At 29.3% G+C, this 98081-nt stretch carries 79 protein-coding genes, 4 tRNA genes and 1 pseudogene (1 of these 84 only partly in view); 36 read left to right on the forward strand and 48 right to left on the reverse strand.

From position 1 onward, the window contains the following. The 3 genes in view from ACKTTQ_RS12055 to ACKTTQ_RS12065 are tightly spaced (at most 13 nt apart) and all read right to left on the reverse strand, a layout consistent with a single transcriptional unit that may run on beyond the window. Positions 1–772: the 5' portion of a metallophosphoesterase gene (locus tag ACKTTQ_RS12055; protein WP_408049331.1), read on the reverse strand. It extends 71 nt beyond the left edge of the window; only the first 772 of its 843 coding nucleotides appear in the window; it begins with the start codon at positions 770–772; its stop codon lies off the left edge, out of view. 13 nt (positions 773–785) lie between these two features. Then, on the reverse strand, positions 786–1604 hold the full coding sequence (folP, locus tag ACKTTQ_RS12060) for a dihydropteroate synthase (RefSeq protein WP_408049332.1): 819 nt from the start codon (positions 1602–1604) through the stop codon (positions 786–788). Further along, positions 1605–2192 (reverse strand): LOG family protein, encoded by a 588-nt coding sequence (locus tag ACKTTQ_RS12065; RefSeq protein ID WP_408049333.1) that lies wholly within the window; start codon positions 2190–2192, stop codon positions 1605–1607. 84 nt (positions 2193–2276) lie between these two features. On the opposite strand from ACKTTQ_RS12065, the gene ACKTTQ_RS12070 reads away from it, so the two are divergent. The 4 genes from ACKTTQ_RS12070 (at position 2277) to ACKTTQ_RS12085 (ending at position 5001) form a co-directional block, all read left to right on the forward strand. Beyond that, positions 2277–2822, forward strand: a complete 546-nt coding sequence (locus ACKTTQ_RS12070; protein WP_113787774.1) for a DUF1599 domain-containing protein — start codon at positions 2277–2279, stop codon at positions 2820–2822. 24 nt (positions 2823–2846) lie between these two features. Further along, entirely contained in the window at positions 2847–3848 is a 1002-nt protein-coding gene (locus ACKTTQ_RS12075) for a DoxX family protein (protein ID WP_299136249.1), read from the forward strand. Positions 3849–3922: 74 nt separating this feature from the next. Next, on the forward strand, positions 3923–4294 hold the full coding sequence (gene crcB / locus ACKTTQ_RS12080; RefSeq protein ID WP_299136251.1) for a fluoride efflux transporter CrcB: 372 nt from the start codon (positions 3923–3925) through the stop codon (positions 4292–4294). Between the two features lie 2 nt (positions 4295–4296). Further along, the gene (locus ACKTTQ_RS12085; RefSeq protein WP_408049334.1) at positions 4297–5001 is read left to right on the forward strand and encodes a crotonase/enoyl-CoA hydratase family protein; all 705 of its coding nucleotides are present in this window, start codon (positions 4297–4299) and stop codon (positions 4999–5001) included. A 46-nt stretch (positions 5002–5047) separates the two neighbouring features. Here the strand turns inward: ACKTTQ_RS12085 and ACKTTQ_RS12090 are convergent, their stop codons facing one another. Next, the gene (locus tag ACKTTQ_RS12090) at positions 5048–5653 is read right to left on the reverse strand and encodes a DUF1684 domain-containing protein (RefSeq protein ID WP_408049335.1); all 606 of its coding nucleotides are present in this window, start codon (positions 5651–5653) and stop codon (positions 5048–5050) included. 705 nt (positions 5654–6358) lie between these two features. Here ACKTTQ_RS12090 and ACKTTQ_RS12095 point away from each other — a divergent pair. Together ACKTTQ_RS12095 and ACKTTQ_RS12100 are read left to right on the forward strand one after the other, a co-directional pair. Beyond that, positions 6359–6589 (forward strand): hypothetical protein, encoded by a 231-nt coding sequence (locus ACKTTQ_RS12095; protein WP_093869135.1) that lies wholly within the window; start codon positions 6359–6361, stop codon positions 6587–6589. 146 nt (positions 6590–6735) lie between these two features. After that, a tRNA-Pro gene (locus ACKTTQ_RS12100) sits at positions 6736–6810 on the forward strand. A 37-nt stretch (positions 6811–6847) separates the two neighbouring features. Here the strand turns inward: ACKTTQ_RS12100 and ACKTTQ_RS12105 are convergent. The 8 genes from ACKTTQ_RS12105 to ACKTTQ_RS12140 all read right to left on the reverse strand — a co-directional run bounded on the left by ACKTTQ_RS12105 (position 6848) and on the right by ACKTTQ_RS12140 (position 18884). Further along, a complete protein-coding gene (locus ACKTTQ_RS12105) occupies positions 6848–7618 on the reverse strand; it encodes a glycoside hydrolase family 25 domain-containing protein (protein ID WP_113787723.1) in 771 nt (256 codons plus the stop codon). Positions 7619–8068: 450 nt separating this feature from the next. Beyond that, positions 8069–8947 (reverse strand): N-acetylglucosamine kinase, encoded by an 879-nt coding sequence (locus tag ACKTTQ_RS12110; RefSeq protein WP_408049336.1) that lies wholly within the window; start codon positions 8945–8947, stop codon positions 8069–8071. A gap of 5 nt (positions 8948–8952) precedes the next feature. Further along, entirely contained in the window at positions 8953–9549 is a 597-nt protein-coding gene (locus tag ACKTTQ_RS12115) for a LacI family DNA-binding transcriptional regulator (RefSeq protein ID WP_093869139.1), read from the reverse strand. 107 nt (positions 9550–9656) lie between these two features. Beyond that, positions 9657–11687, reverse strand: a complete 2031-nt coding sequence (locus tag ACKTTQ_RS12120) for a beta-N-acetylhexosaminidase (RefSeq protein WP_408049337.1) — start codon at positions 11685–11687, stop codon at positions 9657–9659. Between the two features lie 9 nt (positions 11688–11696). Further along, complete coding sequence (locus ACKTTQ_RS12125) at positions 11697–12125, reverse strand: hypothetical protein (RefSeq protein ID WP_093869141.1); 429 nt, start codon at positions 12123–12125, stop codon at positions 11697–11699. A gap of 1 nt (position 12126) precedes the next feature. Continuing rightward, a complete protein-coding gene (gene nagB / locus ACKTTQ_RS12130; protein WP_408049338.1) occupies positions 12127–14043 on the reverse strand; it encodes a glucosamine-6-phosphate deaminase in 1917 nt (638 codons plus the stop codon). Between the two features lie 158 nt (positions 14044–14201). Further along, positions 14202–15794, reverse strand: coding sequence for a RagB/SusD family nutrient uptake outer membrane protein (locus ACKTTQ_RS12135; RefSeq protein ID WP_113787720.1), 1593 nt, complete (start codon positions 15792–15794; stop codon positions 14202–14204). Positions 15795–15797: 3 nt separating this feature from the next. Further along, positions 15798–18884, reverse strand: a complete 3087-nt coding sequence (locus tag ACKTTQ_RS12140; protein WP_408049339.1) for a SusC/RagA family TonB-linked outer membrane protein — start codon at positions 18882–18884, stop codon at positions 15798–15800. A 197-nt stretch (positions 18885–19081) separates the two neighbouring features. Here ACKTTQ_RS12140 and ACKTTQ_RS12145 point away from each other — a divergent pair, with 197 nt between their 5' ends. The 17 genes from ACKTTQ_RS12145 (at position 19082) to ACKTTQ_RS12225 (ending at position 39993) form a co-directional block, all read left to right on the forward strand. Beyond that, the gene (locus ACKTTQ_RS12145) at positions 19082–20140 is read left to right on the forward strand and encodes a sensor histidine kinase (RefSeq protein WP_408049340.1); all 1059 of its coding nucleotides are present in this window, start codon (positions 19082–19084) and stop codon (positions 20138–20140) included. Between the two features lies 1 nt (position 20141). Continuing rightward, positions 20142–20849: a LytR/AlgR family response regulator transcription factor gene (locus ACKTTQ_RS12150; RefSeq protein WP_093869144.1), complete on the forward strand. Its 708-nt coding sequence runs from the start codon at positions 20142–20144 to the stop codon at positions 20847–20849. Positions 20850–20975: 126 nt separating this feature from the next. After that, positions 20976–22790 carry a sodium:solute symporter family protein gene (locus ACKTTQ_RS12155; RefSeq protein ID WP_113787718.1) on the forward strand — a complete coding sequence of 605 codons (1815 nt, stop codon included), beginning with the start codon at positions 20976–20978 and terminating at the stop codon, positions 22788–22790. Positions 22791–22803: 13 nt separating this feature from the next. Next, a complete protein-coding gene (locus tag ACKTTQ_RS12160; RefSeq protein ID WP_408049341.1) occupies positions 22804–23895 on the forward strand; it encodes an acyltransferase family protein in 1092 nt (363 codons plus the stop codon). 5 nt (positions 23896–23900) lie between these two features. Next, entirely contained in the window at positions 23901–24233 is a 333-nt protein-coding gene (locus tag ACKTTQ_RS12165; RefSeq protein ID WP_299136268.1) for a hypothetical protein, read from the forward strand. Positions 24234–24336: 103 nt separating this feature from the next. Continuing rightward, positions 24337–24410 (forward strand) — tRNA-Thr (locus tag ACKTTQ_RS12170). 103 nt (positions 24411–24513) lie between these two features. Further along, entirely contained in the window at positions 24514–25119 is a 606-nt protein-coding gene (gene udk / locus ACKTTQ_RS12175) for a uridine kinase (protein ID WP_093869229.1), read from the forward strand. 2 nt (positions 25120–25121) lie between these two features. Next, the gene (locus ACKTTQ_RS12180) at positions 25122–25439 is read left to right on the forward strand and encodes an FtsB family cell division protein (RefSeq protein ID WP_093869148.1); all 318 of its coding nucleotides are present in this window, start codon (positions 25122–25124) and stop codon (positions 25437–25439) included. Further along, positions 25439–26788 (forward strand): methylmalonyl-CoA mutase subunit beta, encoded by a 1350-nt coding sequence (locus ACKTTQ_RS12185; protein ID WP_408049342.1) that lies wholly within the window; start codon positions 25439–25441, stop codon positions 26786–26788. The genes ACKTTQ_RS12180 and ACKTTQ_RS12185 overlap by 1 nt, the downstream gene beginning before the upstream one ends. Continuing rightward, entirely contained in the window at positions 26781–28844 is a 2064-nt protein-coding gene (scpA, locus tag ACKTTQ_RS12190) for a methylmalonyl-CoA mutase (protein WP_093869149.1), read from the forward strand. The genes ACKTTQ_RS12185 and scpA overlap by 8 nt, the downstream gene beginning before the upstream one ends. Before the next feature lie 207 nt (positions 28845–29051). Continuing rightward, positions 29052–29951 (forward strand): sterol desaturase family protein, encoded by a 900-nt coding sequence (locus tag ACKTTQ_RS12195; RefSeq protein WP_408049343.1) that lies wholly within the window; start codon positions 29052–29054, stop codon positions 29949–29951. Positions 29952–30121: 170 nt separating this feature from the next. Then, on the forward strand, positions 30122–31000 hold the full coding sequence (locus tag ACKTTQ_RS12200; RefSeq protein WP_093869151.1) for a phosphatidylserine decarboxylase: 879 nt from the start codon (positions 30122–30124) through the stop codon (positions 30998–31000). A gap of 109 nt (positions 31001–31109) precedes the next feature. After that, positions 31110–34259 carry a cytochrome c biogenesis protein CcsA gene (gene ccsA, locus ACKTTQ_RS12205; RefSeq protein WP_408049344.1) on the forward strand — a complete coding sequence of 1050 codons (3150 nt, stop codon included), beginning with the start codon at positions 31110–31112 and terminating at the stop codon, positions 34257–34259. A gap of 58 nt (positions 34260–34317) precedes the next feature. Continuing rightward, on the forward strand, positions 34318–34833 hold the full coding sequence (locus ACKTTQ_RS12210; RefSeq protein WP_408049380.1) for a DUF2892 domain-containing protein: 516 nt from the start codon (positions 34318–34320) through the stop codon (positions 34831–34833). Between the two features lie 84 nt (positions 34834–34917). Then, positions 34918–36825, forward strand: a complete 1908-nt coding sequence (locus ACKTTQ_RS12215; protein ID WP_408049345.1) for a polysaccharide biosynthesis protein — start codon at positions 34918–34920, stop codon at positions 36823–36825. A gap of 30 nt (positions 36826–36855) precedes the next feature. After that, on the forward strand, positions 36856–37623 hold the full coding sequence (locus ACKTTQ_RS12220; RefSeq protein ID WP_408049346.1) for a polysaccharide biosynthesis/export family protein: 768 nt from the start codon (positions 36856–36858) through the stop codon (positions 37621–37623). 6 nt (positions 37624–37629) lie between these two features. After that, on the forward strand, positions 37630–39993 hold the full coding sequence (locus ACKTTQ_RS12225) for a GumC family protein (protein ID WP_408049347.1): 2364 nt from the start codon (positions 37630–37632) through the stop codon (positions 39991–39993). Positions 39994–40027: 34 nt separating this feature from the next. On the opposite strand, the gene ACKTTQ_RS12230 is transcribed toward ACKTTQ_RS12225, so the two are convergent. Continuing rightward, positions 40028–40765 carry a tyrosine-protein phosphatase gene (locus ACKTTQ_RS12230; RefSeq protein ID WP_408049348.1) on the reverse strand — a complete coding sequence of 246 codons (738 nt, stop codon included), beginning with the start codon at positions 40763–40765 and terminating at the stop codon, positions 40028–40030. Positions 40766–40886: 121 nt separating this feature from the next. Here ACKTTQ_RS12230 and ACKTTQ_RS12235 point away from each other — a divergent pair, with 121 nt between their 5' ends. Further along, positions 40887–41735, forward strand: a complete 849-nt coding sequence (locus tag ACKTTQ_RS12235; RefSeq protein WP_408049349.1) for an N-acetylglucosamine kinase — start codon at positions 40887–40889, stop codon at positions 41733–41735. On the opposite strand, the gene ACKTTQ_RS12240 is transcribed toward ACKTTQ_RS12235, so the two are convergent. Further along, entirely contained in the window at positions 41732–42991 is a 1260-nt protein-coding gene (locus ACKTTQ_RS12240) for a UDP-N-acetylmuramoyl-tripeptide--D-alanyl-D-alanine ligase (RefSeq protein ID WP_093869158.1), read from the reverse strand. The two genes, ACKTTQ_RS12235 and ACKTTQ_RS12240, sit on opposite strands and share 4 nt — an antisense overlap. 65 nt (positions 42992–43056) lie before the next feature. Continuing rightward, positions 43057–44769, reverse strand: coding sequence for a gliding motility lipoprotein GldJ (gldJ, locus tag ACKTTQ_RS12245; RefSeq protein ID WP_093869159.1), 1713 nt, complete (start codon positions 44767–44769; stop codon positions 43057–43059). A gap of 203 nt (positions 44770–44972) precedes the next feature. On the opposite strand from gldJ, the gene porU reads away from it, so the two are divergent. From porU to ACKTTQ_RS12275, 6 genes are all read left to right on the forward strand, one after another. Next, positions 44973–48359, forward strand: coding sequence for a type IX secretion system sortase PorU (porU, locus tag ACKTTQ_RS12250; protein WP_408049350.1), 3387 nt, complete (start codon positions 44973–44975; stop codon positions 48357–48359). 46 nt (positions 48360–48405) lie between these two features. Continuing rightward, entirely contained in the window at positions 48406–49479 is a 1074-nt protein-coding gene (porV, locus tag ACKTTQ_RS12255; protein WP_408049351.1) for a type IX secretion system outer membrane channel protein PorV, read from the forward strand. Between the two features lie 79 nt (positions 49480–49558). Next, entirely contained in the window at positions 49559–50041 is a 483-nt protein-coding gene (gene cdd, locus ACKTTQ_RS12260) for a cytidine deaminase (RefSeq protein WP_113787703.1), read from the forward strand. 117 nt (positions 50042–50158) lie between these two features. Beyond that, positions 50159–51223, forward strand: a complete 1065-nt coding sequence (locus ACKTTQ_RS12265; RefSeq protein ID WP_408049352.1) for a 3-oxoacyl-ACP synthase III family protein — start codon at positions 50159–50161, stop codon at positions 51221–51223. A 74-nt stretch (positions 51224–51297) separates the two neighbouring features. Continuing rightward, a complete protein-coding gene (guaA, locus tag ACKTTQ_RS12270; protein WP_113787701.1) occupies positions 51298–52833 on the forward strand; it encodes a glutamine-hydrolyzing GMP synthase in 1536 nt (511 codons plus the stop codon). Between the two features lie 50 nt (positions 52834–52883). Further along, the gene (locus tag ACKTTQ_RS12275; RefSeq protein ID WP_408049353.1) at positions 52884–54740 is read left to right on the forward strand and encodes a PBP1 and LysM peptidoglycan-binding domain-containing protein; all 1857 of its coding nucleotides are present in this window, start codon (positions 52884–52886) and stop codon (positions 54738–54740) included. A gap of 343 nt (positions 54741–55083) precedes the next feature. On the opposite strand, the pseudogene ACKTTQ_RS19160 reads toward ACKTTQ_RS12275, so the two are convergent. From ACKTTQ_RS19160 to ACKTTQ_RS12425, 30 genes and pseudogenes are all read right to left on the reverse strand, one after another. Further along, positions 55084–55295, reverse strand: a pseudogene (locus tag ACKTTQ_RS19160) (sugar phosphate nucleotidyltransferase); the annotation flags it as partial. Between the two features lie 127 nt (positions 55296–55422). Beyond that, entirely contained in the window at positions 55423–56559 is a 1137-nt protein-coding gene (locus ACKTTQ_RS12285; RefSeq protein WP_408049354.1) for a DegT/DnrJ/EryC1/StrS family aminotransferase, read from the reverse strand. A 1-nt stretch (position 56560) separates the two neighbouring features. Further along, on the reverse strand, positions 56561–57313 hold the full coding sequence (locus tag ACKTTQ_RS12290) for a formyltransferase family protein (protein WP_408049355.1): 753 nt from the start codon (positions 57311–57313) through the stop codon (positions 56561–56563). Between the two features lies 1 nt (position 57314). Continuing rightward, positions 57315–57641, reverse strand: coding sequence for a hypothetical protein (locus ACKTTQ_RS12295; protein WP_408049356.1), 327 nt, complete (start codon positions 57639–57641; stop codon positions 57315–57317). Further along, positions 57628–58233 (reverse strand): sugar transferase, encoded by a 606-nt coding sequence (locus ACKTTQ_RS12300; RefSeq protein WP_408049357.1) that lies wholly within the window; start codon positions 58231–58233, stop codon positions 57628–57630. Before ACKTTQ_RS12300 ends, ACKTTQ_RS12295 begins: the two co-directional genes overlap by 14 nt. Then, positions 58226–59377, reverse strand: coding sequence for a glycosyltransferase family 4 protein (locus ACKTTQ_RS12305; protein ID WP_408049358.1), 1152 nt, complete (start codon positions 59375–59377; stop codon positions 58226–58228). The genes ACKTTQ_RS12300 and ACKTTQ_RS12305 overlap by 8 nt, the downstream gene beginning before the upstream one ends. After that, the gene (locus ACKTTQ_RS12310) at positions 59361–60476 is read right to left on the reverse strand and encodes a glycosyltransferase (RefSeq protein WP_408049359.1); all 1116 of its coding nucleotides are present in this window, start codon (positions 60474–60476) and stop codon (positions 59361–59363) included. Before ACKTTQ_RS12310 ends, ACKTTQ_RS12305 begins: the two co-directional genes overlap by 17 nt. Before the next feature lie 4 nt (positions 60477–60480). Continuing rightward, positions 60481–61542: a glycosyltransferase gene (locus ACKTTQ_RS12315; protein ID WP_408049360.1), complete on the reverse strand. Its 1062-nt coding sequence runs from the start codon at positions 61540–61542 to the stop codon at positions 60481–60483. Beyond that, complete coding sequence (gene asnB / locus ACKTTQ_RS12320; protein ID WP_408049361.1) at positions 61543–63360, reverse strand: asparagine synthase (glutamine-hydrolyzing); 1818 nt, start codon at positions 63358–63360, stop codon at positions 61543–61545. A gap of 1 nt (position 63361) precedes the next feature. Further along, complete coding sequence (locus ACKTTQ_RS12325; RefSeq protein WP_408049362.1) at positions 63362–63895, reverse strand: acyltransferase; 534 nt, start codon at positions 63893–63895, stop codon at positions 63362–63364. Beyond that, on the reverse strand, positions 63879–64760 hold the full coding sequence (locus ACKTTQ_RS12330; RefSeq protein ID WP_408049363.1) for a hypothetical protein: 882 nt from the start codon (positions 64758–64760) through the stop codon (positions 63879–63881). The genes ACKTTQ_RS12325 and ACKTTQ_RS12330 overlap by 17 nt, the downstream gene beginning before the upstream one ends. 310 nt (positions 64761–65070) lie before the next feature. Further along, positions 65071–65943, reverse strand: a complete 873-nt coding sequence (locus ACKTTQ_RS12335; protein ID WP_408049364.1) for a glycosyltransferase family 2 protein — start codon at positions 65941–65943, stop codon at positions 65071–65073. Further along, positions 65940–66686, reverse strand: coding sequence for a dTDP-4-amino-4,6-dideoxyglucose formyltransferase (locus ACKTTQ_RS12340; RefSeq protein WP_408049365.1), 747 nt, complete (start codon positions 66684–66686; stop codon positions 65940–65942). The genes ACKTTQ_RS12335 and ACKTTQ_RS12340 overlap by 4 nt, the downstream gene beginning before the upstream one ends. Before the next feature lie 2 nt (positions 66687–66688). Continuing rightward, positions 66689–67771 carry a DegT/DnrJ/EryC1/StrS family aminotransferase gene (locus ACKTTQ_RS12345; protein WP_408049366.1) on the reverse strand — a complete coding sequence of 361 codons (1083 nt, stop codon included), beginning with the start codon at positions 67769–67771 and terminating at the stop codon, positions 66689–66691. Then, positions 67768–69207: a lipopolysaccharide biosynthesis protein gene (locus ACKTTQ_RS12350; protein ID WP_408049367.1), complete on the reverse strand. Its 1440-nt coding sequence runs from the start codon at positions 69205–69207 to the stop codon at positions 67768–67770. The genes ACKTTQ_RS12345 and ACKTTQ_RS12350 overlap by 4 nt, the downstream gene beginning before the upstream one ends. 13 nt (positions 69208–69220) lie before the next feature. Continuing rightward, positions 69221–70093 carry a glucose-1-phosphate thymidylyltransferase RfbA gene (gene rfbA / locus ACKTTQ_RS12355; RefSeq protein WP_408049368.1) on the reverse strand — a complete coding sequence of 291 codons (873 nt, stop codon included), beginning with the start codon at positions 70091–70093 and terminating at the stop codon, positions 69221–69223. Between the two features lie 32 nt (positions 70094–70125). Then, positions 70126–71172, reverse strand: coding sequence for a dTDP-glucose 4,6-dehydratase (rfbB, locus tag ACKTTQ_RS12360; RefSeq protein WP_408049369.1), 1047 nt, complete (start codon positions 71170–71172; stop codon positions 70126–70128). Positions 71173–71293: 121 nt separating this feature from the next. Continuing rightward, on the reverse strand, positions 71294–72613 hold the full coding sequence (locus ACKTTQ_RS12365) for a UDP-glucose dehydrogenase family protein (protein WP_408049370.1): 1320 nt from the start codon (positions 72611–72613) through the stop codon (positions 71294–71296). After that, a complete protein-coding gene (locus ACKTTQ_RS12370) occupies positions 72614–73558 on the reverse strand; it encodes a Gfo/Idh/MocA family oxidoreductase (protein WP_408049371.1) in 945 nt (314 codons plus the stop codon). Further along, the gene (locus ACKTTQ_RS12375; RefSeq protein ID WP_408049372.1) at positions 73558–74841 is read right to left on the reverse strand and encodes a nucleotide sugar dehydrogenase; all 1284 of its coding nucleotides are present in this window, start codon (positions 74839–74841) and stop codon (positions 73558–73560) included. The genes ACKTTQ_RS12370 and ACKTTQ_RS12375 overlap by 1 nt, the downstream gene beginning before the upstream one ends. Positions 74842–74849: 8 nt before the next feature. Then, a complete protein-coding gene (locus ACKTTQ_RS12380) occupies positions 74850–75833 on the reverse strand; it encodes an SDR family oxidoreductase (protein WP_408049373.1) in 984 nt (327 codons plus the stop codon). Between the two features lie 124 nt (positions 75834–75957). Next, positions 75958–76032 (reverse strand) — tRNA-Val (locus ACKTTQ_RS12385). Between the two features lie 26 nt (positions 76033–76058). Then, positions 76059–76133, reverse strand: a tRNA-Val gene (locus ACKTTQ_RS12390). Between the two features lie 70 nt (positions 76134–76203). Continuing rightward, the gene (locus ACKTTQ_RS12395) at positions 76204–77412 is read right to left on the reverse strand and encodes a bifunctional folylpolyglutamate synthase/dihydrofolate synthase (protein ID WP_408049374.1); all 1209 of its coding nucleotides are present in this window, start codon (positions 77410–77412) and stop codon (positions 76204–76206) included. Between the two features lie 72 nt (positions 77413–77484). Beyond that, positions 77485–78306, reverse strand: coding sequence for an energy transducer TonB family protein (locus tag ACKTTQ_RS12400; RefSeq protein WP_093869193.1), 822 nt, complete (start codon positions 78304–78306; stop codon positions 77485–77487). 2 nt (positions 78307–78308) lie between these two features. Continuing rightward, positions 78309–78701, reverse strand: a complete 393-nt coding sequence (locus ACKTTQ_RS12405) for an ExbD/TolR family protein (protein WP_093869194.1) — start codon at positions 78699–78701, stop codon at positions 78309–78311. Continuing rightward, positions 78701–79387 carry a MotA/TolQ/ExbB proton channel family protein gene (locus tag ACKTTQ_RS12410; protein ID WP_093869195.1) on the reverse strand — a complete coding sequence of 229 codons (687 nt, stop codon included), beginning with the start codon at positions 79385–79387 and terminating at the stop codon, positions 78701–78703. The genes ACKTTQ_RS12405 and ACKTTQ_RS12410 overlap by 1 nt, the downstream gene beginning before the upstream one ends. Positions 79388–79502: 115 nt before the next feature. Then, the gene (gene nhaB / locus ACKTTQ_RS12415) at positions 79503–80975 is read right to left on the reverse strand and encodes a sodium/proton antiporter NhaB (RefSeq protein ID WP_093869196.1); all 1473 of its coding nucleotides are present in this window, start codon (positions 80973–80975) and stop codon (positions 79503–79505) included. Between the two features lie 23 nt (positions 80976–80998). After that, positions 80999–82225, reverse strand: coding sequence for a Glu/Leu/Phe/Val dehydrogenase dimerization domain-containing protein (locus tag ACKTTQ_RS12420; RefSeq protein WP_093869197.1), 1227 nt, complete (start codon positions 82223–82225; stop codon positions 80999–81001). Between the two features lie 171 nt (positions 82226–82396). Then, on the reverse strand, positions 82397–83461 hold the full coding sequence (locus tag ACKTTQ_RS12425; protein WP_093869198.1) for an anhydro-N-acetylmuramic acid kinase: 1065 nt from the start codon (positions 83459–83461) through the stop codon (positions 82397–82399). A gap of 93 nt (positions 83462–83554) precedes the next feature. On the opposite strand from ACKTTQ_RS12425, the gene ACKTTQ_RS12430 reads away from it, so the two are divergent. Continuing rightward, positions 83555–84697 (forward strand): acyl-CoA dehydrogenase, encoded by a 1143-nt coding sequence (locus ACKTTQ_RS12430; protein ID WP_093869199.1) that lies wholly within the window; start codon positions 83555–83557, stop codon positions 84695–84697. 64 nt (positions 84698–84761) lie between these two features. Beyond that, complete coding sequence (locus ACKTTQ_RS12435; protein WP_408049375.1) at positions 84762–85445, forward strand: GNAT family N-acetyltransferase; 684 nt, start codon at positions 84762–84764, stop codon at positions 85443–85445. Here ACKTTQ_RS12435 and ACKTTQ_RS12440 read toward each other — a convergent pair. Further along, positions 85435–86220 carry a tRNA pseudouridine synthase A gene (locus tag ACKTTQ_RS12440; RefSeq protein WP_113787672.1) on the reverse strand — a complete coding sequence of 262 codons (786 nt, stop codon included), beginning with the start codon at positions 86218–86220 and terminating at the stop codon, positions 85435–85437. The genes ACKTTQ_RS12435 and ACKTTQ_RS12440 overlap by 11 nt on opposite strands. Positions 86221–86937: 717 nt before the next feature. Here ACKTTQ_RS12440 and ACKTTQ_RS12445 point away from each other — a divergent pair. Genes ACKTTQ_RS12445 through ACKTTQ_RS12460 form a run of 4 tightly spaced genes read left to right on the forward strand, consistent with a single transcriptional unit; the run spans position 86938 to position 94509 of the window. Continuing rightward, a complete protein-coding gene (locus ACKTTQ_RS12445; protein ID WP_093869202.1) occupies positions 86938–87276 on the forward strand; it encodes a P-II family nitrogen regulator in 339 nt (112 codons plus the stop codon). A 10-nt stretch (positions 87277–87286) separates the two neighbouring features. Continuing rightward, positions 87287–88522, forward strand: a complete 1236-nt coding sequence (locus ACKTTQ_RS12450) for an ammonium transporter (protein WP_299136973.1) — start codon at positions 87287–87289, stop codon at positions 88520–88522. Between the two features lie 23 nt (positions 88523–88545). Continuing rightward, entirely contained in the window at positions 88546–93045 is a 4500-nt protein-coding gene (gene gltB / locus ACKTTQ_RS12455) for a glutamate synthase large subunit (protein WP_408049376.1), read from the forward strand. Between the two features lie 3 nt (positions 93046–93048). Continuing rightward, complete coding sequence (locus ACKTTQ_RS12460; protein ID WP_093869205.1) at positions 93049–94509, forward strand: glutamate synthase subunit beta; 1461 nt, start codon at positions 93049–93051, stop codon at positions 94507–94509. Between the two features lie 32 nt (positions 94510–94541). On the opposite strand, the gene ACKTTQ_RS12465 is transcribed toward ACKTTQ_RS12460, so the two are convergent. Further along, on the reverse strand, positions 94542–95723 hold the full coding sequence (locus tag ACKTTQ_RS12465; RefSeq protein ID WP_408049377.1) for an acetate/propionate family kinase: 1182 nt from the start codon (positions 95721–95723) through the stop codon (positions 94542–94544). Positions 95724–95747: 24 nt separating this feature from the next. Beyond that, positions 95748–97844: a phosphate acetyltransferase gene (gene pta / locus ACKTTQ_RS12470; protein ID WP_408049378.1), complete on the reverse strand. Its 2097-nt coding sequence runs from the start codon at positions 97842–97844 to the stop codon at positions 95748–95750. Positions 97845–98081 lie beyond the last annotated feature (237 nt).

A 98081-nucleotide genomic window follows, 5' to 3' on the forward strand; every position in this document is an offset into this window, starting at 1 on the left:
CTGCTCTATTTATGTACAAAGTTCTACCATCTTCTAAATCAATTTCACCTGAAGAATACTTTTTATTTTTAACAGGAAGCATAGGTGGTGGTAAAAAAGGTGCTTTACATTGCCCACCATGAGTATGTCCAGAAAGTATCCAGCTATTGAACCCCCTCCATATATCTATATCGCAAACATCTGGGTTATGGCATAATGCTACATTCGCTTTGTTTATATCAAAAGTAGTCATCGCCTTTTCAGGATTAAAATTAAGCCCCCAATAATCATCAAATCCTATAAAATTTAAACCAGCTACTTCTTTATGAGTATTACTTAAAATGGTAACTCCAGATTGTTCAAGTAAACTTGTTATTTTATCTGCTACATTTTGTTCTAGCCAATTATGTCCATAATCATGATTTCCTAAAACCCCTACTGTTCCTAAATTTCCTTTTACTACATGTTTTAAAACTGTTTCTAACTGAGTAAATTGTTCTTCATTCTCATAACTAACATAATCTCCAGTATATACTACAAAATCAGGATTATACTTTTGCGCTTTTTTAAAACTATCTATGATGTACTGATAGTCAAATCTGTTACCAATATGCACATCGCTTATTTGCATTAATGTTTTGCCTTCTAATGCGGAAGGTAAATTTTTAATTGGCATTTTTTTCTTAACAAACTCTAACCAAAAAGGTTCTATTTGCAATGTATACAAACCAGTTAACAAACCTAAGCCTATAGTAGCAAAAATAGATTTTTTTAAAAATTTTCTTCTTTTCATTACATTTAATTTTCTACAATTGATTAAAAATAGTAACAGCTTCTACAGCTTCTTTCACATCATGTACACGCAATATATGTGTACCATTCATTAAAGCAATTGTATTCGCCACTGTAGTAGCGTTTAATGCCTCTTTGGCTGAACAACCTAAAGTTTTATATAGCATAGATTTTCTAGAGACACCTGTTAATATAGGTGCATCTAAGTTTTTAAATAACTCTAAATTTTTTAATAATTCAAAATTATGAGCTATTGTTTTTCCAAAACCAAAACCAACATCAATAATAACATCATTCACTTTTTTTTCTTTAAGTTTAAATAACTGCGCCGCAAAAAAGGAAATCACTTCTTTTACTATATTATCATACTGCGGATTGGCTTGCATGTTTTGTGGAGTACCCTGCATGTGCATTATTATGTAAGGTACTTGTAATTTTACAATTGTTGTAAACATATTAGCATCCATTGCACCTCCTGAGATATCATTGACAATTGCACCTCCAGTTGTAATTGTTTCTTCAGCTACTTTACTCCTAAAAGTATCAATTGAAATAAGAATTTCAGGGAATTCTTTCGTTAACAACTCTATTACTGGTACAATTCGTTGTAATTCTTCTTGTTCAGAAATATGCTTTGCACTAGGCCTAGACGAATAAGCGCCGACATCAATAAAAGTAGCACCTTCGTTCAACATTTTTTCTACTTGGTGTATTATATCTTTCTCTGAATTATATTTTCCACCATCAAAAAACGAATCTGGAGTGATATTTAAAATCCCCATAACTTTTGGAGATGTTAGATCTATTAAATTTCCTTTACAATTAATCGTCATTTAGCTTACAACTTTATTAATTACATGTGTTTTTTCAGGAGCTGTATAATTTTTCATCTTCTCCATTAATCCGTCTATAGTATCATCAATTAACAATAAAGCTCTATTTTCTGGTTTCAAAAACCCCTCTTTAACCATAAAATCTAACTGTTTAATTGTAGCATCAAAAAAACCATTCACATTTAATACTCCAACAGGTTTTTGTTCAATATGTAACTGCTGTAACGTTAAAGCTTCAAAAAGCTCATCTAAAGTACCAAATCCTCCTGGCAATGTTATATAACCATCAATCATTTTGCTCATTATTACTTTACGTTCACTCATTGTTTTAGTAATAATAATTTTTGAAATATTAGAATGTACTACTTCTTCCTTCTTTAATAAATCAGGAATTACCCCAACAACCTTACCTCTTTTTTCAATAATTTCACTGGCTATAGCACCCATCATTCCTATTTTACCACCACCATAAACTAGGGTAATATTATTTTTTGCAAAATAACTACCTAAATTAACTGCAATATTTTTATAGACTTCATTGAAGCCCAGACTAGAACCACAAAAAACAACAATGTTATTTAATTTCATACTCTAAAAATAAATTATTAGGTAAAAATAAAGGAAAACCTAATGGTTTTATTATTTTTACCTTATTATTTCAGAAAACAAAAAATGCAAAATACCTCAAAACAGTACGACTTAGTTATTGATGAATGTAGAAGTTTATTTGTTAAAAAAATGTCTGACTATGGCAGTGCTTGGAGAATTTTAAGGTTACCTTCTCTTACAGATCAAATTTTTATTAAAGCTCAACGTATACGTCAATTACAGGAAAATACTGTTCGTAAAGTTGATGAAGGAGAGAAATCTGAATTTATAGGAATTATCAATTACTCTATCATGGCTTTGATACAGTTAGAACTGGGTATTGTAGATCAACCAGATCTATCAACTGAAAAAGCTGGTGAATTATACGATAAACATTTAAGCATTACTAAAGAGTTAATGGAAAACAAAAATCATGATTATGGTGAAGCTTGGAGAGACATGCGTATTTCATCATTAACAGATTTAATTTTGCAAAAATTACTTCGAGTAAAGCAGATTGAAGATAATAAAGGAAAAACATTAGTTTCTGAAGGAATTGACGCAAATTATCAAGATATGATAAATTATGCTATTTTTGCTTTAATTCATCACTCAGAATTAGACAGTTAACAATATTAAAAAACACCCTTAATTATGATATTAAAATTACTAACTCATATTTCAAGAATACTAGTAGGTCTTTTATTTATTTATTCTGGATTTGTAAAATTAGTTGACCCAATAGGGTCTCAATATAAATTTGAAGAATATTTTAGTGAAGGAGTTTTAAATTTAGAATTTTTAATTCCAGTTGCACTGCCTTTTGCCATTCTTTTAATAGTTTCTGAATTAGTTTTAGGTGTTATGCTGTTAGTTGGTTTTAAACCTAAGTTTACTGTTTGGAGCTTATTTGGTTTAAATTTAATCTTCTTATTTTTAACTTGGTATTCATATACATACAACAAAGTAACTGACTGTGGTTGTTTTGGTGACGCTATAAAGCTAACTCCTAAAGAAACCTTTTACAAGAATGTTATTTTTATGGTGTTTATTGTAATTTTAATTTTAGGTATAAAATTCATTAAACCCTTAATATCAAATAAAATAGCTTCATTATCTACTTATATTTCTGTTTTCATTTCTTTAATTATTGCTTATTATGTTTTAAACCATTTACCAATTGTTGATTTTAGAGCATATGCTATAGGAACAAATATTGAACAAGGTATGCAATATCAAGAAGGAAGTGATGATGCTCCTCCTATTCATGATTTTGAAATTAGTACAGTAGATGGTGATAAATTAGAAGAAATGCTATCTAAAGACAAAGCAATGCTAATTCTTATGACCACTATAGAAAAAGTTAACAAAGAAGGTATGCTTGAAATTTCAAAAGTTGCTGCCAAAGCTAAGAGCAGTGGTTATGAAATTTATATTCTAACATCAGATATGATGATGGCAGACGTTATTTATGAAGAAAACTATGAAGCTTTAAATGCTTTCAAAAAAGAGTACAATTTACCATACACTTTTGGTAGCTGTGACGAGAAAGCTATAAAAACTGTAATTAGAGCTAACCCAGGAATAGTAACTGTTAAAAAAGGTATTATTGATGGTAAATGGAATTGGACAGATGCTGATGATGTAGAATTATAACATTAAAATAAAACAACTTTTATAGATACTTAAAACCTCACAAATTTTGTGAGGTTTTATTATATTCGCATATAATGAAACAACTGCTATTAATTTTTATAGGTGGAGGAACTGGAAGCGTATTAAGATACTTAGTAGGTAAGCTTTTAAACAATTCTCAAACTGGTATTCCTTATGGTACTTTTGTTGCTAATATTTTAGGTAGTTTATTAATTGGTATCATTTTAGGGTTTGCTGCAAAAAACGAAACCTTAACTCAAAACCATACGCTTTTACTAGCTACAGGTTTTTGTGGTGGGTTTACTACATTTTCAACCTTTGCATACGAAAATCATGTATTTTTAAAAGCTGGAGATTTTACAACCTTTGCCATATACACAATAGCTAGTTTTATTGTTGGATTCTTGGCCGTTTTTGGCGGAATCTTTTTAACTAAATTTTTATAATAATGACCAATTTAACAGAGTATAAAGAAGAAGAGAACTATGCAATTATTACCTTAAATAATGGTAAAGTAAATGCTATTTCTCATGAAGTTATTGATAATTTAAACCTATGTTTAGACAAAGCTGAAAGCAATAAAAAAGTTGTTATATTAACAGGAAAATCTGGAGTTTTCTCAGGAGGGTACGATTTAAAATCCATGACATCGTCTCCAGAATCAGCATTAAACCTTGTTACTAAAGGATCAAAATTATCACTTAGAATGCTTTCTTTCCCTTTGCCAATTATAATAGCTTGTAACGGTCATGCTATAGCAAAAGGAGCTTTTTTATTATTATCCGCTGATTATCGTTTAGGTACCGATGGTGATTTTAAAATAGGTTTAAATGAAGTAATGATTGGAATGACTATGCATAATGCAGGAATCGAAATTGCAAAAGCTCGCTTAACTCCAGTATCTCTTAATCGTAGTGTAAATAACTCAGAAATCTACACTCCTAAAGATGCTATTTCCGCTGGTTTTTTAGACAAAATTGTTCCACAAGAACATTTACTACCAACTGCAATTAAAATTGCTGAAATGTTCACACAATTAAATCCTAAAGCACATGCCGCTACGAAACTAAAAGTAAGACAAACTTCTTTAGAAAAGATAGAAAAAGCTATACAGCAAGACATAAAAGAAGGTTTAACTCCTCCTTCTAAATAATTATATTAAAAATTCAAAACTAAAAGTAAAGAAGTTTTAAACTTCTTTACTTTTGGTAAGCTTTTACTCCCGCTTTTATTTCAATATCTAAATAATTATCTCTTGGAGTTATTGGGCAAGAATATCTATCACTATAAGCGCAGTATGGATTATAAGCTTTATTAAAATCTATTTCAATAGTACCGTCTTTTTGCTCATCGGTAGTTAATACATCAATAAACCTTCCTCCTCCATACGAAGTTGTTCCATTTGTTTTATCTAAGAAAGGTAAGAATAAATGGTTTTTATATTTTTCTGTTGAAAATTTATTTTTATAAATAGCTAATTTTAATTCTTTATTTTCTATTGTAAAAGTAATTACTCCATACTTTTCATATACAGCCACCCTATCTGTTGTTGTTGGAAAATTAAAAGTAGGCGAATCTGGAGTCTTTTCTATCTTTGCTTTTACCTTATAAGTTTCATTTACTGGGTAAAAATCTAACCCTTTAAAACTTTTCAATCCTTTTTTTGTTAACGGAGAAGTTGTAGCATCTTTAAATTTAGAATTTAATGACTTTTGAAAATCAGTTTTACCAAGTTGTTTTCTTTTTCCTTGAGAATTACATGATACCATTGTTATCATAGTAATAAATACAAAAAAATGTTTCATCAATTTATGTTTAATAAGTTCAATTATTGGTGAAGATACTAGAGTTAAATTATGTTACAATAACTTTTTTTAAAATTAACAAATTCCACTTTATCAATATATAAACATCTATTTTAAATAGAGTAATTGTTTAAAAATCACCAAGGACAATCTCTTTGCTTTTCAACAAGAAACATACATTATAAACATTTAAATACCAAATACATAACACAAACTAAGATTTCTTTTTTTTAAAAAAAACTTGTTTATACTTAAAAATAAATTCTACATACTATTTTTTTCTTTGTGCTATTTACTTATATAGCCTAACTTCATTACATTTTTCACATAAAAAAACAATATTAAACATCAAATCTTATTAATCTTATAAAAAAAACATTTAATTCTTTTTTGAAAAATTAACAAGTTTTATTATATTTGGTTAAATACCTACTAATTTATAGCATTATAAGTGGTAAAAAAACGAGTTTATCTTCCTAAATAAGAAAAACTTATAAAAAAATAATATATTTTGATTGTTTTTTAACATATAAAACCGTAAATAACGCTATATTTGACCCCCAGTTTTTTATTACAATATTGTTATAAAAAAATTAATGAGATGTCTTAAATAGACTATAAGAGTTATATCTTTTTCAATTTTAAATCAACACCAAACCTAAATTGTAAAGATTATTTTAATTTAAAACGAAAGAAGCACTTAATATGAATTCAGAGTTAATTAGTAAAGGAGAAGAGTTTGAAACCAGAAAATTCAAATTTGTTACTACTAGTGATAGAATATTAGCTTCAAGAGAAGCTAAAGCGTTAATTTTAGAAATTAATGAAGTTTATAAAGAAACTAAAGATAGTAACTTAATGGACTTAATGAAACGTTTAACAGTTGTTAAACAACGTATAGACAAACGTTTAAAAGGAAAACCATTAACGGCCTAATACTTTTTCCTAAAAAAGCACGTTATAAAATTAAGGGTGCTATAATTAATTATCTAAACCCTTAAATATGATATTTATTCTTGATAAAAATTCTAGGTCTTTTCCTAGAATTTTTTTTTAGTTTTGTATACTAACCAAATTAAACTCGGGATGTAGCTTAGTCCGGTTAAAGTGCTGGTCTGGGGGACCAGAGATCGGAGGTTCGAATCCTCTCATCCCGACTTTTAACTCCTCTCTTAAATTCTAAAAATCAATAATTTAAGATATATTACTTGAAGGAGGAAGAATAAGTTTGTTTAAAAACCTTTCTTTAAATCCAATAATATTGGGGTTCGTTTGATCAAGGTCAAATTCTTCATTCACTTGCTCTCCACTTGCATATTGCCTCAAAAAAACTGGTATTGATGAGTTTTGTATTAATTTAGGCACTGCAAAATTCTCATTCCATGAAGGCCATTTTTCAGGAGAACTGTGATACCTAGCAATCCATAAACCATAGCATGTTATTTCACCTTTAATTAATATTGAAAATGTAGTATTATCATGATAATTTGCATAAACACATGGAAGAATAGTTACAGAATTTTCACTTTTTTCCTTACTATAGGAAATTAAAGTCTCTGACCAACCTCTATAGTACTCTTCAGATATGGAGCCATTACTTCCACTTACATTTCCTTCAACATCTAAAAAAAAGAAAAACTCACTCCCTTGTGACTTCCAATAATTGACAGTAAAGGTAGAAAAAAGATCATTTACTCCTTGCTTAGCATCTGTAACCCCCTGCGAATAAGAACCTCCTACATGGTTTGTATGCCTTGCAATAGGTAGTAGTTTTATATTATTTTCATGTAAGGTATTATTTTCTAAATTATGCGAATACTCCACAGGGTAACCAGTAGTAAAATACCTTCCCCATGCAATTGGCATTTCATTATAATAAGAATATACTTTATCTATTAAATCATTTGCGGGTTGAGAACTGTCTACAATTTTAAATGGCTCTTTATTAGAGTTTGATTTTATCATTTTTTTATTCATTTCTCTTTTTAATAAAGAGTGATTTTTAAATTAATTAGTTGGTAAATAAAATAAAAACGATGCATAACCACACACAACTCTTTAAATTCACAATAAATCAACTATTATTATATAAAAAATACATGAACGTTTTTCAATCAAGTATGAGCGTAGAGAAATCAGCATACACCTATAAAGATTTCTTTTTTAATACTTAAATTTACTACTTTGTATACTTAAGCTATATAAAATAAATTGCTAACGCAAACCTACTTACGAAAATCCTTACGGACTTTCTATCTGTAATTTATTTATTAAATTTAGTGCTTGAAGCTCGGCTAACAATTCTCGAATTGCCTACTTCCTCACTAATGTTATACAAAACTATTGGCAAAACTATAGACTACACGACAACATCATTAAAATTATTTCATTGGTTGTGTATCCTTCATATTTACTTTACACTACCTCTTTTAAGAAGAGCCTATCTTCTTTAATAGATTCAATAAAAGCTTTCAAAGGTCTCCTTATGAAGTTTTCGGGAGATTTCATTTTTCTTTTTCTAAGTTCTTCATTAATAATATCTCTTGCATGATATCCTACAGAGCCAATAAAATAAAGGGGGACTTCATTTAATTCATTCTTATAATTAACTAATTGTTTATCTATAAAGTTCCCTATACAAGAACTTATCATTTCTTTTGCGTAAGGATGCTCAATATTCTCAAATAAAAAACGTGCAAATTGCGCTAAATATTTATTAGGCATTTTTGATCCATAGAGTTTTGATAAAACCATATCATCATCTAGCTTAAACTCTTTTTCCAAAGAAAACTTAAGGTCTTCTGGTAAACTTCTATAATAATAACTTTTTAAGAGTTCTTTTCCTAAATGATTACCACTTCCTTCATCCATTAAGATGTAGCCCATTGCTTTTACTTTTTGTTCAATTACTTTTCCATTAAAAAAACAACAATTAGACCCTGTACCCAATATGCAAACCACCGAAGGTTTACTTGAAGCAGCAAAAACAGCTAACATTAAATCTTCTTTAATAGCAATTTTTGATAGGTTGGTAAATTTTTTCTCAAAAATGTTCTTTATTTTATCACTCCCTTTTTTATTATTACACCCTGCTCCAAAAAAGTAAATAGTTGTTACTAACTTTTTATAAAACGATAATTCGCTACAGTTTTCAAGAATATTTTCTATATCTTTTTTCTTTAAAACAGAAGGATTCACCCCTTTTGTTCTAATTCTTCTTACTATATTATAATCTAGGCTTTCTAACAAAATCCAATCGCATTTTGTTGACCCACTATCTGCAATTAATATCATTTTATCTAAGAAACTTCTAACTGTAAATTATAATTTTTGATTTTACTAATCATATTACTTACTAAATCTTTACCTAATTTAAGTCCGTTATTAGACTGCTTTAACTGCGTATTTGTATACACAACATTATCAACCATTTTATTAATAACTATTATTGGTAAATGTCTTTCAGAAAGTTTGATCAGATATTTATTATCTTCAGCATGGCGTTCAGGAAATAATGAAGGTGATATAATTAAACCATCAATAATATTTTCAGATAATAATTTTGTGTACGTAATTTCTTTTTCTGGGCTATTACACGTTTGATAAACCATAATTCTATGTTTTTTTTCACATGTTTCTTCAGTAATACCTACTAATAAGTTAGAAAAAAAATCATTTTTTAAATCAGGTAGTATAACTCCAATAATAAAGTTCGTTTTTCTTTTTAAATTCTTAGCAAAAAAATTAGGCCTGTAGTTTAATGACTTTGCTATTTTAGAAATCCTTTCTTTAGTTATACTACTAATTTCATGGCTATCATTTAATGCCTTAGAAACTGTTGACACTGATACTCCCGATTTTAATGCTATTTCTTTTAATGTTACGTTATAATTCATATAATTAAGCTATTAATTTGGGGTTATATTAATTTTATAGATACCTTACCTATAAACCTATTGAAAATATTTATTTGGCATAACTTTACGTCATAGATCCTTACTATCTATTCATTCAAGAACTTTTCTATTACAGGTAAAACAACTAATTCAGTATCTACTAGTGGTTCTTTTAGAACTTTTACACATTCATTTACCTCCTTTTTTACCTTTTTTGTAATCTTCTTACCATTAAGAACCTCAACGCAAACAAGTGATAACTCCTTAAGTTTCTTATAATGATTTTTTATTAAACCTGTGTTAGGGTTTGACTGTAATTTCAAAAAGTCGTTATACCCTTTAATCCATTTATTAAAATAATTTATCAACTCTTTCTTTTTACTTACGCTAGGTCTTTTTAAATAAGAGTTCATTGTTTTTTTAAAGTTATACCCATCAATTGCATCTGCAAAACAAGCATCAGCAAAAAGCGTAAATGGTGAAAATGATTTATACTCTGTTCCTCCTTTATTTCTTGTATAGATCTCTACAGGTTCATAAACACCTGTTAAAACTTTTAAAGAACTTATATCATTACTCTTAGTTATGTTTCTTAAAATGACATCTCTGTTTTTAAAATGACTAATTCCTAACTCTTCTAACTGAAGACTAATTGGACGCAGTCTTTTTCTCATGTTTTCAAGATTTTTCACTTCTTTAACCGACCAAAATCTTTCTGCAATTGCTGCCGTTCTTGGCCATATTCTAGAATCTATAGTTAACGAAGTAACAAGTTCACTCCACATAGTTACTTCACCTCCTAAAACTCTTTTTTCTTCTTCTTTAGTAAGCTTTCCATTTCCTGCAGGATCAAATAAATAATGATGCTCAACCGATTGCATTCTATCAATATAGTAATCATTAGATAGCACTGCTTGGTATCCATTTTTTACAGCCTCAGTTAATGTTCCATTTTTAAAGCCTTCATTTACACCTCTCCACGAATGAATAATAGCAGTTTTAGGCATGTCTTTAGTCATTATTTCATCCCACCCCATTAATTTCTTGTTGTATTTTTTTAATATCTCTTGTAATTTGATATTAAAAAATGTTTGTAAATCATGATTACTATTTAAACCTTCTTTCTTCTTAAATTTTTGTACCTCATGATTTTCATCCCAATGCTTACCTTCATTTTCATCACCTCCTATATGGAAGTAATTATCAGGAAACAATGGCGTTATTTCAGCAAACAATTTGTCTAAAAAAACATATACTTCTGGATTAATGGGGTTTAATGTGGGATGAAAAACTCCAGAAAATCTTTCAATTTTATAATCATATCCTTTTTTACTTCCTAGTTCAGGATATGCTGTTAATATTGCTGTAGCATGTCCAGGAACATCAATTTCAGGAACCACTCTTATACCTAATTTATTAGCATAAGAAACAATATCTTTAATATTTTCATGCGTATAATACTGACCATCAGAACCTAGCTCGTGTAATTTAGGAAACACTTTTGACTCTACCCTAAACCCTTGATCATCTGATAAATGCCAATGAAAAACATTCATTTTCATAGACGCCATAGCATCTAAATTTCTTTTTAAAACACTTAATGGTTGATAATGCCTTGCAACGTCAATCATTAACCCTCTCCATATAAAACGTGGAGAATCTTTAATGGTAACTCCTCCTACATAAAAAGAGTTTTCATTATATCTTATTAATTGTAATACTGTTTCTAATCCTCTTATAGCTCCTACATCAGTTTTAGCTAAAATCTCAACCTGTTTCCCTGTTACTAAAACCTCATATGATTCATCAACATTTAACTGAATATCAGCAACTTTATTAAAGGTAATTTTAATAGTTGCATTTTTTTTATTCAAAAAAGGAAAGCCTTCTTTTACAAAAACACCAGTTCTATTAGTCAGCCTTCTTATAAATTTTATAGCCGCCCCGTGAACTCTTCCTTCTTTATTATTAATAGAAACAGTAAAGTCTTCATTAATATATACCTTATTATTATTTTCTTTTATTTCCTTTGGCCAAGGCATTAAATTATACGTTTCTGATAATTTATTTTGACCATTAACCATTATAACACTAAATAATAAAATTGTTAATAGGTTATTTATTATTCTTTTTATCATATAATATTTTTAAAGTTTTTTATAAACTTCTATAATTTTGTTATCCACTCCTAGCTCTTCAATCTTCTCTACCCCTGTTATTATAAGAGTATCATTATTTATTTTAGCATTGAATTCAAAAACTTTCCCTTCCCATTCTCTATAATTCAAATAATCAAGATATTCTTTATAGACACCTTTTTTATAGACATATCTTCCTCCTCCTGCTACATATACAGCTGAAGAATCTTTACCTTTATTTAAATCGTGTCTTAAAAAAGAAAAGTGAGTTTTATTAATAATTTTAATCATCTCCTGATTGGGCGATACTGTAGAAAAGGTAGAATCTTTTGTTATAGTTTTTGCTGAAACTAGTTGCCAAGTTCCTTCTATTTTAGACTCTTCTTCAATGCCACACCCCAGTAATAGTAATAAAAAGATTAATACACTATATTTCATATTAAAAGAAATAGCGTTTAAACGCCTCAATAGCTGCATAATCTGCCATACCCAAGTTACGATACTTTTCAGCAGTTAACTTGTTTCTATCTTCTGCCCTAACCCAAAACTCTCTCGCATCGTTTCCTTGAAACATTACTTTATCTTTTTGAGACTGGTGATAGAATATTGCATGTCTTTTTTTCACTACCTGATCAGGACTCATTGGAATAGCCATTTCTATTTCATGAGGTTGCCATTCAAACCAAGCTCCTCTATACAACCAAACCCAACAGTCATTCATGTATTTTTGATTTTTAAGAACCTCTAATGCTTCAAAAAGTGAATTTAAACATACTTTATGAGTTCCATGAGGATCTGCCAAATCTCCAGCTGCATAAATTTGATGTGGCTTAATCTCTTCAATCAAAGCGCACATGATATCAATATCTTCTTTTGATAAATTGTTTTTCTTAACCTTTCCTGTTTCATAAAACGGAAGATTCAAAAAATGAATATTATCATCAGGAACACCTAAATATCTAGTTGCAGCCAATGATTCTGCTCTTCTAATCCCTCCTTTTAACTTCCTAACCTCAAGTGTATCTATTTCGTTTGCCTCTTTATTTAAAATAGAAGAAATAATATTTTCGGTATTATTAGAATTTGGATCAAACAATTTAAACACCTCAGCAAATTTTAACGCATCATCATCTGAAACTGCAATATTCCCTGATGTTTGATACGCTATATGAACTTCATGTCCTTGTTCAACTAACCTATCAAAAGTTCCTCCCATTGATATTACATCATCATCAGGGTGAGGACTAAATATAATTACTCGCTTTTTCTCTGGTGTACTTCTTTCTGGACGTCTTGAATCATCTGCACCTGGCTTTCCTCCTGGCCATCCAGTGATTGTTCTTTGCAATGCATTAAATATTTTTATATTCAATTCATAAGAACTCCCTTCTTCTACCAACAAACTAGACATTCCATACTCGTTATAATCTTTATCTGTTAACTTAAGAATTGGTTTACCTACTTTATCACTTAGCCAGAAAATTGCTTTCTTTTTCAGCTCTTCTGTCCAAACACATGATGAAACTAACCAAGGTGATTTTATTCTTGTTAATTCAGAAGAAGCCTCTTTATCTAATACAAAAGTTGCATTAGTATGCTCTTGAAGATATGTTGCTGGAACTTGTGAAGTTATTTTCCCTTCAATCGTTTGTTGAATTACTTCAGCTTTATTAACACCCCAAGCAAGTAATATAACCCTTTTTGCTTTTTTTATGGTGTTAATTCCCATTGTTATGGCTCTTTTAGGAACATTCTCTATTCCTAAAAAATCTGACGCAGCATCTTCTCTTGTTATATGATCTAAAGTTATACTTCTTGTACTAGAATTATAATGAGACCCTGGTTCATTAAAACCAATATGACCAGTCCTCCCAATTCCAAGTAATTGAAAATCTAATCCTCCAGCTTCTTTTATTTTTAATTCATAATCTACGCAATATTGATACACCTCTTCTGGTTGAATTGTTCCATCAGGTATATGAACACTTTCTGGAACTATATCAATATGATTAAATAAATGCTCATGCATAAAATGATGATAACTTTGAATATCATCTGGTTGCATTGGCCAATATTCATCTAAATTAAAAGTAATTACATTAGAAAAACTTAACCCTTCTTCTTTATGCATTCTTACTAACTCTTCATACACTTTAATCGGTGATGAACCCGTAGCTAAACCTAAAACACACTTTTGGTTTACACTAGCTTTTTGCTTTATAAGCTGAGCTATTTCTGAAGCAACTAATTTTGATGCTTCTAATGAGTTTTCAAATATTACGTTATGACTCTTTTCAAAACGTGTTTCTTCAAACTGTCCTGCTAGATGATATTTCATTTCTTTATTATTTGACATAACCATGCTTACCTTAATCTTAAAATAAATTACTTTGTAAATGTAGAATACCAGTTCTCTCTTTGCGATTTTTTTCGACAAATAGCCATAAAACTGCTACTAAAAACAATCGAGAATGCATACTTACATCCCCGATTATTTATAACAAAGTTTACTGGTTAAAAATTACTGCTTCCGGTATCCCACCAAAGTCTGGTTCCTCCATTATCTAAACCTTTTAAGAAGCTAACTGCCTTTTGAACATTTGCTGAATTGGTGTTCTTCTCACTATCCACAAAATTGATACGGCGTATTTGAATATTGGTATCTATTTCTCCTCCACTGTTATTAACTACAACAGGAAAAACTTTAGGATATCCTGTTCTTCTAAATTCACTCCATGCTTCTTGACCATCAGGAAACATTGCAATCCATTTTTGAGTAATTATTTGCTCTAATTGCTCTTCATTTGTTCCTGCCTGATTGTAAGCTATTTTTACATCTGTTGAATATGCTACATTATTAGTTGCATTAATTGCATCAACAAAATCGTTTGGAGTACTCGTTGCATCTGCTAAATAAGTACTAGCCCCTGCAACACCATGCTGTGTAAAAGAAGCCTTTACACCTTCTTCATAATTTACTTTAGCATTTCCTGCTCCAGCCCAGCCTCTTAACGCTGCTTCAGCTTTCAAAAAATGAATTTCAGCAGTTGTCATCCATACTTTTTGAGTAGCTGTCATCACAACTTCTCCTAATAAAGAATGGCTACCATATTGAGATTTCGCATTAATATCAATTCCTTGACGAATTCCTTTATAATTTCCTAATGCTGCATTTGCTGGTGCATTAAAATATTTAGAAATTCTTCCATCATTGAATCCTTTTAAAATCACTTCCATTTCTGCACTCATACAAATATCTCCCCAAGTTCCACTAATAGTTGCTAATGGATGTGAAAAACCACCCATGTTTACTGTCATTGTGTTTGCTATAAATCCTGCATCACTAGCTAATGCTTTTTCTCCTTCAGTTTTAGCCATAGCCTGATTTACTTTAGATACTCTAATAGCTAATCGTAATCGTATAGAATTAGCAAATGCTCTCCATGAAGCAACATCTCCTGCTAAGTTTGACTCGTCAAACGGAACAAATTGCATGTCACCTTCATATTTTTTTAATCCTGTAATAGCATCATCTAAATCTTTAAAAAACGCTTTATAGGCATCTTCTTGAGAATCGTATTCACCTGTAGTACCGTAATCATTAAATTTTGAATAACGAATAGGTCCAAAAACATCTGATACTCTATGCATTGCCATTACTTTTATAACATTGGCTAAGAAAACAAATTTCTCTCCTCCTTGTGAATTTGATAATTCTACTTGCTCTTTTATCTCTCTTGCATATGGCATTACTCCATTTCCGTTATTTGCATCATATGCATCGTTCCATATAAAACCATTCCACCCATTAACTAAAGCGTATGTTTGATTATTTATATTTCCTGCAAATGGTGTTGGAGCTGTCATATATCCTGAAAAAACATCAGCATTTAAGTTCTGTTGTAACTGGTAGTTCCATGCAGGCTCTACACGAATTATATTAGAAAACATTGGTGAAAACCTAGATCCAATATGGTTATTTTGCTGTGTTAAGCTTTCTTGTGAGATACCATGTGGATCGGTATTTATCTTAGCAAAATCTTCTGTACACGCATTAACAATTACTAAAATTATTAATAGTTGTATATATTTAAAAGTTCGTTTCATTTCTTAAAAGTTTATATTAACATTAAACCCTATACTTCTTGTTGATGGTTGATTGAATATATCAACACCTTGTAAACCTAAACCTGTACTTGCAGATATGTTTGGATCAAATGGAGCTTCTTTATAGAAAAAGAATAAATTATTTGCTATTAAAGACAATCTTACGCTTTTAAAGAAGTCTCCTTTTACAGGTAACTTATACCCTATAGATAATTCTCTTAAACTAACATTAGTTGCATCGTATACATATTCACCTAACATTCCATCTCTACCTCCAATAGCATTATAGTAATCTTGAGCCGTTATTTGAGATGCAACACCTGCTTCATTTACTACATTAATCATTCCGCCATTAGTATTTCTAGCATCTGCTGTTGCTTGAGAAACACCATATTTATCGTTTACAGCCTCTGTAACACTTACTACATCTCCTCCGAATTTACCATCAATTAAAAAACTAAAAGTAAAATTCTTGTAATCAAAACTATTACTCCATCCTAAAGTAAAATCAGGTTGAGCATGTGCTACTGTTTTAAATTCCGTTGATTTTAAAGCTCCAGAAGTATTAATTACTGGCACACCATTTTGATTTCTCACTAATGATCTTGCTTTTATACTACCAAAATCTTCTCCTTCTATTAATGAAAACTCATAACCATTTACACCTCTAGCAGTAACAATAGCCTCTCCATCTTGTAATGAAGGATGAACTGAAACGACTTTGTTTTTATTTTGTGCAAAATTTAATACTGTATTCCAAGTAAAGTTTTCATTTCTTATTGGCTTTCCATTTAAAACTAACTCTATACCTTTATTAGAAATCTCTCCAGCATTTACAATGTTTTGAGAGTATCCATTTGGATTAGGCTCAGCTTGAATAAAAAATATTTGATTCAATGTTTTTGTACTATAGTACGTTAACTCAAAACCTAAACGGTTGTTTAAAAATCTCCACTCAGTTCCAATTTCAAATGCCTTTTGTCTTTCTGGCTCTAATGTTTCTCCTTCAATTGGAGCAAAAGGCGCCGTACTAATACCTGTATTCGTTTGATTTATTTTATTTAATGGTAATGTAGCATATACAGGTATATCTTTACCCACCTCAGCATAAGAAACTCTAAGCTTTCCAAAATTAATTGACTCAGGCATTTCAAACATTTCTGAAAGAACCCCCGTTAAACCAATAGATGGATAGAAAAATGAAGTTGAATTTGTATTTACTAAGGTAGATGACCAATCTGTTCTTCCTGTTACATCTAAGAATAACATTTTTTTATACCCAAAATTTGCTGATCCAAATACAGATTGCACTTCTCTATTTCCAACTGATTGTCTTATATTATTAGTTGTTTCAAAATTAGCAATAGTAAAAACATTTGGAAAGTTTAATCCTTTACCATCTCTACCAGAATCTAATAAAATTTGATCTCCAATAGAATATTTTGTTAAACTAGTTCCTAATAAACCTGTAAAAGTTAAATCTTCTGAAAAGTCTTTAGAATAATTAGCTATTAAATCAATGTATTGTTGTGTGTTTTCAGTTTTCTCTAAAACATACCTTCCATTATCTCCAGAATTTACAGGATCTGTTCCTGCATATTGCTTTTTATCAAATGTAAAAAATGACTTATCATAACTTACTCTCGACTGTAATGAGAAGTTATCTGTTACTTGATATTTAGCAGATACATTTGCTAATACTCTTTGTACAATATCTTGACTCGGGTTTCTGTTTATTAACCAATATGGATTTTGCTGAATGTTTTCATCAAAAGAAGAAGCATACTGATCCATCATATTAGTTGTTTGATTAAAATATTCAAATTTATTTTTATAAATATCTCTATCAATTCCTACTGGATGTAAGTACACACCTGTTAACGCATTCGAGTACAAACCATTTGTAGGTCTATTCCATATTCTTTGATCAGATAAATTAACACTTGCAGAAATATTTATTTTATCTTTTAAAAATTTAGCCGTTTCTCGTAATGTTACATTATTTCTAACTAGTCTATTTCCTGGAACAACACCTTCAGCTAATGTATTAGCATATGAAAAATAGGTTTGTACTTTAGCATTTCCTGATGTTAAAGCTACAGAGTTTATTGCTGTATAACCTGTATTAAAAAAACTTTTAGCATCGTTACTTAATCCTTGAGCTTTTGCACCCCATGATTTAGGGTCAGTTACTCTACCATTTTCAGCTATTGGACTTCCCACTGAAGCTGATTGATATTCAGATTGCAATTTTGGTAAAGACATTACATTGTCAACTGTAAAACTAGATGAAACATTTACAGACAATCTACCTTCTTTTCCTTTTTTTGTTGTTACAAGAATTACACCATTTGCACCTTGACTTCCATATAAAGCAGAAGCTGACGCTCCTTTTAATACTGTTATAGATTCAACATCATCAGGATTAATTAAAGACATAGCGTCTCCTCCATCTCTGTTCCCTGTTTGACTACCAAAAATATCAGTTCCTGGTTCTGAACCATTAGATCCATTTCCACTATTTAACATTGGTACTCCATCAATAACATATAAAGGATCATTATTAGTAGTAGAAGAGTTACCTCTTAATACAACTTTTGCAGTTCCTCCTACACCAGACGAACTTCTTGTGATAGTTACCCCTGCTGATTTACCTGATAAACTGTTAATAGGATTTGTTTGTTTTACCTTTGTTAATTCATCTCCATTTACTTCCTGAGCTGAATAAGTAAGTGCCTTTTTTTCTTTTTTAATTCCTAAGGCAGTTACAACTACTTCATTTAAAACATTATCATCTTCTAATGCTATATTAATAGTTACTGACTGATTGGTTACAGCTTTTGATTGTGCTTTCATACCTAAATAAGTAAAAAGCAAAACATCTCCTACTGAGGCTTTAATTTGATATTTCCCATCAAAGTCGGTTTCAACCCCTTTAGTAGTTCCTTTAATAATTACTCCTACCCCCGGAAGAGGTCCCCCCTCTGACTTCGAAGTCACTACCCCTTTTATTGTTTTTTCTTGACCTAAAGCCAGTTGTGTTACTAAAAAAGAAAAACAAAATAGTAGTAAAATTTTATTTTTTTTCATGAATAAGTTAATTAATTGTTTGCTTAAAGTTATGCACTTCTGAAAATGTTAAAAAAATATTATATACAAACAACATCAAATAGGCAATGAATGACTCTATTTTATAGATTATCATAAATCAGTCTATTTTAGATGTTAAGTCTTGTTTGGTACACCCAAAAAAATGGTATAAATTACACACTCAATTTACTTTAATTTTGAATTTTAGAAAAAATAAATACTCAAATAGAACCATAAAAAGAAAGTACCATATCCTTTTTTGGGCTGGCTATTTTCTTTTTAACGTTATTAGATGGGGAAGCTATTTTGATGATTATTGGTACTCATTAAAATCTAACTTAATAGAATTCCCTCTACATATATTTATTGTTTATGCTAATTTGTATTTTTTTATTCCAAAATACCTAATACAAAAAAAGTATAAAAGATATATTACATCATTATTTATATCACTAAGTTTTTTATACACTGCTAGAACAGCTCTTAATTATTTCCTAGTCACTAAAAACATATGGCCAGAATCTGAAGGATACCAAGAGGCCTTTACCTTTAATCATATTATAGCTGTTACACTGGGAGAACTATATGTTTTAGCTTTAGCTACAGCTATAAAACTAACAGTAGACTGGGTAAACCAACGCAATAGAATAGAAAATTTAAAAAAAGAGCATTTAAAAAGTGAATTAAACTTTTTAAAAACCCAAATACAGCCACATTTTTTCTTTAACACATTAAACAACCTATATGCTTTAACTTTGGAAAAATCAGATTTAGCATCAACAGTCGTATTAAAACTATCTGATATAATGCAATACGTTATTTATGATGTAAAAGAACCCAAGGTAAAGCTTTTAAAAGAAATTGAATACATCCAAAACTATTTAGATTTAGAATTACTTCGTTGCAATAAAAATTCAACAGTAGATTTAAACATAAAAGGAAATATAGCCAACGCAAAAGTGCCTCCTTTAATTTTTTTATCATACATAGAAAACTGTTTTAAACATGGAAATAAAAATAATAATGATTTTTATATCTATATTAGTTTCGAAATCACTCAAGAAAACAATTTAATTTTTAGTCTTAAAAATAGTTTCGAGCCTTCTTTAAATCAAAAGAAAAAAAGAGGGATTGGAAATACAAATACGAAAAGAAGGCTTGATTTAATATTCAAAAAAAATTATAAACTTGATATTTCACAAGAAAATAATTTACATTCTGTTAATTTAGAAATTCCTCTAACCAAAAAACAATAAAGTGAAAATTAATTGTGTTATTATAGATGACGAACCTTTAGCTATTAATGTTATAAAAAACCACCTACAAGAATTTCAAAACATAAATATTGTAGATACATTTAATAACCCTTTAGAAGCAATAAACACTCTTGAGAAAGACCCTATAGATGTTTTGTTTTTAGATATTAATATGCCAAAAATGAACGGGTTAGAATTCTTAAAAAATATCCCTGTAAAACCACATGTAATCATTACAACTGCTTATCGAGAATTTGCTGCAGAAAGTTACGATCTAGATGTTCTTGATTACTTAGTAAAACCTATACCTTTTCCACGATTTTTAAAATCGATTAATAAACTTACTCAACAACTACATTTAAATCAAAATGTGAAAAATATTCATACAAATGAAGATTCTTATATTTTTTTAAAGGTAGACAAAAAACTAGTTAAGGTAAAATATGACAACCTCTTGTATATAGAAAGTTTAAAAGACTACATAAAAGTTTGTACTACTGATGGAAACTACATCGTACATAAATCATTAACAAGTATAACAGAAGAACTACCAAGCAATAACTTTTTACGTATTCATAGATCATATACAATTGCTATTGACAAAGTAAATTCTGTTGAAGGAAATTCAGTAGATATAAACAATAAAAGAATACCTATAGGTAGAAAATACATAAACAATACAAAACAAATTATTTTAAACAATAATTAATTAATGAAAATAAAGGCTTTTTGTCTTTGTTTTTATTTTGTTTATCAAAAAAACATAGTTGTTGGTAGAATTAATTTACCATAAACCTTTCAATTTCATTAGATTTCAACTTTTAAAAACTAATTAATGATTAACTTAAGCTCTCTTGATTACACTATAATCATATTATTTTTCACTATTGTATTAGCAATAGGTATATATGTATCTAAAAAATCTGGTAAAAATTCAGAAGAGTTTTTTTTATCTGGAAGAAACATGCCATGGTGGTTATTAGGATTATCAATGGTAGCAACAACATTTTCAACTGATACACCTAACTTAGTTACAGATATAGTTAGAAAAAACGGAGTCTCTGGAAATTGGGTTTGGTGGGCTTTTCTAATAACAGGTTTACTAACAGTATTTGTTTACGCTAAACTTTGGCGAAAATCAAATGTAAATACAGACATTGAGTTTTATGAACTGCGTTATGGAGGAAAACCTGCAAAATTTCTTAGAAAGCTACGTGCCGTATATCTTGGTGTTATATTCAATATAATGGCTATGGCTGCAGTAACACTTGCCGCTATAAAAATTGGTCAAATAATGCTTGGCTTAGAACCTTGGCAAACCATTGTATACGCAGGAGTAATTACAGTTATTTTCAGTGCTATAGGAGGATTCAAAGGTGTCGTTTATACAGATTTCTTATTGTTCTTTGTTGCAATGATTGGTGCAATTGGTGCTGCTTGGTATTTAGTTAGCTTACCAGAAATTGGAGGTTTAAAAAACTTAGTTACACATGAAAACGTTATAAACAAACTATCAATACTACCTGACTTTAGTAATACTGAAGCTGTTATTACCTTATTAGTAATACCTTTTGCTGTTCAATGGTGGAGTGCCTGGTACCCAGGTGCTGAACCTGGTGGTGGTGGTTATATTGCTCAACGAATGCTTGCCGCAAAAAACGAAAATCATGCTATAGGTGCTACATTCTTTTTTAATATTATGCATTACGCTTTACGCCCATGGCCATGGATCTTAGTTGCTTTAGCTTCTTTAGTTTTATACCCTGATTTAGCTAGTATAAAAGAGGCTTTTCCAAATGTAGCCGACAATAAGCTAGGGCATGATTTAGCATACTCTGCCATGTTAACAAAACTACCTAGTGGTTTATTAGGTATTGTTTTAGCTTCTCTGGTAGCAGCATATATGAGTACTATTTCAACTCATTTAAACTGGGGAGCGTCTTATATAGTAAATGATTTTTACAAACAACAAATTAATCCAAATGCTTCGGAAAAAAAGCTAGTTCTAGTAGGTCGAGTTTCAACAGTTGTTTTAATGTTATTTAGTGCTTTATTCGCATTATTATTAACAAATGCCCTACAGTTGTTCGAAGTTATTTTAATGTTTGGAGCTGGTACAGGGCTTATATTTATTTTACGTTGGTTTTGGTGGCGTATTAATGCCTGGAGTGAAATTGCTGCAATGTTTTCTTCTGGTATAATTTCAATACTATTAAATTTCACTTCATTTGGCGAGGTTCTTTTTAATTCAGAAACAGGGGTGTTTCCTAGCTGGTTTAAATTCCCGTTTATTGTACTTATAACAACTTTAGTATGGGTAATAACAACCTTTTTAACCTCTCCTGAAAAAGATAAAGTTTTATATAATTTTTATAAAAAAATACAACCTGGGGGAAAAGGTTGGAAACATATTACAAACAAAGCTCAAAACGAAAACATCAACCTTATTAATTCAAATGAAAAATGGAGCGTTCCTAACGGAATATTAGCCATGCTTTTAGGTACTGTATTTATTTACAGCTGTATGTTCGCTACTGGTTACTGGATTTATGGTAAATATACCTTAGCACTTATTATTACAACAATCGCTATTGTATTTGCCTATTTACTTATAAGAGTATGGAAAAAAATAAGCACAACTATTTTATAACAATATATTCTCTGTGAAACGATTACAATCAGTTGATACACTTAGAGGGCTAACTATAATTGCAATGATTCTAGTTAACAACCCAGGTACTTGGAGCTTTGTTTACCCTCCATTACTTCATGCTAAATGGCATGGATTAACTCCAACTGATTTAATCTTTCCCTTTTTTTTATTTATCGTAGGAATATCAATAGCACTAGCCTATAAAAATAAGAACGCTAACAAAGCTACTTATAAAAAAATAATTGTTAGAAGTTTAAAATTAGTTGGATTAGGTTTATTTATAAATATTTTTACTCCAAATTTTCCTTTTTTTGAGGAACTACAAACCATAAGAATACCTGGTGTACTGCAAAGAATAGGAATTGTTTTTTTTGTTTCTTCAATATTATTTCTAAACCTAACTATAAAAAGTATTATCTCAGTAATCATCTTTGTATTAATAGGGTATTTTTTATTTACAGGTTTTATACATTTACCCAATGGAGAACTCCCTTCTTTTGATAACAATTTAAACAATTGGTCAAATTATACTGATTATAAAATTCTAGGAAAACATATGTGGAGAAGTACTTTTGATCCAGAAGGCCTACTTAGCACCATTCCGTCAATTATAACTTGCTTGCTAGGTATCGTTGCTGGTAAAATACTTACTTACAAAAACAACTATAAAAAAGAACACCTATTACTTTTTTATGCTATAATTCTTTTTACTCTAGGCTACACTTGGAGTATTTGGTACCCTATAAATAAAACTATTTGGACAGGTAGCTTTGTTTTAGTTACGGCAGGCTGGGCTTCATTTGCCCTTTCTATTACTTATTATATTAATGATATAAAAAACATTACACTAAGTAAAAAGCTTATATATGTTAGTAAAAATGCCATAACTATTTATTTTTTATCAATGGTAATAGCCAAAACATTTTATTTAATTAAAGTAAATGATAATGAAAGTATACATTCTTGGTTATTTAACATTTTATTCAACCATCATATTCAAATTACTGAGTTAGCCTCTTTGCTATATGCTCTTAGCGTTGTTTCTTTTTATCTTTTACTAAGTTACATTCTTTTTAAAAAGAATATTTTTTTTAAAGTATAACAATCATGCTACCAACTAATCAATCAATTCAAGAGAATAAATATTTTTCGAAATTAATTTATTCGAAATCTTATTATAGTACGTCATTTTCAGATAATATTTCTTTTTCTTTATATGAGAAATTTAAAAACTGGATAGTTGGTGAGTTTGATTTGTTCTTTAAAGAAGAAAATCATAACAGTTTAAATATATATTTTCCTAACGGAATAATAACAATAGAAATAAAGAACAACACAAAAATAAGTATCATTGTTAAAAACAAGAATAGTAAAAAATGTAAAAACATGATGCAAAAAGTTCTTAAACTGTATCTTTTCTCCTTACCAAAAACCACTTAAAAAAAAGACTCTCAAACGATTAAAAAAACACATTTAAAAAAAGTAAAAAAAAGTTTTTGTAGTTTCGAAAATCATTATATATTTGCCACGCTTTAAAGCAAAAGCCGATGTAGCTCAGCTGGCTAGAGCAGCTGATTTGTAATCAGCAGGTCGTGGGTTCGAGTCCCTCCATCGGCTCAAAAAATAAAAAGTGCTAACAAATTTGTTAGCACTTTTTTTATGCACTATTTTTTCTAAATTTGCTAACTATAAAACTACTTAAGAATTTCTAATGAAAAACATTTTTGTTATTGGTATTGCTGGTGGAACTGGAAGTGGAAAAACAACCGTAGTAAATCAAATAATTAATGAACTTCCTGCAGATGAGGTTTGTGTAATTTCTCAAGACTCATATTACTGTAAAACTGATAATCTTACTTACGAAGAAAGAACAAAAATAAACTTTGACCATCCTAGAGCTATTGACTTTGACTTATTAGTTGAACACCTAAAACAACTAAAAAATAAGCAAATTATTGAACAACCAATATATTCATTTGTTGCACACAATAGAACGAAAGACTCTATCAAAACACACCCTAGGAAGGTTATAATAGTAGAAGGTATATTAATTTTCAACAGTAAAGAATTACGTGATTTATGCGATATAAAAGTTTTTGTACATGCAGATGCAGACGAGAGACTTATAAGAAGAGTTCGCAGAGATATTAAAGAACGTGGTAGAGACATTGATGAAGTTTTAAGTAGATACCAACACACACTAAAACCAATGCATCAGCAATTTATTGAACCAACTAAAAATTTTGCTGACATTATTATACCTGGTGGTGGCCACAATAAAGTAGCTATAGATATTGTTAGAACTGTAATAAACGATCGCCTATAACTATGAATTTAAAATCACTAAAAAATAAATCTCCATTTAAAATTATAACGAATATTTATATTCTTATTTTGACTGTCTTTATAATATGGATGCTTTTTTTAGATGAAAATTCGTACCTTACCCATAGAGAGTTTAATGAAGAGATTAAAGAGCTCGAAACATGGATTGACTATCACAAACAAAAAATTGCAATAGACAAAGAGACAATAGAAAAACTGAAAGATTCTTTAGAACTTGAGCGCTATGCACGTGAAAAATATCTTATGAAAAAAGAAAACGAAGATTTATATATTATTGAATTTGATACTATAAAAAAATAATGGATAATTATTTATTTAACGAATTTCAAGAGGTAACGTCTCAAGCTTGGAAAACTAAGATACAGGTAGACTTAAAAGGCGCTGACTATAACGATACTTTATTATGGAAAACTAATGAAGGAATCACCGTAAAACCCTTTTACACTAAAGAAGATAGAACTCAACAAAACATACATCTTCCCAAAAAAGAGTTCAATATTTGCCAATCAATCACTGTAGAAGACGAAAAAAAAGCAAACTCTTTAGCTAATGATTACTTAAAAAGAGGAGCCAACAGTATTGAATTCATAGTAAATAATCATTTAGATTACAAAACTCTTCTAATTAATATAGACCTTCAAAACACTGTTTTATATTTCAGATTTAAACACTTAAATTCAAAGCTAATTTTAGACATATCAGAATTCATCAATTCTGACAATTGCTATTTCAATATTGATATTATTGGTAATTTAGCAAGCACTGGAAACTGGCACAAAAGTCAAAATGAAGACCATACAGAAATTGAGTCTATTATAAAAAACGCTACAAATTCAATTTGCGTAAATACTTCTATCTATCAAAATTCAGGAGCAACAATCACTCAACAGCTTGCTTACACTTTAGCACATGCTAACGAATACCTTAATCACTTTGGTAAAGAAGCTGCTCATAAAATTCATTTTAATTTTTCTATTGGAAGTAATTATTTTTTTGAAATCGCAAAAACAAGAGCTTTCAGAATACTATGGAACTCTCTTCTAAAAGAATACGATGTAAAAGAAACAACAGCACATATTTTTTCACAACCTAGCTTGCGAAATAAAACTTTATACGATTATAACGTAAACATGCTTCGAACTACTTCAGAATGCATGAGCGCTATACTAGGAGGAGCTGACACTATTACTAATTTATCTTATGATAAACTATTCCACAAACCAAATGAATTTGGTGAACGAATATCAAGAAATCAATTATTAGTACTAAAAGAAGAATGTGAATTAGAAAGCGCACAACATATTGCTAATGGAACTTATTACATAGAATCATTAACAAACCAATTAGCACAACAAGCATTAGACATCTTTAAACAAATAGAAAATGGTGGCGGATTTCTAAAACAATTACAAGAAGGAACTATTCAGCGCAAAATAGCTGAATCTGCAATAAAAGAGCAAGAACAATTTGATAATGGTTTATTAGTTTTATTAGGTACTAATAAAATTCAAAATGAAAAAGATAAAATGAAGAGCGATATTGAAATTGATCCTTTCTTAAAAAAGCGAAATAAAAAAACACTAATACAGCCTATAATCCAAAAAAGACTAGCTGAAAAACTAGAACAAGAACGTTTAGAAAATGAGTAGAAAAGATATATCAAATATTAAAATAGCTCAAGATAAAACTTCAGAAGTTAACAGTTACAAACATGAAAGTTTTGTTGCAGGAATAGCACCCAATCTTAGAGGACCGTATTCAACCATGTATGTTCGAAGACCCTGGACTATTCGTCAATATGCAGGTTTCTCAACAGCAGAAGAAAGTAATGCTTTTTATAGAAGAAATTTAGCAGCAGGCCAAAAAGGATTATCTGTTGCTTTTGACCTAGCAACACATCGTGGATATGATTCTGATCATGAACGTGTACAAGGTGATGTAGGAAAAGCTGGAGTGGCAATTGACTCAGTTGAAGACATGAAGGTGCTATTTAACCAAATACCTTTGGATAAAATGTCTGTTTCAATGACCATGAACGGAGCTGTTTTACCTATACTCGCATTCTATATTGTTGCTGCTGAAGAACAAGGTGTTGCTCCTGAATTATTATCTGGAACTATTCAAAATGACATATTAAAAGAGTTCATGGTGCGAAATACTTATATCTACCCACCTACTCCTTCTATGAAAATAATTGCTGATATATTTAAATATACCAGTGACAACATGCCTAAATTTAATTCAATTTCAATCTCAGGATACCACATGCAAGAAGCTGGTGCTACTCCTGATATTGAATTAGCTTATACATTAGCTGACGGATTAGAATACATAAAAAAAGGATTAGAGGCAGGTATGGACATTGACACTTTTGCCCCACGCCTTTCTTTTTTCTGGGCAATTGGAATGAATCATTTCATGGAAATAGCCAAAATGAGAGCTGGTAGAATGCTATGGGCTAAAATTGTAAAACAATTCAACCCTAAAAACCCAAAATCATTAGCTTTAAGAACTCACTGCCAAACAAGTGGTTGGAGCTTAACAGAACAAGACCCATTTAACAATGTTGCCAGAACAACTATTGAAGCAATGGCCGCAGCTTTTGGAGGTACACAAAGCTTACACACTAATGCACTAGATGAAGCTATTGCTTTACCAACTGATTTTTCTGCTAGGATTGCCAGAAACACTCAAATATACCTACAACAAGAAACCAATATTACAAAAACCGTTGATCCTTGGGCAGGAAGCTATCATGTAGAAAAACTTACCGAAGACATTGCTGATAAAGCATGGAAACTCATGCAAGAAGTTGAAGAACTTGGTGGCATGACCAAAGCAATTGAGAAAGGAATCCCTAAAATGCGTATTGAAGAAGCTGCTGCTAAAAAACAAGCAAAAATTGACAGCAATCAAGATGTAATCGTAGGAGTAAACAAATACCAACTAGAAGAGGAAGACCCTTTACACATATTAGAGGTCGACAACGAAGCAGTTAGACAATCACAAATAGAACGCTTAAATAGCTTAAAAGCTAACAGAAACGAAGAAGCTGTAAAAAAATCACTAGAAAACATAACTCAATGCTCTAAAGATGGACTTGGGAATCTATTAGATCTAGCCGTTAAAGCAGCAAGAAATAGAGCTACTTTGGGTGAAATATCTGATGCTATGGAAAGCGTTTTCGGACGTCATAAAGCAGTACATAAAACCATATCTGGCGTGTATAGTAAAGAAATAAAGGATGACAAATTATTTAAAAAAGCTATTGAATTAGCCGATAATTTTTCTGAATTAGAAGGTCGTAGACCAAGAATTATGATAGCAAAATTAGGTCAAGATGGTCATGATCGTGGCGCAAAAGTTGTTGCTACAGGATACGCTGACTTAGGTTTTGATGTAGATATAGGCCCACTATTTCAAACACCAATAGAAGCCACTAAACAAGCTATTGAAAATGATGTACATATTTTAGGAATTTCTTCATTAGCCGCTGGTCACAAAACACTAGTTCCACAAGTAATTGCAGAATTAAAAAAATACGGTCGTGAAGATATTATGGTTATTGTAGGCGGTGTAATTCCCGCACAAGATTATGAGTTTTTATTTGAAGCTGGAGCCGTAGGTGTTTTTGGTCCTGGAACCAAAATTGCTCAAGCCGCTATAGATATGCTTACCATACTTATTGACAGTATAGAAGAATAAAAAATACACTAATAGCCCTATTTATTTAGCACTACATAATAAATAGGGCTGTTAGGTTTTATATCAGCATGCTACTTATTAAAATATTATTACTTATTTTTAAATGAGTATCTCTTCAATTTTAAAACGTCTTTTTTTTATCTCTAAACGTCTTTTTCTCTAGGTTACTTTCACTAAAATTACATTAAAAATAAAATTGATTTTGTAATGTATTCGAATTTCGTAACCTTGCTAGAAAAAATATCTTCAATCACAACACCTTTATTATTTATTGTAATAATAATTGAACTAACATTTCTTTTTATTGGAAAAAGAATAAAACTAAAAAAAGAAAGTCTTGTTAGCTTTTTATCTCTAGTGATTGGAACAATACCCTACTTACTCTTTTATGCTTCTTTAGAACTAAACATAATGATATGGTTTTATGAAAACATAAGCCTTTGGACACTTAGCAACCAATGGTATATATGGTTATTATGTTTTTTATCCTATGATTTCCTGTGGTGGGCAGTCCATTATGCTGGACATAAAGTCAGAATTCTTTGGTGTATACACGGAGTTCATCATACCCCAAAAGAAATGAATATGAGTGTTGCTATTAGAGGTTCTCTTTTTGATTTTTTTCAATACTTTCACATATTAGTATGGCTACCAATCATAGGTTTAAATCCATATATGATATTAACTGTAGATGTTATATCTCGATTATACGGTGTTTTCACCCATATAAACGAAACGAAATTTAGAAAAACCCCACTACTAAATAAACTACTTATTACTCCAATGTTACATAGGGTTCATCATTCAAGTAACTCCATTTACCTTGACACTAACTTTTCAAATATTTTTTCAATATGGGATAGGCTATTCAACACCTATCAAGAAGAATTAGATACTATTAAACCAATTTACGGTATTACTGAAAGTGAGAGTAAATCAATCAATACAGAAAACGTTTTTAGCAGCCAATTTGGGCTTTTAAAAGATTTATTTCATGACATAAGATCCACTCCAAGTATAAAAAACAAAATAAAAATTTTATTTATGCCTCCCGACTGGAAACCATCATCTAGCACTAGAAAAAACACATATCAACATCAAATATGATTTACTTTTAAATCAAGCTAACAATTAAAAATAAGCTATCTTTTTATATTTAATAAAAGTAAAAACAAAATATATAGTATTTTATTACTCTTGTTTTCTAACTTTGTGTTTTAACAATTTCGGCAAATGTCTTTTTCAAAGTCAAATACCGTTTTAATAATTTTCTTCAAATGAAAATTCAATTTATTGATAGAAAAACAGGTGAGACGCATACTGAAACTCCACCTGGCGAAGGTTTTTTAAAACTATTATACAATAATCCTTTTGGTAAAATTGCTCTACTACCTTTAGCAAAACGAAAGTTTTTATCTTCTTGGTACGGGAAACTCATGAGTAAACCAAACTCTATCAACAAAATAAAAGGCTTTGTAAAAGAGTTAAACATAAACATGGACGAAGCAGAAAAATCTATAGAAGACTACACCTCTTTTAATGATTTTTTCTACAGAAAACTTAAAAAAAGCGCCAGACCTATCGAAAGTGATTTTATATCTCCTGGAGATGGTAAAATGTTAGCATTTGAAAATATTTCTGACGTACATAACTTTTTTATTAAAGGTAGAAAATTTACTTTAGAAGAATTTCTAGGAGATAAGACACTCGCTAAAGAATATAAAAACTCTTCCTTAATTATTTTACGACTAGCTCCAAATGATTATCACAGGTATCATTTCCCTTATGAAGGAACTCCTTCTAAAATGACAAAAATAAAAGGTGACTACTTTTCTGTTTCTCCTTATGCTTTAGCTTCAAATTTCACGAAAGTTTTTTGTGAAAATAAACGAGAGTACTGTATTCTTAAAACTAAAGAAAAAGGAAATATAGTAGTAGCTCCAGTTGGTGCAACTATGGTTGGAAGTATTATAGATACTTACAAACCTAACACGCAAATACAAAAAGGAGAAGAAATGGGATACTTTGCTTTTGGAGGTTCTACCATCGTTTTATTAGTTGATAAAAACAAACTAAAAATAGATAATGATATTATAAATAACACTAAAAATCATATAGAAACATTTGTTAAAATGGGAGAAAAAATAGGCAAATAACTCATCAAAAACTTTAACAAAACTTCTCTCTTAAAAATGATTCAAATCATAATGTTGTTCAATCATTAATACGTAAATTTGCTAAGTTTTACACTTATCAGATTTACAGATGAAGAAAATCTTAAATATCCTCTATTCTACACGTTTAACAGCTGTGTTATTTCTCGTATTTGCCGTAGCAATGGCAGTTGCTACTTTTATTGAAAATGATTTTGGAACGCAAACATCGAAAGCACTTATATATAACACTTGGTGGTTCGAAGTTATCATGATCTTTTTTGCTATTAACTTTTTTGGAAACATCTTTAGATATCGTCTATATAAAAAGGAAAAATGGTCTGTTTTATTATTTCATGTTGCCTTTTTATTTATTATAATCGGTGCTGGTATTACTCGTTATATTAGTTATGAGGGAATTATGATTATTGATGAAGGTGAGTCTACCGATACATTCTACTCTGAAACAAATTATTTAAATGTAGTTGTTGATAATAATGAGTTTCAAAAAACAACAGCAAATAAATTATTACTTTCTGCTTGGGGTAAAAACTCAGCAAGTTTTACAGAAACTTTTCAACCTAAAAAAGCTGGAAAAGAACATAAAATAGAACTTAATTTGGTTAATTACATACCTTGGTCTGAAAGTAAATTAGTTTTAGATAAAAATGGAACCGAACACTTATTTTTTGTAGAAAGCTCAAGTGGTAGCAGACATGAGCATTATATAAAGAGAGGTACTATACAAAACATACATAATATTTTAGTAGGTTTTGAAGCTCCAAACAACAACGCTTCTATTAACTTTTTTTATGAAGATAACAATTTAAAACTAACATCAAAAAACGATGGTGACTGGTTAAGAATGGCTGATCAGAAACGTGGTAAAATAGTAAAAGATAGTACTCAAAATTTTCAACTACTAACATTGCATACAATTAATGGAATGCAGTTCGTAGTTCCAAAATCTCCAGAAAAAGGAGAAATGAAAACTGTTAGTGGGAAAAAAGATCCGAAAAAATATGACACAGTTATTTTTGATGTATCGGTTAATGGAGAAACAAAAAGAGTGAATTTTTATGGTGGTCAATACAATGTTGACAATCAAGAAAACTTTAGTATCGGTGGTTTAAATTTTAGAGCATGGTATGGTGCAAAACAATTACAAACCCCTTTTAAAGTTAAATTAAACGACTTTCAACTAGAAAAATATCCAGGATCAGAAAGTGCAGCTGCCTATGGTAGTGAGATAACTGTTATTACGCCAAAAGAAACTTTTGATTTTAGAATTTTCATGAATCATATTTTAGATTATAAAGGGTATAAACTTTTTCAATCAAGTTATAAAATAGAAGGAGATAAAGAACAAACCCATTTATCTGTAAATCATGATTTTTGGGGAACCTGGGTTTCTTATATCGGATACTTTTTATTGTTTTTTGGTTTAATTGCTTCCTTATTTTCAAAGAATACTCGTTTTGATTATTTAAAGAACTCTTTAAAAAAGGTTCAAAAGAAAAAACTTACAATGTTTATTGTATTTATTTTCCTTTTAACAAATACAATAAACGCTCAGCAACACAGTCAACATAAAAAACTTTCTAATCAACAAATAGATAGTATTTTATCTGCAAACAAAGTTGATAAAAAACATGCTAAATCTTTCAGTAAATTAGTTATACAAGATGCTGGAGGAAGAATGAAGCCTGCACATACTTTTGCTTCTGAATTGATTAGAAAAGTAGCACAAACTGAAAGCTTTAAAGGCATGACTCCAAGTCAAGTTTTATTATCTATTGCTGAAAGCCCAAGGTTTTGGTTTGAAGTACCTGTAATTTACTTAGCTAAATCTGCTAATAAAGATATTCGTGAAGTTTTAGATTTACCAGAAGATGCTAAATATGCAAGATTATCAGATTTTGTTACAGCAACTGGAGAATATAAAATTAAAGCAGCTGTAGAAGAATCTCAAAAAACAAAAATTAAAAATAAATTCCAAACTGATTTAATCAAAATTGATAGAAGGGTTGGATTACTGTATAGTGCAATTGGTGGTGGAATTTTAAAAATCTATCCAATTCCTGGTGATGAAAACAATAAATGGGTTTCTCAACCAGAAACATTACATGCCGGTTTTAAAGGAACAGATTCAGTTTTTGTACGTCAATCTTTGCCTGTTTATTTAAAACTTCTACAAGCTTCAAAAAAATCTGGAAACTACACAGAAACCAATAAAATTTTAGACGGAATTAAAAAGTTTCAAAAAAAATATGGAGCAGAAGTTATTCCTTCAGAAGACAAAGTAGATTTAGAGATTATTTATAATAATATTAATATTTTTCAAAAGCTATCAAGATACTATGCTCTTATTGGTCTTTTACTAGTTTTATTTGTGATTTTACAAATCTTCTATAATAAATCAAAAGTTTTAAATTATACAATAAAAGGATTGATTGGTTTAGCAATTTTACTATTTATTTTTCATGTTGTTGGTTTAGGTATGCGTTGGTACATAAGCGGGAATGCACCTTGGAGTAACGCATATGAAAGCTTAATATTTGTTGCTTTTGCTACCATGTTATTTGGCTTATTGTTGGGTAGAAAATCTGCATTAACTATTGGAGCTAGTACATTTTTAGTTTCTGTAATTTTAATGTTTGCTGGTCAAAACTGGATAGATCCAGAAATTGCTAATTTACAACCAGTATTAAATTCTTGGTGGTTATTGGTTCATACTTCTATAATTGTTTCAGCTTATGGCCCATTTGGACTAGGAATGATTTTAGGTATTGTTACTTTATTCTTAATGGTATTTACTAACAAAAAGAATAAAAAGAAAATGGATTTACACATAAAAGAGTTAACCATTATTAATGAAATGGCAATAAATGTTGGTCTTATATTATTTACTGTTGGAAATTTCCTAGGCGGTATGTGGGCAAATGAAAGTTGGGGACGTTATTGGGGCTGGGACCCAAAAGAAACTTGGGCTTTAATATCTATTATGGTATATGCTTTTGTATTACATATGCGTTTAATACCTGGTTTACGTGGAAGATTTACCTTTAATTTATGGTCTGTTATTGCATTTTATTCAGTTATGATGACCTATATGGGTGTGAATTTCTATCTTTCTGGACTACACTCATATGCTAGTGGAGATAAGGTAATTACACCAACATCAGTATATTTATCTATAGCTTTTGTTTCTTTATTAGGAGTTATTGCATGGTTTAAAAATCAAAAATTTTACAAGAAGTAAAAACATTTTCATAAAAAATGTACTTTTGCTCATCATTAAAAAAGAATTATATTCAATTATGTTTAATAAAAATATCAAATTAGTTTTAGCTGCTTTAATAACAATATGGTCTGTATATGAGTTTACTCAAGGACATATTATGAATGGAATTTCTATACTACTATTAGCGGGTATTTTTATTTTATTCTATTTTAAAAACGAATTTATTTTATTAGCTTTTTTACAATTACGTAAACAAAATTTTGAAGGCGCTAAAAAGTGGTTAACTTATATTAAAAACCCTTCATCTGCATTAATTCAAAAGCAGGAAGGGTATTATAACTATCTTCACGGTATTATGCTTTCTCAAACTAATATTACACAAGCTGAGAAATTCTTAAAAAAAGCCGTTAAATTAGGTTTAGCAATGGATCATGACTTAGCTATGGCTAAATTGCAATTAGCAGGAATAGCAATGACTAAAAGACGCAAACGTGAAGCTACGAATTTGATGGCTGAAGCTAAAAAATTAGATAAACACGGAATGTTAAAAGAACAAATGCAAATGATGAAAAAGCAAATGAAAAAAATCTAATCATCATCCCTTACAAGTCTAAAACTCCCCTGAAAAAGTATTAATATTAATTTGTAATTTCGTAGATATCTCTACAATATATAAATGATTAAAAATTTATTTCTTAAAATTATAGATAAATACGCTTCTAAGTGGATTGTTTTAACTATTGACATTATATTAATATGTATCTCATTCATATTAGCTTACAGTGTTCGCTTTAACGCAAGTTTAAATTTCAATTTAGAAAGTTTATACATTCAAATTCCTTTTATTGCTATAGTAGCTCTTATAAGTTTTCTAACAGTAGGATCATATAGAGGTATCATTAGACATACAGGAACAAGAGATGCTTTCAATGTTTTTGTAGGTGTTACATTACTTTCAATGATTTCAATAAGTATTGTTTTATTAAATAATACTTTTAAAGTTATTCCAAACTTTACAATTCCAAAATCTATTATTATTATTCATTATTTAATTTCTATTTTAATTTTAATAGTTAGTAGATATGTTTTTAAAGCTTTTTTTGAAATTATCTCTTCAGAATTGGACGATATTACTAACGTTTTAATATACGGTGCTGGTGACTCTGGATTAATAACTTACGGAGCATTAAATAGAGATACTAAAAACAAATACCAAGTTGTTGGGTTTATTGATGATGATCGAAAAAAACTAGGAAAAAAAATAAATAGAATAAAAATTTATGAAAAGAAAAAAATCGATAGTCAATTCATCAAGAAACAAGAAATTGATGAAATTATTATTTCTATTCAAAATATAAAATCAGAAAAGCTACTTTATTTAACTGATAAATTACTTCAATTAGATGTTAAAGTAAAAATAGTGCCTCCTTTATCAAAATGGATCGATGGGGATTTAGAGGCTAATCAAATTAAACAAGTAAAAATTGAAGATCTTCTAGACAGAAAACCTATTTCAATAGACAACCCTATTGTTAAGAGAGATATAAACAATAAAGTAATATTAGTAACTGGTGCTGCTGGTTCAATTGGATCAGAAATATCAAGACAACTTAGCACATACAATAACTACAAACATCTAATTTTAATTGATCAAGCTGAATCTGCTCTTTATGATCTTCAGCAAGAACTAATACAAAAAAACAAAGGGAACTTTACCGCAATTGTTGCAGATGTAAAAGATAAAACACGAATGTCTGGTATATTTGAAACTTACAAACCCAATAAAGTATTCCATGCTGCTGCCTATAAACATGTCCCTTTGATGGAAATGAGTCCATATGAAGCTGTAAAAATTAATATTGGAGGAACAAAAAATATAGCCGATTTATCTGTAAAGCATAATATAGAACGTTTTGTAATGGTATCTACCGATAAAGCTGTTAATCCTACAAATGTAATGGGAGCAACAAAACGTGTTGCTGAAATGTATATTAGCTGCTTAAGTAATTTAACTAATCATACAACAAAATTTACAACCACCCGTTTTGGTAATGTTTTGGGTTCTAATGGTTCAGTTATTCCTTTATTTAAAAAACAAATAGAAAACGGGGGCCCTTTAACTGTTACGCATAAAGATATTACTCGTTATTTTATGACAATCCCTGAAGCTTGCTGTTTAGTACTTGAGGCTGGAACTATGGGAAATGGAGGTGAAATTTATATTTTCGACATGGGTAAATCTGTAAAAATATATGACATTGCAAAACGAATGATTCATTTATCTGGATTGCGTTTCCCTGATGATATAGATATAAAAATAGCTGGTTTACGTCCAGGAGAAAAACTTTATGAAGAATTACTTGCAAATGGGGAAAACACATCTCCTACTTATCATGAAAAAATCATGATTGCAAAAAATCAAGAAATTGATTACACTTTTATAAGACAAAAAATTATAGAATTATGCATCTCAAATGGTGATCACAATAATCAAAAGACTGTACAATTTATAAAAGATATTGTTCCTGAATACATCTCAAAAAATTCGATTTATGAGAAATTAGATTCTACAATCAAAAATTAAATTAGTACTTTCGCAAAAAATTTTCAACAAATGCAAAAAGTAAAAAAAATTGTTTTAATTTTATTTATTACAATTCTTTCGTCGTGTGTCTCTAAAAAAGACATTATATATTTCCAAAATGATCAAGTAGAGCAAGCTAAAGTTTCTAATAGTTATAAAACAGTATTCAAACCAGACGATTTACTCCAAATAACTGTTTCGGCATTAGACATTGAAGCTGTAAAACCCTTTAATCTTCCTGCTGTAACTTATGCAACTACTACAAATAGTGTTATTGGAACCCCACAACAGCAGGCTTATTTAATTGACAACAAAGGATATATTGATTTTCCTTTGTTAGGACGTTTAAAAATTGCAGGGTTAACAAGGTCTGAAACTATAAAACTATTGAAAAATAAATTAGATCCTGATTACATAAAAAAACCTACTATTAATATTATAATTTCTAACTTTAAAATAACTGTTTTAGGAGATGTAAAAACACCTGGTTCTTACAAGATACCTAATGAAAGAATAACTGTTTTAGATGCTATTGGGTTAGCAGGTGATCTAAATATTTCTGGAATAAGAAATATTGAAGTTAAAAGAGAAGAAGGTAATAAGATAACTACTTATAAATTAGATTTAAGGTCAAATAAACTTTTCACATCTCCTGTTTATTATTTACAACAAAATGATATTGTGTACGTACAACCAAATAAAGCTAGATCTCAATCGGCTTCTTACAACCAAAACACTGGTTTATTTATTTCAATAGGATCAGTACTTATTTCTTTAATTTCAATATTAACTAGATAACATAGTATGGAAAAAGAGCATTATACACATAAAATACAAGATAATGATACTATTAATATTAGAGCAGAGCTTGAAAAGTATCTTATACACTGGAAATGGTTTGTCTTAGGTCTATTTTTTTCGTTGATTGGAGCTTTTCTTTACTTAAGATATTCAACCCCTAAATATAGTGCCTCAGCAATAATTTTAATTAAAAATGATAAAAAGGGTGGCTTATCTGATGAATTAGCAGCTTTTGGAGATTTAGGTATTATTGGTGGTTCAAATAACAATATTGATAATGAAATAGAAATTATAAGATCAAGGAAATTAATTTCTGATGTTATTGAAAATTTAAAACTAGATTTTATTTATTTTTCTGAAGGAAGAATAAAAGAATCAGAGATTTATAATAACAAACCAATTTCAGTATTATTGAATAATACTAATGAATCGTTGGATTCTATCTTTTTTGTTAGGATTTTGTCAAAAGATAAATTTGTTTTACTTGACAAGGATCAATCTAAAATATCGGAAGAAGTTTTTGGTGTTAAACCAGAAAAAACTAGTTTACCTAATATCATTATTAATAAAACATTTTTTTTTAATAATGATCACATAGGTAATACAATTAAAGTCCTTATAAGACCAAGAAACAAAACAATTGATGTTTATAAAAAAGCTATTAGTGTTGGTGCACTTAGTAAGAAGTCGAGTGTATTAAAACTTTCTTTACAATCAACCATCAAAGAAAAAGCTGAAGACATTTTAAATGAATTAGTAAAGCAATATAATATAGATGCCATATACGATAAACAATTAGTATCTGAAAGAACCAATACATTTATTACTGAAAGGCTTAAAAATGTTGCCACGGAGTTAGCTAATCTTGATGATAATGTTAAAAACTTCAAGAATAACAACAACATAACTGATATACAATCTGAAGCACAATTAATACTACAAACAAACACCTTAAATAGACAAAAATTAATTGAAGCGAGCACTCAACTAAGTTTAGTAAAAGCCTTGAATGATGAAATTTCTAAAGATGATTTGTTGCCTGCTAATTTAGGTTTAGAAGACCCTAACATGGCTTTTTCTGTTAATGAATATAATAAATTACTAACCCAGAAAAAGAGATTATTAAAAAGTGCTGGCGCAAAAAACACAGTGGTAATTGAGCTAGAAGATAATATACAAAACTTAAAGAAGTCACTAAAGAGAAGTATTTTTAATAGAGAGAAATTATTAGAAATTAATCTTAGTAATTTAAAAAAAGAAGCTGGTAGATATAATTCAAAAATTTCTTCTATACCGACTAAAGAAAGAGAGTTTTTAGATATCGCTCGTCAACAAGAAATTATAGCAGGTTTATATTCTTATTTATTGAAGAAAAAAGAAGAAACCGCTATATCATTAACAGCAACAGCAGTACCTAATGCTAAGATAATAGATAAAGCTTATGGTTCAAATATACCTGTAAGCCCTAAAAGAAAAATTATTTATCTAGCTGCTTTACTACTAGGTTTAATTATTCCTTTTATCTTTATTTATTTAAGAGATTTATTAGACACAAAAGTGCATACTAAAAAGGACATTGAGGAGCTTACTTCTATTCCTTTTTTAGGCGATGTACCTCATTCAAATACTAAAGAGAAAATTGTAATTAATTCTAGTGCAAGATCTAGTACAGCTGAAGCCTTTAGATTAATAAGAACAAATCTTGATTTTATGCTACCTGAGTCAAAAGACAATGTAGGTAAAACAATTTTTGTAACGTCTACTACAAGTGGTGAAGGAAAATCATTTACATCGATAAACTTAGCTGCTTCTCTTTCTCTTTCAGGTAAGAGGGTTGTTTTAGTTGGGATGGATTTAAGAGCTCCAAAGATTACAGAGTATTTAGAAATACCTGATCGTAAAGGGATTACTAATTTCATTACTAATGAAAGTGTAACATTAGATTCTTTAAAGTTTTCTATTCCTGAAATTCCAAAACTTGATATAATAGCATCAGGAGCTATACCTCCTAATCCAGCTGAATTATTGATGACAGACAGAATCAATAAATTATTTGAAGAATTAAGAAAACAATATGATTATCTTATTATAGATACAGCTCCAGTTAATCTAGTAACTGATACTTTACTTATTTCTAAAAATGCTGATATGGTACTATATGTAACTAGAGCCAATTACCTAGATAAAAGAATGTTAGTAGTTCCACAGACACTATATACAGATAAAAAACTACCTAATTTAGCTATTGTATTAAATGATACAGATTTAAAAAGAGGATATGGTTATGGTTATGGTTATGGATACGGATACGGTTATGGTATTGCTGACGATGATGATTTACCTTGGTATAAGAAAATTTTTAATTAAAAATAAAAAAGGAAGTCTTTTAAGACTTCCTTTTTTATTTGAAAAACGAATTGTTTTTAATTAAATTTTCAACTTGTTTTATTATTTTTTTATCTCCTATTTTTGTCAAAAGCTTTAAATGATTGAAATGATGTGTATCTGTACCTACATAATCATATAAGTTTTCTTTTAATAATTTTTGAGTTATTTTTTGAACACCTTTTCCATATTGCTCCGTTAAAGAAAGTAAATTTAATTGAAATACACATCCAGATTTTTTAAGCTGATAATACTTTTGAAAATCATTGTGATAAAAATTATAACGTTCAGGATGTGCTAAAACAGGTTTGTAACCTTGTAATTGAATCTCAAATAATATATCAAACAAATTATAAGGAGCATTAAAATATGACATTTCAACCAATATAAAATTATCCTTAAGAGTTAGAATATCTTTCTTCTTTAATCGTTCTACAAATTGCTCATCCATCATATATTCAGCAGCAGATCTAAAACTAATATCATTGAAACCTCTAGCTAATAATTCTTTTTTTACAATTTCTGTTTTTTCTAAAATTAACGCTGAAGAATTTGGATAAACATCACCTAAAACATGAGGTGTTGTAACAAAGTTTTTTATTCCATACGAATACATTGTATTTATTAGCTCTAAAGAATTATCTAAATTTTTAGCACCATCATCAATTCCTGGAAGTAAATGAGAATGTATATCAACAAAATTATCATTAAAAACTTCATTCAAAGGAATTTCTTTTTTTTTCAGAAAAAACATAAAACAACAAAATTTGAAGTGCTAATTTACTACATTATTTTATCTAATTATTAAAATCAAACAGTATAACAAATTTTTGTTCAAAATATATCGTTCATTTATATTTGAAAAAACATTAAATATGATTCTAATTGCTGATGGAGGTTCAACAAAAGTTGATTGGGCATGTATAGATAAAAATAAAAATGAAATTTTTAGAACTCAAACTCAAGGATTAAACCCAAATGTTGTTTCAGCAAACGAATTACATTCCAGAATAATCAATTCTGAAAAGATAAATATTCATGCAAACTATATTGAGTATATCTATTTTTATGGAGCTGGTTGTGGAACTGAAACTCCAAAAAAACATTTAAATGAAGTTTTAAACTCAATTTTTTGCAAAGCGAATATAACAGTAGATGAAGATATACTAGGAGCTGTATATGCTTCTGCTGGAAAACAAGAAGCTATTGTTGCTATTTTAGGAACTGGTTCTAACAGTTGTTATTTTAATGGATTAAAAACTGAATACTCCTCTCCTTCTCTTGGATATTCTATTATGGATGAAGCTAGTGGTAATTATTTTGGAAAAAAATTACTTAAAGATTTCTTTTATAAAAAAATGCCTGAAAAAATAACTTTTCAATTTAATAGCGATTTTAATTTAAATCCTGACGACATAAAACTTAACTTATACAAGAAAGAAAACCCAAACATGTATTTAGCAACTTTTGCTAAGTTTTTAATAGAAAATAAAAATGAAAAATATGTGAGAAAACTTGTTAGGAAGGGATTTAAGAAGTTCTTTCATTTACATATAAAACCATATAACAAACCTGTTTCAGTTCCTTTGTTTTTTATTGGGTCAATTGCTTATTTTTTCCAAGATATATTACACGAAATAGCTTTAAAAAACAGCATGCTAATTAAAAACGTTATTCAAAGACCAATAGATGGGTTAATTGACTATCATAAAGAAAATTATTAGAGAAAATCAACTATTCTTTCTAATGCCATCCCTCTAGATCCTTTTATAAAAATAATGGTACCCTCGCTTATTGTTTCACTTTTAATGAACTCTTTTAACTCTAAAAAAGTTTTAAACCTATCTAAATTTGTAGTTACATCAAAGAAGTTTTCTCCTACTAAAATTGTTTTTGCAAAACTAAACCCCTCAGCTTTATTGGCAATTAACTGATGCTCCTTTAAGGCACCGTCTCCAAGTTCAAACATATCTCCTAGAATAACTAATTTTTCACTTCCTACTAATTCATTAAAACTGTCCAAAGCATATTCCATACTAGTAGGGTTTGCATTATATGCATCTAATATAATTTTAAACCCTTTTTTATTAATGATTTGAGATCTGTTATTTGAAGGTATATAATTTTCTAGCGCCTTTTTTATATTTAAACTAGAAACCCCTAAAAGTTCACCAATAGTAATTGCTGCTGAAATATTTGAGAAATTATACTTTCCAATTAAATTACTTTTAATAAATATATCATTAAACTCTAACTCAACAAAAGGGGATGCTTTCAAAAAATTAATTGAACTATTAAATAAGACTCTTTTTATATTAGTTGTTTTATCTAGTTGTTTTTCATCATTTGGGTTAACGATAGCTATCTTATTATTTACTTTTAAAAAGTCATACAACTCTGATTTAGCTTTAACAACACCATCAATAGAACCAAAACCTTCTAAATGAGCTTTTCCAAAATTTGTAATATAACCATAATCTGGTCTTGAAATTTCAGATAAAGAAGCAATCTCATTATGATTGTTTGCTCCCATTTCAACAACACCTATCTCAGTATTTAAATTCATTGAGAGTAATGTTAAGGGAACACCAATATGATTGTTTAAATTACCTTTAGTTGCTGTAACATTGTATTTCTGATTAAGTACAGCAGTAATTAATTCTTTAGTTGTTGTTTTACCGTTACTTCCTGTTAACCCTACTATTGGTATCTTTAACTGTTCTCTATGATATCTTCCTAATTCTTGTAAAGTTTCTAAAACATTAGTAACTAAAATTATAGAATCATCAGTTAGGTATTCCTTTTCATCTACTATTGCATAATCAGCCCCTTTACTTAAAGCTTCTTCAGCAAATTTATTCCCATTGAAATTATCTCCTTTTAAAGCAAAAAAAATGGTTCCCTTTCTAATTGATCTTGTATCTGTATCTACTAAAAAATTTTTAGTATACAATTTATATAAGTCCTTAACTGTATTCATAGATTAAAAATAATAAACCTCATTGAAATCAATGAGGTTTACTTACTTTATATTTTAAAACTTGCTTATTTATTTTTATACCTTGGTGTTGCTGTTTTCTTTCTGTTCATCATCATTGGTCCCATTTTATCAGTAGCACACCTAAACCCTATATAATTTGTAGCCATGTACTCTGGGAAATATCTTCTTTGAGCAGGATCTAACCAATACTCTCTATCAGCCCATGAACCACCTTTAAACACTCTTGATTTATCACTAATTAAAGTTGTTCTTCTTTTAGCATCATACTTAAAGTTATTTACAACTCTACCTAAAGAATCCTTTTCTTCTTCTGGTTTAGTAGGCGAATTATACATTCTAGGAGTACCTGTTAATTGATCTTTGTCTAAGTTGAAAAATTTTGAAGAAGCTTGATCTCCATCTCCTAAATTAGAATTATCAGCTAAGTTATAATTTCTTCTCATGTAAGTATCTTCTTTAGTAATTGGAATATACTTAACACTACCAGGTAAATCTTTTGGTATTATTCTTCCACTCTCTAAAGTATCATATTCAACCTCACCTAATTCATCTCCAACAATAACTACTTTACCATCTTCATTTATTAATTTCTTAGTAAAAATATTACCTCTAAAATAATTAAAATCATTTGCTTCTGCATCAATTATTGGTCTATAAACATCAGAAACCCATTCAGCAACGTTACCAGACATATCGTATAATCCAAAAGCATTTGGAGGGTAACTTCTTACAGCATTAGGAATATCAGATCCATCACTACTCCATCCAGCAATACCACTATAGTTTCCTTTACCTTGTTTAAAGTTGGCTAATTGGTCACCTCTTTGTCTTTTATTTCTATCTCTAGTATACTTACCGTTCCAAGCATACTTTTTTCTACCTCTTACATTGTTGTATTCTCTATTTTCAAAAATAGCTTTTGCTGCATATTCCCATTCAACTTCAGTTGGCAATCTAAATTTTTGAGCTAAAATACCGTCAGTTGAAGTTACTTGTCTACCAGAAAAAGCACCTTTTGCAGGTTTTGGGTCACCTTTTTTTCTTGGAACAGGTAAACCTTTTTTATAAATTGTTGAATCTCCTTCGAACAATGCATAAGGGTTTGTTAAATAAGTATCTGTATCAAAATTATTTTTTCCTTTAAAAGATAAAGAATCTTCTTTAAAAATATTTTTAATAATTCCTTTATCCATTAAGATCTTTAAGTTAACAGCGTTTGTACGCCATTTACAATATTTATTTGCTTGAATCCAGCTAACACCAACAACTGGGTATTCAGCATAAGATGGGTGTCTTAAATAACTTTCAGATAATAAATTTGTATTCCCTAATCCTTTTCTCCATACTAGAGTATCAGGTAAAATAGAAGTATAAATATGTTTATATTGATTTTCTTCTGGAGGAAATATATCTTTTGTATACTGCATAAACAATCCATATTCTGAATTTGTTACTTCAGTTTCATCCATATAAAATGAACGCACATGCATTTGTCTTGGTGTAGTATTCCAATCAAACATTACATCATCTTGCACCAATCCCATAGTAAAGGTACCACCTTCTATATGAACCATTCCTGGAGGAGCATTGTTTCCTTCTTTATACTTTCCTTTAAGGTAACCACCGTAATTAGGATCGTTAAAGTTCCATCCAGTTAGGGAAGACTGACCTGAACCACCACCTCTTCTACTACTACAAGAGGTAATAAACAATCCAATGATTAGTAATAAACTAAATAATTTTAACGTACTTTTCATGTATTTTTAACTATTTTTAAGGGTGTGGCAATTTACAATATTTATAACTTCTAACAAGAAAATTTACTTATCTTTTAAAAATAAATTGGTTAGAAACATTGTCATTGCTAGTCTTCAAACGACACTTTTTAAACTTTATTATTACGAAACTAAGAAAAAGATTAAAATAAGTAACATTAAAATTCGTTATTTTGTAACGAATTATGAAAAAAAATATATTTCTTTTTTGTTTACTTTTCTCTGTTTGGGGATTTAGCCAGTCAAAATCAGTATTATCTGAAGGAACTTGGTATAAATTTTCAATAGATACCACAGGGGTTTTTAAAATTGACGCTAACTTTTTAAATCAACTCGGAATTAATCCTAATTCTGTTAATCCTAAATATATAAAAATTTTTGGAAACGGTGGCAATATGCTTCCTCAAAAAAATAATGCTACACGTTATAATGATTTACAAGAAAACAGTATTTATGTTCATGGTGAAAATGACGGTATCTTTAACAATGATGATTATATCTTATTTTATGGTAAAGGTCCTGATGGATGGCTAACTGACCCTATAACTTCTTCAGCTTCTCATCAAAAAAACATATATACCGATAAGTCTTATTATTTTCTAACCATAGGAAATGCAAATGGTAAAAGAATAAATAATAAAGCGCAACCAACATCTGCCAGTATTAAAACAATTACGGCTTTTGATGATTATACTTTTTACGAAAAAGAAGAGAAAAACCTTTTTGCAGTAGGTAGAAAATGGTTTGGTGAAGATTTTAGTTTTGAAAACACACAGAACTTTAAAATTCCTTTCCAAAATCAACTTCCAAATAGCGATATAACAATAAATGTTAGTGCAGTAACTATTTCTTCGTTAAACTCTTCAATGACAATAACTGCTAATAGCAGTAACTTAACAACATTAAACTTCCCTCCTGTTTCTAGTTCAAGTATTAGCTCACTTGCCATGCAAAGAACAAGTCAAGGCATTATAAAAAGTAACTCTAACAATATAATAGACATCTCTATAAACTACAATAACAATGGTTTACCATCAGCTAAAGCATATTTAGATTATATTGAAATCATTGGAAAAAAAGAATTAAAAGCTGACAATAAACAATTTTCTTTCAGAAGTTTTGAGGCTAGTAATACAACTGGTATTATAGAATATCAAATTCAAAACTCAAGTAATATAAACTTTCTTTGGAACGTTACAAATCATACTTCTCCTGAGAATATTGAAAATATAGCCACTGGGAATTCGTTTATTTTTAAGGCTAACGGAGGCACTTTAGAAGAATTTGTTTTAGTAAATACTTCTAATGCATATGAACCAAAAATAGAAGAAAACTTCAATATTGAAAATCAAAATTTGCATGCTTTAAAAGACATTCAATATCTAATTATAACAAATAATAATTTATTGAATGAAGCACAAAGACTTGCTGATTATCACACTAATAATTCAAATTTATCAAGTAAAGTTGTTCCCCTTAACAAAATATATAATGAATTTTCTTCAGGCTCACCAGATATAACAGGAATTAGAGATTTTATTAAATACCTATACGACAATTCATCAATAAATAAGAAATTAACATATGTATGTTTTTTTGGAGATTCTTCATATGATTATAAAAATAGAATTAACAACAATAATAATATAGTTCCTACTTTTCATGCTACTCAAAGTTTCGACTTAGTATCTTCTTTTGTTACTGACGATTATTATGTAATGCTAGAGCCTAACGATGGTGAAATGTTAATTTCCGATACTGTTGAAATAGCAACTGGAAGAATACCAGTAACAACTATTCAAGAAGCAAAAAATGTTATTGATAAAATTTTAAGTTATTACAATACTGACTCTTTTGGTGATTGGCGAAATACAATTACATTACTTGCAGATGACATTGATCAAGATGCAGATAAAACCTTACAATCAGGCTTGGAAGAGGTCGCTGACTCCATAAAGAAGTATAAACCTTTTTTCAATATTAATAAATTATATGCCGATGCTTTTAAACAAGAAAACTCATCAGGTGGTGAACGTTATCCTCAAGTAAAAAATGCAGTTAGTAACACTATTGAAAATGGAACACTTGTATTTGATTATTTTGGACATGGAGGTGAAGATGGTTTAGCTGATGAACGTCTTTTAGAAATCCCACAAATTGAAGCTTTAAATAATCTAAAAAAATTACCTCTATTTATTACTGTTACTTGTGAATTTTCAAGATTTGACAATCCTTTAAGAGATACTGCTGGAGAAAAACTATTTTTAAATAAAAATGGTGGTGCTGTAAGTATGATTACTACTACTCGAGATGTTTTTATTTCTTTAGGGGAACAATTTAACAAAGAACTTACTAAACATGTACTAAGTTTTGATAATTCTAACAGCTCTATTGCTCAAAACTTAATAAAAGCTAAAAATACTACATCCAGTAACCAAAAGTTTTTCATATACTTTTTTGGTGATCCTGCTATGAAATTAGCTATCCCAAAACCTAATGTGAGAATAACAAAAATGAACGATAAAGACATTACTAGTTCTATAGACACTTTAAAAGCCTTATCTAAAGTTTCGTTTGAAGGTGTTGTTACTAATAATTCAAATACTATTTTATCTAATTTCAATGGAGTATTATCAACTGTTATATTTGATAAATCGATAAATAAACAAACTTTAGATAATGATGGATTTGGTGTCATTAACACTTTTGACTCACAAGAAAGTAAACTATTTAGAGGGAAATCATCAGTAAAAAACGGTCGTTTTAAATTTGAATTTATCGTTCCTAAGGATATTAAAATAGCCTATGGAAAAGGAAAAATAAGCATGTATGCTAATGATAATAGTACCGATAAAGGAGGTGCTAACTTTGATGTAACTGTTGGTGGAATAAATCAAAATGCCCCTGAAGACACTATTGGACCTGAACTACAATCATTTATGAATGATGAATCTTTTATTGATGGAGGAAACACAAATGCTTCTCCTAATTTAATTATAAAACTTTCAGATATAAGTGGGATAAATACATCTATTACTGCTGTAGATCATGATATTGTTGCCATTTTAGACGGAAATGAGTCTGAACCATTTGTTTTAAACGACTACTACCAAACCGAATTAGATGACTTTACAAAAGGTAAAGTTTCTTACAAACTTAGAAATCTATCTACAGGACCACATACTTTAAAAATAAAAGCGTGGGACACTTACAATAATTCATCTGAGACTACGTTAAACTTTGTGGTTGTAAATGATGCTGGACTTACCTTAACTAATGTTTTAAACTATCCTAATCCATTTGTTAATTATACGGAGTTTTGGTTTAACCACAACAAACCCAATGAGCCACTAGAGGTTCAAGTTCAAATATTTACAGTTTCAGGAAAACTAGTTAAATCAATTAACAAGCTTTCTCAAACAACAGGTAATTTATCAAGAAATATAACCTGGAATGGGTTAGATGATTTTGGTAACAAATTAGGTAAAGGTGTTTATGTTTATAAACTAAAAGTTAAATCAACCGTAACAAATATAGTATCAGAAAAATACGAAAAATTAGTAATACTTTAATAAATACTAAAATTATATATTTGCAATATCAACAATTAAACTATAAATGAAAAAATTAACTATCCTTCTATTATTTTTAGCCGTTGCTTTCAAAGCACAAGCTCAAGGTATAACTACAGCAACTCCATTTTTATTAATAACCTCAGATGCACGTGCAGGTGGTATGGGAGATATTGGTGTAGCTACATCATCCGATGCATTTTCTATTTTTCATAATGCAGCAAAAACAGCATTTAATGAAAATCAAATAAGTATTGGTTTAAACTATACTCCTTGGCTTAGAAATTTAACTGATGATATTTTTGCTGGTAATCTTTCTTATGTTAACAGATTTAAAGAAAATGCCGCTTGGGGTGTAGATGTAAAATACTTTTCTTTAGGTAAAATTGAATTAACTGATTTATCAGGTGGTTCATTAGGTTCAATAAACCCTAGTGAATTTGCAATTACAGGTATCTATTCTCTTAAACTTAGTGAAACATTTTCTATGGGAGTTGGTTTAAAGTACATAAACTCAAACCTAGATGTTTCTAGCAATTTAAAAGTTGTAAACTCTTTTGCTGTAGATGTATCTGCATACTATCGTTCAGAAGAAGAAAATTATGGTAGTTTTAACGGGCGTTATCGTTTAGGAGTTAATGTTGCTAATATTGGTCCAAAAGTAGAGTATACAGATGGTGTTCAAAGTTTTATCCCTACCAATTTCAAGTTAGGTGGTGGTTTTGACTTCATCTTTGATGACTACAATTTATTAGGATTAAATTTTGAAGTAACAAAGTTATTAGTTCCAACAAGTCCTAACTCAACTAGAGGTTGGTTTGAAGGAATGTTCACCTCATTAGGTGATAGAAGTTTTAGTGAAGAATTAAAAGAGGTTACTTGGGCTTTAGGTGCTGAGTACTTATATAATAAAGCCTTTGCTGTAAGAGCAGGTTATTTTCACGAAAGCGAAGAAAAAGGACAACGCCAATACTTTACAATGGGAGCAGGTTTTAAAGCCAAAGCTTTTTCATTAGACCTTTCATACTTAATGAATGCTTCTGATGTTAATAACCCTTTAGAAAACACATTACGTTTCTCTTTATCATTTGATTTAGGTGAAATATATGACGACTATTAAAACTCAGTTTTTTTTAGTAATTTCGTATAAAATATATAAGCTGTCTTTATAAGGCAGCTTTTTTTGACTCAAATAAAATATGAAAAAAATAGATATTTCTACTACTGCTACTATTTTTGATACTATTTCTCAATTATCAGAAGAAGATGCTTCGTTACTACAAAAAGCAATAGAAGCACGTAAAAAAGCTTATGCTCCTTATTCAAAATTTAATGTTGGAGCTGCTATATTACTCGATAACGATAAAATAATAACAGGTAACAATCAAGAAAGTGCCGCTTATCCGTCAGGGATGTGTGCTGAAAGAGTTGCTATATGGAAAGCTGGTTCTGAATATCCAAATATGATAGTTAAAAAAATAGCTATTACTGCAGCCTCAAGTATTACCAAAGTTAATAAACCAGTTGGCCCTTGTGGAGCATGTAGACAGACGTTATCAGAATATGAAATTAATCAAAAACAACCTATAGAAATTTTATTTACTGGAGAAACAGGCGCTATTGTAAAAACAGAATCGTTATTATCTCTATTACCATTTTCTTTTGATAGCTCATATCTATAATTTTCAATATCTATTTTTATTAAAATCGTAAAAAACTTAAAATATCTTTCAATAACAACCGTAAAGTAAGATAAAATGTTTTCTTTGTAGTAATTTCTATAAAACATATCTTTCAATATGACCAATGTAATAATTACTGGTACAGGAGCATACATACCTAGCATTACCAAAAAAAATGTTCAATTTACTGATACTAATTTTTTAAATGTTGATGGTACTCCTATTAAAGATACCAATGAAGTAATTATTGAAAAATTTAAGGCTATTACTGGAATAGAAGAAAGACGTTATGCAAAAAACGAATTAAACACATCTGACTTAGGTTTTTTAGCTGCTCAAAAAGCAATTGAGGATGCTAAAATTAACCCTGAAGAAATAGACTATATTATTTTCGCTCATAATTTTGGAAATGTTAAACCAAATAGTAGTCAAAGTGACCTTTTACCTAGTTTAGCAACTCGTGTAAAACATTTATTAAAAATAGAAAATCCAAACTGTGTAGCTTATGATATATTATTTGGATGTCCTGGCTGGATACAAGGGGTAATTCAAGCTCAATCTTTTATACAGTCTAAAATAGCAAAAAAAGCTCTAGTTATTGGTGCTGAAACTTTATCAAGAGTAATAGATGAACATGATAGAGATAGTATGATTTATAGTGACGGAGCTGGAGCATGCATTATTGAAGGATCAGAAAATAATAACTCTGGTATTTTAAGTCATGCTTCTCAAACTTTCACTAAAGATGAAGCCTATTACTTATTTTTTGATCGTTCTTATAATAAAGATACTAATAGCGATATAAATTATATGAAAATGCATGGGCGTAAAATTTATGAATTTGCGCTTAACAATGTACCTAATGCAATGAAAGCTGCTTTAGACAAAAGTGGTATTGAAATAAATCAGCTTAAAAAAGTTTTTATCCACCAAGCTAATGAAAAAATGGATGAAGCAATTATAAAACGTTTTTATAGACTCTATAACAAACCCGTACCTGAAGGAATTATGCCTATGAGTATTCATAAATTAGGTAATAGCTCGGTTGCAACCGTTCCAACCTTATTAAATTTAGTTTTAAAAGGTGAAATAGAAAATCAACATATTGAAAAAGGAGACGTTATTATGCTAGCATCTGTAGGTTCTGGAATGAATATAAATGCTATCGTTTATAAGTACTAAACAAAATTAAAAATAGAGGTAAAAAATACATCACTAAATATCGCAAATCTAAAATCTAAATATTATTTTTGCGGATGCAACAACACAATGTACTTATTTTAGATTTCGGTTCGCAATATACTCAGTTAATTGCCCGCCGTGTAAGAGAATTAAACATTTACTGTGAAATTCATCCCTATAACAAAATACCTCAAAATTTAAACGACTTTAAGGCTGTAATCCTTTCTGGAAGCCCTTCTTCTGTTCGTTCAGATGAAGCACCACATCCAGATTTATCAGAAATTAGAGGTAAAAAACCTTTATTATCGGTTTGTTATGGAGCTCAATACTTAGCTCATTTCTCTGGAGGTTTAGTAGCTCCTTCTAATACTCGAGAATACGGTAGAGCCAACCTTTCGTTTATTAAAGAAGGAGAGGAATTCTTTTCTAATATTTCTGAAGGAAGTCAAGTTTGGATGAGTCATTCAGACACTATTAAAGAATTACCAACAAACGGAATATTGTTAGCTAGTACTCATGATGTAGAAAATGCAGCTTATAAAATAGAAGGTGAAACTACATATGCTATTCAATTTCATCCTGAAGTTTACCATTCAACCGATGGAAAACAATTATTACAAAACTTTTTAGTTTCAATTGCTGGCGTAGCACAAACATGGACACCAGCTTCTTTTGTTGATGAAACTGTATCTGGTCTAAAAGAAAAAATTGGTAATGATAAAGTTGTATTAGGTTTATCTGGTGGTGTAGATTCTACAGTAGCTGCTGTATTATTACATAAAGCAATTGGAAGTAACTTACATTGTATATTCGTAAACAATGGATTACTACGTAAAAATGAATTTACCGATGTATTGAAACAATACGAAGGAATGGGGTTAAATGTAAAAGGAGTTGATGCTTCGGCACGTTTTTTGGGTGCTTTAGCTGGATTATCTGACCCTGAAGCAAAAAGAAAAGCTATCGGTAAAGTTTTTATTGATGTTTTTGATGATGAAGCAAATCAAATTGAAAATGCTAAATGGTTAGCACAAGGAACTATTTATCCAGATGTAATAGAATCTGTATCAGTAAATGGTGGTCCTTCTGCAACTATTAAAAGTCATCATAATGTTGGAGGTTTACCTGACTTTATGAAACTTAAAGTAGTAGAGCCTTTACGTATGATTTTTAAAGATGAAGTTCGTCGTGTTGGTGCTTCTATGGGAATAGATAAAGATTTATTAGGTAGACACCCTTTTCCTGGACCTGGTTTAGCTATTCGTATTTTAGGTGATATTACTGCTGAAAAAGTACGTATATTACAAGAAGTTGACGCTGTGTTTATTAACGGTTTAAAAGAACATGGATTGTATGATAAGGTTTGGCAAGCTGGAGCTATATTATTACCTGTTAATTCAGTAGGTGTTATGGGAGATGAGCGTACTTACGAAAAGGTTGTAGCGCTTAGAGCAGTAGAAAGCACAGACGGTATGACTGCTGACTGGGTTAATTTACCTTATGAATTTTTGCAAAAAATATCAAATAAAATAATAAATAATGTAAAAGGTGTTAATAGAGTTGTTTACGACATTAGCTCTAAACCACCTGCAACAATTGAGTGGGAATAACGTTTATTTATAAAAACACTCGAAAAACACACATTAGAATATAGAAGCAGATGAAGAAATTACAATTTTTAATTTTAATCGGTATATTGTCATTTACCATTTCATGCGGGCAACAAAAACGTTATGTATCTTATAAAATCCAAGAGGGAGAAACTATGAGAGATGTAGCCAATCGTTTAGACATGAAAACTAAAGATTTACTTAGATTAAATCCTGATGTTGGTAGGAAACCTAATGCTAATACCGTTATTGTTATACCTAACCCTAAAATTAAAACTAATAATTCTTCATCTGATTCAAAAAAAGACTATGCTGTAGTTGAAGACGTTAAACCTGATGAAACTGAAACTACTACAAATAATGAACAAGAAAATCAGAACAGTGAGAACAACGATACAGATGTATTCCAAACTACAGTTGTTAAAAGCTACAAAACACACGAAGTAAAACCCGGAGAAACGGTATATAGGTTGACTAAACTTTATAACATTTCTAAAGATGAATTGTGTAAACTTAATCCTGAGTTTCCTGAAATAATAAATAACACTCTTAGCATTGGTCAAATACTTAAAGTAAAAGCTATAGAGGAAACCGTAACAATTAATAAAGAAGAAGTTTTAAAACAATATTTAACTCATACAGTAAAAAGTAAAGAAACTGTTTTTAGCTTAACTCGTTTTTACAACATAACAAAAAAACAGTTAATTGAACTAAATCCTGAATATCCGGATATAATAGATAACAATTTATCTATAGGTCAATTATTAAAAATTAAACCTATCAACGAAGTAAAAGAGAACGAAGAGTTTCTTTTTTATCAAGATAGTATACAAGAAAATGCCACTATAAACCTTTCGTTTTTACTTCCTTTTAAAACTAAAGAATATGATTCTTTAAATAATAAAAAGATTTTTAAAGACAATAGATTAGCAAATATGGTAACAGATTTTTATATGGGAGCTGAAATTGCTATTGACTCTTTAAAACAACAAGGTATTATAATTAACAGTTCAGTCTTTGACACAGGAAATAGAGGTGAAAATATTTCACAAATATTAGAAAATGATGAATTAGATACAGTTGATGTAGTTATAGGTCCTTTTTATTATGATAAAGCAGATAAAGTAGCTCAAAAATTAAGCGTTCCTGTTATTTTCCCTCATTACTCAAGCAATCAAAAAAACATAACATCTTCTAAAATAGTTAAAGTAGCCCCAGATAAATTATCTTATGCTAATTATTTGACTTCTTATTTAAAAGACAATTATAATGGAGAAAATATTTTCATTGTTGGTGATGGTAAAAGTAATTCTAATGTAACTATAAGTAGTATTCTTTCTTCGCTAAAAAAGCATGATTCAATAAATGCCATTCACATTTTAAAACCTAAAGATGGTTATATTAAAAGAGAGCGTTTTACAAATAAAATGAACGACCAAAAACATAATTGGGTAATTATTACTTCAGAAGATAAAGTAGCTGTAGCTGATGCTTTAAATAGCATGATTGGGTTACCTGATGAAGTTTCTGTTCAAGTTTTCACTACAAATAAAAATAGCTCTTATAATAACATAGATAATAATAAATTAGCGAACATTAATTTCACTTATGTATCTAACTCATTTTCTGATGAAAACTCAGATGATATAAAACTATTCTATAAAAAATTTAGAAGAAAAAATAATGCTTTACCTTCTGAATACGCTATTAAAGGATTTGATATAACATATGATATATTAATTCGATTAGCTTCTGGTAATGACTTAACAAAAACTTTTAAACAGGGAACCTCTTTACGAATTGAAAATAAATTTGATTACAACAAAAAGCTATTTGGTTCAACAAGTAATAAAGGCCTCTTTATTATAAAATACAATAAAGACCTGAGTTTAAGTAGACTTAAATAATAAAAAAGGATGATTTTAAAATCATCCTTTTTTATTTATACATTTCTTTATAATACTTCTGATATTCTCCGCTAGTTACATTATTTATCCAATCTTGATTCTCCAAATACCATTTACCGGTATGCTTTATAATCATAACCTGATCAACTGAATCAAAACAATCAACTCTATAAAATTAAGGTTCTTAAGATAATAACAAAAATTGTAGTCTTATTTTCTACATTATTAAGAGTACTCATTAACATCTAAGACAATCCATAGCACAAAAAAACATTATCATTTCCTATTAAATATTTATCTAAAATAAAGACTTAGTCCAAACTATCAAGTGATGACTAATCTATTTAATTCCAAATTCGCTACCAGAGTCTAATAGTTTAAAAAAAATCAGGTTTAGAAATTATTAAAATTTCTTTTATTCCTACAAGAATTAATACTCATAATGGATAATATATAATTGGTTTAAGATAAACAGAGAGTAACTGTTTTGATACTCATTTTTGTTATTGGATATAATCTTGTTTCTGATCCTCCTGCTAGTATTATGCCTTTAATATCTACAATAATTTTTATAAAAAAGTAAAAAAATGATACTTTTCAATTTTGCTAAGTTATAAATTAAATACTATTGAATATCTACTTAAAAGTAAAGAACCCAGAAAATTTTCTGGGTTCTTTACTTTTATTTTTTTATTAATTTATTAATTGCTTTTTCTATTCTTTCCTTATCCATTTCTGTTAAGTTAGATCCTGATGGCAAACATAATCCATCATTAAACAACTTTTCAGCTACATGGCTACCATAATAATCATATTTATTAAAAATTGGTTGTAGATGCATTGGTTTCCATAGTGGACGAGATTCAATACTTTCTTCTAGTAAACTAAGTCTTAGATCTTCTCTAGAAAAACCAACTGTATTTTCATCTATAATAATAGAACTCAACCAATGATTCGAAAAATAATTTTTAGATGGTTCTTTAAGTACAGTGATTCCTTCAATGCTTTCAAAAATATTTTGATAAAATTGGTTATTACTTCTTCTAAAACCAACATGTTTATCTAATACTTCCATTTGCCCTCTTCCAATCCCAGCAACAATATTACTCATTCGGTAATTATAACCTACATGCGAATGCTGATAATGTGGTGCATTATCACGTGCTTGAGTAGACAGAAAAATAGCTTTCTTCTTATCATCTAAAGTATTACAAACTAATGCTCCTCCTCCAGAAGTAGTTATTATTTTGTTTCCATTAAAAGATAAAATTCCAAAATCCCCAAAAGTCCCGCATTTTTGACCTTTATATGTAGATCCTAATGCTTCAGCCGCATCTTCAATTAGAGATATCTCATATTTTTTTGAAACATTAACTATTTGATCCATCTTCGCTGGCATTCCATATAAATGTACTACAATAATTGCTTTAGGTTTATTCCCTTTTGCTATTTTATCTTTAATAGCTTCTTCTAATGCTATGGGACACATATTCCAAGTATCTTTTTCACTATCTATAAAAATAGGGTTTGCTCCTTGATACCTTATAGGATTAGCAGAAGCAGAAAATGTCATACTCTGACAAATAACCTCATCGTTCAACCCTACATTAGATAAAATTAGTGCTAAGTGTATTGCTGATGTTCCAGATGCTAAACAAGCTACATTTGACTGTTCACCTATGTAGTTTTCTAAATCTTCTTCAAAACCATTTACATTTGGTCCTAAAGGAGCTACCCAATTAGTCTCAAAAGCTTCTTTTACATATTTTTCTTCTCCTCCTCCCATATGAGGTGATGAAAGCCATATTTTTTCATTCATTTTATTCTGATATTATATTAATTTGGATGAAATTTTTCTTGCCATTTTCTACAAAAAAAGCTGACTCCTTAATATTATTTGTAGTTAATCCTCTTAAAAGATTTAACAACTCCTTACCTTTATATTTTTTTTCTAAATCTATTTCTTGAATCCCTTCTAGATCTTTCTTTACATGTGAGGTTCCTTCAATTGTCTGCCGAACCCTAATAGGTTTTAAACTTACTAAATCATCAAAAGATTTGACAAAAACTTCAAATTCTTTTTTTAATACTTTTTTATATAGCAAATTTGCTGTGTCTTGACTTGAAACTTTAATTTCTTCTTGATAGATTATATCTCCTGCATCTAATTTCTTAGCCATAAAATGTAATGTAGCTCCATAAGGGGTTTCATCAATTATTGCCCAACTTGGTGTATGCCATCCTTTATTATAAGGCAAGTAAGCTGGATGTAAATTTAAAAAACCTACTTTTGGTGCTATAAGTAGTTCTTCAGAAATTATATATGGGAAATGAATACCTATTATATAATCTATATCTAGATTTTTAACTAAAGAAACCACTTCATTACTATTTACTTCTTTACCTTTAAAAACATTATTTAATTCTAAACCTGATATTTTTATTAACTCATCTGCATGAGACTGTTTTGAGTTATTAGAAACAAATAAAGCCATAGGTTTATACCCTCTAGACATAATATAAGTTAATATATCTACACTTATTTGTCTATCTCCTGCGAAAATATATTTCATTTTATTTTTTTATTTTTTTATAAAAATCAAGAGGGAAATTAAAAGAATTTTCTAATCTATCAAAAATAAAACTGCTTTCTATATTAGTTATTTTTTTTTCCTCTTCATGAAACTGTAAAAACCAGTCTTCTAAATGAAAAATATATTGAAAAACATCTTCTATCAATTCAGAATCACAAGAAAACTGAAGTTCTTTTAATAAAGATATAATTTCTTTATTTGAACTATATATTCTTTTAGCTTGGTAATATTTTTTTTGGTTTAAATATTCTTCATAAGCATATTGACTACGCTTATTTAAAATTAAAATTCTCTTAATTGTTTCCATTAAAATATTCTGTTGTTGCACTTCCTTCTTTATTAATACCTTCTGACTTAAAAACTTTTAAAATTGTTTTAAAAAAAATTTTAAAGTCTAATTTAAAACTGACATTGTTTACATAAAAAACATCAAATTCAAATTTTTTATTCCAATTTATATCATTGCGTCCATTAATCTGTGCCCAGCCTGTAATTCCTGGACGTATATTATGACGTTTTTTTTGTTCCTTTTTATATAAGGGTAAATACTCAATTAATAAAGGTCTTGGCCCAATTAAACTCATGTCTCCTTTTATTACATTTAATAACTGAGGTAGTTCATCTAAAGATGTTTTTCTTACAAAACCACCTATTCTTGTTAATCTTTTTACATCAGGTAATAAATTTCCTTTTGAATCTTTCTTATCATTCATTGTTTTAAATTTTATAATGTAAAAAACCTTTTCTCTTTTTCCTGGTCTTGACTGAAAAAAAAATGGTTTACCATTATTTGCGAATGCTAACAATATAAAAACAATAATGAATATTGGACTAAGTAATATTAATCCTATTAATGATAATAAAAAATCTAATACTCTTTTAAAAAAAAACTTATACATTTTCTAAATTCTGATATTCTTTTAATAATTGATTCCAAAAAACTTTTCTTTCATAATTATCTTTGATAATTTTTCTAGAATTTTTTAATGAGTTTTTATAAAATTTTTCTTCATTAAGAAAAATTTTCATAATATTAAATAGTGCAATAGAATTTTTTAATGGTATGATTTTCCCATTTACATTTTCAAAAATTATTTCATTACATCCATTTATATTTGTAACAATTGAAGGCAACCCCATAGCACCTGCTTGCATTACGACATTCGGAAAACCTTCTCTATAACTAGGAAAAGTTAACACATTTGAAATTGAAAAATAAAGCCTTACGTCATTTTGAAATCCTGTTGTTAAAATTTTGTTGTTTTTATTAATAATAGTTTTAGTATTACGTTGTATAGGATCTAGATCGTCTTCATAAGGCCCTACAATTAATAACTTAATATTTTCTTCTGTATTACTTAATTTATCAAATGCAGCAACAAGTTCATTAATTCCTTTATCTCCAACAACTCTTCCTACAAATATAAAGACAAAATCTTTTTTATTAATACCTAAATTTTCTCTTAAATTTTGTTTATCCTTTTCAGAGAATAAATTAGGATCAAAGTAAGATGTGTCAATTCCATTTGAACTACCTTTACCTATAACCTTTAATTTCTCTTCTTTTATAAATTTATGTTTAAGAATAATATTCTTCAATCCATAAGAATTAGGGTAGACTCTTGTAGCGCAAGCATAGGTTAATTTTTCTACAAAATTTAAAATTTTTCTTTTTATTCCAGTTGCTTCTAATAATGGTAACCCAGCTACTGTATGTAATCTATTTGGAACCTTTGCAAAATATGATGCCAACATAGCTACAATACCAGCTTTCGGAGTGTGTGAATGAACAATTAGTGGTTTTTCTTTTTTTAAAAAACTATATAATTTATATGTAGCTTTTAAATCTTGTAAAGGTGTAATCTTTCTAGTCAATTCTAAATGAAAAACATCTACTCCTTGATTTTCACCAAATCTAAGTAATCTTTCTTTATCAGAAGATATCGCTTTAACTTGATAAAAATCTTTCATAAACTGTAATTGGTTTTCTAAAAGCTTTTCTAAAGATAATGGTACAGTAGTTACTCTAACTAATTTTTTCATTTAATAAAAATTCTATTTTTTCTAAAAAAAATTCAATTGACCTATTTTTTAATTCATTATCAAATAACTCTCTATTTTTGTCTGTATTATCTCTTAAAGATTTTTTTATTACATTAGCTAACATTACATGATTATTAGTATCAGCCATATATATCCCTTTTAAATCTTTAATTCCGCCAGCACATAAAGTTGAAACTACTCTGTTATTTTGTGAAATCATTTGTAATAAAACATTAGGAAAACCTTCTACTCTTGAAGATACAACGCATGTTGAAGCTTTATTAAAATAAGGATACACATTTTGAACAAAACCTTTTAACTTAATAGAATCTTCTAACTTATTTTGTTTTATTAGATTTTCTAAATTTACTCTTTCTTTTCCTTCTCCTAAAATAATTAAGTTTAAATTAATAAACTCTTCTTTAATTATTTTAAATGCTTTTATTAAAATATCAAATCCCTTTTCATTGATTAATCTTCCTGCAGAAACCATGTAAAAATCTTTATTAATCTCAATAGTCTCTTTTTCTTTCTGTTTTATTATAGCTAAATCAACAGGATTAGCTATTGTTTTCACTCTAATTTTACTAAAAACAGATGGTAGGTTCTTCTCAAATTCATTCAACATATTGTCAGTTTGACAAATTAAAAGATCGAGCTCTCTATAACCTAAATAATACATTAATTTATAAACATTTAGTTTCATCCCTGAAAACCTATTAAAAACAGTAGTAGACTCTCTTCCTATAAAATGTTTTATTTTAACTAGTCTTGTTTTTTTTAACAAACCTAATAAACCAGTTATTAAAACGTGAGATGTATAAGCATAATCAAAATTTTTAAACATCAATCTTAAGGGCAAGAATAACAATGATATAAATTCTAAATTAAACTTACTGTAACTAATTTTTACTTTATCTTTATTTTTTTCTTTTAAAAACTCCCAAGATTTAGTGGTTTGCTTTTTTAAAAAATAAATATAAATTTCGTTTTCCTTTACCTTATAATCGGCAATCATTTTTAAAACCTGCTCAGCTCCACCTAAAGAATCATTTGGCAAAACCATTAGAATTTTACCCATTTTATTATTAGTATTCATAAAATTAAACTGACAAAAAAAGTTCTTTATATTGTTCTAGAATAATTTTTGAAGAAAATTTAGAATTAACAGACTCTATTACTTTTTGCCTATTAAAACCCTCTTTATGTACCTGTATAAGTTTTTCTTCAAAATCTTTTTCTGAATCAAAAAAATATCCATTGATTCCATTTTCTATTATTTCTTTAGTTCCTCCTGGGCAATTATAGGCTAAAACAGGGGTTCCTACAGAACAACTTTCTAATAGTGCATTTGGAAAACCTTCTACATATGATCCTTGTATAAAAAAATCACTTTCATATAAGTATTTTAGCACATTTTTAGTAAAAGGTATATAAATTATGTTATTATCTATGTCAAGATTTCTTGCGAGTTCTTTTATTTGCTCCTCTTCTTTTCCACTCCCTATAATTCTGTAATTATAATTATAATCTTTGATCTTTGACAAAGCTTTTAATACCCTCTCATGTCCTTTTTCTTTACTCAGCCTCCCTATAGTAATAAAATTTATTATTTCAGGTTTTTCTCTGTTGTAATTTAAACTACTATTTTTTGTTATTGGATTATTGATGACCTTAAGTTTATTCGGACTTAATTTAAAATTATTTATAAAATCATTTTTCATATCTAATGACTGACACACAATTTTACTAAATCTAGAATAAATTAATCTATTAATTTTTTTTGGCAATATTTTTTTATGAGATACATAATTATTCATTGCAGATATAACACTCGCTTCACGAGCTATAAATACTACATTCCGAAATAAAAAAGAGAGTAACCCCATCAATAAATTAACATGTTGTATTGAACTAAAAACTACATTAGGTTTATCTTTTAATATAACTTTAATTATAGAAGGTATCGCTTTCAATAACCTATTTTTATTTAAATAAGTCACATCAATTTTTTCTGTACTATATACAGCATCTTTTTCAAAACCCAGAACAATTAATTTACAATTAAACAAATCTTTATCTAGCCTCTCAACTAAAAAAGAAATTACCCTCTCCGCTCCTCCAGCTTTTAAACTAGGTAAGAAAAATATTATCTTTTTTTTCATTTAAACTTGTTTGTAGTAACCAAATTCAATGTACCATTTAGCTAATACATATACCCTCCATATATAAGATGAGTAATCTCTTTTATTTAGCATATGATCAGTATACATTTTTTTAAACTTCTCTACATTTAAATTAGGTACTTGTTTTAAAAAATTATCTGTTAAAATAGAATCAAATTCTTCTTTTAATTCAACTCTTATCCATTCGGCTATAGGAACTGAAAATCCTTTTTTGGGTTGATTAAAAACTTCCTCTGGTATATACTCTTTAAGAATGTCTCTTAGTATTTTTTTCTTTTTTCCTTTTTCATATCTAAATTCTATTGGTAATGCTCTTGCTAATTCTATTATTCTATAATCAAGAAATGGACTTCGAATTTCTACAGAAAAAGCCATACTTGCTCTATCTACCTTAACATTACTATCGTTTTCTAACCAAAGCTTTATATTTAAGTCAGCTGTTTTTTGGTAATCATTATCAGATAAATTCATAAAATCATTATAATGTGACATCCAACCTAAATCTCTATTAAGCAATAATGAATTATATCCAAGAAAAATTCCTTCTATAAAATTTTTTGTTGATTTTGTCCTTAAAATCCTTTTTATTGGTTCTGCCCTATGTTTAAATATTAAGGGGAAAATAAAAAATGAAAAAATGTATCTTAAAAAATAAGGAATTTTAACTAATTTTTTAAACTTTGTAACCCAATCAAAATTATTATACCCTAAAAAACTCTCATCTCCTCCATCTCCAGAAAGAGCCATTGTTACGTTAGTCTTTGTTACTTTATTTAATAATAAAGAAGGTAATGCTGAGCTATCTGCAAATGGCTCATCATAAGTTTCAACCAACTTTGGTAACATTTTTAAAATATCTTTTGGTTTACATGTAATTTCAGTATGATCTGTTCCTAAAATATTTGAATACTGTTTAGCTACTTTACTTTCATCATACTTAGGGTCTTCAAAACCAACAGAGAATGTTTTAATTTTATTTACAAAAGATTCTTTTGAAGCTAAACTTGTTACAAGTGCTGAATCAATTCCTCCTGATAAAAAGCTACCAAATGGAACATCTGACTGAAGTCTAATTTTTACTGCATCTTTTAAAAGATCATGAACTCTTTCTTTTGCTTGCTTATATGTTATATCTTTAACTTTTACTTTTTTTAAACTCCAATATTTTTCTTCTTTTTTTGTTCTATTCTTTAAGTCTATTATTAAATTATGTCCAGGTTTTAACTTATAAACATCTTCAAATATAGTCAAAGGGCTTGGGATGTAGCAACAATCTAAATAAGCCGAAACAGCTTTTTTATTAATTATTTTCCCTTTTGATATTGGCCTTAGTTGACTACATATTTCAAAAAAACCATCTTTCCAATAATAATAGAACGGTTTTACTCCTAACCTGTCTCTTGAACAAAAAACCTCATTTTTTTCAACATCGTAAATAGCGAAAGCAAACATTCCGTTTAGTTTACTTATCATTTTTTTCCCCCATCGATCATATGCCTTTAACAAAACCTCAGTATCCCCTTCAGTATCAAAAGAATAACCTTCAGCACACAATTCTTCTTTTACATCTAAATAATTATAAATTTCGCCATTAAAGACTATACTCAAATTTTTGTAATGCATTGGCTGATGAGATCTTTCATCTAAATCTATAATTGCAAGTCTTAAATGCCCTAAAGTTAAATTATTCTTTTTCTCAATTCCTGTATAATCTGGTCCGCGAAACTTGATTGAATTTAATTGTCTTTCTACTTCTCTTTTTTCTTTAGCTATGTTACTAATATAAATCCCACACATTTTATTTCAAATAATCTTTAATTTCACTGTTAACAACTTCATTAATTCTATCCCTGTAACTTTTGGATAAATCTAAATCTAAATCACTTATATTATTCTTTAAAACTCTATTTTTATACTGTTCATAAGAACCTATTATTTTAGCTGGGTTCCCTCCTACAATAACTCCACTTGGTATAGATTTTGTGACTACACTACCTGCAGCAACAATTACATTTGATTCTATTATAACTCCTGGCATAATAATTGAATTTACCCCAATAAAAACATTATCTTTAATTATAACCTTTTTATAAAGATATCTTCTTCCTTTTTCATCTCTTATTAACCAATTACCTCCATCATGAGTCAATAAGGTTACATTTGACGTAACAGTTACATTGTTTCCTATTTCAATAAGCCATGGTTCTGAACCAAATCTATGAGAATATATTCTACAGTTACTTCCAACTTTAACTCCTTTATAATTTGCATAAGCTGCTCCACCTTTTAAAAAAAGGATTAACAATTCTTTTACTTTAATAAATAACCTCATTCCGTTTGTTTTTTTTGAATAAAAATAAAATTGTCATTATGAAAAAACCTTCTACATATTTAAAAAGTAGAGGTTCTTTAAATTCAAGCCCTAAAATAATAACACATAACAAGGTCGTTTTTATTAAACCTAATGAATAACTAAATTTTCTTACAATATAATATATAAAGGAAAAATAAAAAATAAATGTAAATATTAATCCTATAGAATAATATGTTTGAATAAAACCAGAATCATGTCCTGATGTATTAATTCCATTTATAGCAATAGTTCCTGTCCCTAAAAAAAATAATTTTAAAGTCAATTCTGGGATATTTTGTTTATATAAAAGAGCATTAACTGTCTTATTATCCTTAACAACAAATGCATCTGACAACCAATTAACAAAATATTCTGATGAAAAGCCTTCTATAGAATTTAATTGGCTTGTGAATACTTTACTCAATGTTAAACTAGAAAAAACAAACAAAAATGTGAAGAGTAAATATATCATTATTTTTTTTAAACTTACAGTGTAATACATATAAGTTCCTAAAAACAATAATGATAAAAGCAAACCTGTTCTACCAATAAATATAGTACTTATTATACATATAATTATTAAAATCACTACTATTGATTTGTTTTTTGTTTTTTTATCACCCAGATAAATAAGCCCCACCCCTACACCTAAAGACTGAACTAAAGATAATGCCGCACCAGATGAAGAGCTTAACCCTAAGGCTCTATATAAATTTTCTGAAGAAAAATTTGCTCCAAAAAAAATTATACTATCAAAAAAAATTTTAAGAGAAGGATTAAAAAAACCATATATTAAAATCAATGACTGAATACTCGTTGCTAATAATATACTTTTTAAAAGCATTTGTTTATCTTTAATTTTATGAAGAATAAGACCTGAACCTAACAAGCTATATAATATAAAAAAAAGAAACCTTGAAAACTGAGTGAAATCCTCAGAGAATAGTGATTCTATAAAAGCTATAAACAATAATAATAGACATACTTTAAATAAAAAACCAAATTGTTTAAAAATTCTCGGGAGCTCTTTTAAGTTTGTTAAAATTAAATATAATATTACAATTCTTCCTGTTGTAACACTGGGTATAAATTTAAAATTAATGTCATATATTAAGAAAAATATGAGACTTGTATTTACAAGTAAATTTAATTTTTTAAACATTTTTTTTAAACATTAAGTTTATTAAAAAAAGTAATTTAAAGAAACGGTAAGTTATTTTAAATCTGTTTTGTTTTGTTTTATTATACTTATATATGTATAATTCTATTTTATTTTTTAGATAAAAATATTTTGAATACTTATAGTCAGAATATCTGTTAATATTTTCACAAATAACTTTTATTGATTTTATTTTTTTTAAATCATTTTTATTTTGAACTGAATTGGTTATTCCGCCTTCATGCCTCCTATAAACAGATGTAAACTCATTTAAATGATACAAATCACCCTTTAATAAAATAAGGAGAAATAATGGAATATCTGCCTGAATTAATTCTTTATTATATAGAAAATCTGGCAAACTTACTTTCTTAAACATAACTGTTGAAGTATGAAAAAAAAGTTGATATAAGTAGTCTTCAAATTTAAAAACATTTCTTTTTTTATCCCATCTCCAATCATATTTTTTAAAATCAGAATTATTACTTAATTCTACAACATTTGATGTTACTATTGAATATTTTGGATTATTCTTTAAGATTTCAAAACTTTTTTGTAATTTATATTTATCTATCCAATAATCATCTCCTTCACATAAAGCGAGATACTCGGTTTTGGCTTCTTTAATTGTATCAAACCAATTTGCTAGCATACCTACATTACTTTCCCTTTCAATTACTCTAATCATCTCAGGATATTTTTCTTGATACTCCTTACATATCAAAAGTGTATTATCAGTAGATTTATCCTCACCGATAATTACTTCAAAATCAAAATCTGCTTTTTGTGAAACAATACTTTCAATACACTCAGCTATAAAACCTTCATGATTATAAGCAATAATACAAACAGAAACTTTTTTCATCATTCTTCTTCTAATTGGATTTTTAAGAATATTTTTTTGTTTGTATTAGGGTCAATAAAAAAAGCATTACTATATTCTCCATGAGTTAATGCTCGTAATAAATTGATTAAATTCCCTGCCTTATAATTTCGATTTAAATCAATTTCACACAATTCATTGAAATCTTTTTTAAGAAATATATTATTATTATTATTCTCAGGAATTACAGTTTCAAAATTGTTCTCAAGAATATTTACTAAATTTTCTTTTAACAATTCTATTTCAGCTGTGATAACTTTATTGTATAACGTTAATGATGTATCAGCATTAGTTTTATCAACAAATTTTCTATCTATAATATTTCCGTGGTCTAGTTCTTCATCTATTTCATGAATAGTAGCACCAATGGGCAAATTATTTATTATAGCAAAGACTTGTGGATACCATCCTCTATTAATTGGATTATATCCTGGATGTACATTAATGCACTTTATTGTATTTACCAATTTCGGAGGGAATATTTGCTTACAATGAATTGAAAAAACTAAATCATATCTCTCACAAACCTGATCAACAACATTAGTATCTTTTAGGTTCTTGATTGTGACATTACTGTCCAATTTAGACTTAAACATTTCTATATCAGAAAATGGACTTATTGAAAAGGTCCAACTAACTTCTTTTAAACATAAATCTAAAGCTAATCTTTCAAATTCTTTACATAAAAAAGCATTATCTGAAATTATAAGTATATCTTTAAAATACATCCTTAATTATTTTGCACTCTTAATATTAATCTACTAATCATATCTACCGTTTCAATATCTAATTGACTATAAAAAGGAAGGCATAAAATTTTTTTAGATAACTCATCTGTTACTGGTAATATTTTACGTTCAACATATGGTAAACTATCAGCTAATGAAGGGAAAAAATATCTTCTAGTAAATATATCATATTTCTCAAGGTACTTCATCGTATTAAGCATTTGAATTTCAGACTCAAAGACAAGAGGATAATATGCATAATTATTTTTACTTTCATTATGCCACTTAGGTTTAACGGCTTTTAATGATCTTAAATTATTACTGTATCTTTCAAAAATCTCTTTTCTTTTTTGATGAATTTCATTTATATGAGTAAGGTTTACTAACCCCATTGCAGCATGAAACTCAGAGTTTTTACCATTAATTCCTAACTCACTAAAACTTTCAGAAGTTTCAAATCCAAAATTTCGCATATACGAAATTTTTTTTATCAAATCAGAATTTCTAGAAAAGATTAACCCTCCTTCAATACTATGGTATAATTTTGTAGCGTGTAAACTACAAATAGAGATATCTCCATAATCAAATATAGACTTATCTCCTATTCTTACACCAAATGAATGAGCTCCATCATAAATAACTTTTAGCTTATATTTTGACGCTAACTTACTTATTTTTTCTACATCACATGGATTACCATAAACATGAGTTGCTAATATAGCCGTTGTTTTATCAGTTATAGCTTCTTCTATTTTAGAAGTATCTATATTTAATGTTTCTTTACATATATCTACAAAAACAGGTGAACAACCTTCCCAAACTATTGAACTAGTTGTTGCTACAAAAGAAAAAGGTGTAGTAATGATTTCACCCTTTAGATTTAAAGACTTAATTGCCATTTGTAAAGCAATTGTACCATTTGTAACATATAATAAGTGGCTTACATTTAAATGCTTCTTCAATTTTAACTCTAATTCATTGGACAAAGGCCCCATATTTGTTAACCAATTACGCTTCCATATATCAGAAACATATTTATTATACTCTTTTTTAGGTGGCAAAAATGGTTTAACTACAGGTATCATCTATTAATTTTTATTAGATATTTTTTTACAAGAAGGTATGAGGGGAGCTTAATCAACTCACTAAACAAAACTAGTGAAATTATATACACGAAAGACTTAAATAAAATAGAAAGTAAGATATTACTCTCAAATTCAATATTCATAAAAAAAACTTTAAGAATAGCAGATATTAGAATAATTAAAAAATTTTTCATTATTAAAAAAAACTGTTCTTTATTTCCTATCATTATAATTCTTGAAGTCGTTGAAATATTAACATATAGAGAAAAAATGCTAATAATAACATTTCCATATACTAAACCTAATATTCCATATTGTATCGCAAAAAACACAATAATTATTGCAAAAATTTTCTTTATTATTTCTATTTTTAAAAACAAGTCACTTCTACCATATAAATTCAACATATTAATATTTAAAGTATGCACGGGATAAAATGCAAATGAAAAAATGAGTATGTTAAATATAGGTATAGAAGTTAACCACTCATCTCCTAAGACTCCCTTTATTAAATCATTAGAGATCAAAAATAACAATCCTGAAACTATGAACGAAAAAAACGAAATAACCTCTAGTGATTTTTTAAAAATCGTTAAAACTTCTTCCTTTTTATCTTTTATTTTAGCATAAAAAGGCAAAGTAACTTTAGATATAATACTCGAGAAAATCGAAATTGGGTAACTATTAAGCGTAAACGCTCTTTCATAATAACCAAGCATTTTAGCATTAAAAAACTTACCGATTAATATATTATTTAAATTATCAAAAATAACATTTAATTGACTCGATAACATTAACTTATACCCAAATTTAAAATGTCTTAAAAAGAGTTTTTTATCAAATAATAAATCTGGGCTCCATTTAACCCCAATCCAATAAACAATAGTCGAAATTATTTGGTTTAACAAAAACAAAACAACCAAACTCCATATTCCCCAACCGTTATATGCCAAATAAATTGCAACAACTGAACTTATTATATTTCCTGGCATATTAAACAAAGTGATTTCTTTAAACTTCATATTGACTGTTAATCTAACAATATGAATCGATTTAAAAGAAATTATAATAAAACCTAATGAATAAATTTTAATGACGTTTTCTAATATTGGTTCTTTATAAAATTGTGCTATATATGATGAGCAAATAAAAACAATCACATAAACTAAAATACTAACGAAAACGTTAGCCCAAAAAACAGTAGAAAAATCTTCCCTTAACGGAGATTTCATTTTAAGAATTGAGGTCGACATTCCTCCTTCAATAAGTGAGTTACCAATAGCTATAAAAACTGTAATCATACCTATTAATCCAAACTCTGTCGGACCTAAAACTCTTGCAAGTAAAATTGTTGTTATAAAATAGAGAGCTTTATTTATTAAAAGGTCTAAAAAAGTCCAATAAACTCCCTTAATAGCTGATTTAAAAAAATTCAATGTCTTAAAACTTTTATTCTTTAATTATCCTTCTTAAATAATCATAATAATCTCCTTTTTTGCCAAGAATATTCTTTTTTATTTCTCCTGAAGATATCCAATTTAAAGTGTGTGATATTTCTTCCAGGCAAGCAATTTTTAATCCAGTTCTTTTTTCTACAGCTTTCACAAATTCGGTAGCTTCAGTTAATGATTCATGTGTTCCTGTATCCAACCAAGCATATCCTCTACTAAGGATTTTCATTTTTATTTTTTTTTGCCTTAAGTATTCTTGATTTACAGTTGTAATTTCTAATTCTCCTCTATCAGAAGGTTTTACTTTTTTTGCTATTTCAATTACAGAATTAGGGTAAAAATATAGCCCAACCACTGCAAAATTTGATTTTGGTTCTTTTGGTTTTTCTTCTATACTAATTACATTATTATCATTATCAAAATCTGCCACACCATACCTTTCAGGATCTATAACATAATTACCAAAAACTACTGCTTTATTTTCTTTTATTACAGTTTCTTTTGCTCTCTTCAACAATTTTTGAAAACCAGACCCATAAAAAATATTATCTCCTAATATTAAACTGACATCATCATTCCCTATAAATTTTTCTCCTATAATAAAAGCTTGTGCCAAACCATCAGGTGAAGGTTGTTCTGCATATTCTAAACTAATACCTAATTGACTTCCATCTCCTAGTAATTTTTTGAAGTGTGGTAAATCTTGAGGTGTGGATATAATTAAAATTTCTTTTATTTCTGCTAACATTAAGACAGAGAGAGGATAATATATCATTGGTTTATCATAAATAGGTAATAATTGTTTACTAACACTAATAGTTAATGGGTGTAGCCTTGTTCCCGAACCTCCAGCTAAAATTATTCCTTTCATATTTTTTGTGAATTTTATTACTTATTAAAATCTTAAGAATACTGTTTTTTATAATAATTCTTATACTCTCCAGACGTTACATTTTCCAACCACTCTCTATTATTAAGAAACCAGTCTATCGTTTTTGATAATCCTTCTTCAAAAACAAGGCTAGGAGCCCAACCTAATTCTTTATTAATTTTTGTTGCGTCAATTGCATATCTCAAATCATGACCAGGCCTGTCTTTTACATAAGTTATCAATTTCTCTGAAGTTCCTTGGGCTCTATTTAATTTAGTGTCCATTAATTTACATAACAGAAGAACTAAATCTATATTTTTCCATTCGTTAAAACCACCAATATTATATGTCTCTCTATTAATTCCTTTATGAAATACTGTATCAATAGCATTTGCATGATCTATTACATATAACCAATCTCTAGTGTATTTTCCATCTCCATAAACTGGAAGTGGTTTTTCTTCTATGACATTATTTATAAATAATGGGATTAATTTTTCAGGAAAATGATTAGGTCCATAATTATTTGAACAATTACTAATAACATAAGGCATATTATATGTTTCTCCATAAGCTCTAACAAAGTGATCTGAACTGGCTTTAGAAGCTGAATAAGGTGAATTTGGATCATATGAAGTTTCTTCTGTAAACAAGCCTGTTTCCCCTAAAGCTCCATAAACTTCATCTGTACTAACATGATAAAATCGTTTATTCTCCCAATTCTTTTCCCATAGATTTTTAAATTCGTTTAATAAAATCATTGTTCCTAGAATATTGGTTTTCGCAAAAGCCAAAGGGTCTTTTATTGAACGATCTACATGAGATTCAGCAGCCAAGTGTATTACATTATTAAATTGATATTCACTAAAAATATTTTTTATATATGTTTCATCAGTAATATCACCATGCAAAAAAGTATAATTAGAACTTCCTTCTATATCTTTCAAATTCCCTAAATTACCGGCATAAGTTAATTTATCTAAATTATAAATATTATAATCTGGATATTTATTCACAAATGTTCTAATAACATGTGACCCTATAAATCCTGCCCCACCTGTAATAAGTATATTCTTCATATTTTACTTTTTTAATACTCTATAAGTTATCCTTTTACATTAAATATACATTTAACACTATAATAACTTTATTCAAATTACTTTAATTTAAAACTCTTTTAGTCCTTAATTAATAAGTTTTTTATTTCTTCCCTATCTGAAAATACTCAAAACCTATTTGGTCAAGGTTAAATCCATTATATTGATTTCGCCCATCAAAGATAATAGTATTTTTCATTAAAAGTTGTAATCTATTGAAATCTGGAGAACGAAATTCTTTCCATTCAGTCAATAAAATCATGGCATCTACCTCTTTTATCGCTTCATATTTATCCTTAGCATAAAACACCAAAGACTCATCAAAATAATATTTTTTAGAATAACTCATAGCTTTTGGATCATATACCCTAATTTTAGCTCCTCTTAACAACAATTCCTTAATAATAAAAATTGATGGAGCTTCACGCATATCATCAGTTTCTGGCTTAAAAGACAAGCCCCAAATAGCAAAAGTCAAGTCAAATAAATTTTCCCCAAATTTCTTTATTATTTTATCTAAAAAAAACTTCTTTTGATTTTTGTTTACTTCATCAACCGAAACTATTAACTGGGGATTATAACCAGTCTCTTTTCCTAGTTGAATTAGTGCCGAAATATCTTTTGGAAAACAAGTTCCTCCATACCCTACACCAGGATACATAAAATTATAACCAATTCTAGAATCGGAACCTATACCTATTCTAACTTTATTTATATCAGCTCCAGTATTCTCACATATATTAGCCATTTCATTCATAAATGAAATTTTTGTCGCTAACATTGCATTAGCTGCATATTTGGTCATTTCAGCAGAAGCGATATCCATTGTTATAAGTCGATCATATGTTCTAAAAAAAGGACTATATAATTCCTTCATTTTTTTGAAAACATTGTCTTTTTCTGCCCCTATAACAACTCTATCTGGTTTCATAAAATCATTAATTGCAGCTCCTTCTTTTAAAAACTCTGGATTCGAAACCATATCGAATCTAACTCTTATTTTTCTTTCTTTAATACCCTTTTTTATAATCTTTTCTATTTTATTAGTTGTACCTACCGGGACTGTAGATTTAGACACTATAATTTTATAAGCATTAATACTTTCTCCAATAATATTTGCTACATTAAAGACAGCCGATAAATCCACTTCTCCGTTCTTATCCATAGGAGTTCCTACAGCCACAAAAACTATATCAGATTCTTCTATTGCTCTCTTAGTATCAATAGAAAAAGACAATGTCTTATGTATATTATTCTGAATTAACTCCTTTAAACCAGGTTCGTAAATAGGTATTATCCCATTATTAAGCTTCTCTATTTTTTGTTTATTTTTATCTACACATATAACTTCGTTTCCCATTTCTGAAAAACAAGTTCCTACAACTAATCCAACATAACCTGTACCTATAACTACTAACTTCATCTATTTAATAAAAGGATGCTTCTCTCCCTCTCTTTTCAAATCAATATTTCTAATATCATATACAATTTCAATTGATGGTCTTGCATCCAGTAACCCAAACCCATTTCCTTCCAAAACACCTCTATAACTCTCTGTATGTAAACCTGTAAAACCTCCACTAAATTCAACTTCATCTCCATCAATAGTTATTGATCGATAAACCCTCTGCCCTTTTTCTTTAATTTCTTTTGGCAATGAATCTTCATTAATTGATAAAAACCATCGTACTCTAGCTTTTTTAAATTCTAAATACCCAGCTGATTTATCTTTTTCTCTCAAGTGCACAATACTTTCTTGTACATCACCAAAAACCCAAGATAACATATCATAAAAATGAATTCCTATGTTTGTAGCAACACCACCTGACTTACTTTTATCTCCTTTCCAAGAAACATCATACCAATTTCCTCGAGAAGTTATATATGTTAAATCTACATCATACTTCCCTTTTTTATCCTTGCCCTCCTTCTTTACCTTGTCTTTCAAAGCCAAAATACTTGGATGTAGACGTAACTGAAGAATTGTATTTATTTTATTCCCTGATTCTTTTTCAATCGCTTCAAGCGCGTCTACATTCCATGGGTTTAATACTAAAGGCTTTTCACAAATAGCATCTGCTCCTCTTCGTAACGCCATTCGTATGTGTGAATCATGTAAATAATTTGGTGTACAAATACTTACATAATCTAATGAAATATTTTGCTGACGTTTTATTTTTTCTATATGACGATCAAATCGTTCAAATTCCACAAAAAAATCTGCATTAGGAAAATAACTATCCATCACACCTACACTATCAAATTTGTCTAAGGCAGCAATTAAATTATTGTCCGTATCTTTAATCGCTTTTAAATGACGTGGAGCTATATAACCTGCTGCTCCTATAAGTGCAAAATTCTTCTTCACTATAAATTTTTGTCTCTTATTGTATCAGAAAGTATATTCTTAACATCGTATACAACAGATTTTTCTTTCTTTATCAACGAAAAATCTAGCTCTTTAAATTCATTATGAGCAACCGTTAATACTATTGTATCAAATCTATCTGATGGTAACTCTTTCAAAGAAACCAATCCATATTCATGAGCTACTTCTTCTTCATTTGCCCATGGATCATATATTATGACATTAGTACCGTATGATTTTAAAGCTGACACTACATCTACAACTTTCGTATTTCGTACATCAGGGCAATTCTCTTTAAAAGTTATCCCTAACACTAATACTTTAGCATCTTTTATTCTTACATCTTTATTTATCATTAGTTTAACAACCTCAGATGCCACATAATCCCCCATGCTATCATTCAAGCGTCTTCCTGCTAAAATTATTTCTGGGTGATATCCATATTCTTGGGCTTTCTGAGCTAAATAATAAGGGTCTACACCAATACAATGCCCCCCTACTAAACCAGGTTTAAATGGTAAAAAATTCCATTTCGTTCCTGCTGCTGCCAAAACATCATGCGTATTAATATCCATTAAACCAAAAATCTTAGCTAGTTCGTTCACAAAGGCAATATTAATATCTCTTTGTGAATTCTCTATTACCTTTGCTGCTTCTGCTACTTTTATTGTAGGAGCTAAATGAGTTCCAGCTGTTATAACTGATTTATATAATTCATCTACTTTTTTTCCTATTTCTGAAGTTGATCCAGAAGTAACTTTTAATATCTTCTCAACAGTATGTTCTTTATCTCCTGGATTAATTCTTTCGGGCGAATATCCTCCATAAAAATCTTTATTAAATACTAATCCAGAAACCCTTTCTAATACAGGAATACATTCTTCCTCTGTAGCTCCAGGATACACAGTTGATTCATAAACCACAACGTCTCCTTTCTTCAATACTTCCCCAACAGTTTCACTTGCTTTTATTAAAGGGATTAAAACAGGCCTATTGTTTTTATCTACTGGTGTTGGCACTGTAATTATATAATAATTGCAATCCTTTATATCCTCTAACAATGTTGAGCAAAACAACCCATTCCTATTAGACGATTTATTCACTAATACAGATTGCAACACTTCATCTGAGACTTCTAGAGTAGAATCAGTTCCTGACATTAATTCAGATACTCTTTCTTTGTTTATATCAAAACCTATTACTGAATATTTTGTTGCAAATAACCTTGCTAATGGTAGACCTACATACCCTAATCCTATTATTGCTATTTTTGGTTGTTTCATTTTTCTTTTTATAAGTTTTCCCAATACCACTTTACAGCTTCTCTAAGCCCTTTTTGTAAAGAGAACTGAGGGTTATAATTTAATAAATCTTTTGCTTTCTCTATGCTTGCATGTGAATGAGGTATATCTCCTGCCCTATTTGGACCGTGTTTTATTTCTATTTTTGCTATTGATTCATTAAATTCAGAAAGATACTCTTTTAAATACCCAACTAAATCATTTAATGTATTACGGTCACCAAAAGCAACATTATAAACTGTCTTCACAGCTTCCTTTTTGCTAGCTACTAAACTTAATAAATTTGCTTGAATTACATTATCTATATATGTAAAGTCTCTAGAATATGTTCCATCTCCATTTATCACTGGAGATTCACCAGCCATTAATTGACTAACAAACTTAGGTATTACTGCAGCATAAGCTCCATTAGGATCTTGCTTTCTTCCAAAAACATTAAAGTAACGCAACCCTATTGTTTCTAACCCATAAGTTGATGAAAAAATATCTGCATATAATTCATTTACATATTTTGTAATTGCGTAAGGTGACAAAGGTTTACCAATAACATCTTCTACTTTTGGCATTGACTCAGAATCTCCATATGTAGACGAACTTGCTGCATACACAAAACGCTTTACACCTGCATCTCTTGACGCCACCAACATATTCAAAAACCCTCCAATATTCACATCATTCGAAGTAACTGGATCTTTTATAGAACGAGGAACCGAGCCTAATGCTGCTTGATGTAAAACATAATCGACTCCCTCTACTGCTTTTTCACAATCTTCAAGATTACGAATATCCCCTTTTATTAACTTAAAATTAGAATCCTTTTTTAAAAGCTCTACATTTTCTAATTTACCTGTTGCAAAATTATCCAAACAAACTACTTGGTTATTTTTCCTCAACAATTCTTCACAAAGATTAGAACCAATAAATCCCGCTCCTCCTGTAACTAATATCTTCTTTCCAGAAAGGTTTATATCCATAATTTTTAAATAAAAAATTTAAATTCTTTTTCAGCCAACGAATATACTAAAATCTACATTAACTAAATATTATTAAAAAAAATAAAATCCTCTTCAAAAAAAAATGAAGAGGATTATTTTATTGTGGGCGCGAAGGGATTCGAACCCCTGACCCCTTGGGTGTAAACCAAGTGCTCTGAACCAACTGAGCTACGCGCCCTTATTGCAATTAACTATTCAAGGTTGTGGGCGCGAAGGGATTCGAACCCCTGACCCCTTGGGTGTAAACCAAGTGCTCTGAACCAACTGAGCTACGCGCCCTTGCTTATTAATTGCGGGTGCAAATATATAACTGTTTTTTAAAACTACCAACAGTTTTTTTAGTTTTTTTTCATAAAACTTCTGCAACAACAAATGTACTCCCTCCTATATACCCTACGTCACTTTTCCCCATCCTTAGCATCATCTCCTTAACCGCCTCTTTTACAGATAAAAAAGAATCACCTTTCAAATTAAAACCTTTAGCTTTCTCTTTTAATTCAATTTCCGACAATCCTCTTGGAATATTTGGTTTACAAAAATAATATTTTGCGTTTTTTGGAAACATCGGTAATATCTCTTCTAAATTTTTATCAGATACAACTCCTAAAACAATATGTATTTTTTCAAATTTTTCTTTTTTAAGTTGATTTAATACATAAAATAATCCTTCTTTATTATGAGCAGTATCACAAATTACCCTAGGAGACTCCTGTAATATTTGCCATCTCCCTTTTAAATTTGTGTTTTTTACTACACTCAACAGACCATTTATTATATTTTCTTCTGTCACAGAAAAATTCTTCAACTGTTTTATCACCTCAACAGCTGTTTTTGTATTCTTTGCTTGATAATCTCCTAATAGATCTGTTTTATACTTACTTTTTATATCGGATGCAAATATTATTTCTGAGTTACATTCTTTAGCTTTGTCAATAAAAGTAGTAGTTGTTTCTTTTTGACGTTCTCCAATTACAACTGGAACATTTCTTTTTATTATCCCTGCTTTTTCAAAAGCTATTTCTGACATAGTTTCTCCCAAAAACTGCGTATGATCCAAACCTATATTGGTAATCACTGACACTTCAGGGGTTATTACATTTGTTGAATCTAATCTTCCTCCTAAACCTACTTCTATTACTGCAACATCAACTTTTTCTTTTTTAAAAATATCAAAAGCCAACCCAACTGTCATTTCAAAAAACGATAACCTTTGGCTTTCCAAAAATGTTTTATTTTCTGAAATAAAATTTACAACTGTATCTTTAGAAATTTCTTCACCATTAACTCTAATTCGTTCTGTGAAATTTTTTAAATGAGGAGAAGTATATAATCCTACCTTATATCCGGCTTCCTGTAATATTGATGCCAACATATGACTTGTTGACCCTTTCCCATTCGTACCTCCTACATGTATCGTTTTAAACTCCCTATAAGGGTAATTCAAATGATTTGAGAATGCTTTTATATTCGTTAAATCTTTTTTAAACGCTGTTTTACCTTCCTTTTGATACATAGGTAACTGCGCAAACATCCAACTTAAAGTTTCTTGGTAGTTCATTAGCTATAATTGAATCATCTAAATGAAATATTTAGACAAAAATATTAAGTTACTTCGATTATATTTATAAAATTATTGAGATAAGGAAAACTTATATACAATAGTTCCTTTTTGTTTAGTTGGTGCATTACTATCAGGGTTCCACTTTGTTCTTAAAGCTGCCTCTTTTGCAGGTTTCAATAAACAAGGAGCTGTATTTGTTGATCCCTTTACCCCGGCTATAGCTTTTATCACTTTACCGTTTTTATCTACTTCTATACTTACAACTACCACTCCCTCTTCCTGGCAGTCGGGCTTTTTAATTGGTTTAGAAACGGCTTTTCTTCCAGCTAAATTATAGTTCCCTCCAGAACCACTTCCTGAATTACCATAATATTTAGAGGAATTCGGATCTCCATCTTTATTCCCTTTAACACCTTGCTTTGAATCATCTCCCTCGCCTGTATTTGCTCCATCTTTTGATGTACCATTTAGCAAACTATTCAATGCATCCTTTGTAGCTTTTGAAGGCTTAGGTTTTGGTTTTTCTTTAGGCTTAACTTCTTTAGGTACTTCTTTTACTTTTTCTTTTTTTTCCTTACTTTTTTCTACTACTGGAACATCTTTAGCAGTATCATCTGTAATTACTTCCTCTTTAATTGTTTCTGAAGGAGTTTCTTCAACCTTCTCTTCAACAACTTCTTCAACTTTTTCAGATACTGACTGTTTTTTAGTTTTTTCAACAGGTTCTCCACTTCCTACATTAGAATTACCAAAATTAATAGCTAATCCGTACTCTATTGGTGGATCAAGATATTTCATTCCATAATTAAAAATCCCAAACAACAATAATAACAGTATAACTGCTGTTATTACTGCTGACTTTTTCTTATGTTTTGTATCTAATATCGACATATTTATTTGCCTTTTACAGCTAAAATCATTTTTAATTTATTCTTATTCGCTATATCAATAACCTTCATTACATTTTTGTAAGGAACATTCTTATCTCCTCTAATAACTACTGTTTTCTTTTTATCCCCTCCTACTTTAGACAAAATCTCTCTTTCTAAGTTAGCAACATTCACTTTAGATTTATCAATATAGAAAGCCGAGTTCTTAGTTATGGTTACTGCAATAGAAGTATTGTTTTCAGTTTTACCACCTGCCTTAGGCAATAAAACATCAATTGCACTTACTGTAACCAACGTTGAAGTAAGCATAAAAAATATTAACAACAAAAAAACAATATCAGTCATTGACGACATGTTAAAACTTGGATCTACTTTATTTCTTCCTCTTAAGTTCATTATACAGGCTCATTTAAAAGATCTAAAAACTCTACCGATTTAGCTTCCATTTGATAAACTACCTTATCTGTTCTAACTACCAAATGATTGTATGAAATATAAGCTATAATTCCCACAATTAAACCTGCTACAGTTGTTGTCATGGCTGTATATAACCCATCAGATAACATTTTTATATCTATTTGACCTCCTGCATTCGCTATTTCATGAATTGCAACTATCATTCCAATTACTGTTCCTAAAAAACCTATCATTGGTGCGGCTCCTGCAATTGTAGCCAACACACTAACATTTTTCTCTAATTGATACACTTCTAATTTCCCGGCATTTTCAATAGCTTTATTTATATCTTCTAATGGTTTACCAATTCTTGATATCCCTTTACCAATCAATCTAGCGGTAGGTGTATTTGTATTTGTACATAATGCCTTTGCACTTTCCAATTTCCCTCCGGTAATATGATCTTTAATTTGATTCATAAAGTTTTTATCCACATTAGAAGCAGCTTTTATAGCAAAAAAACGTTCAAAATAAATATATAATGCTACAGCTAAAAGCACAAATAATAAAGCTATAATAATTTGACCACCTGGTCCTCCATCCATAATCAACTTATAGATAGATAATGTTTTTTCTTGTGTTGCTTCTTCTAGCAATTCTGTTTTTTCTTGAAAATATGCTAACATTAAAATAATTTTAAGTTTTAATTACTAACGATTGAGTTCTTTTTAAATTGTTTAAAAAAATCCTGAATTGTTCAATTCAGGATTTATAAATATAAAATAAATATCTTTTAAAAGTTTAAGACAATAGTAATTTTACCATTAAATATCCTAAACCTCCTAAAACTATTGTGTATGGTAATGCCATTTTTACCATTTTCCCATAAGAAAGGTTAATTAAAGGCGCTAATGACGATGTTAACAAAAATAAGAATGCAGCTTGCCCATTTGGTGTTGCTACACTAGGTAAATTAGTACCCGTATTAATTGCTATTGCTAGCTTCTCAAAATGTTCTCTATCAATTATCCCACTTTTAAATGCACTTTCAACTTCTCCAATATAAACAGTTGCAACAAACACATTATCACTAATTGCAGATAAAAAACCATTGGCTACATAAAACAAACCTGGTTGTGATGCCGGATCCTGATCTAAAGCCCATTGTATAATAGGACTAAATAGATGTTGATCGTGAATCATTGCTACTATTACAAAAAATACAACTAATAATCCTGTAAAAGGTAAAGCTTCTTCAAAAGCATGTCCTAATTGATGCTCGTCAATTATACCCATGAAAGCTGTTTGAACGATTATTAAAGCTAATCCAATAAAACCAACTGGAGCAACATGTAACGCTAATCCTGCAATTAATAATATCGCAGACACCCCTTGAATTATTAATCCATATTTTTGTTTATCAGTTCGTTTTTTATCTTCTTCAATCGTATAACTTTCAATAATTTCAGCGGCTACTGTTGGTAATTTTTCACCAAAGCCAAACCAACCTGTTGTTTCTAAAACTACAGTAGTAAGTAAACCCGCAAATAAAACCGGTATAGTTATCGGAGCCATCTTTAAAAAGAATTCAATAAAATCCCATCCAACTCTTTCTCCTATTAAAAGATTTTGTGGTTCACCAACCAAAGTACATACACCTCCTAAAGCTGTACCTACAACTCCATGCATTATTAAACTTCTTAAAAAGCTACGGAATTGCTCTAATGTTTCACCACTCAACTCTTTTCTATCTAAAATACCATCATGGTCATAATCAGATGAACTAGAATGAATTTTATGATAAACTCCATAAAAACCTACCGCTACACTAATTAAAACAGCGGTTACTGTAAGTGCATCTAAGAATGCTGAAAGTACTGCTGATAAAAAAACAAAAAGTAATGACAATACTACTTTAGATTTTATTTTGGTAAAAACCTTACTAAAAATATACATTAATAAAGGCTTCATAAAATAAATACCTGCTACCATAAACACTAAAAGCAAAACAACCTCTAGATTTTGATCTACTTCGTGATATGCATTTTTAGGTGTGGTTAATCCTAAGGCTATTGCCTCTATTGCTAACAACCCTCCTGATTGGAGAGGATAACATTTTAAAGCCATTGCAAGAGTAAATATAAATTCCCCTATAAAAAGCCAAGCTGTTATTGTTTTTCCTAAAACGAAAAAAGAAATTATATTAAAGATTAAAAAACCAATCATGGTCATTTTAAACCACCTAGGACTGTTCCCTAAAAAATATTTAAACATAGTATCTATTTAATTTGTAGCCTTTACACTAACTCTTTTAAAGCTATTTCAAAAGCCGTTTCACTTATTTTTGTTTTTGATGCACTTTTTGCAAAAGTTCTTTGCAATGCTTTTCTTATTGTATTAGATGTGTCTTCAAAAATTGCTTCATCACTCATTTCAACTCTACGCTCCATGAAATAAGCAAACACTCTTGCCATTCCACAGTTAGAAATAAAATCTGGAATTAAACTTACTTTTTTATCAGTATCTTCCATTATAGATCCGAAGAAAATTTCTTTATCGGCGAAAGGAACATTTGCTCCACAAGAAATAACCTCTAAACCAGTTTCTATCATCTGATTTATTTGTTCTTGTTTAACTAATCTAGATGCAGCACATGGTGCAAATATTTCACATGGTAAATTCCAGATACGAGCGTTCATTTCTTCAAAAGGAATCATGTTTTCAGCTACCAATGTATTTCCGTCTTTATTTAAAAACAGATCTCTTATTTCTTCAGAAGAAAAACCTTCTTCATTAATAACTCCTCCAACTCTATCAATAATACCTACAACTTTAGCTCCCATTTGGGCTAAATAGTATGCAGCAGCAGAACCTACATTTCCAAACCCCTGAACAATAGCTCTTTTACCTTCAACATTACCTCCATATATATCATAGTAATGACGTACAGCTTCAGCAACCCCATATCCTGTAATCATATCTGCCACAGTATATTTTCTAGTTACACTTGGTGATAAACTCTCGTCTTCTAATACTTTTATCACTCCATGTCTTAACTGCCCAATTCTATTTATTTTATCAGCCTCAGTTGGTTTAAAATGCCCATTAAACACTCCTTCTTGTGGGTGCCAAACACCACTGTCTTCAGTAATAGGAATTACTTCATGAATTTCATCTACATTTAAATCACCTCCGGTTCCATAATAATTTTTCAACAATGGAGCTACAGCTTTATACCAACGCTCTAAAACACCTTTTTTACGAGGATCATGCGGATCAAAATTAATTCCAGATTTAGCACCTCCAATTGCAGGTCCAGATACTGTAAACTTTACTTCCATTGTTTTAGCAAGTGACATTACCTCGTACTTGTCTAATCCTTTACGCATTCTAGTACCACCACCAGCAGCACCTCCTCTTAATGAGTTTATAACTGTCCAACCTTCTGCTTCAGTTTCTGAATCTTTCCAATTAAAAACTATCTCTGGTTGCTTTTCTTCGTATTTTTTTAATAATTCTTTCATCTTATATAAATTTATGTTCAACTATATGTTCTTTCTCTTAATTCGTTAAAACTTGTTATTCTAAAAAATTTACCCCAATGGGGAGTTAAAGTTGATCCATTTTTATATACTATTAATTATTACTAACGTACAAACTTACTGTAAAAATATGATTGCTCAAACTGTTAAAAGTTAATTATTTGGATAAAAAATTTCACCAGAAGAATGGTCTTTTGCTGCCCCAGTTACTGATGCTAAACAATTAACCTGATTTTCAACACGTAACAATCCTAAAAAAGCAAAAATTAAAGCTTCCTTATAATCTACAAGTTCTTTTTTAGGTAAAACTACTCTTTGATTTGTGTAGAATTTTATTTGTTCTATTAAAAATGCATTAAAAACACCTCCTCCAGTAAATAAAGTTCTGGAAGATTCTTTTATTATTGAACCAATTTGTATAGCTACATGCTCAATAAAAGTTCTTAATATAGATGGAATATCTTTTTCATTTTTATCAATTAGAGGATAAATAAACTCTTTAACCCATTCCAATCCTAATGATTTTGGAGATACTGCCTTATAAAACGACAAATTATTTAACGCTTCTAATAATTCTTTATTTATTAATCCTTTAGATGCTAAATGACCACCATCATCATATTCTAAACCAATTTTTCTTGTATAATAATTAAGTACAATATTAACTGGACAAATATCAAAAGCTAATCGTTCATTACCTTTCTCAAATGAAACATTTGCAAAACCACCTAGATTTACACAATACTCATAATTTGAAAATAATAACTTGTCACCTATTGGAACCAAAGGAGCTCCTTGCCCTCCATATTCTACATCTTGACTTCTAAAATCGCATATAACTTTTTGTTGAGTAACATTAGCTATTATTTGTCCATTGCCTATTTGTAAAGTAAATCCTTTATCAGGTTGATGTAAAATAGTATGTCCATGCGATGCAATAAAATCAATTTTCTCAATGCCTTTTTCTTGTATAAATTTTTTAATAACCTTTCCTAAAAAATTACCATATAACACATCTAGTTCAATTAATTTTTCTTTTGAAAAAGAAATAGCTTCTTCTAACCGTTTTCTCCAAATTTTAGAATAAGAAATGGTTTCAGAAAACAAAATTTCAAACTCCTGAAAATTAGACTTCTTAAACTCAACATAAACCAAATCTATTCCATCTAAAGAAGTTCCTGACATCAAACCAATAATCCTATAAGAGTCTTCTAACATATTCAGTAAAAATATAAAAATTCATTGAATATTTCACATTAAAAAAGTATCTTTGGAAACATTTTTTACGAATTTAATAAACATTAATAGGTAATGGATTTTAATCTTACAGAAGAGCATTTAATGATTCGTGATGCTGCACGCGATTTTGCACAGAACGAATTATTACCAGGAGTAATTGAAAGAGACGAAAAACAAGAATTTCCAAACGAACTAGTTCGTAAAATGGGAGAACTAGGTTTTATGGGGATTATGGTAGATCCTAAATATGGAGGAAGTGGAATGGATAGCGTTTCTTACGTATTGATTATGGAAGAGTTATCTAAAATTGATGCTTCTGCATCTGTAATGGTATCAGTAAATAACTCATTAGTTTGTTACGGTTTGGAGGCTTACGGTAATGAAGAGCAAAAACAAAAATACTTAACAAAATTAGCTACTGGTGAACAAATTGGTGCTTTTTGTTTAAGTGAACCTGAAGCTGGTAGTGATGCTACTTCACAAGCAACTACTGCCGAAGATAAAGGTGATCACTATTTATTAAATGGTACAAAAAACTGGATAACTAACGGTGGTCGTGCTGACGTTTTTTTAGTGATAGCGCAAACAGATCGTAGTAAAAAACATAGAGGTATTAACGCTTTTATTGTTGAAAAAGGTATGGAAGGTTTTCATATTGGTCCAAAAGAAGATAAATTAGGAATTCGTGGTTCTGATACTCATACATTACAGTTTAATGACGTAAAAGTTCCAAAAGAAAACAGAATAGGAGAAGATGGTTTTGGTTTTAAATTTGCTATGAAAACTTTATCTGGTGGTCGTATTGGTATTGCTGCTCAAGCATTAGGAATAGCATCTGGAGGTTATGAATTAGCTTTAAAATACTCTAAAGAGCGTAAAGCTTTTGGTACTGAAATATGTAATCATCAAGCTATCGCTTTTAAATTAGCAGATATGTATACAGAAATCTCAGCTGCACGTCATCTTGTAATGAAAGCTGCTTGTGATAAAGATGCTGGTATAAACTATGATCAATCTGGTGCAATGGCTAAGTTATATGCTTCTAAAGTTGCAATGGAACAAACTGTTGAGGCTGTTCAAATACACGGAGGTAATGGTTTTGTAAAAGAATATCATGTTGAGCGTTTAATGCGTGATGCGAAAATTACTCAAATTTATGAAGGTACTTCTGAAATTCAAAAAATTGTAATTTCTAGAAGCTTAATTAAAGGGTAAATTAATTAAAAATATTATCATTAAAAAGTCCGTCGTTATCGATGGACTTTTTTATTTTTATACTATGACTGAGGATATATTAAAAAAATTAGAAAACCCTGTATGGTATTCTTTATGTGAAGCACATAGTAAATTTACTGTTAACTACAATGGTGTTAAATTTTACGACCCAGATGTTTGCCCGTTTGGAGCTTTTACTAATTTAAATGAAACTAAAAACGCAATAGAAAAATACGCTAACTTAACTTCTAGTTTATTTGTTGTTGGTCAAGAACCGAATAATAGTTCTAACACTAAATTAAATAGAATTGTTCCTTGTGATCAAATGATCCTTAAAACACTTAAAGAGCCTAAATACGATTCTGAAATAATAAAACTAACTGAGAAACATATTAATGAACTGTATGATCTAGTTTGGTTGGTAATGCCTGGTTATTATAAAAAAAGAACTTTTGAAATGGGTGATTATTATGGAATAATTAAAGACAATAAGCTTATTGCTGCTACAGGAGAACGGTTACAATTAAATGATTTTATTGAAATTAGTGCAGTAGTAACACACCCTGATTATACTAGAAAAGGATTCGCTAAACAATTAGTAGCACATACAACGAAGAAAATTATAGAAAAAAACAAAACACCAATATTACATGTTGCCGACATAAATACTGGTGCCATTAAATTATATGAAAGTTTAGGCTATAAGACCATTAGAAAGATAATATGGAGACATTATATTAATGTTTAAATTCAATTTTATGTAAATGTAAACCTGAAGATGGTGCTATCGTTTTTAAAAACTCTATATCACTTTTTGGATTCAATGATTTTTCTATAAATTCTAAATCATAATTTTCTTTACCTAATTCAAATAAAGCTCCCATGATTAATCGAATTTGATTTCGTAAAAAGCCTTCTCCTCTTACAATTAATACGTAACTTGTTTCTGGAAAAAAAGAAGCAGTTATTTCAGTATTTTTTTCAATCTTACATTCAATAATCTCTCTTTCAACTTTTGTTTCTTCAGAAGGTTTAGTACAGTATCTTTTATAGTTATGAAACCCTTTAAATAAGTTTGCTCCTTTTTTCATTAATTCAATGTTTAGGTCTACTAATATACCTGTAAGAAATGGAGCACAATAAGGATGATTTTTCTCTCCAAAAGAAAAATAATATCGATATTCTTTAACTTTACTATGTTGAATAATATTAAACGACTCGTCTAATATTGGTTCAATTGATAGTGCTCTAATGTCCGATGGTGAATTTTTATTAAAACTTTTAATAAATTCATCTTCTTCAAGTTTTTTATCAATAAATAGCTGGAAATGGTAATCAGTAGCCGATACTTTTGCATCGGTTCTTCCTACTCCAACAGATTTATTTCTAACCCCTTTACAAACAAATTTTAATGTTTTGTCAATTGCCCAATGCACTGTTTTTAAATTTGGCTGCTTTTGCCAACCATGAAAACGAAAACCAAGGTATTGAACATTTATTAAATATGAGCACGTGTAATTCATAGTTTACAAATCTACATCAAACACACTCAAATATAAAATTACATTTTTATCACAAAAAACATTAAAAAACAAATAATAACACATTAAAAACATCAAAAACAAAAATAAAAATAAACAAAAACTTACAAATTAGTGTTTTTATTGATAATAATTCATTTTTATGATATTCGTGATTTTTCTACTCTTTTTTGAGTAGTCTGAATTTTAAAACACTTCTAAACACCACTAATTAATATATTGTTATTTAAAAGGGTGTTTTTTTAATTCATCCCTTAATTATGAAAACGTTTTCGCTAAACACAACCCCACTAACCATTTGTTTTTTAAGTAGTTTTATTAGAGATTTGTAGAGTAACGAACTAATATTTTAATACTCTGAAAACATATTTAACACATATACCATACATCTATTTAAAAAATATTAAGCATAATTTTTTTTATTTTTTATCACAAAAACCATTATTTAAAAACGTATGCTTTATTAAATATTTAGAAAGAAAGAGGACTTTCTTTTTTAGCCATTATAACAATATTGATAAACAATCTAAGTTTATCCAAGCTTCTGTTAAATTTCGGAATAAATATATCATCGTAGAGTAATTAACTAACCTTGAGTTAGTGTCTAGTAAATTTTAAAATTACATCATTAATGTTTAGTCTTTTATACTAAGCAAGCAACAAGTATTGACTATTAACAACCTAAATAATCATTATTTAATGAAAAAAATAGAAGCCATAATTCGAAAATCAAAATTCCATCAAGTTAAAGAAGCTTTACATAACATTGGTGTTAACTTTTTCTCTTATTGGGATGTAACTGGACTAGGAAATGAAAAAGAAGGTCACGTTTATAGAGGTGTCTCTTTTAGTACTAGCGACATTCAAAGAAGATATTTATCAATTGTAGTTAATGATGAATTTAAAGAACCCGCAATACAAGCAATTTTATCAGCTGCTGCATCTGGTGAAGTTGGAGATGGTAAAATATTTGTTTCTAGCATTGAAGAAAGCTACCGCATACGAACTGGTGAAAAAGGAAATAATACTTTAAATTAAAAAATAAAACATGGATATACTTACTGTAAATAATTTATGGATGATGATTTGTACTGCCCTTGTTTTTATTATGCACTTAGGCTTTACTTTTTTAGAAATTGGACTTACCAGACAAAAAAACACTCTGAATATTTTATTTAAAAATATTTTTATAATTACCGTAGGCTTACTTTTATATTTTTTAATTGGATTCAATTTAATGTATCCAAATTTTGGGGAAGGTTCATTTGGTATCATTGGTTTTTCTGGAGTTGGTTTAACCCCTCCTTTAACTAATAATGTCTTAGATTTAACCTACAACAATGGTTTTACTTTTTGGACAGACTTTTTATTTCAAGGGATGTTTGCGGCAACAGCAGCTACAATAGTTTCTGGAGCAGTAGCAGAAAGAATGAAGCTTGGCCCATTTATTATTTTCACTGTAATTTATGTTGGGTTTGTGTATCCAATAGCTGGATCATGGAAATGGGGAAAAGGTTTTTTAGAAAACTTAGAAACTCCTTTTTATGACTTTGCAGGTTCTACTTTAGTTCACTCAGTTGGAGGATGGGCAGCTATAATTGCTATTTGGTTGTTGGGACCAAGAATTGGAAAATTTAAAAACAATCAATCATTTGCCATTCCTGGTCATAATATTCCTTTAGCTACAGCTGGTGTGTTAATACTTTGGTTTGGATGGTTTGGGTTTAATGGTGGCTCAGTTTTATCAGCAGACCCCACCAAAACATCTTTAACCCTAGTTACAACTTGCTTAGCTGCTGCAAGCGGAGGTGTATTTTCTTTTATTAGTTCTTCAATCATTTATAAAAACTATGATTTAACAATGTTTTTAAATGGAATATTAGGAGGACTTGTTGGAATAACTGCTGGTGCAGATTTAATGTCTCCTACGAATGCTATTATTATTGGAGCAATTGCCGGTATTTTGGTTGTATTAGCTGTTGCTCTTATTGACACTTGTAAGTTAGATGACCCAGTAGGTGCTATTGCTGTTCATCTTTTTTGTGGTATCTGGGGAACTTTAGCGGTTGGTATTTTTGGAGACCTTGCTAGCCTTAATCAATTTGTATCTCAACTTATTGGAGTTATTGCATATGCCTTGTTTTGTATATCCACATCATTTATCATCATTTATACACTTAAAAAAACTATAGGAATAAGAGTTTCAGAAAAGGACGAGCTAAAAGGCTTAGACAAATCAGAACATGGTATTAGTGCTTATCCTGAATTTAGATTAAACGAATAATTAAACTATAAAACCATCAAATAATGAAAGATCAAGGATTATATTTAAATGAATTTGAAAGAGATAATTGTGGAGCTGGTTTTATCTGTAATTTACACGGTAAAAAATCAAATAAAATAATACATAATGCCCTCGAAATACTTGTTAAATTAGAGCATAGAGGTGCCGTTAGTTCTGATGGAAAAACTGGTGATGGAGCAGGAATTCTTATTGATATACCTCATGATTTTTTTAAACGAGTTTGTAATTTTGAAATCCCATCGTATAAAGAATATGCAGTTGGTATGGTTTTTCTTCCTCAAAATAAATATCAATTAAATTTTTGTATTAATATTTTTGAAGAAGAACTTAAAAATCAAGATTTAAGAATTTTAGGATGGAGAGACGTTCCTGTTGATAGCAATTGTATTGGAGATATTGCTGCAAAATCAGAACCTTATACAAAACAAATATTTATTGATAAAAACGCTCAGAGCTTAACAGATTTAGAGTTTAATGCTAAATTATTTGCTGCAAGAAAAATAACCGAACACATAATAGCAAACTCAAAATTATCTGAAGCTAATTATTTTTACGTACCCTCTTTATCAACTACAACTATTATTTATAAAGGATTATTAATACCTGAAGATATTGGCATTTATTATAAAGATTTACAAGAAGAAGATGTAGTTACTCGTTTAGCGTTAGTACATCAACGATTTTCAACAAATACTTTTCCTTCTTGGGATTTAGCACAACCTTTTCGTTATATGTGTCATAATGGTGAAATCAATACATTAAAAGGAAACGTAAGTAGAATGCGTGCTCGTGAAGAGCTCATGAAAAGCCCATTGTTTAAAAACAACATTAAAAAACTGTTCCCTATAATTCATGAAAACAAATCAGATTCAGCCTCAATGGATATGGTTGTTGAGTTATTATTAATGACAGGGAAAACCCTTCCTGAAGTTCTCATGATGATGGTTCCTGAAGCATGGGAAAAAGACCAAACAATGTCAAATGAAAAGAAGGCTTTTTATGAATATAATTCATGTATCATGGAGCCTTGGGATGGCCCAGCATCCATACCATTTACAGATGGAAATTATATAGGTGCAGTATTAGACAGGAATGGGTTACGCCCATCAAGGTATACAGTTACCAAAGATGGTTTTGTTATTATGGCTTCAGAAATTGGTGTTGTTGAAGTACTTCCTCAGAACGTTGCTAAACATGGAAGACTTGAACCTGGGAAAATATTCTTGGTTGATATGAACGCTGGAAAAATTATAGAAGATAAAGAAGTTAAAGATCAAATAATACACAAGCACCCTTATAAAAAATGGATTAAAGATCACTCGCTTCCTTTAGCAGAAGTTCCTTATACTGAAAACCCTCCAACATATGAAGTAACTGATTACAAAACACGTTTAAAAGCTTTTGGATACACTTTTGAAGACATTTCTACAGTTATTAACCCAATGGCTACAAAATCTAAAGAAGCTATAGGTTCAATGGGAACTGACACCCCTTTAGCTGTACTATCTAATAAATCACAATTGTTATATAACTACTTTAAGCAATTATTTGCTCAAGTAACAAACCCTCCCCTTGATGGCATCCGTGAAGAAATAATCACAGATATTAGTTTAGCAATTGGTGGAGACAGAAACATATTTGATACAATTCCAGAGCAAGCAAAAAAGCTTCGTATTCAAAATCCTGTAATTTCTAATGAAGATCTTGATAAGATTAAAAATATAAAACATCCTGATTTTAAATCTAAATTAATTCCCATATTATATAAACATAAAAGAGGTGTAAATGGCTTAGAAATCGCTTTAGATAACATATTAGACAAAGCTGAAAAAGCAATAGATAAAGGCACAAATATTATAATTTTATCTGATCGCGGAATTACTAATAAAAAAGCCCCAATACCAGCCTTACTTGCTTGTTCATATTTACATCATTCTTTAAACAGAAAAGGTAAACGTTCACAATTCGGAATTGTAATAGAAACTGCTGAAGCACGAGAACCACATCATTTTGCCACTCTTTTTGGCTATGGAGCAAGTGCAGTAAATCCATATTTAGTTAATGAAATTATTGAACAAGAAGTAGCACAAGGAACTATAAAAAACCTAAGCAAAGCTAATGCTGTTGAAAATTACAATACAGCAATAGGTAAAGGGTTACTCAAAATTATGAATAAGATTGGAATATCTACTTTGCATTCATATAGAGCTTCCCAAATATTTGAAATTTTAGGATTAAAACAATCTTTTACTAATAAATATTTCCCTAACACCCCTTCAAGAATTGGTGGTATTGGTTTATACGTATTAGAAAAAGATATCTTATCTAGATATAAAAGTGCTTTCCCTTCCAAAAAAATTGAAGCAAATCTTGAATTACCTATTGGAGGTGATTACCGTTGGAGAAGAAATGGTGAAAACCATCAATTTAATCCAAACTCAATTGCTAAACTTCAACAAGCAGTAAGACTAAAAAGTAAAGAAAGCTATGCTACTTATTCCAAATTAATTAATGAGCAAAGTGAAAATTTAATGACGATTAGAGGTTTATTAGAATTTAATAATTTGAATCCAATACCTATTGATGAAGTTGAACCTTGGACAGAGATCGTAAAACGTTTTAAAACTGGTGCCATGTCTTATGGTTCTATTAGTAAGGAAGCTCATGAAAACTTAGCTATAGCAATGAATAGAATTGAAGGTAAAAGTAATTCTGGAGAAGGTGGTGAAGATATAGAAAGGTTTAAAGTTTTAAAAAATGGAGATTCAAAAAAGAGTGCTATAAAACAAGTTGCTTCTGGTCGATTTGGAGTATCTAGTAATTATTTAACGAATGCTAAGGAAATCCAAATTAAAATGGCACAAGGTGCCAAGCCTGGAGAAGGTGGGCAATTACCTGGCGAGAAAGTATTTCCTTGGATAGCTAAAGTACGAAATTCAACGCCCTTTGTTGGTCTTATCTCTCCACCTCCACATCATGATATTTATTCTATTGAAGATTTAGCTCAATTAATTTACGATTTAAAAAATGCAAATAGAGAAGCTAGAATTAATGTTAAGTTGGTATCAAAAGTAGGAGTTGGAACCATTGCAGCTGGGGTTGCAAAAGCTAAAGCAGATGTTATATTAGTGTCGGGATTTGATGGAGGAACTGGTGCTTCTCCTTTAACTTCACTAAAACATGCTGGACTTCCATGGGAATTAGGAATTGCTGAAGCCCAACAAACTTTAATTTTAAACAATCTAAGAAATAGAGTTGTTTTAGAATGTGATGGACAGTTAAAAACCGGGAGAGATGTGGCCATCGCTACTCTTTTAGGAGCTGAAGAATTCGGTTTTGCTACTGCTCCTTTGGTTGCATCAGGGTGTATAATGATGAGAGCTTGTCATTTAAATACATGCCCAGTTGGTATTGCTACTCAAGATCCAGAATTAAGAAAAAACTTTAAAGGAACACCTGAGCACGTAATTAATTTCATGTATTTCGTTGCTGAAGAGCTTAGACAAATCATGGCTAAACTTGGTTTCAAAACAATAAATGAAATGGTAGGTCAAGTACATAAACTAAGCACAAAAAAAGCTATCAATCATTATAAAGCAAAGGGCATTGATTTATCTAATATTCTTTATCAACCAAAAACAAAAAACAAATTACTTTGTAATACTGAACAACAAGATCATGAATTAAAAAATGTGCTTGATTTAAGAATTTATAAAGAAGCTAAACCTGCAATTTCAAAGAAAATACCAATGTCTTTTGAATATCAGATAAAAAACACTAACAGATCAGTTGGAGCAATTCTTTCTAATGAAATTTCAAAAATCCATGGAGAAAACGGGCTTCCTGAAAACACGTTACAACTAAACTTCATTGGTTCAGCTGGTCAAAGTTTTGGAGCATTTGCTTGTAAAGGACTAACCTTAAGTGTTGAAGGAGAAACCAATGATTATTTAGGTAAAGGACTTTCAGGAGGTAAATTAATTATAAAAAAACCTCAAATTGCAAGTTTTAAAGCTGAAGAAAATATTATTACGGGTAATGTTAGTTTATACGGAGCAATAGCTGGAGAGGTTTATATAAATGGTATTGCAGGAGAAAGGTTTGCTGTTAGAAATTCAGGTGCTATTGCTGTTGTTGAAGGAGTTGGAGATCACGGATGTGAGTATATGACTGGAGGAAAAGTAATTGTTCTTGGTAATACTGGTAAAAACTTTGCCGCTGGGATGAGTGGAGGGATTGCTTACTTATACAATAAAAATAACAGTTATAAAAAATCACTATGTAATATAGAAATGGTTGATTTAGAAGCTCCCTCATCTTCAGATTTAAATGAGTTATATCAGTTAATAAATAACCATTACACTCATACAAAAAGCAACATTGCTAATAAAGTTTTGTTGAACTGGAAAAAAGAATCAATGAATTTCATTAAAGTTTTTCCAAAAGAATACAAAAAAGCAATACAGAAAACACATAAAGAGGTAAAACAATTAACAGCATAGACAATGGGAGAAATTGGAGGTTTTAAATTATACAAAAGAATTAACGAAAAGCAACAACCAGTTAGTAAACGTTTAAAGAACTATAATGAGTTTACTATTAGTTTAAATCAAGACACATTAAAAAGTCAAGCATCAAGATGCATGAACTGTGGAGTTCCATTTTGCCATAGTGGATGTCCGTTAGGAAACTTAATTCCTGATTTTAATGATTATATACATAGGGGCGAATGGAAAAAAGCTCTTAACATACTTCATAGTACTAATAATTTTCCAGAATTTACAGGAAGACTATGTCCTGCTCCTTGCGAAAAAGCTTGTGTTTTAGGTATTATTGACGCTCCTGTTTCTATCGAAAACATAGAAAAATATTTAGTTGAGAGAGGGTTCAAGGAAGGTTGGATTAAACCTAAACCTCCTACTAAAAGAACTGGAAAAACTATTGCAATAGTAGGTTCAGGTCCAGCTGGATTAGCTGTCGCTCAACAATTAAATAGAAGTGGCCATTTAGTTACTGTTTTTGAAAGAGACGATAAACTTGGTGGTTTATTACGTTATGGTATACCTAATTTTAAATTAGAAAAAAATATTATTGATAGAAGAATTAATATTCTTGAAGAAGAAGGTATTATTTTTAAAACTAATGTAAATGTTGGGATAAATTATAGTATTGAAAAATTACAAAAATTTGATGCAATTGTTTTATGTGGAGGAGCTACAATTCCTAGAAATTTACCTATAAATAAGTTTACTATAAATGGAGTTCATCAAGCTATGGATTATTTAAAAGAACAAACAAAAGCCCTATATAACCAAAAACAGGAAATAGCTATAAATGCAAAGAATAAAAATGTAATTGTTATTGGTGGTGGTGATACTGGATCTGATTGTGTTGGTACTGCAAATAGGCAAGGAGCTAGTTCAGTAGTTAACTTTGAAATATTACCTAAGCCTTCTAAAAATAGAGATACTTCGACTCCATGGCCTTTTTGGCCTTTACAACTAAAAACTACAACTTCTCATGACGAAGGCTGCGATAGAAATTGGTTAATTAACACTAAAGAATTTTTGACAGATGATTCAGGAAATTTAACTGGCATAAAAACGGTTAAAGTAAAATGGGAAGTTGATTCAAATAAAAAACCAGTTCTAATTGAACAATCAGGTTCAGAAAAAATATGGCCTTGTGACTTAGTTCTTTTATCACTTGGTTTTACTGGTCCTGAAAAAACATTAGCTGAACAATTAGAACTTAAAACCAATCAAAGAGGTAATTATTCGGCAAAAGAATATCAAACAAATATTCCTAAAATATTTACAGCTGGTGATATGAGAAGAGGTCAATCATTAATTGTTTGGGCTATTTCTGAAGGAAGAGAAGCTGCTAAATCTGTTAATAAATTTCTTCTTAAAAAGAATCTCTTACCATATAAAGGTCAAGGTGATTTACTAAATTCAAATAACTAAAAAAAACTCCTTAAAAAATTAAGGAGTTTTTTTTATAATAAATTGAATGATTGTTTTGCTATTTCTAATTCTTCATTTGTAGGTATAACCAATATTTTTACTCTTGATGAATCTAAACTAACATCTATTAACTCTTTAGCTCTAATATCATTTTTATTTTTATCTAATTCAATACCAAAAGTTTCCATTTCGGTACATACTAAATTTCTTATCATACTTGAATTCTCTCCAATTCCAGCTGTAAAAACTATAGCATCTAAACCATTCATAGCTGCTACATAAGAACCGATATACTTTTTAATTCTATAAGCATTCATGTCTAAAGCTAATTTACAAGCTACATTACCTAGAGAAGCTTCTTTTTCAATATCACGTAAATCACTATAACCAGTTAACCCTAACATCCCGCTTTCTTCCTGCAACATAGTATAGACATCGTCTATTTTATATCCTAATTCATTTATTAGATAAAAAATTAAGCTATGATCAATATCACCAGAACGACTTCCCATAATTAATCCTGTAACAGGTCCAAACCCTAAACTATGATCAATACTTATTCCATTTTTTATAGCTGTCATACTACAACCATTTCCTAAATGAATAGTAATAATTTTAGATTTTTCTTTCTTTAAATATTCATTAGCTAGTTCAGAAACATATTTATGACTCGTACCGTGGAAACCATATAAACGGATATTATTTTCTACTAAAAATTTATTTGGAATAGCATATTTATGAGCTATAACCGGTATTGTTTGATGAAAAGCTGTATCAAAAACAGCAATCTGCTTTGCAGCACTAAAAATAGCCTCGGCTACATTTATTCCTTCCAAATTTGCAGGATTGTGTAATGGTGCTAATGAAAAAAGTTCTTTGATTTTATCTTTAACTTCTTTAGTTACTTCTACAGTATTCGTAAAAGTACTTCCTCCATGAACAACCCTGTGCCCTACCGCTTTTATTTCTTCAGTAGATTTAATTACCCCTATCTTATCATCTAAAAGAAGATTCACTACTCTTTCTAATCCTTCTTTATGATTATTAAGAGTTGTTACCTCTTCTATCTTTTCAGTTTTTGATGCATAATGAATCGCACTATCACTTAAACCAATTCTTTCAATCAAACCATGACAAATCACATCTTGTTCAGGCATACTAAACAATTGATATTTAATAGATGAACTCCCTGAATTAATGACTAATATCTTCATAAATTATCTTTATAATTAAATGGTTTATTTTTCTTGTGCTTGTATTGCTGTTAATATTACAGTATTAAAAATATCATCAACGGTACAACCTCTACTTAAATCATTCACTGGTTTATTTAAACCTTGTAGCATAGGACCAATTGCTAAAGCTCCAGTTTCACGTTGCACTGCTTTATAGGTATTATTTCCAGTATTTAAATCAGGAAAAATTAACACGTTTGCTTGCCCTGCTACTTTAGAGTTTGGCAGTTTCTTTTTTCCAATACTTGGATCTACAGCTGCATCATATTGTATAGGTCCTTCTACTTTTAAATCAGTTCTTTTTTCTTTAATTATCTCTGTAGCTCTTCTTACAACATCAACATCTTCACCTTTTCCAGATGAACCAGATGAATAAGAAAGCATTGCTATTTTAGGGTCTATACCGAAAGCAATACTTGAGTCAGCTGATGAAATTGCTATTTCAGCTAGCTGTTCTGCCGTAGGATTTGGATTAATAGCACAATCTCCAAAAACTGATACTCTGTCTTCTAAGCACATGAAAAATATTGATGATACTACAGAAAAACCTGGCTTGGTTTTTACGAATTGTAATGCTGGTTTAATAGTATGTTGTGTAGTATGAGCTGCACCAGAAACCATACCGTCTGCTATGCCTTTAAAAACCATCATAGTTCCGAAATAAGAAACATCTGCCATTAAATCTTCTGCCATTGCTGGACTTACTCCTTTGTGTTTTCTTAATTCATATAAAGTATTAGAAAATTCCTGAAAATATTTTGATTCTATCGGATTAATAATAGGCGTTTTACCAAAGTTAAAAGGAATGTTTAATCTTTTTATAGAAGCTTCAATATTCACTTTTTTACCTAAAATAGTCAAATCAACAACATTATTCTTTTGCAATTGTGAAGCTGCAATTAAAATTCTATCATCACTTCCTTCCGGAAGAACTATATGCTTTCTTTGTTCTTTTGCTCTTTTCAATAAATTATATTGAAACATTCTAGGAGTTAAAGTTTCTGTTCCTTTAAAATTTGATAATTTTTCTCTCAAAGAAGAAACATCAACGTATTTTTCAAAAATATTAATTGACATTTTAATCTTATCAACATTTTCGGCATATATATGAGATCTAACATTACTTAATTTTGAGGTAATAGCAAAAGTTCCTTCTTCTACCCAAAGAATAGGTACAACTTTTTCCAAACCTTCAATTAATTTAATTATAGACGGATTAAGTTCCATCCCTCCAGTTAAAATAATACCAGATATTGATGGATAATTAGTTGAAATATTTGCTTGTAATGTACCTAATAAAATATCAGATCTATCCGCTGGAGTAACAACTACACTATCCTCTACTAAATGATGCAAAAAATGTGATAACTGCATGGCTCCAACCTTTATATCACCAGTTGCATTGTTTAATAATTCTTTTCCAAATAAAACCTTTCCATCAATTTCATTCAGAAATTCTTTAATAGTTGGATTATTTAACTTCTTGTTAATTGGAATAGCATTAATAGAAACAGAATTAGATAAGTTTTTTCCTACTTGATCTAAGATAACTGGAATATTCTCTTCTTGAACTTTGTTAGCTACAACCGCTATAACTTGTACATCTTTACTATTAAATAAATCGTAAGTTAAGCGCAAACTTTGAATAAATTCTTCTAATGTTTTATTAACACCACCTGAAACAATAATAACTGGAGTTCCTAAATTTTTAGCAATTAAAACATTTAAATCCATTTCAATTACAGCTGCATGATCAGAAAAATCAGTTCCTTCAACTATTACAAAATCATTTTCTTCTTCTAGTTTTTTATATTTCTCTATTATTATATTAATAACTTCATCTTCTTGATCATCATTTAATTTTTTTATTAAATCTGAACGAGTAAATGCATACGAATCTTCATATTTAGTTTTTAATTTGAAATAATTAAGAATTGTGTTTATGTGATTATCCTTAGCTCCTTCTATAGGATTATCAATAATGGGTCTAAAGTAACCTACTTTTGGTTTATTTCTAAGAAATAATTGCATTAGACCAAGACTAAGCATTGATTTACCTGAGTTTGCTTCACTTGCTGCTATATAAATTGCTTTATTCATTACTTCCTTTTTTTGCAAAATTAAGCTAAATCAGTATAATAATTGAAAAATTAATAAAAGTTTAAAATAAATACATAAGCTAATACTCCCACAGTATTGAACTACTGCTTACTTAGGTTGTGTTTAAAAAGTAAGGTATAACACAAAAAAAAACCGTTCTTTATTTTACTAAAGAACGGTTTAAAAGAAAGGCAACGACCTACTCTCCCACCTGTGGCAGTACCATCGGCGCTAATG

The sequence above is a fragment of the Tenacibaculum halocynthiae genome (assembly GCF_964512825.1).
In the GTDB taxonomy this organism is placed as follows: Bacteria; Bacteroidota; Bacteroidia; order Flavobacteriales; family Flavobacteriaceae; genus Polaribacter; species Polaribacter halocynthiae.

What these genes read in the sequence shown, in the direction of transcription:
- gldJ (WP_093869159.1), bottom strand. Translation starts at nt 44,769, where the DNA reads ATGAAAAGTACGTTAAAATTATTTAGTTTATTACTAATCATTGGATTG.
- ACKTTQ_RS12365 (WP_408049370.1), bottom strand. Translation starts at nt 72,613, where the DNA reads ATGAAGTTAGTAGTTATAGGTACAGGTTATGTTGGATTAGTTGTAGGA.
- gltB (WP_408049376.1), top strand. Translation starts at nt 88,546, where the DNA reads ATGAAAGATCAAGGATTATATTTAAATGAATTTGAAAGAGATAATTGT.
- ACKTTQ_RS12085 (WP_408049334.1), top strand. Translation starts at nt 4,297, where the DNA reads ATGACCAATTTAACAGAGTATAAAGAAGAAGAGAACTATGCAATTATT.
- ACKTTQ_RS12200 (WP_093869151.1), top strand. Translation starts at nt 30,122, where the DNA reads ATGAAAATTCAATTTATTGATAGAAAAACAGGTGAGACGCATACTGAA.
- ACKTTQ_RS12325 (WP_408049362.1), bottom strand. Translation starts at nt 63,895, where the DNA reads ATGAGGTTATTTATTAAAGTAAAAGAATTGTTAATCCTTTTTTTAAAA.
- ACKTTQ_RS12115 (WP_093869139.1), bottom strand. Translation starts at nt 9,549, where the DNA reads ATGAATTATAACGTAACATTAAAAGAAATAGCATTAAAATCGGGAGTA.
- ACKTTQ_RS12375 (WP_408049372.1), bottom strand. Translation starts at nt 74,841, where the DNA reads ATGAAACAACCAAAAATAGCAATAATAGGATTAGGGTATGTAGGTCTA.
- ACKTTQ_RS12295 (WP_408049356.1), bottom strand. Translation starts at nt 57,641, where the DNA reads ATGGAAACAATTAAGAGAATTTTAATTTTAAATAAGCGTAGTCAATAT.
- guaA (WP_113787701.1), top strand. Translation starts at nt 51,298, where the DNA reads ATGCAACAACACAATGTACTTATTTTAGATTTCGGTTCGCAATATACT.
- ACKTTQ_RS12430 (WP_093869199.1), top strand. Translation starts at nt 83,555, where the DNA reads ATGGATTTTAATCTTACAGAAGAGCATTTAATGATTCGTGATGCTGCA.
- porV (WP_408049351.1), top strand. Translation starts at nt 48,406, where the DNA reads ATGAAAAAATTAACTATCCTTCTATTATTTTTAGCCGTTGCTTTCAAA.
- nhaB (WP_093869196.1), bottom strand. Translation starts at nt 80,975, where the DNA reads ATGTTTAAATATTTTTTAGGGAACAGTCCTAGGTGGTTTAAAATGACC.
- ACKTTQ_RS12220 (WP_408049346.1), top strand. Translation starts at nt 36,856, where the DNA reads ATGCAAAAAGTAAAAAAAATTGTTTTAATTTTATTTATTACAATTCTT.
- ACKTTQ_RS12420 (WP_093869197.1), bottom strand. Translation starts at nt 82,225, where the DNA reads ATGAAAGAATTATTAAAAAAATACGAAGAAAAGCAACCAGAGATAGTT.
- ACKTTQ_RS12380 (WP_408049373.1), bottom strand. Translation starts at nt 75,833, where the DNA reads ATGGATATAAACCTTTCTGGAAAGAAGATATTAGTTACAGGAGGAGCG.
- ACKTTQ_RS12230 (WP_408049348.1), bottom strand. Translation starts at nt 40,765, where the DNA reads ATGTTTTTTCTGAAAAAAAAAGAAATTCCTTTGAATGAAGTTTTTAAT.
- folP (WP_408049332.1), bottom strand. Translation starts at nt 1,604, where the DNA reads ATGACGATTAATTGTAAAGGAAATTTAATAGATCTAACATCTCCAAAA.
- ACKTTQ_RS12405 (WP_093869194.1), bottom strand. Translation starts at nt 78,701, where the DNA reads ATGAACTTAAGAGGAAGAAATAAAGTAGATCCAAGTTTTAACATGTCG.
- ACKTTQ_RS12185 (WP_408049342.1), top strand. Translation starts at nt 25,439, where the DNA reads ATGGATAATTATTTATTTAACGAATTTCAAGAGGTAACGTCTCAAGCT.
- ACKTTQ_RS12265 (WP_408049352.1), top strand. Translation starts at nt 50,159, where the DNA reads ATGACCAATGTAATAATTACTGGTACAGGAGCATACATACCTAGCATT.
- ACKTTQ_RS12120 (WP_408049337.1), bottom strand. Translation starts at nt 11,687, where the DNA reads ATGATAAAAAGAATAATAAATAACCTATTAACAATTTTATTATTTAGT.
- ACKTTQ_RS12275 (WP_408049353.1), top strand. Translation starts at nt 52,884, where the DNA reads ATGAAGAAATTACAATTTTTAATTTTAATCGGTATATTGTCATTTACC.
- ACKTTQ_RS12215 (WP_408049345.1), top strand. Translation starts at nt 34,918, where the DNA reads ATGATTAAAAATTTATTTCTTAAAATTATAGATAAATACGCTTCTAAG.
- crcB (WP_299136251.1), top strand. Translation starts at nt 3,923, where the DNA reads ATGAAACAACTGCTATTAATTTTTATAGGTGGAGGAACTGGAAGCGTA.
- ACKTTQ_RS12450 (WP_299136973.1), top strand. Translation starts at nt 87,287, where the DNA reads ATGGATATACTTACTGTAAATAATTTATGGATGATGATTTGTACTGCC.
- ACKTTQ_RS12235 (WP_408049349.1), top strand. Translation starts at nt 40,887, where the DNA reads ATGATTCTAATTGCTGATGGAGGTTCAACAAAAGTTGATTGGGCATGT.
- ACKTTQ_RS12070 (WP_113787774.1), top strand. Translation starts at nt 2,277, where the DNA reads ATGCAAAATACCTCAAAACAGTACGACTTAGTTATTGATGAATGTAGA.
- cdd (WP_113787703.1), top strand. Translation starts at nt 49,559, where the DNA reads ATGAAAAAAATAGATATTTCTACTACTGCTACTATTTTTGATACTATT.
- ACKTTQ_RS12105 (WP_113787723.1), bottom strand. Translation starts at nt 7,618, where the DNA reads ATGATAAAATCAAACTCTAATAAAGAGCCATTTAAAATTGTAGACAGT.
- ACKTTQ_RS12125 (WP_093869141.1), bottom strand. Translation starts at nt 12,125, where the DNA reads ATGAAATATAGTGTATTAATCTTTTTATTACTATTACTGGGGTGTGGC.
- ACKTTQ_RS12310 (WP_408049359.1), bottom strand. Translation starts at nt 60,476, where the DNA reads ATGAATACTAATAATAAAATGGGTAAAATTCTAATGGTTTTGCCAAAT.
- ACKTTQ_RS12290 (WP_408049355.1), bottom strand. Translation starts at nt 57,313, where the DNA reads ATGAAATATATTTTCGCAGGAGATAGACAAATAAGTGTAGATATATTA.
- ACKTTQ_RS12165 (WP_299136268.1), top strand. Translation starts at nt 23,901, where the DNA reads ATGCTACCAACTAATCAATCAATTCAAGAGAATAAATATTTTTCGAAA.
- ACKTTQ_RS12240 (WP_093869158.1), bottom strand. Translation starts at nt 42,991, where the DNA reads ATGAATACAGTTAAGGACTTATATAAATTGTATACTAAAAATTTTTTA.
- ACKTTQ_RS12330 (WP_408049363.1), bottom strand. Translation starts at nt 64,760, where the DNA reads ATGCTTTTAAAAAGTATATTATTAGCAACGAGTATTCAGTCATTGATT.
- ACKTTQ_RS12410 (WP_093869195.1), bottom strand. Translation starts at nt 79,387, where the DNA reads ATGTTAGCATATTTTCAAGAAAAAACAGAATTGCTAGAAGAAGCAACA.
- ACKTTQ_RS12425 (WP_093869198.1), bottom strand. Translation starts at nt 83,461, where the DNA reads ATGTTAGAAGACTCTTATAGGATTATTGGTTTGATGTCAGGAACTTCT.
- ACKTTQ_RS12445 (WP_093869202.1), top strand. Translation starts at nt 86,938, where the DNA reads ATGAAAAAAATAGAAGCCATAATTCGAAAATCAAAATTCCATCAAGTT.
- nagB (WP_408049338.1), bottom strand. Translation starts at nt 14,043, where the DNA reads ATGTCAAATAATAAAGAAATGAAATATCATCTAGCAGGACAGTTTGAA.
- ACKTTQ_RS12305 (WP_408049358.1), bottom strand. Translation starts at nt 59,377, where the DNA reads ATGAAAAAATTAGTTAGAGTAACTACTGTACCATTATCTTTAGAAAAG.
- ACKTTQ_RS12090 (WP_408049335.1), bottom strand. Translation starts at nt 5,653, where the DNA reads ATGAAACATTTTTTTGTATTTATTACTATGATAACAATGGTATCATGT.
- ACKTTQ_RS12285 (WP_408049354.1), bottom strand. Translation starts at nt 56,559, where the DNA reads ATGAATGAAAAAATATGGCTTTCATCACCTCATATGGGAGGAGGAGAA.
- ACKTTQ_RS12395 (WP_408049374.1), bottom strand. Translation starts at nt 77,412, where the DNA reads ATGAACTACCAAGAAACTTTAAGTTGGATGTTTGCGCAGTTACCTATG.
- porU (WP_408049350.1), top strand. Translation starts at nt 44,973, where the DNA reads ATGAAAAAAAATATATTTCTTTTTTGTTTACTTTTCTCTGTTTGGGGA.
- ACKTTQ_RS12335 (WP_408049364.1), bottom strand. Translation starts at nt 65,943, where the DNA reads ATGATGAAAAAAGTTTCTGTTTGTATTATTGCTTATAATCATGAAGGT.
- ACKTTQ_RS12065 (WP_408049333.1), bottom strand. Translation starts at nt 2,192, where the DNA reads ATGAAATTAAATAACATTGTTGTTTTTTGTGGTTCTAGTCTGGGCTTC.
- ACKTTQ_RS12465 (WP_408049377.1), bottom strand. Translation starts at nt 95,723, where the DNA reads ATGAAGATATTAGTCATTAATTCAGGGAGTTCATCTATTAAATATCAA.
- asnB (WP_408049361.1), bottom strand. Translation starts at nt 63,360, where the DNA reads ATGTGTGGGATTTATATTAGTAACATAGCTAAAGAAAAAAGAGAAGTA.
- ccsA (WP_408049344.1), top strand. Translation starts at nt 31,110, where the DNA reads ATGAAGAAAATCTTAAATATCCTCTATTCTACACGTTTAACAGCTGTG.
- ACKTTQ_RS12095 (WP_093869135.1), top strand. Translation starts at nt 6,359, where the DNA reads ATGAATTCAGAGTTAATTAGTAAAGGAGAAGAGTTTGAAACCAGAAAA.
- rfbB (WP_408049369.1), bottom strand. Translation starts at nt 71,172, where the DNA reads ATGAAGAATATACTTATTACAGGTGGGGCAGGATTTATAGGGTCACAT.
- scpA (WP_093869149.1), top strand. Translation starts at nt 26,781, where the DNA reads ATGAGTAGAAAAGATATATCAAATATTAAAATAGCTCAAGATAAAACT.
- ACKTTQ_RS12315 (WP_408049360.1), bottom strand. Translation starts at nt 61,542, where the DNA reads ATGAAAAAAAAGATAATATTTTTCTTACCTAGTTTAAAAGCTGGAGGA.
- ACKTTQ_RS12195 (WP_408049343.1), top strand. Translation starts at nt 29,052, where the DNA reads ATGTATTCGAATTTCGTAACCTTGCTAGAAAAAATATCTTCAATCACA.
- ACKTTQ_RS12110 (WP_408049336.1), bottom strand. Translation starts at nt 8,947, where the DNA reads ATGATATTAATTGCAGATAGTGGGTCAACAAAATGCGATTGGATTTTG.
- ACKTTQ_RS12345 (WP_408049366.1), bottom strand. Translation starts at nt 67,771, where the DNA reads ATGATACCTGTAGTTAAACCATTTTTGCCACCTAAAAAAGAGTATAAT.
- ACKTTQ_RS12225 (WP_408049347.1), top strand. Translation starts at nt 37,630, where the DNA reads ATGGAAAAAGAGCATTATACACATAAAATACAAGATAATGATACTATT.
- ACKTTQ_RS12460 (WP_093869205.1), top strand. Translation starts at nt 93,049, where the DNA reads ATGGGAGAAATTGGAGGTTTTAAATTATACAAAAGAATTAACGAAAAG.
- ACKTTQ_RS12210 (WP_408049380.1), top strand. Translation starts at nt 34,318, where the DNA reads ATGTTTAATAAAAATATCAAATTAGTTTTAGCTGCTTTAATAACAATA.
- ACKTTQ_RS12440 (WP_113787672.1), bottom strand. Translation starts at nt 86,220, where the DNA reads ATGAATTACACGTGCTCATATTTAATAAATGTTCAATACCTTGGTTTT.
- ACKTTQ_RS12075 (WP_299136249.1), top strand. Translation starts at nt 2,847, where the DNA reads ATGATATTAAAATTACTAACTCATATTTCAAGAATACTAGTAGGTCTT.
- ACKTTQ_RS12135 (WP_113787720.1), bottom strand. Translation starts at nt 15,794, where the DNA reads ATGAAACGAACTTTTAAATATATACAACTATTAATAATTTTAGTAATT.
- ACKTTQ_RS12300 (WP_408049357.1), bottom strand. Translation starts at nt 58,233, where the DNA reads ATGTATAAGTTTTTTTTTAAAAGAGTATTAGATTTTTTATTATCATTA.
- ACKTTQ_RS12180 (WP_093869148.1), top strand. Translation starts at nt 25,122, where the DNA reads ATGAATTTAAAATCACTAAAAAATAAATCTCCATTTAAAATTATAACG.
- ACKTTQ_RS12400 (WP_093869193.1), bottom strand. Translation starts at nt 78,306, where the DNA reads ATGTCGATATTAGATACAAAACATAAGAAAAAGTCAGCAGTAATAACA.
- ACKTTQ_RS12435 (WP_408049375.1), top strand. Translation starts at nt 84,762, where the DNA reads ATGACTGAGGATATATTAAAAAAATTAGAAAACCCTGTATGGTATTCT.
- ACKTTQ_RS12140 (WP_408049339.1), bottom strand. Translation starts at nt 18,884, where the DNA reads ATGAAAAAAAATAAAATTTTACTACTATTTTGTTTTTCTTTTTTAGTA.
- ACKTTQ_RS12340 (WP_408049365.1), bottom strand. Translation starts at nt 66,686, where the DNA reads ATGTATTTTAAAGATATACTTATAATTTCAGATAATGCTTTTTTATGT.
- ACKTTQ_RS12155 (WP_113787718.1), top strand. Translation starts at nt 20,976, where the DNA reads ATGATTAACTTAAGCTCTCTTGATTACACTATAATCATATTATTTTTC.
- rfbA (WP_408049368.1), bottom strand. Translation starts at nt 70,093, where the DNA reads ATGAAAGGAATAATTTTAGCTGGAGGTTCGGGAACAAGGCTACACCCA.
- pta (WP_408049378.1), bottom strand. Translation starts at nt 97,844, where the DNA reads ATGAATAAAGCAATTTATATAGCAGCAAGTGAAGCAAACTCAGGTAAA.